Raw genomic sequence first — 115,343 nt, forward strand, 5'->3', positions numbered from 1 at the left:
GTTGGCCGGCCGAGCGCACCATTTCTGGCAGTTGAGTGCGTTCAACCGCGATGGCATCGATGCGCTCGGACAGAGCGTCTCGCCGAACTCCGAGTTTCTCGATCTCGGCTTCTGCCGCATCGGCTCTGCGAGCATCCTCCGCCATTGCGTCCAGGCGAACGATCTCGTCACGCCAGGTCCGGATCCGAGCTACGACGCGTTGACGCTCGTCGTCGGTGGGTGGCCACACCTCCGGCACGAAAATCTCCGGACCGCCCGTTGCGGAGTAGGTCGACATCGCTGCGGTCATCGATTCGAGTGCGGCAGCGAGGTGCAAGCCGGCAGCGTCCACATCGCCGGCGACAGCGGCCACCGGCAGTGCGCGCTTGGCGGTCTCGAGTTCAGCGCCGATCACAGCTCTTTGGGCGGCGCCCGTATTGAATGCTGCGAGTTCAGCGGTCGCACGATTACGGCGAGCGACCAGATCTGCGGTTCGCTGCGCCGCCGACAGAACCCGATTAGCCTCGGCTGCTGCATCTTTCGCGGTCACCAGCTCCGCAAGACTTGTATCGCGGGTGTCCTGAGCCTCGGCGAGGAGTTTGCGCGACCATTCCAGTGGGTGTGCCTCGGCGCCTACCTCGAGTCCCGCAGCTGTCTCGACCTTCGCGAGCAGCAGCCGCACGGATTGCTCCCTGGCCGCGAGCGCGGTCGCACTTGCCTTTCGCTTGGCGTCGAACCATGCCTCGACGGAGACAAAACGCTTGGTGTCGAACAGACGCTCGAGCAGTTTGCCTCGCTCGTCACTCTCGGCACGCAGGAATTTGGCGAACTCACCCTGCGGCAAGAGCACCACCTGGAAGAACTGATCAGCGCTCATGCCCATGAGGCGGTTGATCTCGTCACCGATGTCAGGGATGCGCGAAAGATTCTCGCCGCGGCCGTCCAACCACGTCAGTGTGGCTTTTGCATTCTCGGTGATCGAACCGGTGCCACGCTTCTTCGGGCGCGAATACTCTGGACTACGAACAAGTTTGATTCTGCGACCACTGATGGTCGCTTCGAGTTCCACGCGCGGCACCGAACCGGCGGGCGCGTGATCGGACAGTAGCCGTTTGCCCTCGTTGCGCGTACCCGGCACCCGCCCGTACAGGGCAAACGCAACCGCGTCGAGGATCGTGGTCTTGCCTGCACCGGTGTCGCCGTGCAGAAGGAACAGCCCGTCTGCACCCAATCGGTCGAAGTCGACCTCGACAGTGTCGGCAAAGGGCCCGAAAGAGCTGACTTCGAGTTTGTGCAGCCTCACGCGGTTTCACTCAGTTCTACCGTGGACTCCTCGGCGCGCGCGGCAGCGCTGAGCGCTTCGGCCATCAACGTGACCTCCCGCTCGGACGGGTCACTACGCACGGCCGAGACAAAGCCGCGGGCGATCTCCATGTCGGTTCGACCCCGTACCGCGTCGCGATACTTGAGATCCGATTGTCCTTCCGGCCTTTGCCATTCGAGGTGAACGGCAAACGGGAAACGTGCCTGGAGCTGCCTCATGGCATCGACGGGACGAACCGGGTCGGTGAGCAAAGCGGAGACGTAGCACTGCTCGGAATCGGCGTACTTCGACTCGGTGAGAAGTTCCTCGAGAGTTCCCGTCACCTGGCTCAGCCCCCGAATCACCGGAAGATCGAGGCGCTGCACCGACGACAGACCGGCTGCGTCGAGTTCGATCAAAAGCGCAGCCTTGCGGTGGCTGCGCTCACCGAACGAATACGGCAACGGTGAACCTGAGTACCGCACACTCTCCGAGAGCATCTGCGGAGAATGCAGGTGTCCGAGGGCGACATAGTCGACGCCGTCGAATTCGCCCACTGCGACGGTCTCCACTCCGCCGACCGAAATGGAGCGTTCCGATTCAGACGCCTCACCGCCCACGACGAAGGCATGCGCGAGCAGTACCGACCGAGTCAACGGATCGGTAGCTGTTCGTTCGGCGAGGTCTCGCCGAACACGCGACATGGCCGCTCCGAGGATGTCGGAATGAGTACGAGCCCGGGGCACGTCCAACTCGACGCGCGTGATCTCCGGCTCGAGATACGGAATCCCGTAAAAGGCGACGGGCCCGAACTGATCGCTCAGCATCACCGGAGTACCGATCTGGCCGACTCGGGTGATCAAGTGCAAGCCGCCGGCAGCGGCAAAGGATGCCCCGGCTCCGAGCCGCACCGCGGAATCGTGATTGCCGGACGTCGCGACGATGACCGCCCCCGCCGCCCGGATTGCCTCGAAGCCTCGATTGCACACGGTGACCGCGTCGGAACTGGGAATCGAGCGGTCGTAGATGTCCCCCGGCACGACCACGACGTCGATTCCGTGTTCGCGGACGGAATCTGCGATGGAACTGAGCACACTCGCCTGATCGGCCAGCAGATCGACGCCGTGAAAGGTGCGACCTATATGCCAATCGGAGGTGTGCAGAATCTTCATGAATCCGACGGTAGAGCAGCCCACCGACACCGCCGATCTCCCACGCTGACGGCTTCGTCGGTGTGCCCCAACCCACGAGCGTCCGGTGACCCTGCACACAATCCGTCCGGTTCGTTTGGCGAAGAACCCGAAACCATCGCGCCATCGCGTCGATAAATGCGCCAGCCACGACCCGCACAAACACGGCCGACAACGCAAGAACCGCTAATGTCGTTATGTGTCTGCAACCCAACGTGCTCGCTCCGGGGTACCGCTGGACAAGCGATCGCTCATCGTGACCGTCCCCGGCCTGCCCTGGTGGGGAGTGATCCTGCTTGCTGCCGGTGTGACCGCCGTCGGCGTACTGATCGATGCCACCGGAGGCGGCGGAGAGCTCACCGCGGTGTTCTCGACGTTCTACTTCCTGGGCTGTCTCTTCGCTGTGGTTGCCGCTTCGAACAAGGCCCTCTTCACCGCGATGGCCCAACCGCCGTTGCTGCTCTTCGCTGCGGTGCCGATCGGGCACACGCTCATCGGCAAGGACAACAGCACCGCGCTGCGCGATATCGCGATCAACATCGCGTACCCGTTGGTCAACCGCTTTCCGATCATGTTGGCCGCAACCGTGGTCGTGCTGATCATCGGTGGCTTCCGGTACTTCCTGCTCAATCAGCGCCCCACCGGGCCCGCGCGCTCGACCCGCTCCCGCCGCTCGGCGGCCACCACTCGTGACTCCTCTGCGGCTGCCACGCGAGAACAACCCGCACCCGAGACCGGGCGTCGACGCAGAGTCTCGGACGCGCCCGTCCCCGGGCCCCCGCGTCGCCGCGCCCCCGAGGTGGACGAGCAGCCCGCCTACCGAAGCACCCCCAGGCGCGAGCCGATCCAGGACGAGCGTCCGCTGCCGCCTCGGAGAAGCCCTCAGCCACCCAGGGTCGATCGCACGCACCAACCGCCTACGCGTCGCCCCCAGCCCGACAGTCGGCCCGTGGCAGACGACGACTACCCGTCGTACGGTCGCCGCCGGGCGCCCGAGCCCACTCCGTCGCCCAGACGTGAGGAGCGGATGGAGCCCTTCTTCGCTTCGGGTGACGACGTATCGCCGCCGCCGCCCCCTCGCCGCCGCCCACCCGGAGTCGATCTTCCGGCGTATCCGCCGCCGCGAGTTCGGTACCGCGATCGCGAAGAGCCCTGAACAGACGCGCCCGGTAGCACAAAAATGCGGGGCACCTTCCAGATGGAAGGTGCCCCGCATTTTCTTGTTTCAGGACGTGCGCGCTGCTCGCAATTCACGGGGAAGGGCGAACACCAGACTCTCGTTGGCAGTGGTGACGGGTTGAACGTCGTTGTATCCGTGCTCGGCAAGAAGTTCGATCACGCCGCGCACGAGCACCTCGGGTACCGATGCGCCCGACGTGATGCCGACGGTCTGGACACCCTCGAGCCACGCGAGATCGACCTCACGGGCGTAGTCGACCAGGTACGACGCGGCAGCGCCCGCCCCGAGCGCGACCTCGACCAGGCGAACCGAGTTGGACGAGTTCCGCGAACCCACCACGATCACGAGATCGCACTCGGGAGCCATCGCCTTGACCGCAACCTGACGGTTCTGCGTGGCGTAGCAGATGTCGTCGGACGGCGGGTCCTGCAGATTGGGGAAGCGCTCACGCAGGCGCGCGACGGTCTGCATCGTCTCGTCGACGCTCAGTGTGGTCTGGGAAAGCCAGATGACCTTCGACTCGTCACGAACCGTGACCGCGTCGACCGAATCCGGGCCGTCGACGATGGTGACGTGATCGGGAGCCTCACCTGCGGTGCCCTCGACCTCTTCGTGGCCTTCGTGGCCGATGAGCAGAATGTCGTAATCGTCGCGGGCGAATCGCTTTGCTTCCTGGTGCACCTTCGTGACCAGGGGGCACGTTGCGTCGATCGTGCGCAGGTTCCGCTCGGCAGCCGAGTCGTGGACGGCCGGCGACACACCGTGCGCCGAGAACACGAGCAACGATCCCTCGGGAACCTCGTCGGTTTCGTCGACGAAGATCACGCCCTGATCTTCGAGCGTCTCGACGACGTGGCGATTGTGGACGATCTCCTTACGCACGTAGATGGGTGCGCCGTGCTTCTCGAGGGCCTTCTCGACGGTCTCGACCGCGCGGTCGACGCCGGCGCAGTAGCCGCGAGGCTCGGCGAGGAGCACGCGCTTGGCGCTGCCCTTGCGGGTGGACGGCGAATCAGCCGAGTGCGCGATACCGAGATTGAGAGGAACAGCCGAAGACATGTGACCAGCCTACTGGCACCTCGAACGTGAGACACTCCGGCAAACGTGAACACCTCGGTTTCGGGCTCCGATCGAAGGTTCCGAAGTAAACGAGTACGGCCGTCACAGGCAAGTCGGCTACCGATTGTCGGAGCTTTGCGGCAAGCTGTGGGAATGATCCGACCACCGTTCGTGGCGCGCGTTGCCGCGGGACTCGCCGTCACCGCGATGGAAGAGGCAAAGAAGCTGCCCACCACCGCCGTCGCCCTGCCGATGACCGCCGTGAGCCAGATGCTGCAGACAAGCATGCGCGTGCAGCAGTCGATCACCTCGTTGGCTATCAAGGGCGATCAGGCATTTGCACTGATCAACTGGTCTTCCGAGGACGAACAGCCCGAGTGGGCGGTCTTCGACGAAGACGTCGACGCGCCTGCTGACCCGACGTCTTCCACCGGATCGACCACCGCTGACACCCCGACCAACGCCGGTCGCTTCGCGCTCTACTCGCTCGAGCCGACGGCCCCCATCGAGGAACCCGCACCCGTCGCCGAGTCCGAATCCATGGCAGCTACGACGGACGGACCTGCCGAAGAGCCCGAGATCGTCACCGAACTCGACTACCCCAACCTCACACTCGCACAGCTCCGTGCGCGCATCCGGACGCTCAGCATCGACGAGCTGACCGCAGTCCTGGACTACGAGAATGCGACGCTCGCTCGCGCACCGTTCCAGACCATGCTCACCAACCGCATCACTACAGCCAAGGCAAAGTGACTTCCGCAACGCCCCCCGCTTCATCGCAGCGATCGTCCGGCGCCAGCAGCGCTGAGCAGCCGTGGCCGGTCCGCACGGTTTCCGCCAAGGTCGCCGGCTGGATCGATCGGCTCGGCAGTATCTGGGTCGAAGGTCAGATCACCCAGATCAATGCACGCCCCGGCACCCGAACGGCCTTTCTCGTCCTGCGTGATCCGTCGGCAGACATGTCGCTGTCGATCACGTGCTCACCGCAGTTGTTGCACAACTCCCCGGTGCCGTTAACGGAGGGCTCGCGAGTCGTGATGTTCGGCAAGCTCTCGTTCTACACCGGACGCGGAACGGTGTCGTTGCGTGTCACCGAGATTCGCGCCGTGGGTATCGGTGAGCTGCTTGCCCGCATCGAGAGACTGCGCGCCTTGCTCGCCGCCGAGGGCTTGTTCGATCCGCGGCTCAAACGGCCGCTTCCGTTTCTGCCCGGCACGATCGGCCTGATCACGGGCCGAGCCAGTGCGGCCGAGAAGGATGTCGTCTCAGTCGCCCATCGTCGTTGGCCAGCAGTTGCCATCGCAGTGCGTAACACCGCGGTTCAGGGTCCGACTGCTGTTCCCCAGATCATCGAAGCGCTGAAGGAACTCGACGCCAACCCGGTAGTCGACGTCATCATCCTCGCTCGCGGCGGCGGAAGCGTCGAGGATCTCCTGCCGTTTTCCGACGAAGCGCTGTGCCGCGCCATCGTGGCCTGCACGACGCCCATCGTCAGTGCCATCGGACACGAGCCGGACAGCCCGCTCAGTGACCACGTCGCCGACCTGCGCGCAGCCACACCCACGGACGCGGCCAAGCGCGTCGTACCCGACGCGGTTGCGGAAGCTGCCCTGGTTGCGGATCTGCGTGACCGCAGCGCTGCGGCACTGCGCAGCTGGGTCAAGCGTGAGTCTCATCTGATCGAACAGTTGCGCACTCGACCGGTCATGGCATCGCCGCTGCTCGCGGTGGACCGTCGCGCCGAGGAGGTCGAAAGGCTCCAAGCCGACGGGCGACGCGATGTGACTCGGTTGATCGATTCCGAGTCCCGAACGATCGAGCATCTGCGCGCCCGGCTCACCACGCTGGGCCCCGCCGCGACGCTGGCCCGCGGGTACGCAGTCGTGCAACGTGTTGTCGCCGATGGCGATCCGGAGGTTCTGCGCTCGGTCGAGGACGCGCCACCCGGTACCCAGATTCGAGTTCGACTTGCAGACGGCGCCGTTCGCGCCGCAGTGATGGGAAGAGAAAAATGAGCAACGCCACCGACACCGACATCAACGAACTCGGCTACGAAGCAGCCCGGGACGAACTGGTGAGCGTCGTGAAGATTCTCGAACAGGGCGGTCTGGACCTCGACGCGTCACTCTCACTGTGGGAGCGAGGCGAAGCGTTGGCCAAGCGCTGTGAAGAGCACTTGGCCGGCGCGAGGGCCCGCGTCGAAAAGGCTCTGGCCGAAGCGGACGAGTAGCGTCCGCTCCGACCGCAAATCCTATGGCGTGATCGGCTGCGCTGCGCCGACCTTCTCGGCAAGAATCCGGAACTCTTCCGGCGTCGCCGCGCCCGTGAGCAACAGGCGAACATCCCCGACGTCCGTGACCCAGATCGACTCGACACCTTCGCCACCGAAGACGTTCCACGTATCGGCACCGACGGTCTCGACTCCGGTCGCGAATCGCTGTCCACCGGCAACATGTGACACCAACGGGAATTCCTCGGCGTTGCTCTGTGTCAGCTGGATGTAGCGACCACTGGTCGTGATGAATCCCACAGTGCTTGAATCTCCGCCACCGTCGCCGGAGATGATCTTGCGACTGCCGGAGTTCGGAGTCCACCCGTCCGGAACACCGGGATTACGAATGGGAAATCCGAGTTCCTTCGCGTCGTAGTTCAGAGCTGCGTCCACGTCGACGCTCGGGATAGGCCCCTGTGTCGGGCCGCCAGGACTGAACGTGCACTGGCTGGCGATGCCCGCAATGATGATGCAGAACAGCACCAACGGTACGAGAGACCAGACCATGTCTTTGTTGTCTTCGAGAATGCGGGGTTTCTTCGATGCCACACCCCCAGTATCCAGGTACTCCGCAGTAGATACGATTCCCGGTCCCCTTCGAGCGAGACAAAACGTCGCAGCGGCGACCCGACAGCGCACGCAGCCGCTCCCATCTGGGACAATGACGCCTGAAGAAACCACTGCGTCGACACACCCCGTCGACCGCGACCGCGCCAGGAGGCACCGCACATGACGGCCAGCAGCACTCATCGTGAGACCCCGGACCGTAACCTCGCACTCGAATTGGTCCGAGTCACCGAAGCCGGTGCTATGGCTGCCGGCCGCTGGGTAGGCCGCGGCGACAAGGAAGGCGGCGACGGAGCAGCCGTCGACGCCATGCGTCAACTCGTCTCCTCCGTCTCGATGCGCGGCATCGTCGTCATCGGTGAAGGCGAGAAGGACGAAGCGCCGATGCTGTTCAACGGCGAAGAGGTCGGAAACGGCGACGGCCCCGACTGTGACTTCGCCGTCGACCCGGTCGACGGCACCACCTTGATGTCCAAGGGCATGCCCAACGCAATCTCTGTTCTGGCTGTTGCCGAGCGCGGCGCGATGTTCGATCCGTCGGCCGTGTTCTACATGGAGAAGATCGCTGTCGGGCCGGATGCCGCAGATGTCATCGACATCAGCGCACCGATCGCCGAGAACATCAAGCGCGTCGCCAAGGTCAAGAAGGCGTCGGTCTCCGACATCACGATCTGCATCCTGGACCGCCCGCGTCACAACCAGCTGATCCAGGACGTGCGCGACACCGGCGCTCGTATCCGTCTGATCTCCGACGGTGACGTTGCCGGCGCCATCGCCGCAGCGCGTCCCGAGTCCGGCACCGACATGCTCGTCGGCATCGGCGGCACTCCTGAGGGCATCATCGCCGCAGCAGCCATGCGCTGCATGGGTGGATCGCTGCAGGGAAAGCTCGCACCCACCGACGACGAAGAGCGTCAGAAGGCCATCGACGCCGGTCACGATCTCGATCGGATCCTGTCCACCGAAGATCTCGTCTCGGGCGAGAACGTCTTCTTCTGCGCCACCGGCGTCACCGACGGTGACCTCCTGCGCGGCGTCCGTTACTACGGCGGCGGCGCCAGCACGCAGTCCATCGTGATGCGTAGCAAGTCCGGCACCGTTCGCATGATCGACGCGTACCACCGTCTCGAGAAGCTGCGCGAGTACAGCTCCGTCGACTTCGACGGCGAAGAGGGCGCGGTTCCCCCGACGTTCTGATCGGCTCCGCCCCGTGAGTGGTTAGGGAGTCCCTGCACTCCTTAACCGCTCACGGGGGACGTAGTCCCCTACCCGCCCTCCAAAAGTGGCAATGTGGAGCCATGACGGAGAGCAACGATCAACAGTTCCGAATCGAACACGACACCATGGGCGAAGTTCGGGTGCCCATCGACGCACTGTGGCGAGCACAGACCCAGCGTGCAGTCGAGAACTTCCCGATCAGCGGGCGCCCGCTCGAGCGCACCCAGATCCGCGCAATGGGCTTGCTGAAAGCAGCGTGTGCGCAGGTCAACAAGGACCTCGGACTCCTCGACGCGGACAAGGCCGACGCAATCATCGCCGCCGCGAACGAGATCGCCGAAGGCAAGCACGACGATCAGTTCCCCATCGACGTCTTCCAGACCGGCTCGGGAACCAGTTCGAACATGAACGCCAACGAGGTCATCGCGTCCATCGCGAAGGCCGCCGGTGTGGACGTACATCCCAATGATCACGTCAACATGTCGCAGTCCTCCAACGACACCTTCCCCACCGCCACGCACGTCGCAGCTACCGAAGCAGCGGTCACCGATCTTGTTCCGGCACTGGAACATCTGCATGCTGCGCTTGCCACGAAGGCGACCGAGTGGAAGACAGTCGTCAAATCCGGACGCACCCATCTGATGGACGCTGTGCCGGTCACGCTCGGTCAGGAGTTCGGCGGCTACGCACGTCAGATCGAGGCCGGCATCGAGCGCGTCAACGCAACACTCCCCCGCCTCGGCGAGCTGCCGATCGGCGGAACAGCAGTCGGCACCGGTCTCAATGCTCCGGATGGATTCGGCCCCAAAGTTGTTGCCGAACTGGTCAAGTCGACCGGTGTCGACGCGCTGACTCCGGCGAAGAACAGCTTCGAAGCGCAGGCCGCGCGTGACGGACTGGTCGAGGCATCGGGCGCGCTGCGGACCATCGCCGTCTCACTGACGAAGATTGCCAACGACATTCGGTGGATGGGATCGGGTCCGCTGACCGGGCTCGGCGAGATCGCACTCCCCGATCTGCAGCCGGGTAGCTCGATCATGCCCGGAAAGGTGAACCCGGTCCTGCCCGAGGCAACTACTCAGGTTGCGGCTCAGGTGATCGGAAACGACGCCGCCATCGCGTGGGGTGGCGCAGCCGGAGCTTTCGAACTCAACGTCTACATTCCGGTCATGGCCCGCAACCTGTTGGAGTCGTTCACCTTGCTGGCCAATGTCTCTCGTCTGTTCGCAGACAAGTGCGTCAGCGGACTGGTCGCGCACGAGGAGCACCTCAAGACGCTCGCCGAATCGTCGCCGTCGATCGTGACGCCGCTCAACTCGGCAATCGGTTACGAGGAAGCCGCAGCCGTCGCGAAGCAAGCACTCAAGGAGAAGAAGACGATCCGTCAGGTCGTCATCGAGCGCGGACTCGTCCCGGACAAGCTGAGCGAGGAAGAACTCGACAAGCGTCTCGACGTTCTGGCGATGGCGAAGGTCAAGGACTGAACAAACAAAAGAGTGGCGGTTTCCACTTCGGAAACCGCCACCCTTGCACTCACACCGCAGCGGTTGCCCGCCACTCGTCGGTGCGATCGGGGCTCGCCTCGGCCAATGCCTTCAACGTCGCTTCTCGATCGAAGTCCTTGCCGTACACCGGAGTTCCCGGCTGCTGACGCCAGGAATCGTCGATCGTTCCCGCATCGACGGGATCGAAGCCCAACTGATTGATCAGATCGAAGACGACCTGCTTGTTCGCGTCGTCGTCGCCGGCGACGGGTAGCGCAATGCGCCCCTCTGCACCTTCGGGAAGGCCCTTCTCGAGAAGATGCTTCCACCAGATTCCGTTGAACGCCTTGAATACCGGAACACCCAGGTGCTCCTGCACCCATCCGCTTTCGGTCTGCCCGTCCTCGATGGCCGAGATCAGACCGTCACGCTGTTGCGGGTAGTAGTTGTTGGTCTCGATGACCGGGGCACCGGCGACCGCACCGCTGAGAATCCCCGCCGGTAGATCGACCACGTTCTTCTGCGGAATGCTCACGATGACCAGCTCGGCACCCTCGGCGGCCTCGGTACTGCGGACTGCCTTCGCGCCCGTCTCCGCTTCCAGTTCTGCGAGGGTATCCGGTGTCCGCGAGTTCGAGACGCGCACGTCGTGACCGAGCGCAGCAAGCCTACGTGTGAGCGTGCCACCGATCTGACCGGCTCCGATGATTCCGATGCGCATGACCCTGCTCCTTCGTCGTGTGCAGTGGCGATCGCGCCACCGCTGCATTCGTCAACGACGAGAACGCACCGGGTCATTCCGCACCGACCATTTCAACTCCCGTTGATTCAATCGGTTGACGGATCGAGTTCAAGCCTGATGCGAACACTGACCGGATCGGTCTGCAATCCGCGAAAGGCAGAGGCCGTCAGCGCCGATCTGATCTTCCCCGACGCAAATGTCTTCACCCGCGCCGGCACGTCGTCGTCCGGCATGATCTGGGCCTGTCCGTCCACCCACTCGCCGCGGCGACGGATCCGAACCTTCGGCGTCGCAGAGATATTGGCACCCCACCCCGTGCCGGTGCCATGCTGCGCAATGACCCACGCCTCGTCACCGTCGTAGGTGATCGCAACGGGCACTCGACGGGTCAGACCGGTTCGGCGTCCAACCGTCTCGATCTCGGTCATCAACGACGGCATCAAACCGATCCGATTCAATCCGGTGACCAGCGGATTGGCGAAATACTTCCCGACTGCGACTTCGATTCTTCGTTTTCGTGCAACTGACGTCGGTACCGGCATGTCGTTTCCTCTCCTCCGAAGCTGATGCTCGAAGCAACAGCTCTATACCGCACGATATAACCACTGTTCGGGGAGTTTTGCCACCAAGAATCTCCGTCGATACCCACCACCTGCACACAACACTTGACTGTGTCTGTCGGTTACATCTAGTCTCAGATTCGTTCCTATACCGATCGACATATTGGGAGGCAGTGATGAACACACCTCGAGCCGCCTCGTTGCCATGACCGGCCCGCAGACGCGTTGTCCGATCGCCGCAGCGCGTCGCAAGTGGGGAGTACCAAAAGAATCAGCGGCACCAGATGATTCGAACAGCACTGCGATTGCATACGATGGCGGGATGGCCGACTCCGATTCCCGCACTCTGATGCTGGTCGGCGCCATCAATGCCTTCCGTGAACACGGGATCGCGACGACCTCGCTCACCGAGATCGTCGAACGCTCGGGAGCTCCCCGCGGGTCGGTGTACCACTACTTTCCCGAGGGCAAAGGACAGCTGGCCGGCGAAGCAGTTGCCTACTTCGGCCGGGGCGTCAGTGCCGCCATCAGTTCGATGATCGCTCAGTCTTCCCCACCGGAGATCATCGACGCGGTTGTCACGATATTTCGAAACAGCTTGGTAGAGAGCGATTTCACCTCCTCCTGTCCGGTCGCAGCCGCGGCAGTGGAGGGCGCGTCGACGCCGGCGGCATTAACTGCTGCGGGCGAATCCTTCACCTCGTGGGAATCGCTTCTCACATCGTTCTTCTGGCAGCAGGGACAGCCGTCCGAGACTGCAGCACAGTGGGCAACCGTCGTGATCGCGTCAATCGAAGGCGCGACGCTGATGGCAAAAGCTCAGCACACCACGGCGCCTCTCGATCGCATCGGCGCTCACCTCAAGGCTCTGGTCTCGGCCCCGAGCTGACCAACCCTCTTTCTTCCAACCGCTGCTGCCGTCCGCGCAGGAGCAGAGATGGCGTACAAACATGTCTCACACACTTGCACCGGCGCCCTCGGCGCCCATGATGACCAAGTCACGTCGATTCACCGCGCTGATCTTCATCTGCCTCGCCGAACTCCTTGTCGTGCTGGACAACACAGTGGTCAACGTCGCACTGCCGACGATGAGCGTCGACTTGTTCGCCAGCGTCAGCGACCTGCAATGGATCGTCGACGCGTACACGTTGACCTTCGCCGGGTTCCTACTCACTTTCGGCCACCTGGGTGACCGCTTCGGACGCCGCCGAGTGATGATCATCGGCTTGATCGGCGTCGGTGCGATGTCGCTCGTCGGCGCTTTGGCTTCCAACCTCGAACAGGTGATCATGGCGCGAGCCGCCATGGGTGTCTTTGCCGCAGCTGTCTTTCCGGCTACGTTGGCCATGATCACCAACATCTTCACCGACGCCAGAGAACGAGCCATCGCCATCGCGGCCTGGACCGCAATGGCCGGCTTCGCGATTGCCATCGGCCCGACTGCGGGCGGCTGGCTTCTCGAGCACTTCTCCTGGCACTCGGTGTTCTGGATGAACGTTCCGGCAGCATTGTTGGTCATCGTGGGTGTGCTGCTGGTTGTTCCGGAATCGAAGGCGCTCCACGTCGGCCGATTCGATTTCGTCGGAACAATCTTGTCGCTACTGGGCATCGTCATTCTGGTGTGGACCATCATCGACGCACCACATCGCGGATGGGTGTCGACATTCAGCATCACGGGATACCTCTCTGCGACAGTGTTGTTGGCCGCATTCGTAGCATGGGAACTGCGCACCGACGCGCCGATCCTGAACATGAATCTCTTCCGAATCCGGCGGTTTTCTTTCCCCGCCTTGGCTATTGCGGTCAGCTACTTCAGTATGTTCGGGTTCTTGTTCCTGATCACGCAGTACTTCCAGGGCGTTCGCGAATACTCGCCGCTCGAATTCGGCATCCACTCTTTGCCTTTCGCCGCCGCTGTCGCCGTGGGCGCCCCCGTCGCCACCTTGGCGGCACAGAAACTCGGCACGACCGCAGTGATGGTGTTCGGCCTCCTCGTCCTCAGCGGCGGCATGTTCCTGGCCGGCCAGACGACCGTCGAGACGCCCTACCTCGGACCCGTCGTGATCTCGATGGTTCTCATGGGTCTGGGCCTCGCAATTGTCCAGGGACCGGCTACCGACTCCATCATGTCCTCGGTGCCCCTCGACGAAGCCGGCGCAGGTTCGGCAGTCAACGACACGACGCGTGAGCTCGGCGGGACCCTGGGCGTCGCCGTCATCGGTTCGATCGTCGCCTCGTACTACACGTCCAAGGTGGCTCCGATCGTCGACGCCATTCCCGACGCCGTGATGTCGGCGCAGGAGAAAGGCTTCGCTCGTGAGTCCGTGCTCAGCGTCATCGAGATCCGCTCCCGCGACATCAGTCCGCTCTTCGAGCAGCAGAAGGACAGTCTGATCTACACGATGAAGACCGCATGCCTGGAAGGTTTCGCCATCGCGTCGTACTTCACAGTCGGAGCAGCATTGATCACCGCTCTGCTGGTCGCGTTGTTGCTCCCTTGGAGGCCGGTCACGGAAGGCTCCATTCTCGGCAGTCTGACAACCAAGACCCCGAAGTAGCTACAAGGTTTCCCGATTTGTCCCAATATCAGCCCGCCGTTCCCCGATACTGGGTTGACCGAGTGGTACCGACGACAACCCTGCTAGGGAGAATCTCGTGTCCATCACCAGTAGAAACAGCTCGCGACTGTCGGCAGCGGCGGTTCCGGTAGTACTGACGGTCGCCCTGCTCGCCGGATGCTCGTCCGATTCAGACACCACCTCGGCGCCCGGGCCGGTCGTCAGCGACGCCAGCCCGGGTCTCGACGCCGGGGTGCCGATCCCGGACGGGCAAATCGACGACGCGGTCGGGAAGCTCGACGGCCTCGCGAACGACCTCATGGCAAGTTCCGGTGTTCCCGGCATGGCGGTGGCCGTGGTGCACGGAGGTAAGACTGTGTACGCAAAGGGATTCGGGGTTCGCGAGTTGGGTAATAGCGCCACCGTCGATGCCGACACCGTGTTCCAACTGGCATCGGTGTCGAAATCGGTCGGGGCCACGGTGGTCGCCCACGAAGTCGGAATCGGGACCGTCGACTGGGACACTCCGGTGATCTCGAAACTGCCGGGGTTTGCGCTTGCCGATCCGTGGGTGACCGACCACCTCACGATCTCCGATCTCTACACGCATCGGTCGGGGTTACCGGACCACGCCGGCGACGGGCTGGAGGACCTGGGCTACAACCGGGCCCAGGTGCTCGAAAAACTTCGCCAACTACCGCTCAATCCCTTCCGAATCACATACGAGTACACGAACTTCGGCGTCACTGCCGGTGCGGAGGCCGTTGCAGCCGCGGCGGGCACCGATTGGGAAACGCTGTCGCAGAACACGATCTACGGTCCGCTTGGTATGACATCGACGTCTTCGCGGTTCGCCGATTACCAAGCCCGAGAAAATCGAACAGTCGGCCACATCCTCGAAGACGGAAAGTACAAGGTAGGGCCGGTTCGGGACGCCGACGCCCAATCCCCCGCCGGTGGAGTCAGCTCCTCGGTGAACGACATGGCCAAGTGGTTGGACATGGTGCTGTCGGGCGGTCGGTATCAGGGGCAGCAGGTCGTTCAGACGGATGCGCTCGTGCCCGCAGTCAACCCGGAAATCGTCTCGCGCCATGCGCAGGAAAGCGGGGAACGCTCCGGCTTCTACGGCTACGGGTTCAATGTTTCCGACAGCGCGGCAGGCCGTGTGACCGCCAGCCACTCCGGTGCCTTCCTGCTCGGTGCCGGGACCAATTTCGTGACGATTCCCTCCGCTGACGTCGGCATAGTCGTTCTGACCAACGGCACGCCCACCGGCGTCGCAGAGACCTTGACCGCCGAATTCGCCGATCTGGTGCAGTTCGGGAAGATCACCCGCGAGTGGCGCCCGCTGTACGAAGCGTCCTTTGCCTCACAAGCCGACCCTGAGGGCGAACTTGCCGGGAAGACGCCGCCGGCCTCCCCCGCTCCCGCGCCACCGACAGACCAATTGACCGGCGACTACGGCAATCCGTACTGGGGTCCCGCGCTCGTGACGCAGCAGAACGGTGCGCTGACCTTGACCATGGGTCCCGCGGCCGCGACGTACCCTCTGACCCACTGGGACGGAAACACCTTCACGTTCCCGCTCAGCGGCGAGAACGCACCGGCCGGGACGGTCTCGATGGCCACCTTCGACGGAAACTCGCTAACCTTGGAGTACTTCGATCACGATCATCTCGGTACCTTCATCCGGGCAACACCGGCCGAATAATCAGCCAAGGACACCCCATGAGTAGTTCGACAGCCACGGTGAACGCAATGTTCGCGGCCCTCACCGATTTCGACGTGGACGCCGCAGCCGAATTGATGACAGACGACATCGTCTGGCAGAACGTCTCGCTCCCCACCCTGCGAGGCAAGAAGACCGTCGTGCGAGCGCTACGTCTGGTCACCAAGCCTTCACTGAAATTCGAGGCGGAGATGCACCACATCGTCGGCGACGAGTCCACGGTGCTCACCGAACGCACCGACATCCTCACCGTCGGACCGTTGCGCATCGAGTTCTGGGTATGCGGAACTTTCGAACTGCGCGACGGCAAAGTCTGCGTCTGGCGGGACTACTTCAGTCTGCGAGACGTCGCGTGGGGCGTGGTGACCGCGGTCGGCCGCGCAGTCGTCGGGACCGGGACACGAAGTAGGCTTGCTCCGGCCTGAAATCACCTGCCGAAAGCGAGCGAACCTGCCATGTCCGAAAACACCACGCCTGACTCCTTCGACGCCGGATTGGCTGTGCGCACCGAAGTCATGGGGGCCGATTTCGTCGACGCCGCCTTCGAGCGCACCCGGGGAACGGACAGCGAAGAACTGCAGAACTTCGTGACGGCCAACGTCTGGGGTTCGGTATGGGCGCGTCCCGGACTCGATCGCCGCAGTCGCAGTCTGATCAATCTGGGGATGCTGATCGCGCTGCGCGCCGAGAACGAACTCAAAGGCCACGTACGTGGGGCATTGCGAAACGGCTTGACGCGCACCGAGATCGTCGAAACCGTGATCCACGCGAGCGCGTATTGCGGCGCTCCGGCCGGACTGGCGGCGATGCGTGTCGTGCAGGAAGTTCTCGACAACGAACTGGGACCGCTGCAAAACTGAACAACTTCAAACCCAGGCATCTCCCCGTGCAGACCGAAGTCCGCACGGGGAGATCACTTCTCAGGAAGTGGGGCCGAACTCCTCGAGCATGTCGGTCACCAACTCGGCGATCGGCGAACGCTCACTCCGCGTGAGTGTGATGTGCGCAAAAAGCGGGTGCCCCTTGAGCTTTTCGATGACGGCCGCAACTCCGTCGTGCCTGCCCACTCGCAGGTTGTCACGCTGGGCGACGTCGTGCGTGAGGACCACTCGCGAGCCGGTTCCCAGACGAGAAAGCACTGTCAGCAGAACATTTCGTTCGAGCGACTGCGCTTCGTCGACGATCACGAACGAATCGTGCAGCGACCGACCGCGAATGTGCGTCAGCGGCAACACTTCCAGCATTCCGCGGGCGAGAACCTCCTCGAGAACCTCTGGCGAGGCCAACCCGTCGAGAGTGTCGAAAACGGCCTGAGCCCACGGGCCCATCTTCTCGCTCTCACTACCGGGAAGGTAGCCGAGTTCTTGTCCGCCAACGGCATACAACGGACGGAAGACGACAACCTTGCGCTGAGTGCGCCGCTCGAGAACGGCTTCCAAACCTGCCGTCAGAGCCAAGGCCGATTTACCGGTGCCCGCCTTACCACCGAGAGAGATGATGCCGATGCTCTCGTCCATGAGGAGATCGAGTGCAATGCGCTGCTCGGCGGAGCGGCCGTGCAACCCGAACGCCTCGCGCTCACCGCGCACCAACTGGATGCGCTTGTCGGGAGTCACCCGACCGAGGGCGCTCGACGAACCACCGAGCAGGCGAAGACCCGTGTGACACGGCAGATCTCGCGCTTCGTCGAGGTCCAGGAAACCCTCGTTGAACAGCTCGTCGATGTCCGTCGAGGCGACGTCCAGCTCGGTCATACCCGTCCATCCGGAGGGCACGACGTCGTGAGCGTGGTACTCGTCGGCAGGTAGTCCCACCGCGCCCGCCTTCACGCGAAGCGGAATGTCCTTGCTGACGAGGACTACGTCCTTGCCCTCCGCAGCAAGATTCAGCGCACACGCCAGAATCCTCGAATCGTTACTGTCCGTGCGGAATCCGACGGGCAGGACCGCAGGGTCGGTGTGATTGAGTTCGACCTGCAGTGTCCCGTTCTCGGTGCCGATCGGCACCGGACGGTCGAGGCGGCTGTATTCGATCCGTAGATCGTCGAGCATGCGGAGCGATTCTCGGGCGAACCATCCCAGTTCGTGGTGGTGCCGTTTGCCTTCGAGTTCACTGATCACGACCAGTGGGAGTACCACGTGGTGTTCGGCGAATCGAGTGACAGCCCATGGATCGGACAGTAGTACCGAGGTATCCAAGACGTACGTGCGAAGTGCATCTCCCGAATGATTCCCGGCTGATAGATCAGCCCGGGCCGAGTGGGCAGAGACGGAGCGTGATGCAGTCACGTTGGGCTCCTAGGTCTGCGCGGCACCCGCGCAAACTCAGCTCGCTGGGCCGGACGGCTCTGGTGTCAGGTGACGCTGTGTCAGCTGAAACAAGGGCCGGGCGCCGGCCCTCTCGTACTGAGTGTTTCAGTCACGATCAGAACCTCCCGCACAAGTAACTTCTGGTTACTCGTTACTGCCGACGGTACTGCGGATCGGACACTCGCGCCACGGAACGAGCCGCACATCTGGTGAACGCCAGGTAACAAAATGCCACTCGTGTGATTCAGCGTCACTCAGGACTCGATCAGACCCCACTTGGCGGCGCGCACCGCTGCCTGAACCCGCGAATTGGTTCCGGTCTTGACGAAGATGTTCTCGAGATGGGTGGCGACGGTGCGACGGCTGACGAACAACTCCTCGGCGATCTCGACATTGCCCGCGCCCCTGGCCACCAATTGCAGTACTTGAATCTCCCGTGGGCTCAGATGGACACGATCGAGCGCCACCTGGTCCCCCACGACGCGCGAGCAGGCTGCGCTGGACGCCGCCACCACCTCCCGTACGCGATCGACGACACCGGAATCCGCGAAGCTCATGTGCAGCAATCCGGTCACCTCACGGCCGGAGAACCCCAATGCGACCGAGGCACCCTCGGCGTACCCGGACGGCCGCAGAACATCGGTGACCATCTCGACCTGCTCGAATCGTGGCACGTCCTGCCAGAACACGGGCACGCCCGAAGCCTCGCGAATGATGCCGAAGAGATTGCGATCGGCGACGAAGTCCTCGAGCAGGAACTCGAGCACCCTGGCGTCGTATCCGGAACACGCCAGAGCCCGATGCCTTCCGCTCGACGGGTCTCGGTACGTGACCGCCGCAGCCGAGTACGCGAGTCCACGAGCGCGGAGTTCTTCGGCGCACAGGCCGAGAATGCCGTACGCCCCGGCTGCCGGCGATCGCGGCGCGAACATGTCAGGTCCAGCGCCGCGATCAGGCAGTACAGACGTCATCACACCAATCTAGCCAATCGTGTGAGCTAGGCCACGACCAGTGAATCGGCCGGCTTCTTGTCCGCCCACGGACGTGCCGCTTCGAAGTTCGCGGCAGTCCGCAGAACCAGTGCGTCCTGGCGGTGGCGTGCGGCGATCTGCAGCCCCACCGGTCGACCGTCGGCGGTGAATCCGGCGGGCACGGTGATCGCGGGGTTGTTGAGCATGTTGTACGGGTAGGTGAAGAGCCAATCGAGCAACTGCTCACGCAACGACGCACCTTCGAGCCATGACGGCGCGAACTGACTGAGCGGGAACGTGGCCGAAGCCAAGGTCGGCGAGACCAACACGTCGTAGTCGTTCATGAACGTGGTCCACGTGTCCCACATGACGCCGCGGAATGCGTCGGCCCGCCCGACGTCGACACCGGTGAGCCGCTCGGCCTCGTGCATGATCTCGATCAGGTTGTCGTCGACCTCGCCGCGCTGGTTCTCCCAGTCGAGCAAGTCGTATTCGGAAGCGAAACCGGGAACCCAGATGCCGTTCCACATCGACTCCGACGGATTTCCCCACTGCGGGGTGGCCTCGGTGATCTGGGCACCCAATTCCTCGAATGCCGCCAGCGCGTCGAGGCACACCGCCAGCACCTCCGGATCAACATGGCCGAGGCCGAGATTCGTCGACCACGCGACGCGAAGCCCCTTCACGTCACCCTTCGCCGCTTCGACGTACGAGGTCTCCGCACGCTCGATCGAGAGCGGATCCGCATTGTCCGGCCCGGCCATGATGTCGAGCATCAGCGCGTTGTCGGCGACGGTCCTGGTGATCGGACCGTGGTACGCCCAGTTGTAGAAGCGCCCGGCCAGGATGGTCTGAGGAATCACGCCGGTGGTCGGTTTGAGCCCGACGACCCCGCAGAGCGCCGACGGGATACGCACCGATCCGGCGCCGTCACTGCCCTCGGCAAGTGGCCCGAGGCCTGCAGCCACAGCAGCCGAAGCACCGCCACTGGACCCGCCCGCGCTGTTGCCGAGCTTCCACGGGTTGTGCGTCGGCCCGTACAGGTGGTTGTCCGTGCCACCGTAGTAACCGCTTTCGGGAGTGTTCGTCTTTCCCAGGAACAGTCCGCCGGCGCCGCGCAGCCTGTCCACGACGACGGCATTTCCCGTCGCGATGTTGTCGGCCATCGGCTTCATCCCGAACGTGGTCGGCAGCCCGTCGACTGCCGTCAGATCTTTGATCGTGAATGGAACGCCGTGCAGCGGGCCGAGTTTCTCGCCCGATTCCTGTTGCCGTGAGAGTTCGGCCGCGTCGCGCGTGACCTGCTCGCGATCGAACTGCACTATCGCGTTGATCGACGGATTGACGGCGTCGACGCGCTGGATCATCGCTTCGGCAATCTCGTTGGGCGAGAGACTGTTCGACGCGACCGACGCCGCCATCTCGGTAGCGGAGAGCCAATGCAGATTCTGTTCGGTCATGGGGTTTCCTTCGCCGGAGGGGTGATGCTCTCAGGCTAGGAAGCACCGAACTCGGCCACCATCGGTCATGTGACCGATGCCACAATCCGCGACTGGAAAAAAACCAGCGGCCCGGCCCCTCGAAAGGGACCGGGCCGTCGGTGAAGGAATTCCTAGACGTTCTTGCTGAGCAGGCCCCAGTTCTCGAGACCGTCGTACAGCGGAAGGTCGAGGGCGAGCTTGGCGACGCGCGCACGCAGCACCGGCAGATCCGCGTTGCCGGCCAGAGCGGTACCGATGATGTCGGCGACCTCGGTGAACTCGGCATCACCGAATCCGCGAGTGGCCAACGCTGCGGTACCGATACGCAGACCGGAGGTGGTCATCGGCGGGCGGGGATCGAACGGAACAGCGTTGCGGTTGACCGTGATGCCGATTTCGTGCAGAAGGTCCTCACCCTGCTGGCCGTCGAGCTGCGAGTTACGCAGGTCCACGAGCACGAGGTGGACGTCAGTGCCGCCGGTCAGGACGCTGATGCCCTGGTCTGCGACGTCCTTGTTGCCCAGACGCTCGGCAAGGATGCGCGCACCGGAAAGGGTGCGTGCCTGACGATCCTTGAACTCTTCACCGGCAGCGATCTTGAAGGTGACTGCCTTGGCCGCGATGGCGTGCATGAGCGGTCCACCCTGCTGACCGGGGAAGACAGCGGAGTTGAGCTTCTTGGCCCACTCTTTCTTCGCCAGGATCAGGCCCGAACGCGGACCACCGAGGGTCTTGTGGACGGTCGAGGAGACGACGTCTGCGTACGGGACGGGCGACGGGTGCAGGCCTGCGGCAACCAGTCCGGCGAAGTGAGCCATGTCCACCCACAGGTACGCGCCGACCTCGTCGGCGATCGCACGGAACGCCGCGAAGTCCTGCTGACGCGGGTATGCGGACCAACCGGCAACGATGACCTTCGGCTTCTCGGCGAGGGCGATCGAGCGCACCTCGTCCATGTCGATGCGGTGATCTTCCTTGCTGACGCCGTAGGACGCGACGTCGTACAACTTGCCGGAGAAGTTGAGCTTCATGCCGTGCGTGAGGTGACCGCCGTGTGCAAGGTCGAGGCCGAGCAGCTTCTCACCCGGGTTCATCAGTGCCATCAGAACAGCAGCGTTGGCCTGTGCGCCCGAGTGCGGCTGAACGTTCGCGAACTCTGCACCGAAGAGTTCCTTCGCACGGTTGCGCGCCAGATCCTCGATGACGTCGACGTGCTCGCAACCGCCGTAGTAACGACGTCCCGGGTAGCCCTCGGCGTACTTGTTGGTCAGGACGCTGCCCTGAGCCTGCAGAACCGAGCGGGGAACGAAGTTCTCCGACGCGATCATCTCGAGCGTGTCGCGCTGACGAGCCAATTCACCAGCCATCGCCTCGGCGACTTCGGGGTCGAGTTCGGCGAGTGATGCAGAGTTGACGTCGGAGCCGGGCACAGCGGTCATCGAGGAATCTCCAAGCTGGATGCGGAAACGAATGCGTCCAGTCTACGAAGTTCGCTCCCGCCGTCTCCACCCGGCACTAGGCAGCACGCAGAGAGCTGGGGACCAGCGGCTCGTCGAGCAGCCTGCGGAAGCGTTCGGTGCGCTCCGCGCCCACCGGCACCTCGTCCAGCCAGCCCCCGAGCAGGCGGTATCCCTCGACATACGTGCTGGTGTATGCCCGCCACAGCGGCGAAGACAGGAACTTGAGCGACTGGCGAGCGCGTTCCGGCGTCGACAGCGACCACCGTTCGAGGAACAGCGCCACGTCGTCGAGGCTGCGCCCCTCGTCGTGCAACATCAGCGCCGCATCCTGCCGGACACTCAGCAGTTGCCCCGACGCGGCGGAGAGCCGTTGCGCCTTTTCCCCGTCGAAAGACAAGCCGAGATCGGCGTAGATGTCCTGCGCCCACAAACCCCAGTCCGGGCCGACAATCGCTTCCAGCGCCAAATCCGCGAGGCCTTCGGCCATGATGCACTGCGGCGTGTTGACCAGGAACAGTGTCTGCTCGAGCTGGCCCGAACCGACCAGACCGGCTTCCTTACGGCAATGCTCGGTGTGATGGCCGGGGTAGGACTCGTGCGCGATCAGCCGCGGCAGGTTGGCCATGAACTGCGGCAGATCCGAATTGATCGCAACCTTGGAGCGGTAGTCACCGAGGTAGTAGTTGAAGCCGGACCACGGCTTGTCCCCCACCACTTCGTATTCGACGGTTTCCGACGCGGGAAGCCCGAACGTGCCGCGGACCAGATCGCGCAGCGCACTCGACATTGCCTCGACGCATTCGTTCAGTTTCGCCGCGGGGATCTCGTCGGCCTTGCGATGGGCCTGCACCCGCTCGGCCAACGGTCCCGGACCGGGCAGAACTTCACCCATCAACCGGTGAGCGTCGCGGTAGGCGTCCTCGTTTCCCTTCTCGATTCGGACGTCGAAGTACGCCTCGACCTCGTCCACGAAGCCGATGTCCTCACCCGCGAACTTGCGCCCGGAGCATTCCAGAGCGCGAAGGTGTACGTCGACGAAGTGGGAGCGTTCGGCATTCAGACCACTTCCGGCCAACTCGCCCCGCAATTCACGTGCCGTGCGGGCAAGTTCACGCGGATCGGGCTTCGGGGCGCTCTCGATCTGCTTACGCAGCACCGGGTCACCGGTGAACGCGTCGACGAACCCGTCTTCGAGACGGTCGAAACCCAGTCCGAGCAGCAGGTATTGGCGAACAAGTGTGTCTGGATCCATAACCACCGAGCCTAGTCGCTCGCTCCGGAATGCCACCCGGCGAAAGTCCCGGACGTGGCACCGAGCACAATCCGACTATGCACTCGGATCGTGCGCACACGCGCCTGGCTTGCTCGCATAGCTGTTTCGTCCGCCGGGCCCCGGGTTCACTACGTGCCGGTGAGCTGGGCTGATGGCGCGCACCAACGAATCGAGTCCCTACGTCGAGTTCGACCGCAAGCAGTGGCGGACACTGCGTAAGTCGACGCCACTGGTGTTGACCGAGGACGAGTTGTACGGCCTGCGTGGTCTCGGCGAGCAGATCGATCTCGAAGAAGTTGCCGAGGTTTATCTCCCCCTCGCACGTCTGATCCACCTGCAGGTGGCGGCACGCCAACGACTGTTCGCGGCCACCGCGACCTTCCTCGGCGAGAAGCATCCCGATCGTCAGGTGCCCTTCGTCATCGGTGTCGCCGGTTCGGTCGCGGTCGGAAAATCCACGACTGCTCGTGTGCTGCAAGCTCTCCTGGCCCGCTGGGATCACCATCCGCGCGTCGACCTCGTCACCACGGACGGATTCCTCTATCCGACCAGGGAACTCCAGCGTCGGGGCATCATGCACCGCAAGGGTTTTCCCGAAAGCTACGATCGCCGCAAGCTGTTGCGCTTCGTCACCGAAGTCAAGTCCGGGGCGGAAGAGGTAGCGGCGCCGGTCTATTCGCACACGTCGTACGACATCATCCCGGGCCAGTACCACCTGATCCGCCAGCCCGACATCCTCATCATCGAGGGCCTCAACGTCCTGCAGACCGGCCCGCGTCTGATGGTCTCCGATCTGTTCGACTTCTCGATCTACGTCGACGCCCGCATCGAGGACATCGAAGCCTGGTACATCCAGCGGTTCCTCGCGCTACGCAACACGTCGTTCGCCGATCCGAACGCTCACTTTCACCACTACTCCGGCCTCTCCGACCGTGACGCGACCATCGCGGCGAAGGAGATCTGGAACTCGATCAACCACCCGAACCTGGTGGAGAACATTCTCCCCACCCGCCCCCGCGCAACCCTGGTGCTGCGCAAGGACGCCGATCACACGATCAACCGGCTGCGACTGCGCAAGCTCTGAGACGGCTCAGGCGCCGAACCGGCGGTGGCGCGCCGCGTAATCGCGCAAGGCTCGAAGAAAGTCGACTCGACGGAATTCGGGCCAGTACGCCTCGGTGAACCAGATCTCCGAATAGGCGCTCTGCCACAACAGGAATCCGGAGAGCCGCTGCTCGCCGGAGGTGCGGATCACCAGATCCGGATCGGGCTGTCCCGACGTGTACAGATGCCCGTCGATGCCGTCGACCGTGACGGCCTGGATCAGTTCGTCGCCGCTCAGACCCGCACCGATCTTGTCGCGCAGGAGCGATTGGACGGCGTCGGCGATCTCCTGACGCCCGCCGTATCCGATCGCGACGTTGACATGTGTCCCGGTTCGGCCGCTCGTCCCCGCCGCCGCTTCCCGCAAGCGCCTGGACTGCTCGGGAGGCAGAAGATCGAGAGCCCCGACGATCTGCACACTCCAGTTCTTGCCGGGCCCGGAGATCTCTTCGACGACGTCGGTGATGATTTCGAGGAGGGTGTCGAGCTCTTCCGGCTCGCGGCGCAGGTTCTCGGTCGAGAGCAGGTAGATGGTTGCCATCTCGATTCCGGCGGCGTCGCACCACTCGAGCAATTCGGCAATTTTGAGCGCGCCCATGCGGTGCCCGTGACTGACATCGGTGAAGCCGTTCTCGCGAGCCCATCGCCGATTTCCGTCACACATCACCGCTACGTGCCGTGGGTGCGCGAGACCGTCGAGATGACTGAGGAGTCGTCGCTCGTAGATGCTGTACAGCAGTCCGCGCAGATTCACCGTGACATCACCATGGTGTCAAAGACTACGCCCGGCAGTGACAGCCACATGCGAGCGCCGTCACGCTTTTTGTACGCGTCGAAAACCCGCAGGTAGGTTATGCTACTGATGCGTAACCTACGGTACCGTAGGTTACGCGGTTGGCAACAGTACGGAACGAGAGGGGTTGCACATGACGGCATTCGGGCTCGAAGAGCTTCCGGTCAAACCACGCATGCGCGGTTGGATCCATCTGTGGGCGCTCGGTGTCTCCGTCGTCGCAGGCATCGTTCTCGTCTCCGTAGCCGGCGCTCAGGTCGGCGCCAAAGCGGCTTGGGCAACCGCGATCTACAGCGTCACGATCTGCGGCCTCTTCGGCATCAGTGCGACGTATCACCGCATCCAGTGGCAGACGGTCAAGGGCCGTACGTGGATGAAGCGTGCGGACCATTCAATGATCTTTCTCTTCATCGCCGGCAGCTACACACCGTTCGCCATGCTCGGCCTCCCGACTCACACCGGCAAGATCATCCTCGCGATCGTGTGGGCAGGCGCGCTCGCCGGCGTCGCACTCAAGATGCTCTGGCCCACCGCCCCGAAATGGGTGGGAGTCCCGCTCTACCTGCTCCTCGGTTGGGCGATCGTTCCCGTGGTCGGTGAACTGACGCACCAGGTCGGTGTGGCGCCTATGGTGCTGCTGCTCGTCGGCGGAATCTTCTACAGCGTCGGCGCAATTCTGTACGCGACGAAATGGCCAAACCCGTGGCCCACGACGTTCGGGCATCACGAGTTCTTCCACGCCGCGACGGTCGTCGCAGCGATCTGCCACTACATCGCGGTATGGCTCGTCGTGTTCAACTGACTCGCCAGTTCCACCACCGTCGTCACCGGCCGATCACACACGAATCCCCGACAGATGTACGCGGCTTCACCACCGTCGACGAGGGGTCGATCTGCAAGCAGCGGTGAAGAATCCGGGGCACCCCCGACAACCACTGCACCACCCGGCGCAAGCCGGCGGGCATCGGCCAACAGCGAACCTTCCCCGACGACGGCCACCTGTATCGGACCACGCAACGACGCTTCCGCCACCGCGAGCCAGTGCCCCGCCGACCGAGGCGCACGCTCGAGCGGCAGCGTGGCCCTCGCCAGCGCGTCCGCCGCGGCCTGGGCGTAACGAGAAGAGCGCTCGGCATCGGTCAACGCCGCTGCGGTCAACAGAGACTCCGCGACGCTCGACGCACCGGACGGCGTCGCGCCGTCCAACGGGTCTCGGGGCCGAGTCACGAGCGACTCCGCGAAATCGGCCGTGTCGAACCAGCTTCCCGGCTCGGCCGGATCAGCGAAGTGGTCGACAGTGACGTCGAGCAACTGCTGCGCCGCATCGAGCCACCGCGCCAATCCCGTTGCCTGGTATAGAGCCAGGAGGCCGGTGGCCAACATTGCGTAATCCTCGAGCACGCCCGTCGGGGCGCCGACAGCCCCGCCGAGGGAAGCGCGACGCAAGTGACCGTCCACCAGGTGAAGGTCGAGAAGAGCGCCAGCGCACTCGGCCGCCGCCGCGATCCAGTCGGGTCGGTCCAGGGCAAGTCCCGCTTCCGTCAAGGCCGTGACGGTCAACCCGTTCCAGGCCGTCACCACCTTGTCGTCGCGGCCGGGCTGTGGACGCTGAGCCCGGACGGCGCGTAGAGCGTCGGAGACCGTCTGCCAGCGCGACCAGTCGTCGGGGTCACGGAGCAACTGCAGTACCGACGCACCCTCTTCGAAGGTTCCGGTATCGGTGACCCGGAACAACTCCGAGGCCCACTGCCCGTCCTCCGCGCCGAGTACCTCGACCAGCTGCGTCGGCGTCCATACGTACGTGAGGCCTTCGACGCCGTCGGTGTCGGCATCGAGAGCCGAAGCGAAGCAACCGTTCTCGGTCAGCAGATCGGAGAGCAGGAACCTTGCGGTCTCCTCGGTGACGCGAGTGGCGAGGTCCGATCCGGTGCGCCGCGCCCAGTGCGCGTAGAACCGCAGGAGCAGCGCATTGTCGTAGAGCATCTTCTCGAAGTGCGGAACCACCCACTCGGCATCGACCGAGTACCGCGAGAAACCGCCACCCAACTGGTCGTAGATCCCGCCACGTGCCATTGCTTCGGCGGTGCGCTCGATGCCGCCGAGGATCTCGCCCGAACCCGTTCGCTCGTACTGTCGGAGCAGCCCCTCCAGTAGTGCCGACGGTGGAAACTTCGGTGCCCCACCGAATCCCCCGCGCGGGACGTCCTCGTCGCCGAGGATCGACCGACCCGCCGCGTTCAGCAGCTCGGCGTCGATGGGTGCTCCGCCGTACGGAATCCCGCCCGACGCGCGCTGAAGTTCCGTGACGATCGACTGTGCCGCGTTGTCGACCTCGTCGCGCCGATTCGTGAAGGTGTCGGCTATCGCTTCGAGAAGCTGTGTGAACGAAGGCATTCCGCCGCGAGGCGTCGGCGGGTAGTACGTGCCGCAGTAGAACGGTGAACCGTCGGGAGTCAGGAAACAGGTCATGGGCCAGCCGCCCTGGCCGGTCATCGCAACCGTCGCATTCATGTAGACGGCGTCGATGTCGGGACGTTCTTCTCGGTCCACCTTCACACAGACGAAGTTCGCGTTCATGACGGCCGCGATCTCGTCGTTCTCGAACGACTCGTGCGCCATGACGTGGCACCAGTGGCACGCCGAGTATCCGATCGAGAGGAGGATCGGCACGTTGCGCTCGCGCGCCCACTCCATCGCTTCTTCGCCCCACTGTTGCCAGTGGACCGGATTGTCGGCGTGCTGACGCAGGTAAGGGCTCGAGGACCCACCCAGGTTGTTCCGCATCCGTGGGTCCATCGCCGCTACCTCGTTCGTCTCAGGATTCTTGCTTGGGCTTCTTCTCGGTAGAGACGTTGGGTTCCGCCGGGCTCGGAGCAGTGATAGCTCCCCGGTCGGTGCCTTCGTCTGCCTGCTGATCGAGTTCGGGATGATCCGGTTCGAACGTCTCCGGCAGCTTCTTGAGCTGGCGGTTCATCGACCGAACCAGGAGGATCACACCGATGAGCAGCGCAAGAATCACCAGCAGGCCGACCGGAGACGACTTTCCGAACTCCGGGCCGGATGGGTTACTCGGGGTCTGAGCAAGAAATTGTGTGGTGCCGAGAACTACCTCGGCGGACAGAGCATTCACTTCTGAGCGTCCTCTTCGAGACCTGCGAACAGGTCGGTTTCCGGAATGGACGTGGTGACCCGCGTCTTGGCGAGCTCGAATTCCTCGGTGGGCCAGATCTTCTGCTGAATGTCGAGCGGCACAGCGAAGAACGAACCGTTGGGATCGATCTGCGTCGCGTGTGCGCGCAGAGCATCGTCACGCTGGGGAAAGTAGTCGCCGCACGTGACCTGAGTGGTCACCCGGACCATCATGTCGCCGCGTTCGGTCTTCCACTTCTTGAGCCAGTCCGCCATCGGGAACGGCTCTCCGCGACGCTCGTACTCCTCCTGGAAGAGTTCGAGGCGCTTACGGATGAATCCGTGCGAGTAGTAGACCTTCTTGATTTCCCACGGCTGACCGTCCTCGGGGAAGTACTCGGGATCGGCGGCGGCTTCGTAGGCTGCCATCGTCACCTCGTGGCACCGGATGTGATCCGGGTGCGGGTATCCGCCGTTCTCGTCGTACGTCGTGACGACGTGGGGACGGAACTCGCGAATCACCTTGACCAGAGCGCGCGTCGACTCTTCGAGCGGAACGAGGGCGAAGCACCCTTCGGGCAGCGGCGGAAGAGGGTCGCCCTCGGGAAGCCCGGAATCGACGAAACCGAGCCAGCGCTGCTTCACGCCCAGGATGCGAGCGGCCTCGGCCATCTCCTCCTGGCGAACTTCGCTGATTCGATCGCGGACACCGGGAACGTCCATGGCCGGGTTGAGAATGTCGCCACGCTCACCCCCGGTGAGCGTCAGGACCATCACTTCGTGGCCTTCGGCTGCATAACGGGCGGTGGTGGCCGCACCCTTGCTCGACTCGTCGTCGGGATGGGCATGGACGGCCATGAGCCGGAATCCGCTCACGTGTTCGTTCACCTCAACTTCACCTGTAGCCGTTGCCGGCAGTTCACCTGTAGCCGTCACCGGCAGTCTTCGAATCACACGCTGTGCACCGCTCGGATTACTCCGGGCCGTTGCCGTCAAACGTACCGACTGCCGACAAACCTACCGACGGCGCGACGGGATACGTCCTCTATAGTTCCACCCGAGAGTTCCTGGCGCAGCCGTGACCCCTTCGGTAATCCGGCGGGACACAGTCAGTTGCTGCACGACACGCGAACTCGAGTCTTCGAGAGCAGAGTGATGAGCAAACCGCTTCCCCAAGATCGGTACCCGAGCACAACTCGCACGGGCAGTCCCCGCAAGTGGATGGTGTGGGCTCTGACCGCTCTCGTCATCGTCGTAGGCGGCGGAATCGCGTACTACGCGTACGGAAAATTTGCGGTCAAGGAAATCGAGACCGAGACCATCTCGTTCGACATCGCCAACGACTCCACGGTGAAGATCCGTTTCACCGTCACACGCGACGACTCGTCGCGTGAAGCGATGTGCATCGTGCGCGCACGCTCGAAGGACGGCTCCGAAACCGGTCGACGTGAGGTCTACGTCCCGTCGTCGGAACATCAGACCCTCGAGTTCAACACCGAGGTCAAGACGTCCCAGCCGCCAGGCATGGCCGACGTCTACGGCTGCAGCTTCGACGTTCCGGAGTACCTGACCAAGAGCTGACCTCGGGACGCACCCACCCTGCCGGACGTTTGACGCCGGACAGGGCGGGTAGTCATGCGTGATAGAATTGCCCGATACACGGTTCCGGGTGGAACCGTGTATTGCTGCATTGACGCAAGGTTTGACGGCAAGGTTGCATCCCTGGTGGTGCTTCTGTGTCGTTGTTCGCTGCTGTTGCAGCGATCGTCGAGGGAGCCCCCGGCTCCGACTACTAGGGAGTGATCGAGATGACCGAGACCCAGGTGACCTGGCTTACCCAGGAATCACATGACAGGCTCAAGAACGAACTCGACCAGCTCATCGCCAATCGCCCGGTCATCGCCGCCGAGATCAACGAGCGCCGCGAAGAGGGCGACCTGAAGGAGAATGGCGGCTACCACGCTGCCCGCGAAGAGCAGGGTCAGCAGGAAGCCCGCATTCGCCAGCTCCAGGAGCTGCTGAACAGCGCAAAGGTCGGCGAGGCCCCCACTCAGTCCGGTGTCGCACTGCCCGGATCCGTAGTCAAGGTCTACTACGACGGCGACGAGAGTGACACCGAGACGTTCCTGATCGCTACCCGCGAAGAAGGCGCACGTGACGCCAAGCTCGAGGTCTACTCGCCGAACTCACCGCTGGGCGGCGCGCTGCTCGAAGCCAAGGTCGGCGACACGCGTGAGTACAACCTGCCCAACGGCAGCACCATGAAGGTCACGCTGCTGAGCGCGGAGCCTTACCACAGCTGATCGGCTGTACCAGCTCTGAAAAGAAGCGCCACCCGACTCGGTCGGGTGGCGTTTCTTGCTCTGTCGGCGCTCGCTGTTTCCTGCCCACTCACACCACGCGGCGAGCCTTCATGCCGGCGAAGATCGGGCCGACCTTCACCACGTCGCCGAACGTGGGTGCGTGAAGCATCTGACCGTTGCCGACGTAGATCGCCACGTGGCCGGGGCCGCCTGCCTGCCAGTTGCCGAACAACAGGTCACCGGGCTGCGCCTGATCCAGCGGGATCTCGACGCCGACACCCCACTGCGTCTCCGAGGTCCGGGGCAGAGTCACCCCGGTGGCCGCGTGAATCGCGTACGACGTCAGCCCCGAGCAGTCGAACCCGCCCATCGACGGCCCGTTGATGTTTCCGCCACCCCACACGTACGGCAATCCGAGAAACTTCAGACCGGCCTCGACGACGCCGCCCACCGCTGCGGCGAGGTTGTTGTAGTCGAAGGGCGCAAGCATCAGGGCGAACGAGTCCTGCAACGATTTGATCTGGGCGACGAACGGAGCGGCGACCGCCTGCTCCGCAGGAACCTCGCCCGACTTGTCTGCCGGAACGCCGCCCGCTTCGCGAACTGCGTCCGGCCCGACGTCGTAGGCAGCGAGCGCGAGGTCGACGGTATCGCCCTCGACCTCACCGGACTTCTGCCAGGACTGCGCTTGCTTCACGAGATCGCACAACCGGTATCCGGTTGTCATCACCGGATCGGCAACGCCCAGGATGTCCATCTTTCCGTCGCCGTCACCGTCCTTGCCGTATGCCGTCCACGCTGCGGTGGTGAAGCGGCCAGGCCCGCGCCCACCTTCCGGTGAGATGTCGGTATCGGGTCCGTACTTGAATCCGTTCTCGACCGAGTACAGCGAGGCGATCACCGCGGGCGTGATCTCCGAGCACAGAGCACCGGCCTTTTTGATCCACGGCGCGAACACTGCCACCGCTCCCACGGGCGCCAATGTCGCTCCCGGAAAGTTGGAGGGTACGGAAGGCACGATTCCCTCAGGTGTGTCCTGAGTTCGTGCCGGTCCGTTCCAGGCTGCAAGTGAGACTGCAGCATTCGAAGACCCGTTCTTCTCGACTTGTGCGGGCGCTCCGAGAGTTCCACTCATCACGCCCAGTGCGGTGCCGATCGACACAGCGATCGCCAGGACACCGACTGCCATCCGAACCTCCGATAAACCTCTGAAAATCCACGTACGTGGTCGTACCCGAAACTTGTCGGTGCGAACATCTACTCTTTCGAACATGCATTCGACACGGCTCAGTCTCGCGACTCCTGTAACCAATGTCTCATTTATCTCGGCGGGCGTTACGCAAATGACTACAGACGCCAAGGCTTTTCTCAGGTTCGGCGTGCAAGCTGAGTCCATGAGCGACGATCGGCCACGACCCGCCCGGGGACGCACTACGGTGTATCGACCCGTTCGCCTCGCCCTCGCAGCCACGGCTGTGGCGGGAGCACTCGCAAGCGGCGGACTTTCACTCGTTTCTTCTCCCACTGCCACGGCACTCGCGCCGGACACGTCGGCTTCTCACACCAAGAATCCCGTAGCGAAGCGGCCCGTCGTGGTCGCCGGATTCGGAACCCCGGACGCCGTCTCCAACGGTTCGTGAGTACTCCGCGCTCGGCCTCCGAGTGGCTCACGTGGGGGGTTCAGGCCCGGGTCGTCGTCACCGACCCTGAAGTCCTTCCCTCCGCGGCCAGCCTGGTTCGCGGGTACCTCACCGCTGCCGACGCCGCCACCAATCGAGATCGTGCCGACTCCGAGATTCGTACCTATGTCAGCGCCGCGAGCAACGTCGACGGCGTCGCCGTGACCCCGATGTTCGCGCACTTCCTCGAAGACGCGTTGGCTGTCGCACGACTGACCGACGGCAAACTCACGCCGACGGCCGGGTCGGCAGACCCTCACTCCTGGTGGAAGATTCGCGTCGAGAACAACCGCGTGTACAGCCCGGACGACGTCGTTCTCGATCTGTCCGCGACGGCCCGCGCCAGTTCAGCGGACCACTGTGCCGCGTCCACTGCGACTCTTCTCGGGTGTGGCGTGCTGGTCGGCCTCGGCGGGGACATCGCGGTTGCCGGCCCGGCGCCGGAAGACGGCTGGCAGATTCAGGTGCAAGACCTGCCCGGCGACCCGACCTGCCAGGTAGCACTTCCGTCCGACTGCGGGATCGCCACGGCCAGCACCGTCAAGCCACTGCACCGCGAATCGACGGCGACGCCGATGTGGCGCACGGTGTCGGTGATTGCATCCTCCTGCGCCCAGGCCGCCGCATTCAGTCGGGTTGCGGTCGGCATGGGCGGTTCGGCCATCGACTGGCTACATCAACTCGACGTACCCGCCAGGCTGGTCGACCAGGAGTACCGCGTGACGGTTCTGGGCGGCTGGCCTGACGAGTAACTCGCCTCAGTTCTGCAGTCGTACTGCGTAACCGGCGCGGTCGAAGGCCGTCAGAAGTTCCGCCTTGTTGTCCGGACCACGCGTCTCGACGGTGAGGAAGACTTCCACTTCGTCGAGTGCAAGTTCGCCACCGGTACGGGAATGGATGACATCGACCACGCTGGCGCCGTTCGCTCGAACCACTTCGAGCAACGAGACCAGTGCGCCCGGCCGATCGTCGATGGTGATGTGAACTCCGAGGAACCGTCCGGCCGCTCGCAGACCGTGCGAGATGACGTGCGTGAGAAGTAGCGGATCGATGTTGCCGCCGGAAAGCACGGCGCACACCGGCCCTGTCAGTCCCAGCTCCTCCGGAGTACAGGTCATCAAGGCCGCGACGGCCGCGACGCCGGCCGGTTCGACGATGAGCTTGGCGCGTTCGAGGCACAGCAGGAGCGCTTTGGACAGCGCTTCCTCGCTGACCGTCACCACGGCGTCGACATGGGCGGCAACTTCGGCGAACGGAACCTCGCCCGGGCAGCCAACGGCGATACCGTCTGCCATCGTGGACATCGACGCCAAGGCGGTCGGCTTCCCGGCTGCCAACGACGCCGGCCAGGCAGCCGCGGTCTCGGCCTGCACTCCGACGATGCGGACCTGCGGGCGTACAGCTTTGACGGCTGCAGCCACTCCCGCGATCAAACCGCCGCCGCCGGTGGGAACGAGGATCGTGCCGACCTCAGGCAGTTGCTCGAGGATTTCGAGCCCCACAGTCCCCTGCCCCGCCACGACGTCCTCGTGGTCGAACGGGTGGACCAGAACTGCTCCGGTTCGGTCCGCGAATTCGCGAGCGGCCACGAGCGCTTCGTCGACAGTCGAACCGTGCAGGTGGACCTGAGCTCCATATGCCTTGGTGGCCACCAACTTCGGCAGCGGCGCACCCGTCGGCATGAAGACGGTCGACTTGATTCCCAATTCTGTTGCAGACCAGGCAACTCCCTGCGCATGGTTACCGGCACTGGCCGCCACCACGCCCGCTGCCCGTTCCTCTGCGGAAAGATTGGCAATGCGGTTGTACGCACCGCGCGGTTTGAAAGAGCCGGTGCGCTGCAGGTTTTCACATTTCAAGCTCACGGCGAAGCCGGTGGTTTCGGACAACACTCGCGAGGCCACGACCGGGGTGCGTCGCATGACCGGGGCGAGCAGTTGCTGTGCAGCCTTTATCTGTTCGAGATTCACGCATGCCTCCAGAAAGTGCGCCTCCACACCCTCGTGAGGTGTGAAGGCGCACTGCAGATTCGAAGTCGAATTACTGTAGAGCGAAGATCAGGACAGCGCTTGCTCGATGTCGCCGACCAGATCGGAGGCGTCTTCGATGCCGACCGACAGGCGAACCAGATCGTCGGGAACCTCGAGAGCGGAACCGGCCGTCGAGGCGTGGGTCATCGCACCGGGGAATTCGATGAGGGATTCGACTCCGCCGAGAGATTCTGCCAGCGTGAAGATCTCGGTGCGCGAGCACAGGTCGAGAGCTGCCGCCTTGCCGCCCTTGAGGCGGACGGAGATCATGCCGCCGAAGCGTCGCATCTGCTTGGCCGCGACCTTGTGCGACGGATGCGAAGCCAGTCCGGGGTAGATGACGCCGGCAACCGCGGGGTGGCCGTCGAGCAATTCGACGACCTTCTCCGCGTTGTCACTGTGACGCTCCATGCGCAGCGCCAGTGTCTTGATTCCGCGCAACGTCAGGAACGCGTCGAACGGGCCGGGAACGCCGCCGGATCCGTTCTGCAGGAAGGCAAACGCGGTGTCCAGTTCTTCGTCGTTGCAGACGAGAGCGCCACCGACCACGTCGGAGTGTCCGCCGATGTACTTGGTCGTGGAGTGCAGCGCGATGTCGGCACCGAGCTGCAGCGGCTGCTGCAGGTACGGCGAGGCGAAGGTGTTGTCCACCACGATCTTTGCGTTGCCCTCGTGGGCGACCTCGGCAAGGAGCTCGATGTCACCGATATTGAGCAGCGGGTTCGTGGGCGTCTCGACCCAGACCAGCTTGGTGTTGGACTTCATCGCCGCGCGCACCGCATCGACGTCGGACACCGGAGCCGGGGTGTACTCGATCCCCCACTGCGTGAAGACCTTGTCGATGAGGCGGAAGGTTCCGCCGTACGCGTCGTCGGGGATGACCAGGTGATCGCCCGGTCGAAGTACCGAACGGAGCAGGCAGTCGGTGGCCGCCATTCCCGAACTGAACGCTCGGCCGTAGGTTCCGGATTCGAGCGCTGCGAGGTTCGCCTCGAGTGGGCGACGGGTGGGGTTACCCGTTCGCGCGTACTCGAAGCCACTGCGCATTCCACCGACGCCGTCCTGGGCGAAGGTGGAACTCGCGTAGATCGGCACGTTGACCGCACCGGTCAGCGGATCGGGTTCGTAACCCGCATGCACCGCTTTCGTGGAGAAACCCTGCCAGCTGATGTTGTCGGCCTTGCTGCGTTGCTCACTCATGGTCCCCAGCCTAATGGCGCCGGTGCCGGCGCAGGAATCCGAACTCAGGAATCCGAACTCAGGAAACCCAGGAGATCGTGGCGCGTGATGACACCGACCGGCTTGCCGTCGTCGACGACCATGAGTGCGTCGGTGTCCCCGAGCGCCTTCGTGGCAGCCGAGACCGGCTCGCCGGAACCGATGAGCGGGAACGGCTTGCTCATGTGCTTCTCGACGGAATCCGCAAGGTGCGCACGGCCTTCGAAGACCGCGCTCAGCAGATCCCGCTCGGACACACTTCCGGCGACCTCGCCTGCCATGACCGGCGGTTCCGCACCCACGACGGGCATCTGGGACACGCCGTACTCGCGCAGGATCTCGATCGCGTCGCGCAGGGTCTCCGACGGGTGGGTGTGAACGAGGTCCGGCAGCTCGCCCGACTTGCCACGCAGAACGTCGCCGACGGTGGGGACGTTGGTCTTGCCGTCGAGTGGGGTGCGCAGGAATCCGTACGACGCCATCCACTGATCGTTGAAGATCTTGGACAGGTAGCCGCGGCCACCGTCCGGGAGGAGGACGACGATCAGGGCGTCGGGGCCCTCACGCTTGGCTACTTCGAGGGCAGCGACGACGGCCATACCGCAGGAACCGCCGACCAGCAGTCCCTCCTCGCGGGCGAGGCGACGCGTCATCTCGAAGGAATCGGCATCCGAGACGGCGATGATCTCGTCCGGGATGGACGGGTCGTATGCCGACGGCCAGAAGTCTTCGCCGACGCCTTCGACCAGATACGGACGACCGGTGCCGCCGGAGTAGACGGAGCCCTCGGGGTCTGCGCCGATGACCTTGACCTTGCCGCCCGAAACTTCCTTGAGGTAGCGGCCGGTGCCGGTGATGGTGCCGCCGGTGCCGACGCCCGCGACGAAGTGCGTGATCTTGCCGTCGGTGTCGGCCCAGATCTCGGGGCCGGTGGTCTCGTAGTGGCTCTCCGGTCCGCCCGGGTTGGAGTACTGGTTGGGCTTCCAGGCGCCGGGGATCTCACGGGTGAGGCGGTCGGAGACGCTGTAGTAGCTGTTCGGGTTGTCCGGCGCGACGGCCGTGGGGCACACGACCACCTCGGCGCCGTAGGCGCGCAGGACGTTGCGCTTGTCTTCGCTGACCTTGTCTGGGCAGACGAAAACGCACTTGTATCCACGCTTTTGCGCCACGAGCGCCAAGCCGATTCCGGTGTTGCCCGAGGTCGGCTCGACGATGGTGCCGCCCGGCTTCAGTTCACCCGAAGCCTCGGCTGCGTCGATCATCTTGACGGCGATGCGGTCCTTGGAGCTACCGCCAGGGTTGAGGTATTCGACCTTGGCTGCCACCGTGCCGAAGTTTTCGCCCGTGACGGACGTGAGCTTGACGAGTGGGGTGTTGCCGATGAGGTCGACGACGTGTTCCGCGATGCGCATTCGTCCATGTTCCCAGATGAAAGAAAACGGTGCGCGCGGACGTCGGGCGAAGGTGGTGCAATCCGGCTAGATTGGCAAGTGTGAGTCGAACCGGACTGAAAGCGTCGGTGGCCACGGTGGTGGCCGGATCGAGTGCAGGCACGCTCTCCTGGTTGGGCTACAACTATCTGATGTCGCAGGCGGGGGCGGCCCGCGGGGTGATCGGTCGCAATATCGCCAAGCCACCCGAGGCGGACGGGGTGTACGCGCCCGGCGCCGACAACCCGGAACTCTGGTGGCGGGCCGTGCCCTTCGATCTCCACTTGATGATCTTCGGCGATTCGTCTGCGGCCGGCGTCGGCGCGCTGACGGCCTCGGAAGTACCGGGTGTTCAGGTCGCGAAGCTGCTTGCGAGTGAAACCGGGAAGCGAATCCGTTTGAGCACCAAGGCCATCGGGGGCGCCACCTCCCGCGGGTTGAGTGGGCAGGTCGACGCCATGTTCGTCGCCGGTCCTCCCCCGGACGCTGCGGTGATCCTGATCGGCGCCAACGACGTCACCGCCAAGAACGCGATTCACGCGTCGGCTAAACGCCTCGGCGACGCGGTTCGACGCTTACGCGAGAGCGGCGCCGTCGTTGTTGTCGGCACCTGCCCGGATCTAGGGGTGGTCACGGCGATCCCGCAACCTCTGCGCTCCGTGGTGCGCGAATGGGGCCATCGCCTCGCACTCGCCCAGGCGGCCGCGACCAGAAACGCCGGGGGTCATCCCGTTCCACTGGCCGACCTGCTGGCCAAGGAATTCCTGGCCTCGCCCGACACGATGTTCTCGGCCGACCGTTTCCATCCGTCCGCGGCCGGATACGAACTCGCGGCGAAGCAGATCGTCCCGGTTCTCGCGTCGGCTCTGGGTGAATGGCAGGGTGGCCCGCTACCCGAGCTCCCCCACGTTTCAGAGGCGGCGCAAGCCCGCACCGTCGCGGCCCGACTGACGGCGGCGGCAACCCAGTGGAAAGCCTTCGCGAGACGCACCAAACCTGCAGGTCAGCGCCCCGACGTCAACTGAGTGAGACTGCGTGACCACCATCTGGGAGCGGCAACGTAAATTGTAAGTCGAAGCTGCATTCAACTTGCCCTGCTCGACGGCGTTTCAAGCCGCCCTCGAGCAGTACACAAAAGGAGTTTTCATGCCCGAGGCAGTAATCGTCTCAGCAGTACGGTCGCCCATCGGCCGCGCAATGAAGGGTTCGCTCAAGGACATCCGCCCGGATGACCTCGCAACTCAGATGGTTGCCGCCGCGTTGGCAAAGATCCCCGAGCTCGACCCCACCGAGATCGACGACCTCATGCTCGGTTGCGGCCAGCCCGCCGGTCAGTCGGGCTTCAACATCGCCCGCGTCGTCGCCGTCCAGCTCGGCTACGACTTCCTCCCCGGTGTCACGGTCAACCGTTACTGTTCCTCCTCGCTGCAGACCACCCGCATGGCGCTGCACGCCATCCGCGCAGGCGAGGGCGACGTCTTCATCTCCGCCGGCGTCGAGTCCGTCTCCAGCTTCATCACCGGCAACGCCGACGGCCTCCCCAACACCAAGAACCCGCTCTTCGACGCAGCGCAGGCCCGTAGCGCCAAGCTCGCCGAAGGTGGAGTCGCCTGGACCGATCCTCGCGAAGAGGGCCTGATCCCCGACGTGTACCTGGGTATGGGCCAGACCGCGGAGAACGTCGCTTCGGCCACCGGCATCACCCGCGAAGACCAGGACCGCTGGGCAGTTCGCAGCCAGAACCGCGCCGAGGAAGCCATCGCTCGCGGCTTCTTCGAGCGTGAGATCACGCCCGTCACGCTCGCCGACGGCACCGTCGTCTCCAAGGACGACGGCCCCCGCGCCGGCACCACCTACGAAGGCATCAGCGGCCTCAAGCCCGTCTTCCGCCCCGACGGCACCGTCACCGCCGGCAACGCCTGCCCGCTCAACGACGGCGCAGCCGCACTGGTGATCATGTCCGACACCAAGGCAAAGGCACTCGGCCTGACCCCGCTCGCTCGCATCGTCTCCACCGGCGTCTCGGGCCTGTCCCCCGAGATCATGGGCCTCGGCCCGATCCAGGCCGTCAAGAACGCCCTGAAGATCGCCGGCAAGTCGATCTCCGACATCGACCTGTTCGAGATCAACGAGGCATTCGCAGTGCAGGTCCTCGGATCCGCTCGCGAACTGGGCATCGAAGAGGACAAGCTCAACATCTCCGGTGGCGCGATCGCGCTGGGTCACCCCTTCGGTATGACCGGTGCCCGTATCACCAACACCCTGATCAACAACCTGCAGGAGCAGGACAAGACCTTCGGCGTCGAGACCATGTGTGTCGGCGGCGGACAGGGCATGGCAATGGTGATCGAGCGCCTCAGCTGATCCCCTGAGCACGTCGAAAGCGGCCGCCCGGCTTCTGCCGGGCGGCCGCTTTCGTGTGGTCGGGTTTCAGGTATTCGTGAACTTCCGAGCAAAACTCCCCAACTCGCGAATCAACTCTCGCGCAGCGTCGTCCTCACGCTGCACGGCAGCGCGAGCTTCGTCCGCCCATCCGTGACGGAGCAGTCGTTTGGCGGCAAGGACTGCCGGTCCGACGTTGGCGGCAATCTGCTCGGCACTCTCGTGGGCGCGTGCCTGTACCTGGTCGGCCGGCACGGCGGCTGTCGCCAGTCCGTAGGCGGCAGCTTCGACGCCGCTGAGCCACCGGGCCGACAGGATCAGCTCGGCGGCTCGCTGCGTTCCGATCACCTTGGGCAGCAACCAACTACTGGCAGCTTCGGGAGCTGTACCCAGCGAAGTGAACGGTGCCCGCAGACGTGCGTCCTCGGCAACGTAGACGACGTCGCAGTAAAGCAGCATGGTCAGGCCGATGCCGACGGCAGCGCCGTGTACCGCGGCGATCAATGGCTTCGGGAACTCCACCAGCGCGACGATCAGCGGCGCGAATGCGTGGCCGAAGTCGGCGTTGTCTGCGCCTGGTTCGGCGAGTGCGCGTAGGTCGACGCCACTGGAAAATGCCTTGCCTGCACCCTCGACGATCACCACGGCCACGGCTTCGTCCGACGCCGCGTCGTCGAGCGCCTTGGTGAACGCTCGAAAACCGGCTGCATCAAATGCGTTCAGGCGACTCGGATTATTGAAGGTCAGCGTTCGCACTGCTCCGGCATCCGCGACCAGGATGGGTTCAGAGGTGTTTGTCGACATTCGCTCCCCTTCGTTCCAAACCAAGCAGTTGCTAGGTATCCAAGCACCGTAACCGTCCACAGACGACAAAAGAAGGGCCCCTCGCGGGGCCCTTCTTCGTGTTACGGATCGACTCGAGAACTAGTCGTTGTTGAAGTAGCTCAGCAGACGCAGGATCTCGACGTACAGCCAGACCAAGGTGACGGTGAGCCCGAATGCGACGCCCCAGGCTGCCTTCTCGGGCGCCTGTGCGCGGATCAGCTGATCAGCGGCGTCGAAGTCGAGCAGGAAGCTGAAGGCTGCGATGCCGATGCAGACGAGGCTGAAGATGATGGCGACGGTTCCACCGTCACGCAGTCCCAGTCCGCCCTCGGTGAAGAAGCTCGCGACGAGGTTACCGAGCGCCAGAACGACAACACCGATCAACGCACCGATGATCATTCGCGTCAGACGAGGTGTCACCCGAATCGCACCGGTCTTGTAGACGACCAACATGCCGAAGAACACGCCGAAGGTTCCGAGGACCGCCTGCGCAATCAGCATCGACGCGTCAGCGCCTTGGAGTTGGAAGGTGAACATGAACGACAGCGCACCGAGGAACAGGCCCTCGGCCGCGGCGTACGCCAACACGATTGCCGGGTTGTCCATTTTGCGACCGAACGTCGCGACCAGAACCAGAACGAGGCCGACGAGACCGCCGCCGATGACCAGCGGGGCTGCGAGGTCGGCGTTGTTGTTGACCAGGAAGTACGACACCAGTGCCGAGATCGTCAGCACACCGAGCGTGATGCCCGTCTTGGTGACGACGTCGTCGATCGTCATGGCCCGCGAGGTGGGACCGGTCTGGTACGGCTCGGCCGGAGCGTACTGCGGCTGACCGAACTGCTGGGTTGCCTGCGAGGCGCCCGCCGTCGCAGATCCGAACGAGGCGTATCCGTTGCCCTCTTGCTTGGGCAGATTGCGGAACACCGGGTTGCTGGTGGTGCGCACCGTGATCATCCCTTCATCGTGGTGGCCTACGACGGGTGCGTCGCGGGTTCGCCGGACGGATCCGAGTTTCCGACACGGTCCGTGTACCTGACTAAAAGTAAAGCACTCGTAATTTACAACGTCGAAGCTTCGGTTGTAGTTCCCGGCGCATTTCCGGAAGATCAACACTCTTCGACACTCGTCCCTTTTCGATACTAGGACGGTTTGACCGACTTCATCACGATGAACTTCGCGTTCTTCGCCATCGCCTCGCTCGGACCCACCGCGGCTTTCAACGGTTCGCGATACCCCAGATGCGCGTTGTGAACAGTCCACAACTCGCCACCGGGACGCAGGACACGGCCGGCAGCTTCGAACATCTTGAGTGCTCCGCCGGTGTGGACCGCCGCGCCGACGTGGAACGGCGGGTTCAACAGAACCAGATCCGCGCTCGCACTGGGCAACGAACTCACGGCGTCGTCGCGCAGGCCGCTCACTCGATCGCCGACGCCATTTGCGGACGTGGTCGCCAGAGCCGAAGCGACGGCTGCCGAGGACTGATCCGTTGCGATCACGTGCACGTCCGGGAACTTCCGCGCGATCGCCGCCGCGAGAATGCCGCTGCCACAACCCAGATCGATCACGTCGCTCAGCGGATCGACCGCAATCTTTCCGAGGTTCTCCAGGAGCAACCGGGTGCCGATGTCCAGGCTCGCACCGGCAAACACTGCGCCGTGAGCAACGACGTCGAGGTCGAATTCGTCGAGGCGTTCGGTCACCGGGAACGTGATAGCAACATCGGGCTTCGGTTCCGAAGCCTTGAGTACGCGGGACTTCTGACGCCCACGCGAGGCGCTGACGTCGGAAAACGATTCGCCGAGAACCTTGTTCATCGCTGGGGTGATGTGCTTGTCACGCCCACCGGCGAAGACACGAACCGCCGGGTCGGCGTGAAGCGCGATCAGCTGGGCGATCTCGGCAAGTTCGGCGAGGCTACGCGGCAATTGCATGAGCACGACGCGGGCGCCGCTGAGCAACTCCTCGTCCAGTCCGTGCGAGGTGAAGGCGTCACTGAATCCGAGTTCGCGCGCATTGTTCGCGAGGGCCAGCTCTCCGGTGAGCGGATCCTGGTGAACGCGCACGGCGGCGATTCCGTGCACGAGCGCAACACCGGCAGTCAGCGCACCGTAGTGATCGCCGATCACGACGACGGTGCCCGCCGGTGCCGCGGCGAGAGCGTCGGCGGCCTCGTCGAGGATCAGACGATCAGCCGCATCGACGGCAAAGAGATTGGGTGCCTCGACATCGGGGAATCGGCGCAGACGATCGAACAGTTCGGGTGTGTCGGACATGCCACCAGTCTTTCAGGTGGAACTACGCAACACTCAATCCCCCGACCAGCAGGTGATCAGTTCGACATCCCTGTCAGTTCGACATCCCTGTCAGTTCGACATCCCTGTCAGTTCGACATCCCTGTCAGTTCGACATCCACTGCACGACGTTGTCGACGGTTTCGCGTTCGGTGCGGAATCCGTTCACCGGGTGGTCGGCGTCGGGGTATCCGAACGAGATCGCGCAGACAACCTTGCGAGTGTCGTCGATACCGAAATGCTCGTGAATGAACTTGGAGCTGCCCGCGAGCGCCGCCTGCGGGATGGTGGCGACCCCCAGACTCTGGGCCGCGAGCAGGAAGCTGTTCACGTACAACCCGCAGTCGACTGCGCCGTAGGTGCCCAATGCCTCGTCGGTGGTGATGATCGCGACGTGAGGAGCGCCGAAGAGCTCGAAATTCTTCATCGTCTGTGCCGCGGATCCGGCGCGGTCACCGTGCTCGATTCCGACGCTCGAATACAGCGCCATCGCGCAGTCGAACCGACGCGACTTGTAGATGCCCTGGTACGCGCGCGGGAACTCGAAGTCCGACTCCTGGGCGTTGGCCATCACGTACTCACCGAGGCCGGCGCGGAATCGCTCGGTGCCCTCCCCTTCGGTGATCGCGACCTGCCACGGTTGCGTGTTGCACCACGACGGCGTCTTCTGCGCCAGCCGAAGGATCTCCTCGATCACCTCACGTGGCACCTGACGGTCCTCGTAGGCGCGGCAGCTGATCCGGGCGTCGAGCAACGCTTCCAGGCTCGTATCCACGACGATGCTCTCGGTCATGTGTTCTCTCCTCGATCAGGCTGCACTACAACACTTCGCACGATAGAACTACCGCCTCGACGCAATAGTCAGCGGGTCACCTTTGCGAAGGCCGCCACCAGCTCGCCGAACTCTGCCATCGCCGCATCCGGATCCGGATCTACTGCTGCCAGCGCAACCAGCACATCGGTGGCACCGGATTCGAGCAGCTGCTCGGCGCCGATCATCGTCGCCGGGAGGTCGATCGAACCGTCGGACCCGCGTACGACGGTCAGTCGCCCACGGACCTGCAATTCCGCTGGATCGCGTCCGAGATCCGCCATCGCTTTGCCGATGACGTCGATCCCTTCACGTAGGTCGTCGTCCGCGGCACCCATTATCGGAATCCACCCGTCACCCCAGGTTGCGACGCGTCGTACAACGGCCTTGGAGAGCGAACCGGACACCCAGATCGGGATTCCAGCGGCCGGACGGGGCGCACAGTACACGTCGTCGAACTTCAGACGAGGGGTGTCGATGCTCGCCGGCGCCGAACTCCACAGGGCCCGGCACACTGCGAGAGCGTCGTCGAGCAGTGGTCCCCTTTTACCGAAGTCCATACCTGCCGCCTCGTATTCACGTTCCTGCCAACCGGTTCCGACGCCCAGGTCGAGTCGGCCCCCGGAGAGCAGATCGAGTGTCGCGGCCGTCTTGGCCAGTACCGCTCCCCCGCGCAGCGCCGCGATGACGATTCCGGTCCCCAAGCGAATTGTCTTCGTCTGTCCGGCAACAAAAGCCAGGACGGTCAGCGGCTCGAGCCAGTTGGCGTCGGGCTCGGTGGGGAACGCCGACCACGTGTACGCCGAGTTGTCCGAGCCCATCACCACGTGATCGGTGACGAGGACCCGGTCGAAGCCGGCAGCTTCCGCGCTCTGACAGACCTGCACGAGTTTCGCGTAGGAGTCCTCCGCGAGAGTGGTGCCGAAGTTGGGAACGTTCAGACTGAAAGTTGTCATGTGTCAAGCCTTTCGGGGCCGGTTGGTCCAGCCACCCTCTTCTGTGGGGAACCAGCCTCCGGCAGCGTGCGAGCCGCCGTCGACGTGGATCACGGTTCCGGTGATGTATCTCGCCAGGTCGGAAGCCAGGAACAGTGCGGGGCCGGCAATGTCGACCGGCTGGCCCGGTCCGCCCAACGGTGCCCACCCCGGCCACTTGTCCCAGTCGTCGGCAGGAACGATCGTGCGATACGGCACCTGTACCGACTCGATCAGATCCGGGGCAATGGCGTTGACGCGCACTCCGGTTCGACCGATCTCCACACCAAGGCTCCTGGTGAACTGTGTCAGCGCGGCCTTGTATGCCGAGTACATCGTGTGGCCCGGGATCGCTCGATGCGCCTCCACCGTCGTCAGGTTCACGATCGATCCACCCAAACCGCGGTCGATCATGCCGGGAAGCAGGGCATGGGTCAGACGCACGACGTGATCGAAATTGATGCTGCCGGCCTCGGACCAGAAACCGGGATCCGTACCGGTGAACTCTGTCGGCGGGTTCAGGAAATGACCCACGTTGTTCACAAGGACGTCCGGGGCGAACTCGGTCAACGCGACGGGGACTTCCCGCGTCCGCACGTCGTACTCGAGATAGTTGATCGAACCACCTGCAGCCGAGTCGAATTCGACGTCGCCAAGAGGAGCCACGTCGACAACCAGAACTGACGCGCCATGCGATGCAAATGCTCGAACAATCGCTGCGCCGATTCCCTGGGAACCGCCTGTGACCACTGCCTTCTTACCCACCAACATCGGCCCTGGGGAGTACGCCGATCCGACCACCACGAAGACACCCTTCTGCAGTTCGATGTGAAGCACTTCGGCGTACCGTCACACATCGAACGGCAAAACGGGCGCAAAGTTCTCACTCAGTGGTAGCCGCGACACCCCACCTGCTCGAACCGCCGAGTCGCCCATTCAAATAGTGCGGAATCTCGGCTGCCCGTATCGGCATTCCCTCGAGGTACCCCTGGATCACGTCACATCCGCACTCGGTCACTATCGCGCGCTGCCTCTCCGTCTCCACGCCCTCGGCGACGGTGTCCAGCCCCAGAGACTTGGCAATCGCGATGACGGCTCGCAAGACAGCGAACCTCGAATTCGAGGGATCCGCGTCCAGCGGTGCGACGAACGCCCGATCGATCTTCAACCGATCGAGCGGCAGCCGGGCCAAGCTGGCAACCGAGGAGAACCCTGTGCCGAAGTCGTCCATCGCAATGGCGATGCCGAGCGCCGAGAGCTGTACCAACACATCTCGGTCGGCGTCGTCGATGACCAACGATTCGGTCACCTCGATCTCGAGTCGGCTGGGGTGGAGGTTCACCTCGATCAGTGTCCGGCGTACCGAGTCGACGTATCGACTCGAACGCAGTTGCACCTGAGAAACATTGACGGCAACCCGAATGTCCTCCGGCCACGTTGTCGCCGCCGTGCAGGCAGCCCTCAGAACACCTGCACCGATCGGCACGATCAAGCCGGTTTCCTCGGCGACCGAAATGAAGTCTCCCGGCGAGACGAGACCTGAAGTCGGATGGTTCCACCGCAGCAGAGCCTCGAACCCGACGACAACTCCCGTCGCGGCCGAGACCTGTGGCTGATAGACCAACTCGAACTCTTCGTCGATCAACGCACGACGAAGATCCAACAATGCCCTGGCCCTACCCGTCGCACGATCCCGCAAAGTCGCATCGAAGGCGCGAATCTGGTTCCGACCGCTCTCCTTTGCGTGGTAAAGCGCGAGGTCCGCGACAATCACCAGGTCTTCGAGGCTGTCGGCGTCGTCGGGCATCGAGCCGTACCCCAGACTGGCACGAATGCGAATCTGGTTGCCGACCAGTGAAAATGGTCGTTCGAATGAGTCGAGAATCGTTTGGAATCTCTTCTCCACCTCATCTGCACTCCCGATGTCGTCGAAGGCTAGGTCGTCGAAGGCGATGGCGAACTCGTCACCCCCCAGTCGGCCACAGATCTCGTTCGATCGCAGAACGCTGTGCAGTCTGCCGGCAACATCGCGAAGCACGTCGTCTCCGATGTGGTGTCCCAACCGGTCGTTGATCGACTTGAAGTTGTCCAGATCCAGAATTGCCAGCCACACCCTGTGTCCGTCCCGAATCCGCGAAGACAGTTGAGCGTTGAAGCTGTACCGATTTCTGAGCCCGGTCAACGAATCGATCTCTGCCAATCGCAAGATGTTCTGGCGCTGGTGATACGAGTGCGTGATATCGGATCCGACACCGCGCCACCCGTAGGTCGCCCCATCGCCACTGCCCGGGTGACCTGACATCGACCACCAGCGAGTATCGCCCCGAACGACGACCTGCATGGTGAGGTCCCGAAACGCCGTCCCGGCTTGAAAATTCGCGGCGAGGAGATCAAGGGACTTCCTGCCCACATCTGTTCGGGACGCGCCGATCCCGATCAGGATCTCGTGCATTGTGCGGCCCCGAATCTGTGCTGCCGGCAAACCGACCTGCTCGGCGAAGCGATACGACACGGTACTGGCGATACCGCGCGAATCGGTCTCCCAGAGCCAATCCTGTGCTCCGTCTTCGAGATCGTTGAGCAACAACTCGACGAGATCTCGTTCGTCCTCGGCTATCAGTTCGGCGCGTAGCCGTCTCTCGAAAAGTTTGGCCAACAGCAAAGTTCCGCTGTAGAGCGAACCTACAAAGACGACCAGCACCCCGATCAGCACGAAACGCGATGTGCCCGGTTCCGTCCAGAACGCCCCGGCCAACCCGACTCCCACCAGGCTGATCCAGACCACAGTGATTCCGCGAAACATCATGGTGGGAAACACGCCGACCGCGATCCCACCGATCAAGGTCGAGCTCAGTACCAACTCGTCACGAGGATCGAGCATCGGGAAGAGAACGAGAGCCAAGCACGCCAGGAGCACTCCCCAGACAATGATTTCGACTGTGAGTACCACCAGTTCGGTGGTCTGGGACTCGGAGACGCCGAGACGCGAGCGCCGGAGCCAATACACACTGAATCCAGCGCTCGACAACAGCATGACGCTCGACCAGGCGAAGGTGAACCATCCGGCATCCACCGGCAGAAGCACCACGATCGCTGACAAGGCAACCGCCGCGGTCAGAAACGACCACGGCAGTACGCGCGCGGTGAACCGCAGTCGTCGATCGAGTAGGCGACGGCGATCGTAATCCGAGAGGTGTTGTTCCGTGCCGCTGCGACCGAGTTTGCGCACCGACGTCCCGACGCGACGCCTACGGAGTACTGCCGGGTCACCCACGTCGGCCTGCTACCGCCGCTGCGACCGCGTCGACCGACATGGCTCCGCCGGCGATGTATCCCTGAACAGTCCTCACCCTTGCAGCGGCCACGGACTTCAAGTCCTCCTCACCGTCGACTCCCGAGACGACGACCTCCATTCCCAACGCGTCGACCAGATCCACGACAGCTTCGAGGATCGACCGTCCACCAGGCACTGCACCCGAAATGGAGCGCTCTATCCGGACTCGGGTGAACGGAAGGCCGGACAGTGATGCGAGCGAGGAGAATCCGGCGCCGAACTCGTCCACGGTCAGCGCGATTCCCATGTCCGCGATGGCGTGCAACGCAAACTTGGACTCGTCGGTGATCGCCGATGATTCGTTGAGTTGGAGCTCGAGCTGATGTGCACTGACACCTGATCGTCGAAGCGAATCCCCTATCGCGACGACAAAGGAATCCGATTCGAGCTGACGCGTCGATACCGCGACGGCTACCCGCAGGTGATCAGGAAGGCGGGACGCCGCCTCGCAGGCCAACTCGAAGACGGTAGTCCCCAGTGAGTACGCCAAACCGGTGTCGTCTGCGACGCTCATGAATTCGGCGGACGTAACGGCACCGAGGCGGGCGTTGTGCCAGATCACGCGGACTTCCACGGCCACGATCTCGCGGGAAACCACGTCGATCCTGGGCAACAGCTCGAGTTCGAGGTCCTTCTCCGCGACAGTGTTTCCCAGATCTTCGAGCAGGCGGGCCCGCCGATCGGCCACGGACTTCATCGAGTCTCGATATTCACGTACGGCCCCGCGCCCGGATTCCTTTGCCGCGAACAAGGCCAGGTCCGCAGCGCCCATCATCTCGTCGGCGGAGGACGGCAGCTCGTCGGGGAGGTAGTACCCGATGCTGCATCCGATCTCCAACCGCGTACCGGCCACTGTGATCGGCTCGTGCAGAGTTTCGATGTAGCGGCCGAGCAGAGTACGAACTTGTGAGCTGTCACCCACATCGGTGAAAAGAACCGCGAACTCGTCTCCCCCCAGACGTGCGAACAACTGTGACACCCCGCCGGCTTCGGACAGGCGATCCGCGACCTCTCGCAGAACCGCGTCGCCAACGGTGTGTCCCAGTGTGTCGTTGACCGACTTGAAGTTGTCGAGGTCGAGCATGGCCAACGCGAGACCACTTTCGCTTGTGTACGGCTCGCGCAGCAGTCGCTCGAGCTCGGTCCAGAAGCTGTGCCGGTTCGGCATACCGGTGAGTGCGTCCACACGACCCATCCGCACGATCTCGTCACTCTGCAGTTTTACTTCCGTGACGTCGGAACCGACTCCTCGCCAGACGAACTCGTCGGGTGTACGGCCGGGGCGCGGGCGTCCGGAGATCTGCCACCACCGAATTTCACCGTGAACTCGGACCGGAACGAGCACGTCGACGAATGCGGTCTTCGTGTGGCGGGCCTGCTGCAACTCCATGAGCGCATCGATCCCGCCGGGGATCCGTAGGGTGCCCAACTCCATGAACAGGTCCTGCCACGCCGTTCCCTGCAACTCGGTGGAGTCCAGCCCCGCTTCGACCGCGAGCCGCGTCGGGATTCGGTTGAACTTGCCTTTCTGGTCCGTCTCCCACACGAAGTCCCCGGCGTTGCCTTCGAAGTCTTCGAGAAGCATCTGCACGACCGATCGTTCCGACGCGGCGCTCAATTCAGCTCGATAGCGAGATTCCAGGTTGCCCGAGACCACTATCGTGCCGCCGATCAGAGCCGCGCCATAGGCGATCATTCCAATGAGAATTCGTTCGAACTCGGGTCCCGGCTGAAGCCAGAATGCCACCCCGAGGATTATCAGATTGGACAGGACCCAGGTGACCCCCACCACTCGCAACATCGCGGTGGCCACGGCTCCGGCACCGGTGATCGATGTGGTGACCGCTATCAGGATCAGATCGCCGGAATCGTCCAGGATCGGGTACAGGACCAGGGCGAGCGAGGAATACAGGATCCCGACTACAGCAAATTCGACGATGAGAAACGCGTAGGACATCCGGTACGTGGGTGTGATCAGGTTGAAATGAATGGCGAGACCCACGCACATCCCCACCAACCCGATCACGCCGGACAGAAATGGCCACAGGCTTGGTAACAGTCCGCTGTCCGGCGGAATCACATACAACGTCAGCCCGAGTGTGACGACGAGGTGGACGGCAGCGGCCCATGGCAGCACGCCGAAGGTGACGGCTATCTGCTCGCGAGTGACGTCATCGCGCTGGGCGGGCGTCAGTCTTTCTCTCTGGTGGGGTTGAAGAAGAGACAGGACTGACATCTCTTACCTCCCGCTCCCACGACGCAATCGAATCGGACGTCCGACTCAGCAATTCTCCCGTAATTGGGCACTGCGGTGTCAACCAGTACGTCCGACCTATTTCGGAGTCAGGTCTGCCCACAGACACAGTAATCAGCAAACTGCTGGTCTGCCGGAAGTTGGTGCGGCGAGTTTGATACCCACGGTTGAAATCAGACATGAGGGACAATGGCCGGAGATCGCCGATCACGTCGGTGGAGATTCCTCGACGGGTAACACGATCGGACTCATTCGAGTTCAGACAAGGACTATCACGATGGCAATCGACTACACCCGACGTTCCGGCGAGTCCACTCCGTCGCAAGCACCGGTCAGCCTGAGCAAGATCACGCTCACCAAATCGGCGCCGACGGTCAACCTCGCGAAGGCGGGTGAACGACAAGGCAATATGCGCGTGAACCTCAACTGGTCACAGGGGGCTCCACCGAAGAAGACCGGTTTTCTCGCCAAGCTCGCCGGCGCAGGCTCTGGTGCGGTCGACCTGGACCTCGGATGCCTCTACGAACTTGCCGACGGGTCCAAGGGAGTAGTTCAGGCCTTGGGTAACAGTTTCGGTTCACTGACTTCTCCGCCCTACATCTCCCTCGACGGCGACGACCGCAGTGGCGCGAACACCGGCGGCGAGAACATGCACGTCAATCTTGGTGACCCAAGCGCTTTCCGGCGAATCCTGATCTTCGCGATGATCTACGACGGCGCTCCCAACTGGGCGGCCGTGGACGGCGTCGTCACCTTGTATCCCACCAACGGGCCGGAGGTGGAAGTGCGACTCGACTCCGCGAGCAACCAGGAGCGACTGTGCGCGATCGCGCTCATCCAAAGTTCAGGTCAAGGCGTGACGGTGACGCGCGAAGTTCAGTACATCAACGGCAGTCAGTCAGATCTCGATCGGGCCTACAACTGGGGAATGAAATGGGCTGCCGGACGAAAGTAGGGGCTGCGGACGCGATCTCCCCCATCCGAACGACAATGTCCGAATCATCCACAATGTCGCAAGTTACTGGATAGTGTCGAGAAGTGGGGTCGGACATGAGGGGTCACGCTCGACACCGATAGTGGGTCGGTGACGCTATGTGCTTGGCGGCGCCGACGTTCGACCGGAAAGGCCCTCGATTTCCCCCGAGATCGAGGGCCTTTTCGTATCTTGCGTCACTGTTCGCACCCTTTCATTAGTTGATCGTTAAACTAGGCGTTCGTCCAACATGCACCGATGGAGAACGTGAATGTCCACGAATTCAGATCGACGCCCGCGCCTGCCCGTGAGAATCGCCTACCTCGCCGCAGGAGTTCTCTTTGTCGCCGCCATGCTCCTGTTGGCAAGCGTCGTCAACCCTGATCGGGACCGCGATTTCTCGATGAACCACGTCCCCGCGGGGACGTCGACGACCGCCTTCGCCGCAACGTCCGACCTCGGCTAACGAAGGTACCGGTACGTAAGTGGCGCACGTCACGAACTGTGGGTAGTTTCAACGCCGATGGTTCGCCGTAGGTCGGTATTGAGAGGGACGGCCAACCACTGCCCTGCCTGGTTGCCCCACCCAAGCAGGCAGGGCACCCCAGATCAGGCAGGCACCCCCGATAATTTAAGCCTCAAGTAACTGTTACTCGGGAAAGACTTGTATCAAACCGGGGCGAATCGTACATTTCATCCGGCAGTCGGCCTTCGTCCGACGCCTTTGCCGTCAATGTCGACGGAACTTCTCTGAACACCACCACAAGTCGGCCACTTGTCGTGACCGCATTCGTCCTCGCGAAAGGCTCGCCCATGTTCGATTTCTTCGGCGCAATCTCCGGCTTCTTCGGCCTACTGTTCGGCACCGGCTCGTCGAGCGGGAGCTCGGGAGGAAGCAGCGACGCACCCGTCGCGCCGCCTACCTGATCCACAAGCCTCACCCGGCACCGATCCGCCGGGTGAGGCTCTCGCCAATCTCTTTGAAACACAACGTAACAGCACTTCAACTCCACCGACTTTTCTGCGGATTCACGCCGACACACTCCGGCGTCCGGACAGTTTCACCACATCGCCTGCAGTAATGGGTCCTGTGTCCGCCATTCTCCGCCGAGGCACACCCGCAGACCTCCCAACCGACAAGGCATGTGTTCGCCGTGAGCCGGTGTCCATTGGGGCAGCAGTCCGGGGATTGCTCGGTCAACCGCATCTCCACATTTTCGCACACATGTTCGACAACTTGCTACTGCACGCTGCACATTCGATTACACCGGCCGCTTCCGGTCGGCCCGAGCGCAACTATCCCTTCCGTCACTTCGGTCTGCTTTAATACGAAGGCTTTGTCGGGGGTTTACCAATGTCCGAAGTTGTCGAATTTCTGCGAGCACACGCAGGCGAACACGGGGTTGAACTATGGGTTTCTTCAAGAAGGCGGCTGTGACTGCTCTAGCGGTCGCTGCAGTCGGAGCATCAACAGGGATCGCATCAGCTGATCCGTCGACCGACGTGAATTACGAAGCGAAGGTCGTCGACAAGTCGATCGTCACCACCATCGACGCCGGGCTGTTCAAGGTGTCCGGCGACGGCAAGTCCGTCGTCTTGCAGGACAGCAAGGGAGCCGACCTTGTTTCCCTGCCTCTCGCATACAACCTCGGGGATCTACAGTTCCCCTTCGATCGCACGATCAGTGAAGACGGTAAGACCCTCACGCTGACACCGATCACCGATTCTGCGAAGGCAACACCTCGACCCGAGAGTGCGCCTGCGGCAAAGGAATGGACGCCCGTCGCCTCGCCCGAGGAGAATGATCGGGCGATTGCGCACTTCCAGAGCCAACTCGGACTCGGCACTCAGGTCGGCAGCCTGCTCGGCACCATCGTCGGCGCCGGAATCGGTTGCGCTGTCGGCGCTCCGCTGGGCTTGACCATCGTCGGACTCCCCGTCGCCGCGGCACTGTGCCTGGGTGGCCTCGCAACAGGCGCCGGAATCGGCGGTGTCGCCGGAACGATCCTCGGCGGCGGCGGCGCGGCTGTCGTAGCCGGCATCGATCTCGTCAACACGCTGAATGCTCCTGCAGGGACGACCGTCTGGGCTCAGTAGCCACGTGGTGGTCAGTCACTGCTCCACGGAAAACCCCGCCCGTCCGAAGAGGACGAGCGGGGTTTTTCGATTCAATGTGCAGGAGGATCTACGTGGTGCCCCCAGTCGGACTCGAACCGACACTTGACGGATTTTAAGTCCGTTGCCTCTGCCAATTGGGCTATGGGGGCCTTGCCGCACCCGACGGGTCGGGTGCGGCAGGGATCAGACTATCGGGTCGGTCTGAGCTACCGACATCGCGATGCCGTCGAGTATGTCGTGTTCGCTGACAACCAGTTCGGTGATCCCGGCTTTGGCTTCGAACGCTTGAGCCAGCACCGTGGTGATGATCGCTCCGCCGCCGATGACGTCCACCCGCCCCGGATGCATCGGGCCGAAGGCAGCACGATCAACCCGAGGCATAGCAATGAGACGCTCGCACACGTCGAACAGTTGATTGAACGAAATCCTCGACAGGTGCACCTTCTCGGCGTCGTACTCCGGAAGATCCTGCGCGATCGCGGCCAGCGTCGTCATGGTTCCAGCGACACCCACCCACGTGTGCGCCTTCTCGACGGGTACGGCCTCGAACGCCTCGGCAAGTTTCGTGGTCGCGAAAGCCGTCGCCTCGGAAACCTGCTCTGCTGTAGGCGGATCCGACGGTAAGCACCGCTCCGTGACGCGCACACAGCCGATGTCGGTGGAGTACGCAGCCTGGACGCCCGACGTGTCGCCGAGGACAACTTCGGTGGATCCGCCGCCGAGATCGACCACCACGAAGGGGCCCTCCGACGGATCGAGTTCTCCCACAGCACCGCTGAACGAGAGGCGCGCCTCTTCGTCGCCGGTGATGACCTCTGCTCCGGATCCGGGAACCACCGCGCCGAGCACGTCCCGCGTCATCGTGAAGAATTCTTCCCGATTCGCAGCGTCGCGAGTAGCCGAGGTGGCGACCATGCGAACGGCGGTTGCTCCGGCATCGGCGATCATCGACGCGTACTCGACCAGCGCGACCCGGGTGCGTTCGATGGCCTCGGGCGCGAATGTCCCTGTCGCATCAACACCTTGACCGAGTCGCACGACGCGCATCTCGCGCCGGACATCCACCAGACGACCGTCGGCGCCGACGTCCGCGATCAGCAGTCGAATGGAGTTGGTACCGCAATCGACTGCGGCGACACGGCGAGTCACCGGTCGGTGTTGTCGGCATCGTCGATGCCAGGCCAGTCCGCGGGAATTGCAGTGCCGCGCAGCTTTCCGTGACCGGCCAACGCGACGGACTCGTCACCGAGCGGGTTGACGCCGGGCCCCTTGGCAAGCGAATGTGCCATCAGCACGTGCAGGCACTTGACACGATCCGGCATTCCACCGCCGGCAAAGTCGGTTCCCAGAGATTCGATCGCGTCCCGCTCGGCAAGGTACGACTCGTATGCCCGTCGGTAGGCCGCGGCAAGTTCCGGATCCTGGGTCAGGCGTTCGGTCATTTCACGCATGACGCCGGCGGATTCCTGACGGCTCGCTTCGGCAGTCAGTCGCGGGTCCGTGAGGTAGTACAACGTCGGGAACGGTGTTCCGTCCGGAAGTTTGGGGGCGGTCTTGACCACGCCCGGCTGACCGTCCGGGCTGCGGTACGCGATCTCGATCACTCCGCGTGGCTCACGGCCCAATTGAGCGGCAACGGCGTCGAGATCCGCTTGTGAAACCTGTGGGGAATTTTCGGACGTGTTGCTCACCCGGTGGGTACTCCTTGTTCTTCTGGCTCTATCGGCGCCAACGGCATCGGGGCCGGTGTCGTCGTCTCGGGAACCACTGGCGGTTCCGAAATCGTTTGCCACAGATCGCGATACCACGGGCCTGTGAGCGGTGTTTCCTTTTCCTGCTTCTTCTCGGGTTCCTTGTAGTCACCGGGAAGCTGAACCTGGAACGGGGTCTCGCCCGGTTTGACGTACCGAAGGCGTTCTCGTGCAAGAGCTTCGATGTACGCAGGGTCGTCGAAGCGCGCGTTCTGCCCTTGCAGCTTTCGCAGCTCTTCCTCGAGTACCTGACGTTCGGCCGCCACCTGCGCGGCATCCGAACGCTGGCTGATGTAAGTACGGAGCGGCACTGCCAGTGTCAGCGCCAGCATGAGCACAACCATCGCGAGCACAACTGCCCGACTGGTGGACAAGCCGAAAATGGTGTTGTCCGACTTCGGAAGCCGAGACCAGAACTTGTTGGTTCCGCTCTTCCCCCGGGCCGACTTCGACCCTCGCGCCGACGCTTTCTCGGCGGAGACCCCCGGTTGCGCGGGGCCTGTCACAGCGGAATCGACTGCTTCCGGATCTACCGAAGGTTCCGACACGCGTGGGCGTCGGGCACTGTCCCGACGCGCACGCGACGGTGTGTCCCCACGACGGGAACCACGACCCCCCGGACTTCCGCCGGGGGATCGTGGCTTACCGCGCTGTGCAGACACTACTGAATCTTAGATTTCCGTCAGGCCTCGAAAGCGAAGCGCGGGAACGCAACCTCGCCGGCGTAACGTGCTGCGTCGCCGAGGTTTTCCTCGATGCGCAGCAGCTGGTTGTACTTGGCAACGCGCTCGCTGCGTGCCGGAGCACCGGTCTTGATCTGGCCGCTGCCGACGGCAACCGCGAGGTCGGCGATGGTGGTGTCCTCGGTCTCGCCGGAACGGTGGCTCATCATCGTCTTGTAGCCGTTGCGGTGAGCGAGATCGACGGCGTCGAGGGTCTCGGTCAGGGTGCCGATCTGGTTGACCTTCACCAGGAGTGCGTTGGCCGCACCCTTGACGATGCCTTCTTCGAGGCGCTCGGGGTTGGTGACGAAGAGGTCGTCGCCGACGAGCTGGATCTTGTTGCCGATCTGATCGGTGAGTGCGACCCAGCCGTCCCAGTCGTCTTCGTCGAGCGGATCCTCGATGGAAACGAGCGGGTAGGCGTCGATGAGCTCGGCGTAGAACGCCGCCATCTCGGCCGCGGTGCGGTTCTTGCCCTCGAACTTGTAGCCGGTGCCGTCGGTGTAGAACTCGGTGGCAGCGACGTCGAGAGCGAGCGCGACGTCGGTACCCAGCTTGAGGCCGGTCTTGCTCACGGCGATCGTGATGAGGTCGAGTGCTTCCTTGGTGCCTGCGACGTCGGGCGCGAATCCGCCTTCGTCGCCGAGACCGGTGGAGAGGCCCTTCTCCTTGAGAACCGACTTCAGGGAGTGGTAGACCTCGGCGCCCCAGCGCAGCGATTCCTTGAAGCTCGGTGCGCCGATGGGAGCAACCATGAACTCCTGGACGTCGACGCCGGTGTCTGCGTGCGCGCCACCGTTGAGGATGTTCATCATCGGGACAGGGAGAACGTGAGCGTTGGGGCCACCGACGTAGCGGAACAGCTCGAGGCCCGAGGACTCGGCGGCGGCGCGAGCCACGGCAAGCGAGGCACCGAGCAGAGCGTTTGCGCCGAGACGCGACTTGTCCGGGGTGCCGTCCGCGTCGAGCAGCGCCTGGTCGACCGTGCGCTGCTCGGTTGCGTCGATGCCGATGATGGCAGGAGCGATCTCGCCGAGCACAGCCTCCACGGCCTTCTCGACGCCCTTTCCGCCGTAGCGTGCGCCACCGTCGCGCAGTTCGACGGCTTCGTGCTCACCCGTCGAAGCGCCGGACGGCACCGCAGCCCTGGCGAAACTTCCGTCTTCGAGCAGAACCTCGACCTCAACCGTGGGGTTACCACGGGAATCAAGGATCTCGCGAGCTCCGACCTGCTCAATACTGGCCACTGTGTGGTTCTCCTTCGAATGGGCTTCGCATTGGGGCACGCTCTGCGTGCTTGACACTTGGGCTCCGACCCCTCCGGTCGAAAGAGGACCACGATCGCGGCTGGGCCTCTGCAGTGCCAGCACCTCTGTAGTGCCAGCACACAGCCTAACCGCACGGGCCGAAGGCTTCTTTATCGACGCGCGGTCACGGGTCCGACCTGCGGATCGATCACCGTCAGTCCGGCCGTACCCCGACTGAATACGCCGACGCACGATCACGAACGAGCGCGAGATAGTCGCCCGAGAGGTTGTACGCCATCAGTGCCTGCTGCCATCCGGCAGCGGAAGTGAGGTCTCCCCCGCGTGCACACAGGTAGCGGGCGGCCGTGAGGGCAGCGTCGTCGATGTTGTCGGGGTCCACCCGGCCGTCGCCGTTGGCGTCGACTCCCCATTTGAGCCACGTCTCGGGGATGAACTGCATGGGCCCCATCGCACGGTCGTGCACTGGATCGCCGTCCATCGCCCCGCCGTCGGTATCGGGGATCTCGGCAACTCCCGGGCCACCGTCGAGAGGGATTCCCCGAATGATCGGAGCAACCTGGCCGAACGCGTCGACCGACGAGCCGTCGTAGGTCCCGTGGCGGCTCTCGACGCTGCCGATACCGGCCAAAGTTGTCCACCCGATTCCGCAGCCGGGAAGCGTCTCGGCCATGACCGCAGCGGCGTACCCGTAGGCCTCGAGTGCCGTCGTCCCGATCCCGATGTCGTCCGACAATCCCGCTGCCCAGTCGGCGAGTTGATCAGCACTGCGGCCGGGAGCATTGATGTCGATCGGCGGCGTCGGAGAGCCGGTACCTGGGGGTATGCCCTCGGGAATAGCAACCTTCGGTTCGTTCGATCCGCAAGCCACGACGCCTGCGCCCAGCAAAGCTGTTCCGGCAGCTACTGCTGCTACGGCTCGCGAGAGACGCCGGGGACTTCTGCGGGCTGCGGGAGTTCGGTACACCCCTCCATCATCCACATGCGAGTGAACTACTCCCGAATCCATTGGTAAAGAACAGCAAAAGTACAGGTGAGGGCATGGTTCGCCGTCGATGATGGAGTATCTTCTTCTGAGTTAAGGCTGGCCTAGCCTCACGAACTTGTCCGAAGCTGTTACACCCTTCCTGTCAGGAGTCGCCCGTGCCCGTGTCGGTACTCGCTGCCGCGAGCACACCATCAGTTGCCACCCAGTTATTCGGCAGTGGCCTGATCGGTCTGCGCGAAGGCCTCGAAGCGGGCATCGTGGTGATGATTCTCGCCGCCTACCTTGTGAAGGCGCAGCGCAAGGACGCACTGAAATGGGTGTGGCTCGGCGTCGCGATCGCCGTCGCGATGGTGGCGATCATCTTCTTCGCGATCCACTACGGAACGTCGACGGTCGACGGCCTGACCGCAGAGATCATCGCGGGCGTTGCCTCCCTGATCGCCGTCGTCATCGTCACGATCATGGTCCTGTGGATGCGTACGGCAGCGAAGAACATTTCCGGAGATCTCAAGGCGGGGATGGAAAAGGCGCTCATTGCCGGACCCGTCGCCATTTTGTCGCTGGCATTCTTCGCGGTCGGTCGTGAAGGCGTCGAGACAGCGTTGCTCATGGTGGGGTACGCAGAGAACACCGCCGGCAGCTCCTGGCCGCTGGTCGGACTGCTCCTCGGAATTCTCTTGGCCGCCGTCTTGACCGTCGCCATGTACTTCGGCGCCCTCCGTCTCAACCTCACGACGTTCTTCCGGTACACGGCGATCTTCCTCATCGTCGTAGCCGCCGGAATCCTCTCGTACGGTGTTCGCGCTCTGCAGACCGGAAACGTCCTGCCGGGCGGTTCGAATCTCGCGTTCAACCTGACACCCGGCTACGACCCGTCGACCTGGTACGGCACCGTCCTCGCCGGAATCTTCAACTTCCGCCCGGACCCGACCGTCCTGCAAGCCGTCGCATGGGTCGTCTACCTCGTAGTCGTCCTCGCGCTCTTCCTACGTCCCCTTCCGTCGAGCCCATCGGAACCGACAACCCCGCCTGCGCACGACACACACGTTCCCGAAAAATCCTGAGAGGCATTGCCGACATGCGTAAATCCACCCTCGTACTGGCCACGGCCGCGGTACTTCCCTTCTCCCTCGCCGCGTGCACCGAGAAGACGACGGCGAACGACGGCGACATCACGGTCACCGCCACCGACGACTCATGTGAGGTCAGCGCCACGACGGGGACGACCGGCACGTCGACCTTCCAGGTGACGAACAACGGCTCCAAGGTCACCGAGTTCTACGTCTTCGCCGAGGGTGATCGAGCGATGGGCGAGGTCGAGAACATCGGCCCAGGACTGACCCGTCAGCTGATCGTCTCTCTCCCTGAAGCAGCGACCTACCAGCTCGCCTGCAAGCCGGGCATGGTCGGAACCGGCATCCGTCAGGACTTCGTCGTCACAGGCGATTCGCAGGCGGCCACCGACGAGAGCGGCCAGCTCGCCGAAGCCGCCGACGGTTACCGTCGCTACATCCGCAGCCAGATCGTCGCGCTGCAGGACACCGCAGCTCAGTTCGTCGCCGCAGTCCAGTCCGGCAACGTCGACCAGGCGAAGGCACTGTTCCCGATCGCACGTACCTACTACGAGCGCATCGAACCCGAAGCCGAGAGCTTCGGCGAGCTCGATCCCAAGCTGGACCTTCGCGAAGCGGATCTCGAGCCCGGTCAGGTCTGGACCGGGTTCCACCGCCTCGAGAAGGATCTGTGGGTGACCGGGCTTCAGCCGGACACCAACGCGGTCGCCGATCAGCTGCTCGAAGACATCCAGTACCTTGCCGACCAGGTGAACGCGGACGATTACACGATCGATCCCACCAAGATCGCCGGCGACGCTCAAGGGTTGCTCGACGAGATCTCGACTTCCAAGATCACCGGCGAGGAAGACATCTTCTCGCACACCGACCTGTGGGATTTCCAGGCCAACGTCGACGGCTCGCAAGCGGCGATCGCGGCACTGAACCCGATTCTGCAGGAACGTAATCCCGAGCTCGCCCAGCGCATCGCTGACCGATTCGCCGACCTCGACGCTGCGCTGGCGCAGTTCCGGGTCGGCGACGGATTCGTGTACTACGACACCGTCACCGAGGCGCAGCGTCAGGAACTCTCGCGTAAAATCGATGCACTGTCCGCCGAGGTCAGCCAGGTCCAGGAAGTAGTCGCGGGACAGTAGATGACTGATTCACCAGAAGGCACACCCGCTGCGGAAAACGCAGCACCGCACGCAGTCTCACGACGCCGACTGTTCGGCGCCGTGGGGGCCGGCGCCGTTCTGGCCGGTGCCGGTGCCGTCATCGGGCGGGTGACCGCCGACGAGAGTTCCGGCGCCGATCACGCAGACGTGGTCGCCTTTCGCGGCGAGCATCAGGCAGGCATCACGACGCCGGCCCAGGATCGTATGCACTTCGTCGCTTTCGATGTGACGACGAAGTCGCGCGACGAACTGATCACGCTGCTGCAGACGTGGACGGCGATGGCCGAACGAATGACGGCGGGTCAGGAAGCAACCGAAGACGGAGCGACCGGCGACGGTCCGTATGCACCACCGAGCGATACGGGTGAGGCACTCGATCTCGCGCCGTCGCAACTCACCCTGACCATCGGATTCGGACCGTCACTTTTCGACGACCGTTTCGGGCTCGCAGACAAGAAACCTGCTGCCCTGCTCGATCTCCCCCACTTCCGTGCGGACAACCTCGACCCGAATCGGAGCGGGGGCGACATCGCCATCCAAGCGTGCGCCAACGATCCCCAGGTTGCCGTCCATGCGATCCGCAACCTCGCGCGAGTCGCGTTCGGGACCGCGTCGGTCAAATGGTCGCAACTCGGGTTCGGACGAACATCCTCGACCTCGACGACGCAGGCGACACCACGAAATCTGTTCGGGTTCAAGGACGGAACAGCCAACATCAAGGCGGAAGATCCAAACGCACTCGCCCAGCACGTCTGGGTTGATCCCACTGACGATCAGGCCTGGATGGCGGGCGGATCATTCCTCGTCGCCAGACGAATCCGCATGCTGATCGAGCAGTGGGATCGCGCAGTACTCAAGGAACAGGAAGCTGTCATCGGCCGCTCCAAACGCAGCGGAGCGCCGCTCGGCGGCAAGGACGAGTTCGACGAGCTCGATCTCGATTCCAAAATGGGACACGACTTCGTCATCCCGGAGGATTCACACGTGCGCCTGGCCTCTGCCGAGGAACTCGGTGGGATTCAGATCTTGCGCCGCGGATACAACTTCACGGACGGCTCCGATGGCTTCGGCCACCTGGACGCGGGACTGTTCTTCGTTGCGTACTGCCGGAATCCGGTCGAGCAGTTTGTTCCGATGCAGCAAAACCTTTCACGACACGATGCGCTGAACGAATACATCCAGCACGTCGGTTCTGCGGTCTTCGCTTGCCCCGGCGGTCTCGCCGACGGGAGCTACTGGGGCTCCGCGCTGTTCGCGTAGCCGAACACCGGGACACCGGTCCAGGTTGCGATCTCGGAACGAAATCTGCGCACGGAGTACTTCTCGTACGAGCGGGCACCATTCACGTCCACTGCGGCGACATCTCGGATGCACTCGGCCACCGATTCCCAACTGTCGTCGTGGAAATGGAGTCCGTCGACACCAGGTGTCACGGTTTCCGAAGCTCCCCCGATGCTGTTCGTAATCACGCGCGCACCCGCAGCCATTGCCTCCACCGGCATGATTCCGAAGTCTTCGATCGCCGGAAAGACGTATGCGAGTGCCTGCTGATACAGCGCAAAAAGCAACGCATCCGAGGGGCGCCGAACAATTCGAACGGGAACCGACGCAGAGTCAGCCATCGCGCGGAGCCGATCCTCTTCCGGGCCCGACCCTGCGATGACAGCAGCCGTTCCGGCCCGCTCGGCTGCCCGGATCACCCAGTCCAAACGCTTGTACGGAATGAACCTCGAGGCACCGAGAACGAATGGCGAGGGCAAACTGGATAGTAGCTGAATTTCGTTTTCGCTCAATCGGGACCGCCAATCCTCGACGGCGGAGATCCGGTCGACGTCCACCGGAGGGTGGATGACCCGTGATTGCACGCCCCAGGCTCGCTCAACCCGTCGACTGACGAACACACTGTTCGCTGCGAACGAGGCTCCCTCCGACGCTCTTTTGCGGTCGATCTTGCGCAGAATGGGTGATCCCAGCCTCGCGAGTGGCGAGTTTCCACGCTCGTCCAGTTCGGGATTCCACACGTACCTGGCGGGGGTGTGCACGTAGACGAATTTCCGGAATCGCGCAGACTGCTCCCTGAATGTTGCGTGATGGGCAAACACGTGGGAGCTGATCAGCGCGAAGTCATAGCCGCGGTTCTCCAACCCTCGCCAGGTGAACGGCATGACAGGCAATGAGAGCGCTTTGCTACGACGCAATGGCGTTGCAGCGAGCACACTTTCGTTGACATCGGTTGTCGAGTAACGCCCGGGAGCATCGTTCCACAGACAATAGAGGTCAGCGTCCGGATAACAGTTGACGAACTCGTCCAGCACCTTCTCTGCGCCGCCCGAACGCTCTATCCATTCATGGACGAGTACACCTGACATTTTCGGACTCCTATGCGCTTTTTTGGCGCTTCACAAACCTAGAGATTGCCGGATCGGCATCAAACAGACTACTGGTATGTTTACTAGCAACATACAGGCAACCGATCTTGACCGGAGTGATCACCATCGAGACTCAACTGGCCACGTGGTTCGGGTCGGCAGACAGGCCGTTGCTCGGATTCGTTCACGTGCCCTCTTCAGGAACTGTCCGAGAAGCCGTGGTCATGTGTCCCCCGCTGGGCAAGGAGCACATCGACACCTATCGCGGCATGCGACTTCTCGGCGAAAAACTCGCGGCACAGGGTATGGCCGCTTTTCGTTTCGAGTACGCGGGAGTCGGCGACTCGGCCGGTGCCGAAGACGATCCTGACGCTCTCACCCTCTGGCTGAAGAGCATCGTCAGCGCTGTGGACTATGTCCGACGAGCGGGCGCGGAATCCGTCAGCATCGTCGGACTGAGAGTTGGGGCCCTCCTGGCAGCGTCGGCATTGCAGGAGTGCGGACACGTCAACTCGATAGTCCTGTGGGACCCAATTCTGACCGGCCGCAACTACCTCAGGGAACAACGTGCGTTCTACGCGATCAGCGTCGGAGAGGACGATCCCGCCGACTCACGTGTGTCGATCATGGGTGGCGTGCTGGCTCCCGAATGCGCCGACCAACTGTCACGTCTCCGCATCACCGGACCATTTCTCGGACGTCCACGCACCCTTCTGGCCGTGAAGTCTTCGGTACTGGACAGCAGAGCTGTCGCCGGGCTCGCAGCAACTCTTGATCCCGAGATGATGATCTTGGAGAACCACGACGCGTTCACGTCGCCTCCCAGTTTCTACGTCGACATCCCCTACACACACATCAGCGAAATCGCACAGTGGTTGGATCGCCACGCGCCCACGAGTTCCTCCGCGTTCACTCCCGCGATCACCACCACAGCTCGCGTCGCGGTCACCGAAGTCGGCGAGGAGGTGTTCGAGACGTTGGAACGATTCGGCGCTCAGGAGCTCTTCGCGATCCGCACGCATCCCGCAACTTCTCCCGAATCCGAGGCAGGCAACATATCGACCACCGATGCGCCTCCCGAGCGCGGACTACTGTTCTTCACTACTGCAATCGAGCATCGAGTCGGGCCTGGCCGCTCGTGGGTGACCATCGCTCGTGAGGCCGCGGCTCTCTCGGTCACGAGTCTCCGATTCGACCGACGAGGGGTCGGCGACTCGGGTCCGATCGACGCCGACAATCCGACGTCGGTCTATTCACACGCGGCAGACGAGGACGCACGCACTGCCGTTGCCGCACTCGGCGCAGATCCGAGAAACCTCGTGATGACCGGATTGTGTTCGGGGGCATGGACCTCAGCGTCCATGGCGCTCCAGATGGGTGCGAGATCGACAATACTCGTAAACATGATCTTGTGGTCGGTGAGGCGCAAGAAGTCCCTGATGGATGCTGTCTTGCCGGAGGCTCCTCGAATCGATCCAGGTGCCGAAACCACGAAACTTCCCCTCCGCGGACGGGTGAAAGGCGTACTGCAGTCCCGTCTCCCCTATCCAGCGTGGAAGCTTCTGGGAATCAGGGGAATCACGCAGGTTCCTGAGGTAATGCTGGAGGCACTCTGCAAGCGTGGGGTGGATACCACCGTCATCCTCTCCCCCGCGGACGCCGCATGGTTCAATCAGCAACGCGGACCCGAAGGCGTTGCCCGGATGACTCACCGAGGACAAACGTTCGACGCGATCATGCCACCGGTCGGCGATCACCCGTCCTACCATCGTGACCTCCGAAATATCGTGCAAACAAAGGCGATTTCTTCGATAGCGAAAGCATTCGGAATTACGACGGTCCCTCGGGCCGACACGGCGAATGCGAACCGGTTCATCGCGTGAACACATCATTCATGTTTGTTGCTGCAATCTTCGCAGTACCCATCGTCGTTGCGATCTACCAGCGACCACAACGCGGCTTGCTGCTTGTTGCACTGTTCGCTCCGCTCCACGGTCTGTTGGCGATCATTCCCGGCGGGACATCGATGGCCGGTTGGAAGGAGGGGTTGCTCCTGCTCACGTTGGGATGCACCTTCGTCAGCCCCAATCGCCTTCGGGTAGTGCGCCCCTCGATGCCTTGGTGGCCGGCTGCCGCGGCCTGGGTAGCTTTCGGTTCCGCGTCAGCACTGCTTCTGTCCGGTATCGCCGGGGTGACATCGATAAAGATCACCTACTTCTACATCTTGATACCCGTCATTCTCTGGCGCGCACCGTTCTCGCGGGACGACCGAGATCATCTCGTGTCCGTCCTGATGGGTATGGGGATACTGACAGCAGTCATCGGACTCCTTCAGCAAGCAGTAGGGCCTGCATACCTGGTGGATCTCGGCTACAGCTACACCGAACAGATTCGAATCACCGGCTCGATCTTGCGAAGCTTCAGCACTTTCACCGGTCCGTTTGCGTTCGGTCTCTTCGTGATGCTGAGTTTGATCGTCGGTATTTCGGTCGCTCTCGCGGATCCGAAACGGCTGCGCAACATTATCTTTCTGGCCGCAACTCCGATCATGGTCGTAGGCATGGGAGTCTCGATTGTGCGGGCCAGCTACATCGGGTTGGCTGTCGGGCTTCTCTGGATTGCCGTATACAAGTATCGGTCTATCTTGATGTTGTTCGGCGCGGCTGCCGCTGCCGTTCCCTTTGTACTTCTGTTGGCACCACCATCAATCGTCAAACCACTGTTCTCGTCGTACAGTCTCGAAGAACGCGGTAGCGGATGGTCGTCGACAATCAGCTCGCTGTTCGTGCATCCACTCGGGCAAGGTCTGGGCGCAACAGGATCCGCGGCAGCAAAGGCGGCGGAAGCAGCGCAACCGATGCTCAACACGATGACGATCAAGGCCGCGACAACACTTGGGCTGATCCCCTATCAGCCCGACAACTACTACATGAAAGTCGCAGTCGAGCTCGGACCGATCGGCTTGTGGATTTTTGTCCTGGTCCTCATATCTTCCGGAGCGTCCGCGCTGAGGGCATCGCGTGTGCTTCCCGGCTCGGACGGCGCTTTGGCTCTCGGTGTCAGCGCCTCGATCGTCGCGGCCGCGGTCGCTTCTGTCGTCTCGACATATTTCGAGATATTTCCCCTCGACCTCTACTTTTGGCTACTGATTGGAACCGTGGGATGCGCACTGACTCAACACCACTCGGAGAAAGAAGCGATATCCGATCACGAATCACCCTCGGAGCCATGGCACTCCGACCTGGTGGGGGCGGCGTCCAAACCTATGCACGCGAACTACTCCGAGAACTCTCCCCACTGATCAGCGAATCGACGAACCTCAGCGCAACAGTGCAAATCGACGCTGTCGATGAGATTCCAACCGGAGTGCGCGCCGTGACGCGCCCTGTTGCCTCCGGAGCACGCAGAGCCGCGTGGGCGATGGTGCCGGTCGCGGGCAGCGACTTGTTCCACAGCCTCGACGTCGACCTCCCGATCGGGCAAGGCGGCCTGAAGATCTCGACGTTTCACGACATGTCGGTATTCGACGTTCCGTGGGCCTTCAGTCGATATCGAGCAGCTGGCGAACGCCGACTCCTGTCCGCGGCGCTACGCAAGGCCGACGTCGTCATTGCAGTATCGGACTTCACCGCCGAACGAATACTCGCACTGAGCGGTCGGCATGCCGTTGTCACGCCGCTGGCACCCGCATCCTGGGCCACGATCCCCACCGAAGCTGCAGTGACCGAAGTTCGGCGGCGATTGAAACTACCGGAGCGATTCGTGCTGCAGGTCGGAACGATCGAACCTCGAAAAGATGTCGCTCTGGTCGCCGAAGCGTGCACGGAGCTGTCGATTCCTTTTCTGCTGGCGGGCTCCGGCTCGACTGGCCCCGACGCGCCCCGTTCCGCCCGAGGATTGGGTTACGTCGCGACAGAAGACCTTCCGGCACTCTATTCCGCCGCAACTGCTGTCGCTTACTCCTCCCACTACGAGGGGTTCGGTCTGCCGCCACTCGAAGCCATGGCGTGCGGCGCGGCAGTGGTTGCGAGTGCGGTCGGAGCACTGACCGAATTCGCCGACAACGCCGCCGTGCTTGTCCGCAAGCACGACAAGGCTTCCTGGTTGGCCGCTCTTCGCTCAGTCGTCCTGGACGACGATGTCAACACCGCACTCCGTATATCTGCGCCACGTGTCGCGGCCCGATCGACGTGGACCCGAACAGCCGAATACACGGTTGACGCGTACCGCACTGCAGGGCTGAGCGTGTGAGTTGCTCATGACGAATCGCAATTCGACGGGCACCGAGCCCGTATCGCCGCGAGAGTTCGCCGAATTGCGCCAGGCCGCTATCGACAAGTTCGAGAAGGAACGTCGCGAGCGAGAGACGAAAATCCACGGGCCGGCCGCTCCGGATTTGACTGCGAACGATGCACGCCGAAGCACTGCGATCATGCTCGGAAGCCGGATCGCAGTGGCAGCGATGGGGTGGACCGGCTCGGTTCTGATCGCGCGTTCGATCAGCCCTGACGAATTCGGTCAGTTCTCCCTCATCTTCGGATTGCTCGGATTGTTGTCCGTCGTCACCGATCTCGGCGTCGGCCGAGTGGTGCTCGCGAAGTTGGTCGAGTGCAATCCGTGGGAAGTTTCGCTGGTCACCACCGCGTTCATATCCCTACGGGTCGCCCTTGGTCTTTTCGGATACATCGTCGCGGTGGGTTATGTCTGGATTCTCCGCTACCCCGCAGAAGTGGTCGAAGCAACGGCGGTCGCTGGTTTGGTCGTTGTCGTTGCCACTCCCAGCCATGCACTTTCCGTCATGTACCAGAGCCGCCTGCGCATGACGTATGTCGCGATCGCCGAGGGCGTCGGGCAACTCGCCCAGCTTGTCGCGACCATCGTCGCGGTTTTGTGGCAGCCGATCCTCCTCGTTCTCGTCATCCCTGCGGTTATCAACGAAGTGGTCGCGGCCGTCGTGAAAGTGCGCGGTGTCCGAAAGGGCGTCGCCGGGCCTAGGCCGTCGTCACGAGCGCAGTTTCGTAGGTGGCGGGAAATGCTGATCGAAGCAATCCCTTTGAGCATCGGCTTCGCTTTGGTCACGCTTCTGTCCAAAGTGGATGTGCTGCTCTTGGGCAAGCTCGATACTTTCGATTCGGTCGGCTTGTACACCATCGGGTACAAATTCGCGGACCTTCTGCAAATCGTCGCAATCACCGTAGTCACCCCGGTAACAACACTTCTCGTGTCCTATTGGCCCGACAGCGTGGCAGTGTTCCGCGAACGAAGCCGCGAAACATTCATCGTCCTGACAGTTCTCGGGAGCGCATCGATCGCCGCGTTCTGGCCTGCTGCCACCGGAGTGCTCACCTTTCTGTACGGAGAGCGGTTCGCAATTGCAGGGACCTCGACGCGACTGTTGGTGCTTGGCGCATGCTTCTCGATGCTCACCCAGTTGGGGTTGATGATCCTGGTTGCGAGCGGCCGGCATCGAATATATCCGTGGATTGCATTGGGCGGCTTACTCTTCAATATCGTGGTCAACATCGTGTTAATTCCTCGAATGTCATTCAACGGAGCGGCAGTTGCGACCGTATCGACCGAACTGCTTCTTTTCGTTGCAATTTGGGTTGTAGTGCGGCAAAGTCTGCCGGTTCACAGAATGTTTCCGATGCTCCCGCTCGGAGCGGCCGTCGCCCTCTGCGCAGTGGTCACAGTGGCAGGAACGATCTGCGTCGAAAGGTTGGGCGTGCCATGGCCAGTCGTTTCGGTTCTCGCTCCACTTGGGACAGTCGGAATCTATGCACTTGTATCGCTCGCGGGCGGGAAGTCGCCACTCGCAATGGTAAAACCCGACAGGGAAGTAAAATGACACGAACGATCATTTTCGTCAGCCACACTGGAGAGATCTCCGGCGCCGAACTGGTCATGCTCCAACTGATGCGTTTGGCACACGAGCAGGGTTTCACGGTAATGTTGGCTTGTCCGGAAGGGCCGCTGAGGGATCGCGCACGCGCGTCAGTCGACTTCGAAACGGTCACGCTACCAACCCTGTCGCTCAGAGGCGAAGGGGGTCTGGCACGCGTCCTGGCGATTCTCGAAGTTGCAAAGAATTGGCGAATTGCCGGGCGCATCATTGCGTCTCGGGCTCAGTCGGCCAGCTCGACCGTGATAGTCAACTCACTGTTCGCATTGCCGGTGATCAGGCTCGGCCGCGTACCGCAACGTGCAACGTGGCTTGTCCACGACACTCTCTCGAGCACAAAACAACGATTCGTCGTACGGATTGCAAAACCCGGGATCCGACGAGCAGTCGCCGTCTCCGGACCGACATCGCTTCCTGTTCTTTCGCTGGGAATTCCCACCTCGGTGTCACGACTTGGTGTTGTAGTTCCCCCTGAGGTAACGGAAGTTCGATCACCGGCACGCCGAGTTGTCGGAATCATCGGGTCACTGACGCCGTGGAAAGGCCACTTGGTGTTGATGGATGCCATCGCCCGCACAGTAGACGTCCAACTCGAAATCGCCGGACTTCCGTTCCCGGGCGATGAAATGTACGCACAAGTACTTCGTGAACGCGCACAGCAGCCGGATCTGGCGGGTCGCGTCACATTTCTCGGATATGTCGATTCACTGGCAACTATCAAAGGATGGGACATCGCGATTTCTGCGAGCACCTCTCCCGAAGCCGGCCCACTCGTGGCACTCGAAGCAATGAGCATCGGAGTGCCAGTCGTCGGAACCGATCTCGGCGGCACCAGCGAGCTGCTGGGGGACGGCGCCGGATCGCTCGTCGAGCCATCTGATTCAGTAGAACTCGCAGCCGAGATAACGAGACTGTTGGAGGACGGGAGTGCACGATCCGAATTGTCACGCATCGGCCGGCGGAAGGTAGAGGACCGATATGACATCCAGAAGAATCTTCCGGCTCTGCTGAAGGAGCTCATCGATGGCTAAGGCACGTCGAGTCGCCGCAGTCGCAGTGGTCTTGTTGATTGTCGGATTGGTAGTCCATTCTTCGATTACCGCAACCGGCGAACCTTGCGCAGTTCAACCTTCGTCAGACAATACTGGCATCGCACTTGGTTCCGGCTATACCGCAATGAGTGACGCCGAAATGGATCGAACGGTGGAAGCTATTCGATCATCGGGTTCGCACTGGGTCAGATTCGACATCGACTGGTCCGCCATCGAAAGTACCGAGGGCACCTTCGACTGGTCCGGAACCGATCGCCTCGTGGACATCGCGAAATCTTCCGGGCTCGAGATTCTCGGTCTCATCACCTACACGCCTGCCTGGGCAAGAGATCCGGCAGCGACGAGTCCTGACACGCATACCCGTCCGGCCGACCCGGACGCGTTCGGTAGGTTCGCGGCGCTTGCCGCTGCCCGCTACTCGAATTCCATTTCGTCATGGGAGATCTGGAACGAGCCCAATCTCCAAACATTCTTCAATCCGACGCCGGATCCTGAGTATTACTCGAAGCTGCTCGCCGCATCGAGCGTAGCAATCGAGGCAGTGCAACCGGGCGCAACAATTGTCTCCGGTGGCTTGTCCCCCGCAACTGACAACGGCGCTGACATAAGCCCCACGACGTTCCTCGCGAACATCTACGAATATGGAGCTGGACAACACTTCGACGTTGTCGGAATGCATCCGTACACCTACCCGGCACTGCCCTCGGACCCGTTGACTCGAAACTGGAACTCTTTCTATCGAATGCGGCTGATGCACGACACAATGGTTGCAAACGGCGACTCGACCAAATCTATTTGGGCGACCGAATTCGGGGCACCAACAGGAACTGGTCTCGACGCTGTGACCGAGTCGATGCAAGCCGAGATACTGCGTGACGGATTCAACGAAGCGCGTAGCCTCGGGTTCGTTCAGAAGGTCTTCGTTTACAGTCTCCAGGACCGCGGCTCCGATCCCGGTGATCGCGAACAAAACTTTGGCCTTCTGGATCTCGACTTCGAACCGAAGCCCGCAATGGCCGTGTTGCAAGATGCAAACGAAACTGGAGGATGCCTCTGAACTATTGATCATTTTCGACCACAGTCACCGAGAAAATCGGACAATACCAACCGGCGCATTTCGCAGTAGCACCCAACCGGACGGAAGTACTGCAGAACCGACTTCGAGACTGGTGCCAAGTGACCCAATTCATGCAATTCTTTGATTTGTCGGATTGGTCATCTAGTTCGGCTTCCAACTTGTCTGTCCCGCACCGGTTTCGAGTCACTGTGGAAAGAAGGTGGTCGGCGTGAGTCGACTTCGATTGTCCCTCGCCTGCGCCCTGTTGACTGTCGGGTCATTGAGCGCGTGTGCACCGAGTCCCGTTCCAACAACAACCCCAACCCCGAACTCGACGTGCAGTTCCGTTGGTTTAGGGATCGCCGCGGGCGCCCCACTCAACGGTCTCTCTCAGAATGATCTCGATGCAGAACTGACCGCAATGAAGAATGCCGGCGCGACCTGGCTCAGGTTCGACGTCGATTGGTCCGCCGTCGAATCAACCAAGGGCCAACAGAATTGGAGCACAACGGACCGCGTCGTCGATCGAGCACGTCTCCAAGGATTGAGCGTCTTGGGAATCGTTACGTACACGCCGGCTTGGGCTCGCGTCGCCGGGGTCAACGATACCCACGGGTATCCATCCGATCCGGCCGCGTTTGCCAAGTTTGCACAACAAGCAGCACAACGGTACTCGAACAGAATCAGCACTTGGGAGATTTGGAACGAACCGAACCTGACACAATTCTTCCGCCCCAAGCCGAATGTGAACACATACACTGCACTCCTGAAAGCCGCATCTGAAAGTATCCGTGCGGTACAACCGGGTGCAAAGATTCTCAACGGCGGTTTGGCACCGGCCGTCGACAACGGATCCGACATCTCACCGGTCACATATCTCAAGGGTATGTACGCGGCAGGAGCAAAGTCTTCATTCGATGTCTTTTCGATCCATCCGTACAGTTGGCCTGCGCTACCTTCGGATTCGTCCACCCAGAATTGGAACACTTTCTACAGGATCCGACTGATGCGAGAATCGATGGTGCAGAACGGGGACAGCGGAAAGAAAGTCTGGGCAACCGAATTCGGAGCTCCGACAGGTACAGGCCCGACCGCCGTCAGCCCGCAATTACAGGCCAACATCATCTCGGATGGATTCGCGCAAGCAAAGGTGCTCGGTTACATCGAGCGCATTTTCATCTACAGCATGCGTGATCGCGGAACCAACACTTCGGATATCGAACAGAACTTCGGTCTGGTCACGATCAATTACACTCCGAAACCCGCACTCGCAGCGGTGAAACAGGCAGTTGGAGGGTGCAGCACACCCAAGATCTAGTGAAAGCCCGGTCCTTCAGGATTCCGACTGTCCGTCTGCTGAATCCGAACGTATAAGGCTCACGCGAGTTCTTTGCCTCCTCTTTCGAATTTCCGCTATATCTTTGGAGGTCAGCATAATTCGTTCGGTCGAGGCTTCGGAGTCGATGCCGTCGGCTTCCCCGGACGCCTTGACACCAGTTGCATCATTGCTGGTCGACTCCGCTCCGGAAATCTCCACTGCGGACGCCTCGACTCCGGCGCCCTCGACATCAACAGCCTGCACGATCTGCGGCTCTTCGAGCTCGACCCCTGCGCTCGGCTTGGGCATAGCCTTCGGCAGGTTCTTCTTCGCAATACTGACCGTTTTCGCATCCACCAGGCTGGCGCGATCCCTCCTCGAATCCAGGGCGGAAGTATCCATTCCGTACGGCACGGCAACGGAAGGCTCGTTCAGCCGCGGCGCACCGGACTTCACCCAGGCGCTGTCGGACGGGGCCTGTGAGTTCGTGGCCGAGTTGGTCGGCTCGGCCGCCAGTTTCACTGAACTTGCGGGCCTGCGTCTGCGACGCAGCACCGCGAGGGTAAGTACGTCGAGGAGAGGCTCGGGAGCAGACGGACCCACGAGTACCAGTGTTCGCGCAACATCGACTTCGGCCAAAGCCCTGAGGCATTCGACGATCTCCCGTTGGTTGGCGTGCTGTGCGGAGACAACAACCAGGGCAAACCCGGTTCCATTGGAGTCAAATCGGCGCCACCAGTCCGACTTCAGCGAATATCGGGAGACCCCGGATCGCACGTGCGCAGGAACATCCCATGATGTGGAGAGGACGCCGTCACCCGAAAGCACCAGGACATGATCACCGAGACTTGCACGCTGGCATATCGTCAGCGCGAGGTTCGGCGGAAACTCAGCGGCTTCGGAGTGCTGCAGGAGTAGTGAGGCTCCGTATTTCCGGGCCGTTCGACGTGCCCACGCGTCGGTCACTCGCGAACTGAATCGACCCCGGTAGGCAGAGAGGATTTCGGCAGCGAGAATGAGGACCACCAAGAACGCAACCGCCGACTCGACGAGTGGCTTCGGCGCAACCGGCAGACCCGTTCCCGCGGGGGCGGAAAGCAACTGCAGTCGGTCGGAACCGGATACGGTCGATCTCAACTGGCGCAACTGCTCCAGCCTCGCGTCGAGATCCGCCTTGATAGTCGGATCGTCGGCGGGTGTCTCGTATTCGTCCAAGCTTTCTCGCCGCGCTGCGTCCAAGTCCCCGTTCAATCGAGCGATGTCGTCGGTGAGAACTCGGGTACGACGATCCAGCGTGTCTGCATTGCGTCGCGCCTGCGCGTCGCTCAAGGTGGCGACGACTATTCGTGCCAGCGCGTCCGCGTCAGCCTGACTGAAGGCAGTCGCCTTGACGAATACCAATGCCGGAGAAGTACCGGGCGTCACCGAGATGTGGCTTGAGACATCCGCTGTCGTCCACCCGTTATTCAACTGGTCGTGGATGGCGGCAACCACATCGCTATCGGTGGCCAGTGCGACATAGGGGGCAACCAACTGGCCGAGGTTCGCGTCCGTCACGACGATCTGAGAGGCAGACTGAACCTCCGCGACGATGTCGGATTGATACACCGGTGTCGCGCTTCCCCGCACAGCGTAGACAATCCCACCGACGAGCAATGCGATGACAAGAGCGGGGAAGAACACTCTTGCAAGGTTTCGTGCATGCCTCACCAGGTCGAAAGTGGGCGGAACGCCGAGTTCGCGACGTATCGCCGCATCCCTGGTACTCGAATCTGCCATCTTGAGTACCCCCGATTGGATCGCGCGTTGAAGCGTAGCTGAAAGAAACCAAAAGTTTGCCGAACGCACACAAACATACCTGACGGCTGATGTCAGCTACCAAGTAGCCATCGCGGTCGCGACCACATTTGCCAGTACTCGACGATTTCGGCTCCGCTCGCGTCGTACAGAGCATTGCCGGCAGCGCTGGCGAGACCACACACGGCGCCGTCGCCGACAGCCTCGAATGCGGCTGCCGACACTTGCCGAAGGACCCGTAACCCATGTCCGCGCCGCTGTCCTTGCGCCCTGGTTCCGGCCGCCCACACAGTGCTGATGGGCTTACCGAACGACAGCATCGCTGCGGTCTGCAGCGTGTCGAGTTCGAACAGGCCGACGACTGAACGCTCACTTGGTCGGTCGGGGGCCGCCTCCTGATACACCAGAGTCGCAGATTCGCGATCGATACCGAAAACATCCTCCGCAAGTTGTCGTGCTGAACGCAGGTCGCCATCTTCCAGGATCCGCACCGCGGCATCCGGCGCTGACGGAGAATTCGGTAGCGCGCGCAGCGAACTCGAACCGACGCACACCCACCCTGCATCCGCGAGGACGGTCGCGGCATCCAGACCCGCCCCGGCGAGCATGACAACGGTGCGCAGTCGCTCTGCGAGCACTCGTTCCACAACGGCGACCGTGTTTTTCCGCACATCACCCCCATGGACCAATGCAAGGTTGTAGCTGGGATCGGGTGCACCCGTGAGAGCGATCCACCAACCGTCGTCGGCGAGATACACACCGGTCTCAGGTACGAGTCCAGACATGTTCTGCCCATAGGCATCCCGTAAGGCGGTCAACCCCGCCACCGTCCGAAGTGGTTGCGATCCGGTCATCGTCGTCTCCTGGGTCCAGGTATTGTGGGGCCATCAAACAGATCAAATCGGCCTTGAAGATTGCGGGCATACCTCTATCACTCCTCGCCCTTGGTGCGGCAGCGGGTTGGCCCGTCTTCGTCTCACCCAAGATCGATGCACCACGAAGTGCTGACGCTATCGTTGTCCTCGGCGGAGCACACGACGGACGCGAGGAGGTCGGAATCCAACTGATGAAAGACGGTTACGCACCACGCCTGATCTTCTCGAATCCTTACGGCGACAACGACAAGAAGATGCGGTCGATCTGCGAGGGTACGTTCGACTTCCCTGTCGACTGTTTCGTCCCGTCACCGTCCACCACCGAGGGCGAGGGGTTCGAAATCGAGAGAATGGCTAATGCCAACGGATGGAAGACTGTCATCGTCGTGACGTTCGTTCCTCATATCTCGCGGGCGCGGCACATCATTTCGCAGTGTTATCAAGGAGAACTGGTCATGGTCGCAAGCCGTCCGGAACTCTCGATCGGGACGTGGGCATTCAACTACGTTTACCAAACTGCCGGCTACGTCAAGAATCTGTTCTCGCATTGTTGAGCTCGACAGCTGACAGGTTGGTGCCCGGCGCGGATATCCGCGCCGGCACCAACCGCGTAGTCAGTACGCTCCGTCGCTTTTCGCGACCGCTGAGACGGTACGAGTAATGATCGAAAGATTTTGCAGGATAGACCAATTCTCCACGTAGGAAGAGTCCAGTCGAACAGATTCTTCCCACGAGAGATCACTGCGACCACTTACCTGCCAGAGACCGGTGATGCCAGGCTTGACCAGCAGGCGCCGGGCAACCTCGTCGTCGTACATCTCGACCTCGCGACGCAATGGCGGCCGTGGGCCGACAACGCTCATCTCTCCGCGAATGACGTTGAAGAACTGCGGTAGCTCGTCGATACTCAATCGACGAAGGATCTTGCCGACGGACGTGATTCGTGGATCCTCACGCATCTTGAACAACACACCTCCGGCGCCTTCGTTGTCCCCCATCAGATCGACAACCTGCTGATCGGCGCCTTCCACCATGGTACGAAACTTGAACATGGGGAACGGTTTCCCGTTGAGGCCGATGCGTTCCGCCTTGTAGAACACCGGGCCTTTGGACGTGAACTTGACTGCAGCGGCAGCGGCGAGCATGACCGGCGCCACGAGGAGGATCATCAGCATCGAGAACACCGCGTCGAACACAGCGGGCGCAAGCCGGTTCGCGCCCTGGTAGCGCGGCCGCGCAACGTGAATCAACGGGAGTCCCGCCGCAGGGCGAAACATCAAGCGAGCCTTCGACACATCGGCCACGACCGGTGAAACCACCATGTCGACGCCCTCGGCTTCGAGGTCCCACATCAGTTTGCGAATGCCCACCTGTCCGAGGTCTTCGGTCCCGGTTACGATGACGGTGTCTGCGCCACTTGCGCGCATCGCCTCGACTACCTCGAACTCGTTGCCCATTACCGGGACTGCTGCTCCGTCGACAACGATGTGATCGTCCAACGCGGTCGCCCGACGCGGAATGCACGCTCCCACAACGTCGTAGCCTGCCGAGGATTCCCGCACGAAGGCACGCGTAGTAGCAACGACGGACGCATGTCCACCGACCAACAGCACCGAGTTACGGCAATCCCCGATCGCACGCTTCTTTCGAATGTCGCGTCGCCAGAGGTAGCGTCCGAGAAGCAGCGCAGCGAGTCCGACGGGCAGTGCGATCATGAGGTAGCTTCGCGCAATTCCCACGCCCAGAATGATCCCGGCCAATGCGCCTACTCCGAAGACCTGGCCGGTAGCGAGCAGTACCTTCTCGTACTCGTCACTGCCCTCGCCCAGCATCGCCTGATGACGGCTACGCCCCCGTGCGAGGGCGATCATCCACAGTCCGCCCAACGCTGCAGACGCGATCACTTTAAGTGGTGTCAGCCACTCGATGGGATGCGGCCACATACTGCCGATCTGAGCGAGTGCGATCACGAACAGGACCGTGATCGAATCGCTCACTGCGATCCGCTTCCGGTATGCCCGGCGCCAGTCTGTTCCGACATGAGCGGAATCCTGCGATACCGCCGACCGGCTCTCCACCTCAGCATGAACGCTCATTTGCCATCAGTCTTTCTTGTCATACGAACGGCGTCAGCGGATCGAACGGCTTGGGGGATCGCTGATCGGTAGCCACCGCGAGCGTCCAGGTACGGCAACACCCCGCCGGTTGCCGTACCTCGCTGCTCGCAGTGCAGAAATGAACCGTCATCGGACCCCCCTACATAACCGCCGATCAAAGGCCAATTCATGCAAGAAAACGACCCAGTGTTGCTCATTTCGTACGTAAACATACCTTAGGTTTGTTTCAACTGCACTCACCAAGCCCAAGCTATTTTCCGATTGCCAGGTGATTACCGGGCAATTACGTCAAAGTGGGCTAATCCTCCACGTCTTCGAGACGTCTTCCCTCACGAATCCGAATGTCGGCGATCAGCATGTCCAGGGCGCCCAGGAGTGCAGTGTCGGCGCGTCGGCACTGCTCGATCAGAGCTTCCAGATCAGCTTCATCGGCGCTTTCGATCACACCAGCTTTGGCGGCCCTGCTCAGTACTTTTTCGGCGAGGAGCAACGGCGGCTGCGACCGAGCGATGCCGTCCATGGATGACGCGCGAGCCTTCTCGGCAGCCTTCAAAGCGTCCCACGCCCGCTCTTGCTCAGCGATGTCGACCGCCCCGGAACTGACCAGGTGCGGGCTGCGGTGCACGAGTTTCGCGATCAATGCACCGGCCACGTCGTCCAATTCGAAAACACCGTGTGCTTGAGCGATCCGCGAGTGGAACAACACCTGAAGCAACAGGTCTCCGAGTTCCTCCCGAAGATCGCTCTCGTCGTCGCTTCGAATCGCGTCGAGTACCTCGTAGGTCTCCTCGACGAGGTAAACGGAGAGGCTCTCGTGCGTCTGGGTCGACTCCCAACCGCCGCGATTCCACAACCGGTTCATGATCGACGCCGCTTCCACAAGCCGATCGCCGTGAATGGGTTCGGCGCGAATCATCTTTACACCAGCGGCAGACAACGCCTCGGTCTTCGGCTCGGCGGTGTCCATCATCACAGTCACCGCGGCGCCGGGTGTCGTGGCCGGCAGTGCGCCGCGTACCGAGTCGGGAACGTCCGGGTCGATATCGATCGCGCCGGACAAGAACGGGAGCGCCTCCAGCGGAAAGACATGCGGCCGCAAAGGATCGAGCAGTACGACGACGGGCGATTCGTTCACCGTGTGCTCACGCCTCGACCAGGACGGCACCGGCGGCGCGCCCGTCAATCGCCAGGATGAAGTCCGCGATGTATTGAAGTAGTTCGACGTCCCGCAGGCGATCCGAGCCGACTCCGCCGGTGCGAGGCAGCGGGAGTTGCACGAGCCCGGTCGTTGCCCGGTACTGCGCGCTCGGATAGATCCTCTTGAGCCTGATCTGTTTGGAATCGGGCAGTGACATAGGCGAGATCTTGAGCTGAGTTCCGGTGACGGCGACTTCCTCCAGTTGATACTCGCGGCAGAGCAGTCGAAGCTTGGCCACCGAGATCAGCCGTCGAACCTCTTCGGGCAGTGGGCCGTAGCGATCGACCAGTTCTTCGACCACGGCAGCGATGCCGTCGGAATCAGTTGCCGCAGCAAGCTTGCGGTACCCCTCCAACCTGAGCCTGTCACTGGTGACGTAGTCGGGCGGGATGTGCGCGTCCACCGGTAGGTCGATCCGGACTTCCTTCGTGCCCTCGTCCATGGTGATCGGTTTGCCGTCGGCTGCAGCCCGGAAGGCTTCGACCGCCTCACCGACCAGCCTGACGTACAGATCGAACCCGACCCCCGCGACGTGGCCGGACTGCTCTGCGCCCAGAACGTTTCCGGCTCCACGGATTTCGAGGTCCTTCATCGCGACGGCCATACCCGCGCCGAGGTCCGAATTCTGCGAAATCGTTGCCAGTCGGTCGTATGCCGTTTCCGTCAAAGGCTTTTCGGCCGGGTACAGGAAATAGGCGTATCCACGTTCACGACTACGCCCGACGCGTCCGCGAAGCTGATGCAACTGCGAGAGGCCCAGCGAATCCGCGCGTTCGACGATCAGTGTGTTCGCGTTCGAGATGTCCAGACCGGTTTCGATGATCGTGGTACAGACCAACACGTCGAAGTCGCGTTCCCAGAATCCTTGCACAGTCTTTTCGAGAGTGTCCTCGTTCATCTGACCGTGCGCGACGACGACGCGAGCCTCCGGGACGAGTTCGCGGATCTTCTTGGCTGCCTTGTCGATCGAGCTGACACGGTTGTGAACGTAGAAGACCTGACCGTCGCGCAGAAGTTCACGCCGGATGGCCGCGGCAACCTGCTTGTCCGCATACGCGCCGACGTACGTGAGGATAGGATGACGTTCTTCCGGCGGTGTGAGGATCGTGGACATTTCACGGATCCCGGCCATGCTCATCTCGAGAGTACGAGGAATCGGGGTAGCCGACATCGTCAGGACGTCGACGTGGGTGCGTAGCGCCTTGATGTGTTCCTTGTGCTCGACTCCGAATCGCTGTTCCTCGTCGACGATCACAAGCCCGAGGTCCTTCCAGCGAATACCGGTCTGCAGCAACCTGTGAGTACCGACGACGATGTCGATCTCACCTTCCGCCATGCCGGCGATGATTTCCTTCGAGTCCTTGGCGTCGGTGAACCGGGACAGCCCTCGCACCTTCACCGGGAACGACGCCATTCGTTCGGTGAAGGTCTGAAGATGTTGCTGTGCAAGCAGAGTCGTCGGCACCAGCACCGCCACTTGCTTGCCGTCCTGCACTGCCTTGAACGCGGCGCGGACGGCGATCTCCGTCTTGCCGTACCCGACGTCACCGATGACCACCCGGTCCATCGGAACCGGCTTCTCCATGTCGGCCTTGACCTCACTGATAACGGTCAACTGGTCGATCGTCTCGGTGAACGCGAATGCGTCTTCGAGTTCCTTCTGCCACGGTGTGTCCGGGCCGAACGCATGCCCGGGAGCAGCCTGACGCGCTGCGTAGAGCTGAACCAGCTCGCCCGCGATCTCACGAACTGCCTTGCGGGCCTTACGCTTTGTGTTTGCCCAGTCGGATCCACCGAGCTTGCTCAGCGCCGGCAACTCCCCACCGACGTATCGGGAGAGTTGATCGAGCGATTCCATCGGGACGAACAGACGATCGCCCGGATGACCGCGCTTGCTCGGCGCGTATTCGATGACCAGGTATTCACGACGCGCCCCACCGATGGTGCGTTCGACCATTTCGACGAACCGGCCGATACCGTGCTGATCATGCACGACCATGTCCCCTGCCGACAGCGCGAGGGGATCAACCTGATTGCGGCGCTTGGCCGGCAAGCGCTTTCCGTCGCCGACCGCGGCAACGCGGTTGCCGGTCAGATCGGACTCGGTGACGATCACCATCCCAGGCGTCGAGTCGTCGCCGGCGAGTACCAGTCCGTCGTGCAGTGATCCGCGGAGTACCGCGACCTGTCCACGGGCGGGGGTAGCGCCGGCATCGAGCATCTTGGCGGGCACTTCGGCTTCACCGAGTCGCTCCACGACGCGGCTTGCGGTTCCGGCACCTGCCACCACGATCGCCGCGCGACCGCCCGTGCTCACGTGCGCCCGAAGGCTGACGAACAGCTCGGCCAACAGGTCGTCGGAACCGCGCACCTGCGGTGCCGCATGCACCGGGAGTTCGAGTTCTTCACCGTTTCCCGACGCCAGCGGGCTGACTGTCCACCAGGGTCTGCCGGCAGCTTCGGCAGATTCGCGAACATGACGAAGCGACCGGTACGCGGAGGCACCGAGATCGACTCCTCCGCCGTTGAGGATCGACGTGTCGAGGGGTGCAGCGCCGCCGATCGACGCCGCCGTCCACGATGCTTCCAAGAATTCCTGGCCGGTGCGCACCAGGTCGGTGGCGCGGGTGCGCACCTTTTCCGGATCACACAGAAGAATGTGCGCCCCTTCGGGAAGTACATCGGAAAGTAGTTGCAGTTCACCGGGTTTGAGAACCGGAAGCAGAGCTTCCATCCCCTCGACGGGGATACCTGCCGAGATCTTGTCCAGCATCTCGACCAACGACGCGTCAGCCTGGTTCTCAGCAGCGAGTGCCGCAGCTCGATCACGAACATCAGCTGTCAGAATCAGTTCACGACACGGCGGCGCGATCACGGAATCGACGTCGACGTCCGCTAGCGAACGCTGATCGGCAACTGAGAAGTACCGAAGCTCGGATACCTCGTCACCCCAGAATTCGATACGGACCGGATGATCCGCCGTGGGCGAGAACAAGTCGAGAATGCCACCACGGACCGCGAACTCACCACGCTTTCCCACCATGTCGACCCGGCTGTACGCCATCTCAACCAGACGAACCAGAACGGAATCGAAATCGATCTCGGTGCCGACGCGCAACGTGATCGGTTCTATCTCGCCCAGGCCTGGCGCCATCGGCTGAACGAGGGAGCGCACCGTGGTGACGATCACCCGAAGAGGCGATCCGTACGAGGCGTCGTCTGGCCTGGCGAGTCTGCGCAGTACCTCCACCCGTCGCCCAACGGTATCCGCGCTCGGCGACAGTCGCTCGTGCGGCAATGTTTCCCACGACGGAAACTGCGCCACTCCTCCACCGAGCATCTCGGTGAGTTCCGAAGTCAGATCGTCGGCTTCACGACCGGTGGCTGTCACCAGCAGCACCGGCGTGCGAGCGGCGAGTGCAGCGGCGATGAACGGCCGAGCCGGCTTCGGAGCCACGATGTCCAAGGCGGCCGATCCGATGGATTCGATCACCGGAGTGAACGCGGCATCTGCGAGGGCGACCTCGGCGAGTCCAGCGAGCGCAGTCTGGGCAGAGGACAAGGAAGTCAACGAACGCGCTCCTGAACAGTGATGACGGGTTGCGGACGCACAGCCCGAGCGCAATATCCCCACCGAGGCAGAGTTGTGCGCCGGTTCGATTCTATCGGTGTGCGATCTCGCAGCGCAGTCCGATCCGTTCAGTTTCCCGTAGCACTCGTCTTCTTCGACGTCCGCTTGGACGGCGAGGATTGTGTGACCGGAGTGATCGGCGGCGCCACGGCCGCACTCACATGCGAGTTGAGCGCCCGAACGCGACCGATCACTTTCGTCGCCTGACCGGTTCTCCGTAGGCGTACAGTCCTGCGACCGTTCGGCGCGAGGTGGAACCAGGAGTCTTCGGGCTCGAAGCCCTGCAGTTCGAGGGCAACGTATTGGGCTGAAGCATCCGTCGAGACGTCGACTACCCACTCCGAGTCACCGACGTTGCGCGCTGTGGCAACAAGTCCGACCGATCGCTCGCGAGGCCGCGCCGGACCACCCAGGAGGTGGACCACTTCGTCCACCATCTCGCCGTCTTCGTCTTCGAGTGTGACGGTGACGGCGTCGTATGTCCGCGCCCCGAACCGAAAGACGTGAGTGAGGTCGGTGAAACGGCCGACAAGGCTGTTCACGGACCAGGTCAGACTTGAATGCGCTTCCACCTTGACCGGTAGCGCGACGTCGACCGGGACGACACCTGACCGACTGTGCGCTCGAAACCTGATCTCGCCGACGACAGGTTCGGCGGTCTCGTTGATCGCGTCGAGCCTCAATCCGTCCATACCGTCGTCCGTGGCGAGGAGCGCAATCGGTTTGGCGCTCCTACGGAGCACGAACCACGGAGCTTTGGGGCTGCCGCTCCAATCGAGGACCCCCCATCCCGGTCCGGGCTCCAGGTCTCGCAGTGCGAGTGTCAAGGCGCCGTCGCACCGAGAGTCCGGGCGACGCCAGTATCCGAGCGTCGATGCGAACGCCTCACATACAGCTGCTCGCCCCAGGTCGAGATAGCGTTCCGGGTCGGACCACCGGACTTCACGAGCGTCTTCGCCGAAAAGCGCGTAGACGTAGTGGTCCCGAACATCCTCGAAATCCCACGACGATCCGTTGTCCCGAGGCACCGCGGCTTTCCATGCCGGGTGGTGCCCCGCGACGGCGAGTGAACCGAATTCGTTCTCGATCACGGCATTCGACGGTGGAATCGAAAATGCCAATGATTCGGTCGCAAAACGTACTCGCGCGCTGAGCACGTCGGCCAGGGGACGACGATAGGCACCCACCCCGAAGTAGTGAGCGACCCCGCTTCCGACATGCGTTGCCAATTGCTCGCCCCCGCGAGGCGCCGAGGGGGACGACGTCACGTACTCGAGTTCGGGTGCCACCGTCGAGATCAACTCCGGCAGTCTCGAATGAATGAGCGGGATGTGCTGATCGACCAAGCCCAGCATGGTCGGCTGCTGTTCGGTCTCGCTGCCGCCGCAGAAGACTGCCAGAGCGGGATTTCCGCGCACTCTGTGCAAGAACTCGGTGACCTCGGAGGCAACGAGTTCGAAGAATTCGTCGGTGTCGGGCGGATCGAGCGTCGCCAACATCATGTCCTGCCACACGAGAATGCCCAGACGCGCGCATTCCTCCCAGAAGTGGTCGCTCTCGTAGACCATCGTCCCCGGGATTCGAATCATGTTCAGGCCCGCCTCTGCCAGGCGTTCCAAGACACGAGTGGTGCCGGCGTCGCCTTGAAGCGAGATCGGGTCGGTCGGCACCCACACCGAACCACGGCAGTACACCCGGATGCCGTTGACATACAAACGGAATCCACCATCGGATCTGTCGACCTCCACCGTCCGGAAGCCAACTGAACCGAGATGCTCGGAGACTCCGAGCGCTTCCATCGTCACCCGATAAGTGCGCGGGGTGCCATGAGTGTGCGGCCACCACAACTGCGCGTCCGGCACTTCGACGACGCCGGACACCTCGAGAAATCCATCCGGTCCGGCGGATACAGCCAATTGCCGCGAGTGATCGCCGACACGCACGGTCACGTACTCCAGCGAGGCCGGCAATCCGGTGAGCCGAGCACTGACGGCAACGCGACCGGTTGTGCCGTCAACACTCGCATGCTTGACAGCAGAGACTACGGTGGCAATCCCCTTGTCCAACAAGCGGATACCCCGCCACGGACCCACCGGTACCGGTACACCACTGAACACGGGAGCCATACCGAGCATCGTGGTTCGGATCCACCGAAGGCCCTGTTCACGGACCATCGACGAGCGCCAACGTCCTCGAGGACGCCTCGATCTCAAAATCGCGGAGAGAGAATGAAAATGAACAGCCACCTGGACACGTTTACCAGCGCCGACTCCGGCCGGAATGCTCACTTCCCCAGGTGCGAACATGGATTCAGTGGACGCGACACGGACACCGCCGATCCAGACATCCGCAAACGCCGTCATACCGTCGAACTGGAGCAGCCACGACCCCTCACCGGTCGTGGCCACGGTAGTCACGAACCACCAGTCCGATGATGAAACAGACGATTCTGAAACAGACGACGACGAAACGGACTTCGTGCGTCCGGCGTCCGTCTGCTCCGCACGTAACGCACCGACGACTGTTCCAGGCACGGACGCTGCGACCCACTCGGTCACGGCTTCGAGGGCATCCGGGTCGGATATGGATCCGGGTTCGGTTGCAGCGCATCGCCATATCGCGCCGGCCAGCAGGTCTGCTGACGAACGAGGCACTGTTAGACCAACCTCAAGTGTCGATGCGAGTCGACGCCGACTGTGTCGGCAACGATTTCCATCGCCCTCTTCCACGACACGGCCATCTCGTCGAGTTGCTCACGCGGGTCCACCGCGCGGCCCCTGGAGGCACGCGCCATCTGAAACTGCACGCTCTTGGCACCGGATGCCACTTTGCGGAAATCTGGCGCGGCTTCGCCTGTCCCGGAGAAACCTGCAGTGTCCAAGAACTCGCTGGCGTCGGCAGCCAGCTCCGCGCTGGCCCCGCACTGACGAAGTAGCCCGAAGGACCAGAGGTGAAAGGCATCCATACCCGCCCCCTGCACCCATTCGAGGTCGTCGATCACCTTGCGTCCCAGCTCTCGCACGGGATTACCCACCGCTCGAACCGCTACATTCCGCCGAGCCACTTCGGCGATGTTTCCGGCGTTGGTCGCGTGAACCGGATTCAACCTGATCTGTTCGACGTAGGGCACGAACGAAGGAAGTGAGGAACGATCGAGATCGAAGACGCCGGAGAAATCGTCGCCTCGCAGCAAGTAGTACCCGCTGTTGTGAAAGTACTCGAGCTCGCCGGCAACGCGATCGATCCGATTGGGCACGATCGTGGTCTTGGTGTGCCCCTCGTGATAGCTCGTTCCAAGAGTATCGGGAAGCCAGTATCCGTCCACTTCAACCGTCGACAGCATCCCAACCGCGAGGTTGTCCTCGACATGGATCAGCGGTGCCCGCCAGACGTTCATCTCGGCGACTTCGATTCCGTACAGCGCGTAGATGTCCTCGGCCTTGAGCTTGAGGAACGTCCACTGAGTCCCGTCGAACCGCGATGAGAAGGCACATGCCAATGCCGGGACGGGGTCCAATCCAAGCGAATGCAACACTTCGATCCACAGATCCGTGTAGCAGTTGGTCTGCGCCCACACGCGGTCGTCCTGATGCAACGAATGGGGCCGGTAGCGATCAGGTGAAATGTCGATGAGCCGTGACATCAGATGCCCATTCGTTCACGAACGGAGGTTGGCCATGCAGCCACGTCAAGACCATGAGTCCGCAACAAGGACAACGCGATTCGCTCCATCCCGAAGCCGACGCACGAGCTGTGTGCCACCTCCCCCTCCGCCGTTCGGATGTCGAAGTTGACACCGAAATGGTCGAGATGGTTGTTCGAGGACACGATCGCCGTGCCCTCGTCGAGATCTCCGTAGAGCCGAACCGTCAGTTCCGTCTTGAGATTCTCTTCACGCTGGTTGGCTGCAAGCATCTTTCCGGCGCGCCCGAAGAAAGGATCATTGGCGATCACCGGGGTAGCGTCGAGTTCGAGCCGGCCGAGCACCTCGAGCCCCCGCTCGATCCAGTGCTCGCGATGCGCTCGCGCTGCCGCGGCGTCACCGATCGTCACGAACTCGTGCATCCGAAACGCCTGCATGCGAGCCGGATCGATCGCCGGTTCGTGCCGGAAGCAAAAACCGTAGATGTCCAGCAGCACTCCGCCTTCGGGGAGAACTCCGGTGTACCGCGCATAGGCAGGATGGCACGCTGCGGACACGAGCATGGTCTCGGTCGGCTCGAGGTGGCGGTCCCACGATTGTCCCTCGGCGCGATCGGCCAGCAGTCGCGCGTGATCGCGATTGGAACCGGCGAAGGTGTTGATGGCGCCGGTGAGGTTGGGAAACGAAGCGATGTAGTCGGTGCGCTCGAAACTGCTCCGCGGGAACACCGGCGGGAACCGCAGCCGAGTCGCGGCGTCGCCTGGCCCCGCTGCAATCACCACTCGGTCGATACCGTCGACGATGTCCTCGAACACGCCGGAACGCCCGTAGAGTCCCGGCACCTCCGTCTCGACGAGAAGTCCTTCGACGAGCAGTTCACGTTGAAATGCAGCCCGGGCCCGATCCAGATCGGTCTCGCCTGTCACAGTCTCGATCGTCACATTCTCGGTCGTCACAGCGTTCCCCGGTATCCGATAGCCATGTGCGCTGAACCTGCCATGATTCGATCGTTGTTCACCATCACCGCTGCGCCGTGCGCGTCACGAAGGTGCCGACCGAGCGAAAATTCGGTGTCCTCGCGATATCCCGAGATTCCACAGATCAACATTGTCTGCCCCACGATTTCCACCACCGCTGTCGACGCTGTGACTTTCAGGTTGTTCATCGCGAGCGAAAATCCCACCGCTCCCGTCGCCTCGAAATCGGCAACGCCTTCCTCCGCGTGGACTGCGCGGTCGTACCTGCGCGCAGAGGCACCGACGAGATCGGCGAATTGTTGTGCCGAAGCGGCAACTTCGGCGAGCCGCAGCGCTCCGGGGGAAGTGACCCCGGGCTGCTTGCGGGCGGCGGCACGCACGTACTTGCGCGCCTTCTCGACTGCAGCGTCGGCAATTCCCAACCACACCGAACTCCAGACTACGTGCGAGACCGGAAGCATCGTGTGGGTGGAGATATCGGAATACGGTACGCCGGCGACCATCTCCGGCGTCGAGGTGGCCCGAAGGATGTAACCGAGACTGCAAGTTCCCCTCAGCCCCAGCGTGTTCCACTCGGTGGTGCGTTCGAGCGTCAGGTCTGGGGTACGACACACCACGAGAACCTGATCGTTCGGCTGACTCTCCGGTGTTCGCCGAGCCGTCACGACTATCGCGTCGGAGTGTTCACCGTACGAAATGACAGGCGCGTTCTTGATCAACAGCAGGTGACCGCCCAAGTCTTCCACCGCGCAGTAACTCCGGCTGACGTCACCACCGATTCCCAGCTCAGTGGTTGCCGATGCCAACAGCAATTGCTTGTCGACCGTTTCTTCGACAAACTCGCGTAGTGCTTCGGTGTTGCCGTGCTTGACCAACGAGTATATCTGCGTCTGATGCATCGCGAAAATCATTCCGCTTGCTGCACAGCGCGTTCCGATCACACGGGCGATCTGCGACACTTCCTGCAGCGAGAGCCCTTCGCCGCCTAGTTCCCTCGGCACAGCTACGGACAGCAGCCGTTCGCTTCGCATGGCGTCGACAGCTTCACGCGGAAACCTTGCTTCTGCATCGACTTCGTCGGCCCACACCGCTGCAACTTCGTCGGCCAACCGTGCGGCCCGCTCGAGGGCCGTTCCGGTGGAGCACTGCGATTGCGGAGCGTTCATGCAGCACCCAACTCCGTCAACGCACCCTCGATCGCCTTGACGCTTGCGAAAGTACTCTTCCGCAACAACTCGTCAGGGAACTCGATGTCGAACGAATCCTCCAGCGCCAACATGACATTCACGCTCGCGTGCGACGTCAAACCCAACTCGTAAAGATCGGCCTCTCCGTCGATCGTGCTCACGTCGACTGCCAGCCGACCGTGCTCGACGAGCACTTTCCGAATTGCCTGATCAATCATCAGCGATGTCGTCCTTCTTTTCGATGCGAGCGCCCGAGCGTGTTGCGATCACCATTGCGATGGCCACGTCCGCTTCGTGCGAGATAGATACTTGAAAATCGTGCAGATCCTGGGCCCGCGCGAGTTCCGCGGCATTACCGGACAGTGTCACCCCACAGCCACCCCACTCGGCCCGAGTGATTTCGATGGAACTCCACGGAACGGGAACGTCACCAGGCCGCAGTACCTTCACCACAGCCTCTTTGGCGGCGAAACGTGCAGCCAATCGTTGATCCCGCGCCGGCCCGGCGCACGTCTGCAATTCGTGCGGGGTGAAGGTCCGATCGAGATACCTCCGCCCGAAGAGTTCGATACTTCGAGTGACATCCACGACGTTCACTACGTCACAGCCGATCCGCGGGCCGATGTCGAGCATCGGCGTCGGCGCAGTGTCACCCATCTGTTGACTCCCCATCTGGGGTCGTACACGCCGGGCAGCCCCCTATGCTGCCCGGTGCGCCGACGCCGTCACCCTGCCCTGACAAACCTTCATTCTCAGCAATTCTTCAGCTACCGATAGAACATACCGCAATCCGAAGATTGACGGCAAGATCGGACTTCCAGATTCCCATCAACACTATAAACATACTCTTAGTTTGTTTCGAATGCAGAACAAAGAGAGCAATGTCCCTACCAGGACATTTGCAGCAAATTGACCAAGGAGCAGTGCGGAGAGCCAGTGATTTCAGTGATCACTGGCAAGGCGACGGGCCGCGAATTGCCTGAAGTACTCCACTTTCGATTCCGGGACCACGATCGGAAGTATCAGGTTCCACGATGCCTTCATGGAGTCCGAAAGCTCACGAACGGTCCCGGTCGCGGCTGCCATCAGCCGAACTCCCGACGCAACTTCCAACAGGAAACGAGCAATGTCAGCAGAATCCGCGTCCGAACGCAGATCACCTTCGTCGGCGGCACGGCTGGCAAGTTCACGGTAAATGTCGAGCCACACGTCCAGAGTCGCCGGCCCGGAGCCCCGATAGTCCCCGATCTCGACCAACAAGCGGAACGTCGCTCTAACCATGGCGTCATGCGCACCGATGTCGACGATGACCGACGAAATACCGATCAGTGACTCGAGTGCGGGAGTTCGACGGTCCAACCAGAGCTCACATTTTGCGTCGAAACGTGCCGAACCCTCGTCTATCACCGCCCGCGCGAGTTCTTCCTTGGACCCGAAATGGAAGTACAGGGCGCCTTTGGTCACCTGCGACTCGGCGATGATCTCGCTCAAGCTGGCATTGGCATAGCCCAGGCGCAAGAACACACCCGCTGCTCCGCGCAGCACCGAATCACGGGTGGCTTCTGCCCGCTCTTGCCTCACCATCGATCCGGCCTCCAATCACCACACATCGAACGAATTCTTGGTCTTACCCGTTCACAGCGTCAAAATGGATGGCACGGTTCGGCATTCAACCCACCCTGCAAACAAATGAGACATTTGCCCATCAAACGATCGTGATACAGCGAACACAGCTTAGACCGCGATCCATCTCTGCGCGGCAGGCGCGCCTGGTTAACCCTCCAATTGTGGATCGGCTTCCAGATTCGTCAGCCCATTCCAACACAAATTCACGAGGTGAGCGGCGACAACTTCCTTCGACGGAGTCCGTTCGTCGAGCCACCAAGTAGCCGTAGTGGACACCATGCCGACAAGCGCCTGTGCGTACATCGTTGCTAGTCCGGGGTCGAAACCGCGTCTGGAGAAGTCCCCCGCCAACAGGTAGCCCACCTGACTGATCGCATCGTTGAGCAAGCTCGAATATGTCCCACTGGGCGCGACAACGGACGAATCGCGCACGAGTATCCGAAATCCGTCGGTGTGCTCTTCCACGTAGGTGAGCAAAGCCAACGCAACCCGCTCGACTCGAACTCTCGAGCGATTTTGTGAGAGCGAAGACGTGATCATCTCGAGGAGTCGCGACATCTCCCGGTCCACTACGACGGCGTACAGCCCCTCCTTGCCGCCGAAGTGCTCGTACACGACAGGCTTGGACACGTTCGCGCGCTGGGCGATCTCCTCGATCGAGGTCGCTTCGTATCCCCGTTCGGCGAACAATGCCCGCCCGATCTCGATCAGCTGTTGCCGACGTTGGGTACCGGTCATCCGGATCCGTGTCACTCGTTCGGGAACTGGATCCCCGCCACCCGAACCGGACACCGTCGCCATTGTCTTCCTCTCGCCGACACACAAATTACTGCTGTGGACGCTCAGCCTATCGGGACTTCAGGGGCCCGATCGGAGGAGCGGTTCGACCTACGGCGGGTCGGCATGCGATTATTCTTTCGCGCGTTCGGCCGCAAGGCTCGGCAATGCGTGGCAATCCGCCGTGGTGTAATGGCAGCACCTCTGATTTTGGTTCAGATAGTTCAGGTTCGAGTCCTGGCGGCGGAGCTGGTGAACAACATGCTTTCCCGAGCGGAAATGTATGTCTTGATCGACAGTTTGATCGACAGTTTGATCGACAGAGGGAGCTCAAACCAGTGCAGACCGCCGTGATCGTTCTCGCAGCGGGTGCCGGTACACGAATGAAGTCGAAGACTCCCAAGGTCCTCCACACTCTCGCCGGACGCAGCATGCTGGCGCATTCGCTTCACGCGGCAACCTCACTGAATCCCACGCACCTGGTGACCGTCGTCGGTCACGATCGTGAGCGTGTCACCGAAGCCGTGAACGCAGTCGCCGGGGAACTGGACCGTTCCGTCACCGTCGCTGTTCAGGACGAGCAGAAGGGCACCGGGCACGCTGTCAGTTGTGGGCTCGAGGGGTTGCCGGCCGACTTCTCCGGGACCGTACTCGTCACAGCCGCCGACGTGCCTCTGCTCGACGGCAAGACCATCGCAGACCTCCTCGCCCAGCACACGGCTGCTCCCGCGGCCGCGGTGACGGTGTTGACGTCGACGGCCGTCGACCCCACCGGCTACGGGCGAATCCTTCGTACGACGGACGGCGAGGTGAACGCCATAGTCGAGGAGAAGGAAGCCACCGATTCGCAGCGCTCGATCACCGAAGTCAATTCAGGGGTCTACGCCTTCGACTTCGAAACTCTGCGCGACGCGCTGGCGTCCCTCGACTCCAACAACGCACAACACGAGTTCTATCTCACCGATGTGATCATGATCGCCCGTCGCGCGGGCAAGCGTGTTCGTGCTCAGCACATCGCGGATTCGGTTCTCGTCGCGGGCGCCAACGATCGCGTGCAGCTCTCGACGCTCGCCCGCGAGATGAACCGTCGGATCCTCGAGAAGTGGATGCGTGCCGGCGTCACCGTCGTCGATCCTGCGAGCACATGGATAGATTGCGACGTGCACATCGCACAGGACGTGACGCTCCTGCCCGGAGTTCAGTTGACCGGCACGACCTCGGTGGGCGAAGACGCCGTGATCGGCCCGGATACCACCTTGGACAACGTGAGAGTCGGTGAGCGCGCAGTCGTCGTCCGCTCGCACGGAACCGACTCCGTTGTCGGCGCGGACGCGACTGTCGGCCCCTTCGCCTATCTCCGGCCGGGTACCCGCCTCGGGGCACACGGCAAGATCGGCGCTTACGTGGAAACCAAGAACGCGGATATCGGCGAGCATTCGAAGATTCCGCATCTTACCTACGTCGGCGACGCCACCATCGGCCATCACAGCAATATCGGAGCTTCGAGCGTCTTCGTCAATTACGACGGGGTGAACAAGAGCCGTACTGTGGTGGGGTCGCATGTCCGAACAGGCTCCGACACCATGTTCGTCGCCCCTCTCGTCGTGGGAGACGGCGCATACACGGGTGCGGGCACGGTCTTGAAGAACGACGTACCGCCTGGGGCGCTCGCCGTCTCGGGTGGGGTGCAGCGCAACATCGAGGGCTGGGTCCAGAAGAATCGTCCCGGCACACCCGCGGCCGATGCCGCTGCAGCAGCTGCACAACCTGACGGCCCTGCAACAACCTGACAGCCCTGCACAACAGACAGCACAGATCACCACCAGATCGACCGGCAAGTACAAAGGACGGCATGAACCAGTGACTGCGAATTGGATCGACAACCAGAAGAACCTGATGTTGTTCTCGGGTCGCGCACATCCCGAGTTGGCGGAGCAGGTGGCGAAGGAACTCGACATCCGCGTCACCCCGCAGACCGCGCGCGACTTCGCGAACGGTGAGATCTTCGTTCGATTCGAAGAGTCGGTTCGCGGCTCCGATGCGTTCGTCCTGCAGAGTCATCCGGCACCGCTGAACACGTGGGTGATGGAGCAGCTCATCATGATCGACGCTCTCAAGCGTGGATCGGCAAAGCGCATCACCGCCGTTCTTCCGTTCTACCCGTACGCCCGCCAGGACAAGAAGCATCGCGGACGCGAGCCGATCTCCGCTCGCCTGATTGCCGACCTGCTCAAGACCGCCGGCGCCGATCGCATCATCACGGTCGACCTGCATACCGATCAGATCCAGGGCTTTTTCGACGGCCCCGTCGATCACATGCACGCACACAGCCAGTTGGCCAACCACATTCGCGCGGGCTACAACCTCGAGAACATCACGGTGGTGTCCCCCGACTCGGGCCGCGTTCGTGTCGCCGAGAAGTGGGCCGACTCGCTCGGCGGAGCACCGCTGGCATTCATTCACAAGACGCGCGACCCGTTGGTACCCAACCAGGTCAAGTCCAACCGCGTCGTCGGTGAGGTCGAAGGTCGCACCTGCATCCTGATCGACGACATGATCGACACCGGCGGAACCATCGCCGGCGCGGTCAAGGTGCTCAAGGAGGCCGGTGCAGGTGACGTCGTCATCGCTGCAACCCACGGCGTCCTCTCCGACCCTGCGGCCGAGCGTCTGTCGACGTGTGGCGCGAAGGAAGTTGTTGTCACCAACACACTTCCGATCGACGAGTCGAAGAAGTTCCCGACGCTGACGGTGCTGTCCATCGCACCGCTGCTCGCTCGCACCATCAAGGAAGTTTTCGAGAACGGTTCTGTGACTTCGCTGTTCAACGGCAGCGCCTAGTCTCGCGCCGCACTACGGGCGCGTACCTGTGACTTCACGGTCACCGGTACGCGCCCGTCGTCGTCTTCGTGAAGGTCTCAGAAACAGACCACCCGGTCATCATGAAACCACCTGTGGGACACACGAATACCGCCGAATGCGACGATTGACATGATCTTGATCACGCTACCGTCGAGAAACCCAGGTCGATGTTGGGGCGGTGTTCACCGCGCCGCAATCTTCGCCTAGTGTGGCTCGTCGTGATCGACGCGCAAACCCTGGAATCCCGGCCCGAATCTCATTCCCTGAATTCATCAGTTCCGACGATCCGGCGGTGGCGCCCAGGATCTTGTGTCTGGTGCGGAGACGACAACTCCGTGGACATGTTCCGCAACGAACCCCGCTGCGGAAAATGCCGTGAAAACGAAGGCATCATCGACGACGCCAAGCGCTTCCTCGGCATGTACGGTCTGCGCCCGCTCGGCGGCACGCTGCAGTCCGACGACGACGAAGAGCGCGAGTACCGCGTCAACGCACGCGAGGCACGCCGAGTCCTGAACGAGATCCGCATGGACGTCCTTCCCGATGCGGCCGCTGTTCGCAAGGCAATTCGGCCCCGCGCCGCAACGGTTGTCGCCGACACGTCACCCGCACGCGCTTCCCGCCCCGCCAGCACGGGCACAGCGACGCGTGTTGCCGCTCCGGTCAAGACCGACACCGTGGACATCGACACGCTCCAGACGCGCGTCCTAGGGCTTCTCGATCAGCTCGGTTCGATCGACGAGCAGATCAAGGTCGCCGAACTCGCACAAGGGTTGCCGGCTCGCGCACGACTGAGCGATCTGAACAAGCAGAAGGCCACGGTTCTTCGCACGCTGGCCGCTCTCGAGAAGGCCCGCATCGCCGCCTCCAACTAATTCTCCTCGCGTCCGTCCCACGGCCCCGTCTCACTTGCGAGACGGGGCCGTTCTGTATGAGCAGGTACCTTTACGAATCGTGAATGACATCACCATCACTTTCGTCGTGCTTGCACTGGTCGTGGCGCTGTTCGTGATCGGCCGAATCCCGGTCGGCATCATCGCGATCGGCACTGCCCTGGCGCTGTACGCCACCGGTGTGATCACGATGGAGCAGGCGCTCGCCGGATTCGGCGATCCCACGGTGGTGTTCATCGCCGCGCTTTTTGTCGTCAGCGAAGCCCTCGACGCCACCGGTGTCACCACGTGGGCGGGCGAGAAACTGCTGGCGAAAGTCGGCGAATCCCGAGTCCGTCTCGTGAGTGCGATCATGTTGCTGGTTGCCGCGTTGACCGCATTGATCAGCGTCAACGGGGCCGTAGCCGCGTTGGTACCGATGGTGGTCGTCTTGGCGGTACGTCTCGGTAAATCGACGTCACAACTGCTTCTGCCGTTGGCATTTGCCGCCCATGCCGGATCGATGCTCACCTTGACCGGAACACCGGTCAACATCATCGTTTCCGAAGCCGCCGAGGAATCCGGGGCCGGTGCTTTCGGGTTCTTCAGTTTCACCTTGGTCGGTGCGCCGCTCGTATTGGGAACGATTGCGATCGCCGTACTTCTCGGTCCTCACGTCCTCCCCCATCGTGCTGGGACGTCGATGTCGCCTGACCTGAGCCGGCATGCCAAGACCCTCGCGAAGCAGTATCAGCTCATGGGAAAGGATGCGCCGTCCGCAGAGCCCTTGATCACCAAGCACGACGGCGTGGTCGAAGTGATCATCCCGCCGCGCTCGGAAATGATCGGCGACAGGGCTTTTCCGGGCATGGTGACCGACAGTGGAGATCTGGTGATACTCGCAGTCCAGCGCGCCGGTGAGGACTGCGGCCCCAAGGGCGTCAAGTTGGCGGCCGGTGACACGCTTCTCCTGCAAGGAAGCTGGGACGATCTCGACACCCACACCGCCGTCGATCCGAACGTCCTCGTGGTCGACGCACCTGCCCAGATCCGTAAGCAGGCAGCCCCGTTGGGAACCCGCGCGGTCATCGCTCTCGTCGTCGTCGCGGCGATGGTAGTGATGCTGACGTTCGGATTGGTGCCGTCCGCGATAGCCGGACTCCTCGCGGCATGTGCGATGGTGCTGCTACGAGTCATCAGCGTCGAGCAGGCGCATCGGTCCATCTCGTGGACCACGTTGATTCTCGTCGGCGGAATGATCCCGCTGTCGACCGCAATCCAGCAGACCGGCGCGGCCGAAAAGCTCGCTCATGCGTTTGTCGACGTCGTCGGTGGGGCAAGCCCGTATGTCGTCGTCGCCGGACTCTTCGTCGTGACGGCGACTCTGGGCCAGCTGATCAGCAACACTGCAACCGCGTTGATCATCACGCCGATCGCGATCTCGGTCGCCATCGAACTCGACATCTCGGTGCTGCCCCTTCTGATGACGGTCACCGTCGCTGCCGCGGCCTCCTTCCTGACGCCTGTAGCCACTCCCGCGAACATGATGGTGATGGGACCTGGCGGATACAAGTTCGGCGACTACTGGAAGCTCGGACTCCCGATGTTGTTGTGGTTCCTGATAGTTGCAACGGTGTTGATCCCAGTGATCTGGAGTTTCTGATGTGCTCACCCAAGGTGTTGTCGGAGGTCTACGAATCGATCGGACGCGAAGGCAGGGAGATCAGCCGTCGATCGATGTTCGCGGCGCTCGGCACCGGTGCCCTCGGCGCGACCGTCATGGCCGGCGCTGTACAGCCCACTGCGTCGGCAACGCCATCGGGTCGGACCATCGTCGATCTGACCCACGTACTGACGCCGGAGTTCCCGGTGTGGCCGGGCGCGCGCTCGTTCGAGATGAGGAACCTGGCGAAGATCGCCGACGCCGCCGGATCTCTGGGCTCGCTCGGGTCCTCTGGTTTCGGGGGAAACTTCTACCTCAACGAACTCCGCCTCGAGGAACACACCGGTACGCACATCGACGCTCCCGCACACGCCAGTGCGGACGGAATCACCGTCGAGAAGATTCCCGTCGCCGACCTCGTCGTGCCGATTGCGGTCGTCGACATCAGTGCCCGAGCCTCCGTCGACCCCGACACACTGCTCACCCGCCAGGACATCCTCGATTGGGAGTCCCTCCACGGGACCATCGCTCCCCGCAGCCTGGTTGCGATGAACTCGGGTTGGGATACCCGGGCCGGTGCCGGTGGCGCCTTCACGAATCGAGATGCACTCGGCGTGCAACACACACCGGGATTCAACCCCGAGGCGATCGACTTTCTCGTCCGCGAGCGCGACATCGTCGCCGTGGGCTCGGACACCCTCAGCATCGACGCGGGCCGAAGCACCACCCACGGGGCTCACCGAAGCGCTTTGGGCTCAGGAAAGTACGCAGTCGAAGCCCTCGCAAATCTGTCCGCACTTCCGGCCGTCGGCGCCACGGTGATGGTGGGAGCGCCGACGCATGCGGGTGGTTCGGGTGGTCCGTGCCGGGTCATCGCCTGGTACTGAAGATCAGGGCGTGGGCGTCACCCGCAGCACCTTGTCGCCGGCGCCGTTGTCGGTGGTCACCAGGAGCGAGCCGTCGGGCGTCGGGGTCACCGACCGCAAGCGACCGAACTGGTTCTCCAACCCGAAGGTCTGCGCGTCGACCGAGCGTCCGTCGGCATTCAGGCGGAGGAAGATCAGTTCCTTGCTCTTGAGGCCACCCATTACGAGCGCACCGTCCCAGGCACCCCATGCAGCTCCACCGGTGAAGGCAGCGCTGGCGGTAGCCAACGTCGAGCTACCCGAACGCCACACCGCCGCAATTGCTCCCGGCACTCGCACCGGGTCGGTCATCGGCACGGATTCGTCGTACGTTCCGGGAAGCCGATCCGGGCGGTAGCCGTAATTTCCGCCGGGGGTAAGCAGGTTGACTTCGTCGTCGACGCTTGTGCCCTGTTCGACCGAGTACACCCGGCCGGTTCCGGGTTGCACGGCCAAGCCTTGGACGTTGCGGTGCCCGAGCGTGTAGACCGGGCTGGAAGCATTCGGATTCCCCGCCGCCGGAGTTCCGTCGGCGTTGATGTGCAAGACCTTGCCGCCCAGCGAATTCGGATCCTGGGGGACGCTCGGCGTCGCGGTGTCACCCGTCCCGACGAACAGCGTTCCGTCCTGCGCCGCAAGAATTCGGCAACCCCCGTGACGCCCGGACGAGACCGGGATTCCTGGCAATACAGTTCCGGTTCGCGTGAGTGCGGTCCATCCGGCGTCGACGGTCCACGCGATCACTCGAACGTCCGTGACTCCCCCAGCGCTGAATCCTTGGCAGGTGTACAGGGTGCGCGACTGAGCGAAGTCGCGAGCAAGCGCGATGCCCATGAGCCCGGTTTCGGACTGCGCGTAGAGATCCGAAAGGTCAGCAGCGACTGGACCTGTCGTGTTGTCGCCTCGGCGAACGAAGAATCCGCCGGATCGTTGTCCGGTCAGGATTGCACCGTCCGGGGCCGCCACCACGTCCCAGGGGTGGTCGAGTCCGTCGACCAGTGTGGTGACCGACAACTGCGGGAGGGTGTCCTCGATGGGTATGTCCGGGTCGTCGCTCCCCAACGATCCGGTGCTTCCGTTGCCGAAACTGCCGGGGTCGAAGGGGAATGGTTGAGCCACGCTCTGCGTTACCGGCATCACCAGTACTGCAGTCAGGGCCACGGTCAATGCGGCGAGCTTCGGATGACGCACGCGTTCTCCTCGGGTCGGAAACCGTTCTGCGCCTCACTATAAACAGACAAACACCATTTTTCGGGCCCTCTCGCTATACCCGCAGGCCACAGGAGAAACGAAACCCCTTCAGAAGTCGGCAAACTCCGGCAAAGCGTTCGCCAGTGGGGATGCGTTACGTCTTGATGCAGATCGTGCCTTCCGCCAGCCGGGCACACTCCAGTCCAGGAGGTATTCGAGATCCGCTTCCACTCCCCTGTCCCGAAGTCCGAAACGTCGTTCCAGCGCATCGTCGTCCGTCAAATGCAGTCTCGCCGCGTCGGGCAACCTCAGTTCGGGGTCACAGAATGGGCCTACGGGCGAGGTAACCGTTCGTCGTCCTGACGGATCTTTCCACTCCAGAAGACCACCTCCGATTTGCTTCACTGTCCACCTGCCAAACGTCTTCAGTCGGTGATGTTTTCGACACAGACAGGCCAAGTTCCGTTCTGCAGTAGGCCCTCCCTGAGCGGGGTTGCCGTGATCGAACGGCACCGTGTGATCGATATCGCAACTATCAGAACGCACAACACAATTCGGAAAGCGGCACGTACCGTCTCGCGTCCTAACAATCGTCGCCAACGCCGCGGACGGCTGGTACGTGGATTCACCGCGCCGCGAACCACTGTTCCTTCTCGAGCGATTATCCCTTACCGCAGCGGGCAATATCTCCGGTGAGCGCATCGACCGACCCACGCCGAGCACCGGTCCGACTGCCCCCGCAGTCGAACAATGTTGCACCTCGGACGGTGCAAGGGTGAGGACTCTCTGCCACGTGGCGTCCGCGGCGATCGCGCGCGCAAGGTCGGCATCGATGTGGCCGTACCCCTGCAAATAGCCTGGCAGGTCGTCGAATCCGAGCAGGGTGGAAGCGTTGACACCCACAAGAATTGTCGCAATCGGGAGCGCGGAGGTCTTCGTATCATCCCTACGGGTGCAATCGCCGTCGCACTGACAATCCAACGACGTCTTTCCTTCCGCCAATGCGATCAGTGCATCGGCACGCCGTTGCCCGAAAGTTCTCGGATCGGAACCACAGACCTGCATCGACATCGCACGGAGCCTGGTGGCCAAAGTCTGAGCGCCGACCGCTGGAAGCATTCCGTCCAGAGTCGACATACCGTCGTGCGACGCGCACGTCCGAACGTCCCGATCCGCCTCCGCACGAACTCGCCTGGCACGCACCCCATCAGGGTCGTGCCGAGCAATGAGACCTCGTGCGCGCGCCTTCAACTTGTTACCGGTTACACGGCAGGCACCGTCCACGAGGAGTCGCTCGATGTCATCGAGCGCGTGCTCGGAGACGTTGGCGAGAGCTTCGGACAGTGCCATCGCTTTGGCCAGATCGATGTCACCGCAAGCAAAAGCGGCCGCCACCCGCGGAAGTCGCCAGCGCAGGTCACATCCCAGTGCAATCATTTTCTGCGCGGCGTACTCCGTAATGCTCAGTATCGACGCGATCTCCACGTGCGCGAATTGACCCCGAAAAGCCTCATTGACTCCAACCGCGGCATCCTCCTCACAACGGTCCAAGTACAGCGCAGTGACCGCGTCGATCTCGAGGAAGTGGGCGCGCGCGATTTCCGCATGCTGCCGAAACAGCGCGTCCGCGGAAGTCTTCGATTCGAACATATGAGCGATTCTACGGGCGCCCACCGACAAGTTTTTGCGAAATCCCGGGGTATTCACCGATACCTTTTGCGCTCCGATGTCACTACGTTCAATCGCATGACTCAGCATCCGACACGAGATCAACCGTACTTCGGCATAGCGATATTCGAGTTGGGGAAGAATGACGGGGTCGGGTGCTTCCACCGAGAGGACTGTTATCTCATCTGGGCTGGCGACCCCGCTGAGGCGCAGTCAAAATTCGAGCGCAAGGCCGGCGAACAGGAGTATCCGCTCGGCGCGAGCGATGACCAGTCCTATGTAAAACTCGCGCATCTCGTGGATCTTGCGCCGGTGTCGGACGCTGTCCATACCGGCACCGCAGATCTCTACTCTCGACACTTCTCAAATATTGCCGCCTACAGAACTTTTGAGACACTTCTAGGGGGAGACAGCATCCTCTGACAAGCGCCCACTTCACGCCCGCTGCGCACACAACAGCGCAAAGCGCTGATCCCGATCCGTCCACACCTTCCGCACCCCGAAGCCCGCGGACGCGAGTTCCGCGGCAATCCCCTCCTCGGTGAACTTCGCCGAGATCTCGGTGCGCAGCTGCTCGCCCGCTGCGAAGGTGATCTCCAGATCCAGGTCGTCGATGTGCACCGAGACTTCACGAAGTGCTTCCAGGCGCATCTCGATCCACTCGTTCTCGGCATCCCAGAGCGCGACGTGACGGAAGTCCTCCAAGGGAAAGTTCGCTCCCAGTTGCTTGTTCAGGACCGAGAGAACATTGAGATTGAACTGAGCAGTCACACCGGCAGCGTCGTCGTAGGCGGGCACGAGGACTGCGGGATCGATCACCAATCCCACGCCCAGGATCAGGTTCTCACCGGGATCGAGCACCGCTGCAATGCCCGAGAGGAACTCGGCGCGTTCTGCCGGAATGAGATTGCCGAGAGTTCCACCGAGAAAAGCGACCGCGCGCCGTCCACCCCCGGGTAGATGATGCAGCGAACCGGTGAAGTCGCTGACCACTCCGAGCACGTCGATTCCGGGAAACTCGGCACCGACTTGCTGCGCCGCACCTTCGAGGGCAGTCACCGAAACATCCTGTGGTACATACGTTCGCAGAGTTCCGCGAGCCGTCATCGCGTCGAGGAGTAACCGCGTCTTCTCAGAGGAACCTGAACCCAGTTCGATCAGGATCTCGGGTTCGGTCAACGCCGCGATCTCGTCGGCGTACCGAGCGAGCAGGCCGCGTTCGGTACGGGTGGGGTAATACTCGGGTAAGGCCGTGATCTCCTCGAACAGTTCACTTCCACGCGCGTCGTAGAACCATTTGGGCGAGAGCCACTTCGGCGTAGCGGTCAAGCCCTCCCTGGCCTCGGCTCGCAATGCGTCGACCGATTCGGCCGGTGTCAGATAAACCTCGAGCGTAGGGGTTTTCATTGTTCTCCCATCGGTATCGGGGTGATGATCAAATGGCCGGGACGCGCGCAGACGATGTGCCGGTCCGGCACCTGCTCCCAGTCCGGTGAACGATCGGACGGTTCGGAAACGATCAGTGCCCGCGACTCGTCGACCCGCGTGTACAACGTGTGGCCCCACGCCGTGGCCCACAGTTCCTGCCCGTCGCCGAACAGGAGGTTCAATCGTGAATCCGGTGCCGCCGCAGCCACATCGTGAACGAGGCTCGTCACGGCGGCTTCCGCGGGCTTCGACTTCAACCGATGCCGAAGCACTGTCCACAACAAGGCAGCATCCGTCGGCGCGGGCATCTTCAGCAATTCGACGGCCGGAACTTCTGCTGCCAAGTCGGCGAGTGAGCCAGGCCAACCGGATACCGCTCCGTTGTGGCTGAAAGCGTAGGTTCCGTCGACGAACGGTGCGCAGGCACCGATCTCGACGGCCATCCCCTCCGTCGCGGAACGTACGGCGGCGAGAACGGATCCGGAAATGATGTGGGACAACGTCTCGTCGACTGTCGGGTCCGACCAGATCGGCGAGGTACTGCGGTACCGTCCCTGCCTTCCACCGTTCCACCACACCGCGCCGAATCCGTCGGCATTGATGGTCCCGCCGCCACGCATCTCGCGAGGTGCCCACGACTGTCGCATCAGTGAGTTTTCGCCGTCGTGGAGGAGTTCACGAACCGAACGCGGCGGCCCGAGATAGCCGAGGTGCCGACACATGTCAGGATCTACCCGAAATCGTTCTGGCGCAGCGAAAACCCGAGAAGATTTGGCGCCTGATCGGGTGGTCCCAGTTGCGGAACGTCCCCCGGCAGGCAACGCTGTCGGTCCCGAACGATCCCCCTCGCAACACTTTGTAGTCGCCGCCGAAAAACACCTCCGAATACTCCCGATACGGGAAGGCCCGGAAACCCGGATACGGATGGAAACCCGAAGACGTCCACTCCCACACGTCACCGATCAACTGCTCGACACCCGCTGCCGACGCACCCGCCGGGTACGAGCCGACGCCGGCGGGACCGAGATGGCGCTGACCGAGATTGGCATGATTCTCGTCTGCGGACACGTCCCCCCACGGGAATCGTCGCGATCTTCCGGATTCCGGATCCCACCGCGCGGCCTTTTCCCATTCCGCCTCGGTGGGAAGCCGTTTGCCTGCCCAACTCGCGTAGGCCTCGGCTTCGTAGAAGCTCACATGCACGACGGGCTTGTCCGGTGGGACCGGCGCCTCGACGCCGAAAGTCTCGTGCCACCAACCCGAACTGTCGCGTTCCCAGAACAGCGGTGCACGGAGTTTCGCGTCGACGCGATGCCGCCAACCGTCACGGGACCACAGTTCCGGTCGGGAATAGCCGCCGTCCTCGATGAATTCGACGAACTGCCCATTGGTGACCGGGAATCTGTCGATCGCGAAGTCGGTGAGATAGACCTGATGCGCCGTGCGCTCGTTGTCGAGTGCCCACGGTTCGTCGTCGGTCCCCATGACGAAGGGGCCGGCCGCGATGGTGACCTCGTCGAGTTCCGGCATGCGGGCCGCTTGCGGAGCGGGAGTCGCAACGAGTGCCGTGGGCCCCGAACGCAATTGGTGGGTCGCGAGCATGGTCTCGGCGTGTTGCTGCTCGTGCTGCGCGATCATCCCGAAGGCAAAACCGTCCATGTCGAGTTCTGTGCGTCCGAAGGTGCTGGCTTCGAGCACATCCCAGACCTTCCCGCGAACCGTACGTACGTATTCGCGCGCCTCGGCCGGGTTGAGCAGGGGAAGTGTGGGTCTCGACGATCTCGAATGCTTGAACGCGTCGTACAGCTCGTCTATGTCGCTACGCACCGGATCGCGGCCACCGACATCTCGCACCAGCCAGAGTTCCTCTTGATTGCCGATATGCGCCAGGTCCCACACGAGCGGACTCATCAACGGGGAATGCTGAGCGACCAATTCGGTATCGTCGACGCAGTCGGTGAGCAGAGTCGACCGTTCACGCGCTCGCAGAAGTACGGCCTCGACCGCTTCCTTGGTGATCTCCCCCGTCATGTGTCGCTCTCACCGGGCACAATTGCGCGACAACACCGTTCGGCTGCGGCATCGAGAAGACGGACGAACTGCGGCTCCGGCGCGTACGACGCGGCAAGCGACATCAGAGAGGTTGCCGCCGAACGCAGTTCGACGTCGTCCAAACCGTACTCTGCCGCATCCCGCCATCTCCCGGCCGTCGACGCTGCGGCATCACTCGCCTCACGCATCACGGCAGGCCCGGACAGCAACGCGTCGATCGCTGCTACCGGTACTCGCCACAGATCTTCCGGCTGCGCATCGATGTAGCGAACCTCCAGATGGCCGACAGCGCGAACCGGCGGGAACAGCGTGGACAGGTGATAGTCCAAGTCCGCCCAGACGGGTCGGCGTCCGATCTCGGCATCGAAAGTGCCGTCTATCCAGTCCCCGAAAGTGGCACCCCGCGGAGCCGTCCAATCGTCGCCCTCGTTTCGCACACACATCAGCGGAACATCGAGCGCCCAGCCGGCGTAGTCCTGCACTTCCGGGACTGCGACCGTTCGCCAGGAATCGAGTTCGAGCCACGTCCGCATGCGTTGGGACGCCCAATCCCCTCTCGGAACCCCTTGCAAGCGTGGAGAACACGCAAACGCAGCGATGAGCGCCGGCCCCATGTCCCCGAGGAGCCGCCAACGCTGGGCAATGGACTCCGGGCTGCCGCCGGCATCGACACTGACCTGCACTGCTGCTGTATTGCACATCATCAAGGTGCCGTACGGTCCTATCCCGGCGAAGCGGGATTCCATTGCGCAATAACGTGGCAACCGGAGAATCCGGGAAGGTGGGCGGGCGACGTCGGCCGCGGCAGAACTGATTTCGATGGAGTACGACGCGAGGAGTGTTTCGAGAGTACGACGGTCTTCGTCGAGACAGTCACACAGTTCTCGGGCGGACGTCCGCGGCGCTGACGAGAGTTCGATCTGTCCGCCAGGTTCTACGGTGACGAGGCTGCCACGAGGAAGCGGAACCGCTGGTGAATCCGGGTCGATACTGGTGGGTGCGTGTCGCCCGAGTGCCTTTGCCAGAGTCGCTGCTGACGGCCGCTCCCCACCGGGAACCTGGCTGGTCAGCCATTCGAGCTCAGCTCCGACCAAACGGGGTGGCCCCTGTTTGAAGCACACACCACCGACGTAGGCCTCGGCCGCAGGACGTGAATCCACCTGCGTGGTCTGTGCTGCTGTCAACGCTGCTGTCACCATTCGACTTCCCCTTCGGGCGGTCTTCGCGGTCGCTACCGACGATAGAACGCCAACGTCCGAGATGCACCCTTTGTGGTGTTACGTGTCGTTGAATTTCTTCAGTCGTATCCACCGGTACCCACAACCGGCCAGAACCACACCTGCCCCGGAAACAACCGCGATCCACGGAAGTGTGACCACCAGAACGACACAACCAGCCGCGCCGACCGCTTGCAGCCACTTCGGATACATCCGGTCCACACCGCGTTGGCTGTACGCACTCACGTTCGCGACGAAGTAGTAGAGCAGCACTCCGAACGACGAAAAGCCGATCACCCCACGAAGATCGGTTGTCGAGACCAAGGCGATCACAACGGCACCGACCACAAGTTCCGCATGGTGAGGGACCCCGAACCGTGGATGGACTGCAGCGAGGGCCACTGGCAGATCGCGCTCGCGGGCCATCGCCATCGCCGTACGACTCACGCCGGCGATCAGAGCCAGCAGCGCCCCCGCCGACGCCGCCGTGGCACCGATCACCACTACGGGAACGGCCCAACTCCAACCGACTGCGCCCACCGCATCTGCCAGTGGTCGCGCCGAATTCGCCAGCCGATCAGGTCCCAGCGTCACCAACAGCACCACCGCTACCAGCGCATAGAGGATGACGGCGACGGTGAGTGCGATCAGGATCGCCCGCGGAATCGTTCGACGCGGATCACGCACTTCCTCCCCCAGCGTCGCGATCCTGGCGTACCCGGCGAAGGCAAAGAACAGCAGGCCCGCCGATTGCAGAATTCCGTACCACGACCCGAATGCGAGATCCGGGAACTCGCGCACCGCACCAGGACCGACGACGGCAACCACCAGCGCTACACACAGCGCCGTCGTCGACACGGCGACGATCACCCTGGCCATGTGCGCCGTCCGCGTGACTCCGCGGTAGTTGACTGCAACCAGCGCTGCCACCACCAATACCGCGACGGGGACACGCCAGGCCGTAGGCGCAACATACGTCGCGAAAGTCAGAGCCATTGCCGCGCAGCTCGCGGTCTTCCCGATCACGAACGACCAGCCGGCGGCAAACCCCCACCAGGGTCCGAGCTGCTCACGTCCGTAGACGTAGGTCCCGCCTGAAGTGGGGTATCTGGCCGCAAGCTGCGCCGACGACGTCGCGTTGCAGAATGCGATGAACGCTGCAATCGCCAGGCCCACAAGCAACCCGGTACCGGCTACTGCGGCAGCGGGCGCGAACACCACGAAGACTCCGGCGCCGATCATCGCGCCGAGGCCGATCACCACGGCATCGGCCGTGCCCAGTCTTCGCTCCATCGGGACAGCTTCGTTCACAGGTAGTTTGAACCACACCGACATGAACGGAAGGTGCCATGTTCGATCTCGACACGATCCGCCGCGACACTCCCGGATGCCTTGACAAGGTGTTCCTCGACAGCGCGGGATCCTCGCTCCCGCCCGAGCCGGTGCCGGCCACGATGATCGAGCACCTGCGACGTGAAGCCGACGTCGGCGGATACGTCGCAGCTGCTCATCAGAGCGGCGCCCTCGCTGCTGTTCCCCATTCGCTGGCCCGGGTCATCGGTGCTCAGGCAACCGATATCGCTTTGACGGACAGCGCGACCCGCGCGTGGAACGACTTCCTCGCTGCCGTTCCGCTCGGACCCGGTGATCGAATTCTCATCAGCGGAGTCGAATACGCGAGCAACGCCATCGCTGCACTGGGGCGGGCGCGTTCGACCGGTGCCAACGTCGAGATCATCCCGAGCGATCAGTACGGACGCATCGACCTCGACGCACTCGAGAACATGCTCGACGATCGTGTTCGCGTCGTCTCCGTCGTCCACGTCCCCACCAACGGCGGCCTGATCAACCCCGTCCGCGAGGTCGTCGAACTCGCGAGGGCCCACGGCTCGCTCGTTCTGCTCGACGCATGCCAGTCCGTCGGCCAATTGCCCATCGACGTCACCGAACTCGGCGTCGACGCCCTCAGCGCAACCGGCCGCAAGTGGCTCCGCGGGCCACGCGGAACCGGATTCCTGTACGTCCGCCCCGGACTCGTCGACGCACTCGAACCCGCTGCGATGGACCTGCACGGAGCGGAATGGACCGGCGAGAACAGCTTCGTACCCGCACCGGACGCAACACGATTCGAGCTCTGGGAAACGAGTGTCGCTGCGCGCCTGGGTCTCGGCGTCGCCGCCGACTATCTGCTCTCGATCGGCACCGACACGGCGTGGGAGCAGATCGAATCCCGAGCAGTCACGCTGAGGGAAGGTCTGGCAGCGATTTCCGGAGTCGAAGTCCGCGATCGAGGAACCCATCTGAGCGGCATCGTTTCCTTCACCGTCGACGGTATTTCCGAGCACCTGGTTCGGGATCAGCTTGCAGCACAGAACATCACCGTCACCGTCAGTGGTCGCGGGTCCACCCTCCTCGACATGGATGCCCGCGGGCTCGATGCCGTGGTTCGCGCATCGCCGCACTACTTCGTCGACGAAGCCGACCTGGACACATTTCTGTGCGCGGTCAGGGGATTACAAACCTCCCGTTGACCGGGACCATGCCTGATCTGTGGAAGTCGAAACTGCAACTGTGGGGTGATCAGCAGTTTCGCCTTCCGAGAGGACTATTCGCATGGCCGACCCCACCGTCAGACCGATCTCCGCTGCCGACATCACCACCTGGGACTACGAGGCCGACGTCGTCGTCGCGGGATACGGCATCGCCGGCGTCACCGCTGCGATCGAAGCAGCTCGTGCCGGCGCCGAGGTGCTCGTCCTGGAGCGGACGGGCGGTTGGGGCGGAGCCGCGTCACTGGCTGGTGGATTCATCTACCTGGGCGGTGGAACGCCGTTGCAGAAGGCGTGCGGGTTCGAGGACTCGGTCGAGAACATGAAGACGTTCATGAAGGCAGCGCTCGGCCCCGGAACCGACGATACGAAGATCGACGCGTACTGCGAGGGCAGCGTCGATCACTACAACTGGCTCGTCGACGCCGGGGTCCCGTTCAAGGAATCGTTCTGGGGTCAGCCCGGCTGGGAACCGCCGTACGACGACGGCCTCATGTACTCGGGAGGCGAGAACGCCGCGCCGTTCAACACCCTCGTCGATCCCGCGCCCCGCGGACACGTTCCGCAGATGTCCGAGAAGAACACCGGCGAGAAGGGCGGCGGCTACATGCTGATGAAGCCACTCGTCGAGACGGCCGAGAAGCTCGGTGTCCGAGCAGAATACGATCTGCGCGTCCAAACTCTGGTGGTAGACGGCGATCGGGTTGTCGGCGTCGTCGCCAAGCGTTACGGCAAGGACGTCGCGATTCGCGCACGCAAGGGCGTCGTGCTGGCGATGGGCAGCTTCGCGTACAACAACGAGATGGTGCGCTCGAACGCACCGCGTATCTTCGGCCACCCGGCGGCCTCCATCGAGGCGCACGACGGCCGCGCAATCCAGATCGGTCAGGCACTCGGCGCCGACACCGCACACATGGACGCCACCGAGGTCGCGTTCTTCTGCGACCCACAGTTGATGGTGCGCGGCATTCTTGTCAACGGCCGCGGTCAGCGATACATCCCCGAGGACACCTACCCCGGCCGCATCGGCCAGGCAACGCTGTTCCAGCAGGATAACCAGGCATTCCTCGTGATCGACGAAGCTGCGTACGAGGAAGGCATGAATGCCGAATCGTCCAGTGCACAGTTGCGGGCGCAGCCGAGCTGGGTGGCGGAGACCGTCGAGGAACTCGAAGGCGAGATGGGATTGCCCGCCGGATCGCTGCAATCCACCGTCGACCTCTACAACCGGCACGCGGCTGAAGGTTCGGATCCGGTGCTCGGCAAGAAGTCCGAGTGGGTGAAGCCGATCGTCGGCCCGTTCGCGGCAATCGATCTCCGTGGCCGCACAGGCGGATTCACGCTGGGAGGATTGAAGACCACCGTCGATTCCGAGGTTCTGCACGTCTCGGGTGCGCCGATCCCCGGACTTTTCGCAGCGGGTCGCTGCACGTCCGGTGTCTGTGCGGGCGGTTACGCCAGCGGGACAAGTCTCGGCGACGGCAGCTTCTTCGGACGTCGTGCCGGAATCAGCGCGGCGCGCTAGATCACCACAACTCGCACACCGTCGGCAAAGCGGTACGGCTGAGTCTGCAGGACCGCGCCGAGGTGTTTCCTCAGTCTGGACACCTCGGCGCGCACTGCCACGACATGCTCGCGATCACCGAAGAGCACTTCGCTCAGGCCTGCGGCATCCACACCTGCCGAACCGACGGCTGCCAGTGCCCGCAAGATCTGAGCGTGACGCGGGGAAAGCGCGCGCGTCCAGTTGGCGTCACCACGCACCGTCACCTGCGGCGATGCGCCGAGGGCCAGCTCCAGCTCGATCAACGGCCCGCCGACGCCGGTGCGCAACAGCCAGCCGTCTCCGAGCGGCTCAGGCAGACACATCCCCAGACCTGGCACGATGACGGGCTTTCCCGCACTGGGTGCTGCCACGCGGTCAGGCGCGGCAATCCCGCTGGCGCCGGCCACCCAGCCGTACTCGTCGACCACCAATGCCGGACCTGTTCCTGCCGCGAACAACGGCGCCGCGCGCGAGCGCAGGCGCTCGAGCGAAGCCGCGTGCTCGCGCCACAGCGTCGCCTCCGCGAGGCGAACCGCGGTGCGCACCAGCGCGACGGTAGTGGGATGCACCGAAGCTGCGGATCCACTGATGTCCACCACGCCCAGTATCTCGCCCGTCCGTGGGTCGTGCACGGGCGAGCCGGTACACGACCAATTGTGATGCGTGGGCGCATAGTGCTCGGCCGAGAAGAGTTGCACCGCAGAGTCTTCGATCAGCGCGGTACCTATCGCGTTGGTCCCCACCGACTGCTCCGACCAGCGTGCGCCTTCCGCGAACCCGAGAGCGTCCGCCGCACGTTTGACGGTCTTCGCCCCTTCGCGCCAGAGCAGGACACCGTCGGCGTCGGCAACGACCACGATGAAGCCCGCGTCCTCGGCGACCTCGGTGAGCGTGGTTCGCAGTTCGGGCAGAACGCTTCGCAGCGCGGTACGCGAACGCCTCGCCTCCAACTCGGAGAAATCGGCGACAGTAGACGCACCGCAGTGATCCGGCGTGAGCCCGCCGGCGGCCACCCTCGACCACGACCGCGCCACGACGGTCCGCGGCTGCGCCGGTGGTTCCTGGCCGGAGAGAACTGCGTCGTGCACCCGACTGAGTAGGCGAGCATGCTGCGACAGGTCGGTACCCGGCACGACGGCACCGAGCCGACTGCCTTCGGGAGCGTTCCCCACGATGGTCACTCCGTCAGGCTACCGCTTTCGATGTGACGCGAACCACGTCCACACGGCCAGGTCCCCACCACCTGCGATTAGCGGCCGGGAGCAAACTCCGGTAACGTATCCAAAGTTGTCTCGGCGAGGGTGAATCGCAGCAGTTCCACACGTTGCAGGTTTACCGTGATCGACGCGGCTACGGCTCAGCTCGAGCGTTTCGCTCCTGGCCGTGTGCGCGCCTGTCCGCCTTGCCGCAGGCAAAACCACACGTCAGTAAACCGAGCACGAACCCCGTGAGTTGTAGGAGCCGTTTCATCATGTCTGAAGAAAACAACCTCGTCGCCGTCGTCCGCACCGAATTCGGCAAGGGCGCAGCTCGCCGCGCACGTCGGGACGGCCAGGTCCCCACGGTTCTGTACGGCCACGGTGAAGATCCCCGCCACCTCAATGTGCCGGCTCGCGACTTCGCCGCCATCCTCCGTGCACACGGCACCAACGCCATCCTCACCCTCGACATCGAGGGCACGGAGCAGGTTGCACTGACCAAGTCGGTCGTCGTGCACCCCATCCGCAACTACATCGAGCACGCCGACCTCCTCGTCATCAAGAAGGGCGAGAAGGTCACGATCGACGTGAACGTCATCGTCGTCGGCGATGCTGCTGCAGGCACGATGGTCGCGCAGGACGCATCCACGATCTCCATCGAGGCCGACGCGCTTCACATCCCCGAGCAGATCGAGGTTTCGGTCGAGGGTCTCGAGATCGGAACCCAGATCCTGGCCAGCCAGCTCGAACTGCCCAAGGGCTCGACCCTGCAGGCTGACGCCGACACCCTGATCGTCAACGTCGTTGCTGCACCCACCGAGGCAGACCTCGAAGAGGGCGCAGAAGCTCCCGCCGCCGACGAGGCTGCAGAAGAGGCCTGATCCTCTCGGTTCCAACAGAACTCACTGCGCGCGGCGCGTCATTCCGATTCGGAGTGACGCGCCGTTCGTGCGTAGCAGGAAAAATCAAGCCAGAAAGTAGCGTCCGTTGAGCACAGATACCGCCCTCGTCATCGGCCTGGGTAATCCCGGCCCCCAGTACGAGAAGACCCGGCACAACGTCGGCTTCATGGTCGCCGGCACCCTTGCCGGGCGCATGGGCGGAAAGTTCAACGTACACAAGAAGAGTGGTGCCGAAATCGTCGAAGGTCGCCTCGCCGGCCGGCGCGTGATTCTCGGAAAACCACGCTCGTACATGAATCTCTCGGGTGGCGCTGTCGCCGGTCTCGCACGGTTCTTCTCGGTCGACGCCGCGAACATCATCGTCGTCCACGACGAACTGGATCTCGATTTCGGGACGATCAGACTCAAACTCGGCGGCGGCGAAGGCGGCCACAACGGCCTGCGGTCCATTTCGAGTTCATTGACCACCAAGGACTACCTGCGCACGCGCGTCGGGATCGGTCGTCCGCCGGGCCGCATGGACCCGGCGGACTACGTTCTCAAGCCGTTCTCGTCCACGGAGCGAAAAGAACTCGATCTCGTATGCGAAGAGGCTGCGGATGCAGTGGAGCTACTGCTCGAACTCGGGTTGGAAGCCGCACAGAACCGCCTGCACTGACGGTCAGTTACCCAGCAGTGCAGCCGAATTCGCGCGGCGGAGCTTCCCCGACGACGTCTTCGGGATACTGCCGGGACCCAGGACCGCAACGGCGCGAGGTCGGACACCGACGTCGGCAACCACGGCGTGGACCACTTCGCGTTCGATACGCTTGACCTCTTCCGGATCTTCGAAAGCGTTGGTCTCGACGGCGACTGCAAAGCTCTCACGCTTCTGGCCGGCGTCGAGACGAATCGCGACGGCGTTTCCGGGACGCACACCGGCAACGGTTCCGGCCGCCCGTTCGATGTCTGTGGGGTACACGTTCCGGCCGCCCATGATGATGACGTCCTTGACACGCCCGCACACCACGACCAGTCCTTCCTCGGTGAAGTACCCGACGTCACCGGTGTCGAGCCAACCGTCGTCGTCCTGGGCCGGCTTGTGCCCGTCGACCGTGACGTACCCGGGAGTGACTGCCTTGCCGCGAACCTCGATGATTCCGACACCGCGGGCCGGAAGCACCTGACCGTCACGGTCGACGATGCGTCCCTCGAGGTCAGGCACCATCTTGCCGAGTGTGGCGAGGGCACGAGCGTTGGGGCGATTGGACGGCACCGCTCGAGACATCGATTCGAGAAAGTCTGGATCGACGTAGTCGAGGACCTGACCTTGATCGGGATCCGGAATCGACACGGCGAGCGTGGTTTCCGCCATTCCGTACACGGGCGCCAGCGCAGTCGGGTTCAAACCGAAACGCGCACCTGCCTCGGCGAGTGCATCCATCGTGTCGGGATCCACCGGCTCGGCGCCGTTCCACATGTATCGGACGCTGGACAGGTCGACTGCCCCGTCTTCCGCCTGTGCGAGTCGACGAGCCAAGAGCGAGTACGCGAAGTTCGGTGCGGCGGTGACAGTTCCGCCGTACTTGCCCATCAGCTCGGCCCACAGCACCGGGGTGCGCAGGAAATCCATCGGCGTGATGCTGATGACCTCTGCGCCCACCTGCATCGGAACCGTGAGAAAACCGACCATGCCCATGTCGTGGAAGAGCGGAAGCCAGCTCACCATCACGTCGTCTTCGATGGAGAACTTGATGCGGTTGATCATGGCGTAGGCATTTGTGTAGAAGTTCTCGTGCGTGATCTGCACAGCCTTGGGCGAACCGGTGGAACCGGACGTCAACTGCTGGAGTGCGATATCCGATTCGGCCGTCTCCACGGGATCGATCGACGTTCCGCTGCGAAGCTCGTCCACCGTCACGACGGTGATGCCACGCTCTTCGAGGAGCGGCTTGGCAGCGTCGAAGGGCGCACCCAGAATGACGGCTTTCGCGGAGATCATGTCGATCACAGTCTCGGTGTCCTGAGCCCAGACGCCCAGATCCGTTCGGGGGGTCGGCTGATGCAGCATCGTCACCGACGCACCGCGCATCCACGTCGCCTGGCAGGCAGGTGCGATGTCGACGGGCTGTCCGGCGAGAATGCCGATCGCGACGCCGCGATCGATACCGACCTCGGCCAGGCCGCCGGCCATGCGCCTAGCCTCCTGGTGGATGTCGCCCCAGGTCTGACGGAAAGCGTTGTCCGGCTCTCCCGTCACCAGGCCGCGGTCGGTGACTGCGGCGGTCGCATACATCTCTTCGGTGAACTTGCTCAACGCAACTCCTCGGTCAGTGTCACTCTTCGATCAGTGCAACTCTTCGCAGGACACAAATGGCTGTGTGTTCGAACACACACATACATGGATAATCAGCGATCGTTCGCCGAGTGTTACGCCGCAGTGGCTATCGCATCGTGGTCTGCGAGTATCCTTTCTCTGTTGTGCTGCCGCACTCTCCACCTGTCCGCGCACCGGCACGTCGCCGGCACCGACGCCCACTTCGAGAGGTTCTTCGTTGACTACCCCGTCCGACTCGACCGTCCCTTCCGACTCGACTGTCCAGTCCGACACCGAAGGCCCCGATTCAACCGAGAGCGGGTCGGTCGCGGTCACGACGACGACCAAGGGCCTGTCCGCAGAGGCAGAGCGTCGCCGAACCTTCGCCGTCATCTCGCATCCCGACGCCGGAAAGTCGACGCTGACCGAAGCGCTGGCACTGCACGCGAAGAAGATCTCGGAGGCAGGAGCCGTCCACGGCAAGGCAGGCCGCAAGTCGACGGTCTCGGACTGGATGGAGATGGAGAAGGCCCGCGGCATTTCCGTCAGTTCCACCGCACTGCAGTTCAACTACCACTCGTCCGAGACCCCGGACGAGCAGATCAACGTCATCAACCTCGTCGACACCCCCGGTCACTCCGACTTCTCCGAGGACACGTACCGCGTCCTGACCGCCGTCGACGCGGCGGTCATGCTCATCGACGCTGCCAAGGGCCTCGAACCGCAGACGCTCAAGCTGTTTCAGGTGTGTCGTCACCGCGGCATTCCGGTCATCACCGTCATCAACAAGTGGGACCGTCCCGGTCAGACTCCTCTCGAACTGCTCGACGAGATCAGCGAACGGATCGGCCTCACACCCACCCCCCTGTACTGGCCGGTCGGCATCGCCGGCGACTTCCGCGGACTGCTGCGGCGCGGTGAAGACGGTGAGGCTCGCGAGTACGTCCGCTTCACCCGTACCGCAGGCGGCGCGAAGATCGCCCCCGAAGAGGTCATGGACGCCGACGCGGCGCTCGCCAAGGAAGGCTCCGAGTGGGAGACCGCGGCCGAGGAGAGTGAACTGCTCTCCGCTACCGGCCAGGACCACGATCAGGAGATGTTCCTCGCCGGTCAGACTTCCCCGGTGATCTTCGCGTCCGCGATGCTTAACTTCGGCGTCCGCCAGATTCTCGACACCCTCGTCGAATTGGCGCCGCCGCCGCGTGGGCGCGAAGACCTCAGCGGCAAGCCGCGCGAGGTCACCGATCCGTTCAGTGCGGTCGTCTTCAAGGTGCAGGCCGGTATGGACACCGCGCACCGCGACCGTCTGGCGTTCATGCGCATCGTCTCCGGCGTGTTCGAGCGCGGCATGGTTGTCACACACGCCCAAACCGGCAAGCCCTTCACGACCAAGTACGCCCAGACGGTATTCGGACGTGAACGTTCCACCGTCGAATCCGCGTTCCCCGGCGACGTCGTCGGCCTCGTCAACGCCACCGCACTCGCACCCGGCCACACGCTGTACACCGAGAAGAAGGTGGAGTTCCCGCCGATCCCGTCGTTCGCGCCGGAACACTTCTCGATCCTGCGCGCCGAAAGCGCCGGCAAGTACAAGCAGTTCCGCCGTGCTGTCGACCAACTCGATTCCGAGGGCGTCGTCCAGATTCTCCGCAACGACATCCGCGGCGACGCCTCCCCCGTCATGGCGGCCGTCGGCCCGATGCAGTTCGAGGTCGTCGCAGCACGCATGAAGGCCGAGTTCAACGTCGAGGCCAAGATGGAACCGCTCGGCTACGCATTGGCTCGCCGTACCGACGCCGCGTCCGAGGTCGAACTGAACCGTCAACGAGGTGTGGAGGTCTTCACCCGTTCCGACGGTGTTCTGCTCGCCCTGGTCAGTGACAAGTGGCGCCTGCAGTACATCCAGAAGGAACTCCCGGATCTGACGCTCGAACCCCTCGTCGCTGCTGCGGACTGATGAGCCTGATCGAGGCGCTGTTCGACGCCGAACTGCACATCGGCAGCGCCACGATTCTCTGGCGAGAGATCATCGGAAACGCGTTCGGAATCGGCTCCGCGATCGCGGGCGCGCGACGCTCGGTATGGGCGTGGCCCGTCGGTATAGCCGGAAATGCCTTGTTGTTCACGGTGTTCATGGGCGCACTTTTCCACACGCCGCAAGAGCTCAATCTCTACGGCCAGGCCGGCCGTCAGTTGTTGTTCATCACCGTCAGCGTCTACGGGTGGACTCAGTGGCGACGCGGGGCACGCGACTCCGGTCGCGCAGTCCTGCCCCATTGGGCGACAACTCGCGAGCGCGTCGCCATGATCGCCGTCATGACCAGCGGCACAATCGCTTTCGCCTGGATCTTCGACCTCCTCGGCTCGTACGGAGCGTGGGCAGAGGCCTGGATCTTCACCGGCTCCATCCTCGCGACATACGGCATGGCGCGCGGCTGGACCGAATTCTGGCTCATCTGGATCGGCGTCGACGCCGTTGGTGTTCCCCTTCTTTTCCGAGCCGGCTATTACCCTTCGGCGATCCTCTATCTGGTCTATGCATTCTTCGTCCTGTGGGGCTTCGCAATGTGGCTGCGCATTCAACGCCGAACTCCACAAGGGGTGTGACCGTAAACCAACTCCTGGTATGTTTGCGTCGATTAAGCAAACCGGCGGTCTGTTTACGGGCATCAGGAGCGAAACAATGGAAGACAAGAATTCTCACGGAATAGCGGGCCCCAACGGTTCCGGCAACGGATCGAGAGTCAATAGTTCCGCAAGTAATGGTTCTGCAAGCAATGGTTCTGCAAGCAATGGTTCTGCAAGCAATGGTTCTGGGAGCAACCTTTCCACGGGTAACGGTTCCAGCAGTGCCACCGCCACAGCGGATTTTCTGTCGACCGCACCCAAGCAATCCGATGCATTCACGTTTCCGCTTCCTGCCCGAACCACGGCCGCACACAGCAGCGGAGAGGACCTTTCAGTGCCAGCTTCAACACGCGAATCATCGAGGACGCTCGAAACTCGAAGTCGTACCGTCGTACGTCGCGACGCGATGGGCGTAGCCGCCGTTCGAGTGGCCGGTCGACTCACCCACACCGAACTCATCGCAAATCAGGCCTCACCCTCGAGCGCACATTCCTCCGATCCCACGACGGATCTGGACGAGTTGCTCACGATGCTCGGCAGCTACCTGTTGTCCTCGGGGTTCGAACATCCCGAAATCCACGCCAAGCTGGGCGGACAGTCGATCGTCGTCAACCTCGTATCGCCGGAGATCAGCGCGAGCTGATCTGGGCCCAGCTGCCCCTTAGGGCCACAGCACTGCTCGTGTCCATGCTCGGTCCGAGCCGCGCCGGTACAACCACCGCTGATGTCGACGCCCGGAGTCTGCCTGCCAGAACTCGACAGACTCCGGCTCGAGGCACCACGCACGCCAGTCCTTCGACACGAACCCTGGGTCGTCGCTGATTCTTGCTTCCGCAGCGGCCACCGACGCGTCGTACGCCCCTAAGTCTTCGAGCACCTCGCTCTGCTTACTTG

103 protein-coding genes and 2 tRNA genes (2 of these 105 cut by a window edge) are annotated in these 115,343 nt (G+C 62.7%); 47 read left to right on the forward strand and 58 right to left on the reverse strand.

The annotated features are described in order from the left end of the window. Nucleotides 1–1,282: the beginning of an AAA family ATPase gene (locus GN300_RS01555; protein WP_063316821.1), read on the reverse strand. The gene continues 1,697 nt to the left of window position 1, outside the view; only the first 1,282 of its 2,979 coding nucleotides appear in the window; it begins with the start codon at nucleotides 1,280–1,282; its stop codon lies beyond the left edge, outside the window. After that, nucleotides 1,279–2,454, reverse strand: coding sequence for an exonuclease SbcCD subunit D (locus GN300_RS01560; RefSeq protein ID WP_063316866.1), 1,176 nt, complete (start codon nucleotides 2,452–2,454; stop codon nucleotides 1,279–1,281). The genes GN300_RS01555 and GN300_RS01560 overlap by 4 nt, the downstream gene beginning before the upstream one ends. Before the next feature lie 217 nt (nucleotides 2,455–2,671). Between GN300_RS01560 and GN300_RS01565 the strand changes: the two genes are divergently transcribed. Continuing rightward, nucleotides 2,672–3,628, forward strand: coding sequence for a DUF6542 domain-containing protein (locus GN300_RS01565; protein ID WP_063316820.1), 957 nt, complete (start codon nucleotides 2,672–2,674; stop codon nucleotides 3,626–3,628). 69 nt (nucleotides 3,629–3,697) lie between these two features. Here the strand turns inward: GN300_RS01565 and GN300_RS01570 are convergent, their stop codons facing one another. Continuing rightward, entirely contained in the window at nucleotides 3,698–4,711 is a 1,014-nt protein-coding gene (locus GN300_RS01570) for a 4-hydroxy-3-methylbut-2-enyl diphosphate reductase (RefSeq protein ID WP_063316819.1), read from the reverse strand. Between the two features lie 153 nt (nucleotides 4,712–4,864). Between GN300_RS01570 and GN300_RS01575 the strand changes: the two genes are divergently transcribed. The 3 genes from GN300_RS01575 to GN300_RS01585 are packed head-to-tail and all read left to right on the forward strand — an operon-like array spanning nucleotide 4,865 to nucleotide 6,941. Then, nucleotides 4,865–5,464 carry a lipid droplet-associated protein gene (locus tag GN300_RS01575; protein WP_141751485.1) on the forward strand — a complete coding sequence of 200 codons (600 nt, stop codon included), beginning with the start codon at nucleotides 4,865–4,867 and terminating at the stop codon, nucleotides 5,462–5,464. Next, the gene (gene xseA, locus GN300_RS01580; protein ID WP_063316817.1) at nucleotides 5,461–6,726 is read left to right on the forward strand and encodes an exodeoxyribonuclease VII large subunit; all 1,266 of its coding nucleotides are present in this window, start codon (nucleotides 5,461–5,463) and stop codon (nucleotides 6,724–6,726) included. Before GN300_RS01575 ends, xseA begins: the two co-directional genes overlap by 4 nt. Beyond that, on the forward strand, nucleotides 6,723–6,941 hold the full coding sequence (locus tag GN300_RS01585; RefSeq protein WP_003945276.1) for an exodeoxyribonuclease VII small subunit: 219 nt from the start codon (nucleotides 6,723–6,725) through the stop codon (nucleotides 6,939–6,941). The genes xseA and GN300_RS01585 overlap by 4 nt, the downstream gene beginning before the upstream one ends. A gap of 21 nt (nucleotides 6,942–6,962) precedes the next feature. Here GN300_RS01585 and GN300_RS01590 read toward each other — a convergent pair whose 3' ends face one another. Next, complete coding sequence (locus tag GN300_RS01590) at nucleotides 6,963–7,532, reverse strand: DUF4245 domain-containing protein (protein WP_003945206.1); 570 nt, start codon at nucleotides 7,530–7,532, stop codon at nucleotides 6,963–6,965. Between the two features lie 180 nt (nucleotides 7,533–7,712). Between GN300_RS01590 and glpX the strand changes: the two genes are divergently transcribed. Further along, the gene (gene glpX, locus GN300_RS01595; RefSeq protein ID WP_003945202.1) at nucleotides 7,713–8,747 is read left to right on the forward strand and encodes a class II fructose-bisphosphatase; all 1,035 of its coding nucleotides are present in this window, start codon (nucleotides 7,713–7,715) and stop codon (nucleotides 8,745–8,747) included. A gap of 101 nt (nucleotides 8,748–8,848) precedes the next feature. After that, nucleotides 8,849–10,252, forward strand: a complete 1,404-nt coding sequence (locus GN300_RS01600) for a class II fumarate hydratase (protein ID WP_003945220.1) — start codon at nucleotides 8,849–8,851, stop codon at nucleotides 10,250–10,252. Between the two features lie 49 nt (nucleotides 10,253–10,301). Here the strand turns inward: GN300_RS01600 and GN300_RS01605 are convergent, their stop codons facing one another. Both GN300_RS01605 and GN300_RS01610 read right to left on the reverse strand, forming a co-directional pair. Further along, entirely contained in the window at nucleotides 10,302–11,021 is a 720-nt protein-coding gene (locus GN300_RS01605; protein WP_082845819.1) for an NADPH-dependent F420 reductase, read from the reverse strand. Between the two features lie 59 nt (nucleotides 11,022–11,080). Further along, nucleotides 11,081–11,536: a nitroreductase family deazaflavin-dependent oxidoreductase gene (locus GN300_RS01610; RefSeq protein WP_007726357.1), complete on the reverse strand. Its 456-nt coding sequence runs from the start codon at nucleotides 11,534–11,536 to the stop codon at nucleotides 11,081–11,083. Between the two features lie 340 nt (nucleotides 11,537–11,876). On the opposite strand from GN300_RS01610, the gene GN300_RS01615 reads away from it, so the two are divergent. From GN300_RS01615 to GN300_RS01635, 5 genes are all read left to right on the forward strand, one after another. After that, nucleotides 11,877–12,443: a TetR/AcrR family transcriptional regulator gene (locus tag GN300_RS01615; RefSeq protein ID WP_003945239.1), complete on the forward strand. Its 567-nt coding sequence runs from the start codon at nucleotides 11,877–11,879 to the stop codon at nucleotides 12,441–12,443. Between the two features lie 97 nt (nucleotides 12,444–12,540). After that, complete coding sequence (locus GN300_RS01620) at nucleotides 12,541–14,112, forward strand: MFS transporter (protein WP_063316815.1); 1,572 nt, start codon at nucleotides 12,541–12,543, stop codon at nucleotides 14,110–14,112. Between the two features lie 97 nt (nucleotides 14,113–14,209). Next, complete coding sequence (locus tag GN300_RS01625) at nucleotides 14,210–15,823, forward strand: serine hydrolase (protein WP_063316814.1); 1,614 nt, start codon at nucleotides 14,210–14,212, stop codon at nucleotides 15,821–15,823. 17 nt (nucleotides 15,824–15,840) lie between these two features. Beyond that, a complete protein-coding gene (locus GN300_RS01630; protein WP_007726363.1) occupies nucleotides 15,841–16,266 on the forward strand; it encodes a limonene-1,2-epoxide hydrolase family protein in 426 nt (141 codons plus the stop codon). A 30-nt stretch (nucleotides 16,267–16,296) separates the two neighbouring features. Continuing rightward, nucleotides 16,297–16,701 (forward strand): carboxymuconolactone decarboxylase family protein, encoded by a 405-nt coding sequence (locus GN300_RS01635; RefSeq protein WP_063316813.1) that lies wholly within the window; start codon nucleotides 16,297–16,299, stop codon nucleotides 16,699–16,701. Nucleotides 16,702–16,761: 60 nt separating this feature from the next. Here the strand turns inward: GN300_RS01635 and GN300_RS01640 are convergent, their stop codons facing one another. From GN300_RS01640 to GN300_RS01660, 5 genes are all read right to left on the reverse strand, one after another. Further along, nucleotides 16,762–18,129, reverse strand: a complete 1,368-nt coding sequence (locus GN300_RS01640) for a PhoH family protein (protein ID WP_003945274.1) — start codon at nucleotides 18,127–18,129, stop codon at nucleotides 16,762–16,764. Between the two features lie 275 nt (nucleotides 18,130–18,404). Beyond that, complete coding sequence (locus GN300_RS01645; RefSeq protein WP_063316812.1) at nucleotides 18,405–19,121, reverse strand: LuxR family transcriptional regulator; 717 nt, start codon at nucleotides 19,119–19,121, stop codon at nucleotides 18,405–18,407. Between the two features lie 26 nt (nucleotides 19,122–19,147). After that, nucleotides 19,148–20,581, reverse strand: coding sequence for an amidase (locus tag GN300_RS01650; protein ID WP_063316811.1), 1,434 nt, complete (start codon nucleotides 20,579–20,581; stop codon nucleotides 19,148–19,150). Nucleotides 20,582–20,733: 152 nt separating this feature from the next. Continuing rightward, a complete protein-coding gene (gene glyA, locus GN300_RS01655) occupies nucleotides 20,734–22,041 on the reverse strand; it encodes a serine hydroxymethyltransferase (RefSeq protein WP_058037246.1) in 1,308 nt (435 codons plus the stop codon). A 76-nt stretch (nucleotides 22,042–22,117) separates the two neighbouring features. Beyond that, nucleotides 22,118–23,314, reverse strand: a complete 1,197-nt coding sequence (locus tag GN300_RS01660) for a hypothetical protein (RefSeq protein ID WP_058037247.1) — start codon at nucleotides 23,312–23,314, stop codon at nucleotides 22,118–22,120. A 172-nt stretch (nucleotides 23,315–23,486) separates the two neighbouring features. Between GN300_RS01660 and coaA the strand changes: the two genes are divergently transcribed. Then, nucleotides 23,487–24,419, forward strand: coding sequence for a type I pantothenate kinase (gene coaA, locus GN300_RS01665; RefSeq protein WP_003945270.1), 933 nt, complete (start codon nucleotides 23,487–23,489; stop codon nucleotides 24,417–24,419). A gap of 6 nt (nucleotides 24,420–24,425) precedes the next feature. Here coaA and GN300_RS01670 read toward each other — a convergent pair whose 3' ends face one another. Continuing rightward, nucleotides 24,426–25,193 (reverse strand): isoprenyl transferase, encoded by a 768-nt coding sequence (locus tag GN300_RS01670; RefSeq protein ID WP_003945211.1) that lies wholly within the window; start codon nucleotides 25,191–25,193, stop codon nucleotides 24,426–24,428. A 172-nt stretch (nucleotides 25,194–25,365) separates the two neighbouring features. Between GN300_RS01670 and GN300_RS01675 the strand changes: the two genes are divergently transcribed. Then, a complete protein-coding gene (locus GN300_RS01675) occupies nucleotides 25,366–26,034 on the forward strand; it encodes a hemolysin III family protein (protein ID WP_058037248.1) in 669 nt (222 codons plus the stop codon). On the opposite strand, the gene GN300_RS01680 is transcribed toward GN300_RS01675, so the two are convergent. The 3 genes from GN300_RS01680 to mca are packed head-to-tail and all read right to left on the reverse strand — an operon-like array spanning nucleotide 26,001 to nucleotide 29,237. Next, complete coding sequence (locus tag GN300_RS01680) at nucleotides 26,001–28,028, reverse strand: thioredoxin domain-containing protein (protein WP_063316810.1); 2,028 nt, start codon at nucleotides 28,026–28,028, stop codon at nucleotides 26,001–26,003. The genes GN300_RS01675 and GN300_RS01680 overlap by 34 nt on opposite strands. Before the next feature lie 19 nt (nucleotides 28,029–28,047). Beyond that, nucleotides 28,048–28,362 (reverse strand): hypothetical protein, encoded by a 315-nt coding sequence (locus GN300_RS01685; protein WP_007726381.1) that lies wholly within the window; start codon nucleotides 28,360–28,362, stop codon nucleotides 28,048–28,050. Continuing rightward, entirely contained in the window at nucleotides 28,359–29,237 is an 879-nt protein-coding gene (gene mca, locus GN300_RS01690; RefSeq protein ID WP_007726383.1) for a mycothiol conjugate amidase Mca, read from the reverse strand. Before mca ends, GN300_RS01685 begins: the two co-directional genes overlap by 4 nt. A 279-nt stretch (nucleotides 29,238–29,516) precedes the next feature. On the opposite strand from mca, the gene GN300_RS01695 reads away from it, so the two are divergent. Next, a complete protein-coding gene (locus tag GN300_RS01695; protein ID WP_007726384.1) occupies nucleotides 29,517–29,942 on the forward strand; it encodes a DUF4307 domain-containing protein in 426 nt (141 codons plus the stop codon). Nucleotides 29,943–30,169: 227 nt separating this feature from the next. Then, nucleotides 30,170–30,664: a transcription elongation factor GreA gene (gene greA / locus GN300_RS01700; RefSeq protein WP_007726385.1), complete on the forward strand. Its 495-nt coding sequence runs from the start codon at nucleotides 30,170–30,172 to the stop codon at nucleotides 30,662–30,664. A gap of 88 nt (nucleotides 30,665–30,752) precedes the next feature. Here greA and GN300_RS01705 read toward each other — a convergent pair whose 3' ends face one another. Further along, nucleotides 30,753–31,853, reverse strand: a complete 1,101-nt coding sequence (locus tag GN300_RS01705; protein ID WP_054782079.1) for a bifunctional lysozyme/C40 family peptidase — start codon at nucleotides 31,851–31,853, stop codon at nucleotides 30,753–30,755. Between the two features lie 205 nt (nucleotides 31,854–32,058). Between GN300_RS01705 and GN300_RS01710 the strand changes: the two genes are divergently transcribed. Together GN300_RS01710 and GN300_RS01715 are read left to right on the forward strand one after the other, a co-directional pair. Next, nucleotides 32,059–32,304, forward strand: a complete 246-nt coding sequence (locus GN300_RS01710) for a hypothetical protein (RefSeq protein WP_153211881.1) — start codon at nucleotides 32,059–32,061, stop codon at nucleotides 32,302–32,304. Further along, nucleotides 32,301–33,095, forward strand: a complete 795-nt coding sequence (locus GN300_RS01715) for an FAD:protein FMN transferase (protein ID WP_003943281.1) — start codon at nucleotides 32,301–32,303, stop codon at nucleotides 33,093–33,095. The genes GN300_RS01710 and GN300_RS01715 overlap by 4 nt, the downstream gene beginning before the upstream one ends. A gap of 6 nt (nucleotides 33,096–33,101) precedes the next feature. Here the strand turns inward: GN300_RS01715 and ilvA are convergent, their stop codons facing one another. The 3 genes from ilvA to GN300_RS01730 form a co-directional block, all read right to left on the reverse strand. Next, on the reverse strand, nucleotides 33,102–34,265 hold the full coding sequence (gene ilvA / locus GN300_RS01720; RefSeq protein WP_223304414.1) for a threonine ammonia-lyase: 1,164 nt from the start codon (nucleotides 34,263–34,265) through the stop codon (nucleotides 33,102–33,104). 135 nt (nucleotides 34,266–34,400) lie between these two features. Beyond that, the gene (locus tag GN300_RS01725; RefSeq protein ID WP_003943272.1) at nucleotides 34,401–35,573 is read right to left on the reverse strand and encodes a cystathionine gamma-synthase; all 1,173 of its coding nucleotides are present in this window, start codon (nucleotides 35,571–35,573) and stop codon (nucleotides 34,401–34,403) included. 44 nt (nucleotides 35,574–35,617) lie between these two features. Continuing rightward, nucleotides 35,618–37,003 (reverse strand): cystathionine beta-synthase, encoded by a 1,386-nt coding sequence (locus GN300_RS01730; protein WP_003943292.1) that lies wholly within the window; start codon nucleotides 37,001–37,003, stop codon nucleotides 35,618–35,620. Between the two features lie 71 nt (nucleotides 37,004–37,074). Here GN300_RS01730 and GN300_RS01735 point away from each other — a divergent pair, with 71 nt between their 5' ends. Continuing rightward, a complete protein-coding gene (locus tag GN300_RS01735; RefSeq protein ID WP_042448870.1) occupies nucleotides 37,075–38,046 on the forward strand; it encodes an SGNH/GDSL hydrolase family protein in 972 nt (323 codons plus the stop codon). A 121-nt stretch (nucleotides 38,047–38,167) separates the two neighbouring features. After that, nucleotides 38,168–39,385, forward strand: a complete 1,218-nt coding sequence (locus GN300_RS01740) for an acetyl-CoA C-acetyltransferase (protein WP_019744600.1) — start codon at nucleotides 38,168–38,170, stop codon at nucleotides 39,383–39,385. Nucleotides 39,386–39,451: 66 nt separating this feature from the next. Here GN300_RS01740 and GN300_RS01745 read toward each other — a convergent pair whose 3' ends face one another. The 8 genes from GN300_RS01745 to GN300_RS01780 all read right to left on the reverse strand — a co-directional run bounded on the left by GN300_RS01745 (nucleotide 39,452) and on the right by GN300_RS01780 (nucleotide 49,880). Further along, nucleotides 39,452–40,207 (reverse strand): enoyl-CoA hydratase/isomerase family protein, encoded by a 756-nt coding sequence (locus tag GN300_RS01745; RefSeq protein WP_063316809.1) that lies wholly within the window; start codon nucleotides 40,205–40,207, stop codon nucleotides 39,452–39,454. A gap of 120 nt (nucleotides 40,208–40,327) precedes the next feature. Continuing rightward, a complete protein-coding gene (locus GN300_RS01750; protein ID WP_020970268.1) occupies nucleotides 40,328–41,176 on the reverse strand; it encodes a Bax inhibitor-1/YccA family protein in 849 nt (282 codons plus the stop codon). 194 nt (nucleotides 41,177–41,370) lie between these two features. Continuing rightward, a complete protein-coding gene (locus GN300_RS01755; RefSeq protein WP_063316808.1) occupies nucleotides 41,371–42,507 on the reverse strand; it encodes a class I SAM-dependent methyltransferase in 1,137 nt (378 codons plus the stop codon). A gap of 124 nt (nucleotides 42,508–42,631) precedes the next feature. Continuing rightward, on the reverse strand, nucleotides 42,632–43,318 hold the full coding sequence (locus GN300_RS01760; RefSeq protein ID WP_003943290.1) for a nitroreductase: 687 nt from the start codon (nucleotides 43,316–43,318) through the stop codon (nucleotides 42,632–42,634). Nucleotides 43,319–43,386: 68 nt separating this feature from the next. Continuing rightward, nucleotides 43,387–44,292 (reverse strand): TIGR03619 family F420-dependent LLM class oxidoreductase, encoded by a 906-nt coding sequence (locus GN300_RS01765; RefSeq protein ID WP_042448880.1) that lies wholly within the window; start codon nucleotides 44,290–44,292, stop codon nucleotides 43,387–43,389. Between the two features lie 3 nt (nucleotides 44,293–44,295). After that, a complete protein-coding gene (locus tag GN300_RS01770) occupies nucleotides 44,296–45,147 on the reverse strand; it encodes an SDR family NAD(P)-dependent oxidoreductase (protein WP_030536264.1) in 852 nt (283 codons plus the stop codon). Nucleotides 45,148–45,193: 46 nt separating this feature from the next. Next, nucleotides 45,194–47,584, reverse strand: a complete 2,391-nt coding sequence (locus tag GN300_RS29865) for a bifunctional diguanylate cyclase/phosphodiesterase (protein ID WP_007728817.1) — start codon at nucleotides 47,582–47,584, stop codon at nucleotides 45,194–45,196. Further along, nucleotides 47,577–49,880 carry a bifunctional diguanylate cyclase/phosphodiesterase gene (locus GN300_RS01780; RefSeq protein WP_233405558.1) on the reverse strand — a complete coding sequence of 768 codons (2,304 nt, stop codon included), beginning with the start codon at nucleotides 49,878–49,880 and terminating at the stop codon, nucleotides 47,577–47,579. Before GN300_RS01780 ends, GN300_RS29865 begins: the two co-directional genes overlap by 8 nt. Nucleotides 49,881–50,175: 295 nt before the next feature. Here GN300_RS01780 and GN300_RS01785 point away from each other — a divergent pair, with 295 nt between their 5' ends. The 4 genes from GN300_RS01785 to GN300_RS01800 all read left to right on the forward strand — a co-directional run bounded on the left by GN300_RS01785 (nucleotide 50,176) and on the right by GN300_RS01800 (nucleotide 52,968). Next, a complete protein-coding gene (locus GN300_RS01785) occupies nucleotides 50,176–50,853 on the forward strand; it encodes a tellurium resistance protein TerA (protein ID WP_007728823.1) in 678 nt (225 codons plus the stop codon). 289 nt (nucleotides 50,854–51,142) lie between these two features. Then, the gene (locus GN300_RS01790; RefSeq protein WP_007728824.1) at nucleotides 51,143–51,337 is read left to right on the forward strand and encodes a hypothetical protein; all 195 of its coding nucleotides are present in this window, start codon (nucleotides 51,143–51,145) and stop codon (nucleotides 51,335–51,337) included. Between the two features lie 314 nt (nucleotides 51,338–51,651). Next, entirely contained in the window at nucleotides 51,652–51,798 is a 147-nt protein-coding gene (locus GN300_RS01795; protein WP_166502511.1) for a hypothetical protein, read from the forward strand. A 483-nt stretch (nucleotides 51,799–52,281) separates the two neighbouring features. After that, nucleotides 52,282–52,968 carry a hypothetical protein gene (locus GN300_RS01800; protein WP_007728826.1) on the forward strand — a complete coding sequence of 229 codons (687 nt, stop codon included), beginning with the start codon at nucleotides 52,282–52,284 and terminating at the stop codon, nucleotides 52,966–52,968. Between the two features lie 93 nt (nucleotides 52,969–53,061). On the opposite strand, the gene GN300_RS01805 is transcribed toward GN300_RS01800, so the two are convergent. The 6 genes from GN300_RS01805 to GN300_RS01830 form a co-directional block, all read right to left on the reverse strand. Then, nucleotides 53,062–53,138: transfer RNA gene (locus tag GN300_RS01805), tRNA-Leu, on the reverse strand. A gap of 34 nt (nucleotides 53,139–53,172) precedes the next feature. Further along, the gene (locus tag GN300_RS01810) at nucleotides 53,173–54,138 is read right to left on the reverse strand and encodes a Ppx/GppA phosphatase family protein (RefSeq protein ID WP_063316806.1); all 966 of its coding nucleotides are present in this window, start codon (nucleotides 54,136–54,138) and stop codon (nucleotides 53,173–53,175) included. After that, nucleotides 54,135–54,680 carry a DUF501 domain-containing protein gene (locus GN300_RS01815; protein WP_003946286.1) on the reverse strand — a complete coding sequence of 182 codons (546 nt, stop codon included), beginning with the start codon at nucleotides 54,678–54,680 and terminating at the stop codon, nucleotides 54,135–54,137. Before GN300_RS01815 ends, GN300_RS01810 begins: the two co-directional genes overlap by 4 nt. Then, the gene (locus GN300_RS29870; protein WP_075833969.1) at nucleotides 54,677–55,402 is read right to left on the reverse strand and encodes a septum formation initiator family protein; all 726 of its coding nucleotides are present in this window, start codon (nucleotides 55,400–55,402) and stop codon (nucleotides 54,677–54,679) included. Before GN300_RS29870 ends, GN300_RS01815 begins: the two co-directional genes overlap by 4 nt. 20 nt (nucleotides 55,403–55,422) lie before the next feature. Continuing rightward, on the reverse strand, nucleotides 55,423–56,709 hold the full coding sequence (gene eno / locus GN300_RS01825; protein ID WP_063316804.1) for a phosphopyruvate hydratase: 1,287 nt from the start codon (nucleotides 56,707–56,709) through the stop codon (nucleotides 55,423–55,425). 214 nt (nucleotides 56,710–56,923) lie between these two features. Continuing rightward, entirely contained in the window at nucleotides 56,924–57,736 is an 813-nt protein-coding gene (locus tag GN300_RS01830; protein ID WP_116058051.1) for a lytic transglycosylase domain-containing protein, read from the reverse strand. 140 nt (nucleotides 57,737–57,876) lie between these two features. Between GN300_RS01830 and efeU the strand changes: the two genes are divergently transcribed. The 3 genes from efeU to efeB are packed head-to-tail and all read left to right on the forward strand — an operon-like array spanning nucleotide 57,877 to nucleotide 61,205. Next, nucleotides 57,877–58,779 (forward strand): iron uptake transporter permease EfeU, encoded by a 903-nt coding sequence (gene efeU, locus GN300_RS01835; protein ID WP_063316864.1) that lies wholly within the window; start codon nucleotides 57,877–57,879, stop codon nucleotides 58,777–58,779. A gap of 14 nt (nucleotides 58,780–58,793) precedes the next feature. Beyond that, nucleotides 58,794–59,924: an iron uptake system protein EfeO gene (gene efeO, locus GN300_RS01840; protein WP_063316803.1), complete on the forward strand. Its 1,131-nt coding sequence runs from the start codon at nucleotides 58,794–58,796 to the stop codon at nucleotides 59,922–59,924. Continuing rightward, on the forward strand, nucleotides 59,925–61,205 hold the full coding sequence (gene efeB, locus GN300_RS01845; protein WP_063316802.1) for an iron uptake transporter deferrochelatase/peroxidase subunit: 1,281 nt from the start codon (nucleotides 59,925–59,927) through the stop codon (nucleotides 61,203–61,205). It abuts the gene before it with no gap. Here efeB and GN300_RS01850 read toward each other — a convergent pair. Continuing rightward, a complete protein-coding gene (locus tag GN300_RS01850; RefSeq protein ID WP_020908547.1) occupies nucleotides 61,178–62,314 on the reverse strand; it encodes a glycosyltransferase in 1,137 nt (378 codons plus the stop codon). The genes efeB and GN300_RS01850 overlap by 28 nt on opposite strands. 116 nt (nucleotides 62,315–62,430) lie before the next feature. Between GN300_RS01850 and GN300_RS01855 the strand changes: the two genes are divergently transcribed. The 7 genes from GN300_RS01855 (at nucleotide 62,431) to GN300_RS01885 (ending at nucleotide 71,643) form a co-directional block, all read left to right on the forward strand. Next, nucleotides 62,431–64,197, forward strand: coding sequence for an alpha/beta fold hydrolase (locus GN300_RS01855; RefSeq protein WP_063316801.1), 1,767 nt, complete (start codon nucleotides 62,431–62,433; stop codon nucleotides 64,195–64,197). 11 nt (nucleotides 64,198–64,208) lie between these two features. Further along, nucleotides 64,209–65,615 (forward strand): O-antigen ligase, encoded by a 1,407-nt coding sequence (locus GN300_RS01860; protein WP_223304407.1) that lies wholly within the window; start codon nucleotides 64,209–64,211, stop codon nucleotides 65,613–65,615. Next, nucleotides 65,543–66,565, forward strand: coding sequence for a glycosyltransferase family 1 protein (locus GN300_RS01865; RefSeq protein ID WP_223304406.1), 1,023 nt, complete (start codon nucleotides 65,543–65,545; stop codon nucleotides 66,563–66,565). The genes GN300_RS01860 and GN300_RS01865 overlap by 73 nt, the downstream gene beginning before the upstream one ends. Nucleotides 66,566–66,572: 7 nt before the next feature. Then, nucleotides 66,573–68,162, forward strand: a complete 1,590-nt coding sequence (locus GN300_RS01870; RefSeq protein ID WP_063316863.1) for a flippase — start codon at nucleotides 66,573–66,575, stop codon at nucleotides 68,160–68,162. Beyond that, nucleotides 68,159–69,247, forward strand: coding sequence for a glycosyltransferase family 4 protein (locus GN300_RS01875; RefSeq protein WP_063316799.1), 1,089 nt, complete (start codon nucleotides 68,159–68,161; stop codon nucleotides 69,245–69,247). The genes GN300_RS01870 and GN300_RS01875 overlap by 4 nt, the downstream gene beginning before the upstream one ends. Then, the gene (locus GN300_RS01880) at nucleotides 69,240–70,325 is read left to right on the forward strand and encodes a beta-xylosidase (RefSeq protein ID WP_054827664.1); all 1,086 of its coding nucleotides are present in this window, start codon (nucleotides 69,240–69,242) and stop codon (nucleotides 70,323–70,325) included. Before GN300_RS01875 ends, GN300_RS01880 begins: the two co-directional genes overlap by 8 nt. A 229-nt stretch (nucleotides 70,326–70,554) precedes the next feature. Further along, entirely contained in the window at nucleotides 70,555–71,643 is a 1,089-nt protein-coding gene (locus GN300_RS01885; protein ID WP_063316862.1) for a cellulase family glycosylhydrolase, read from the forward strand. A 15-nt stretch (nucleotides 71,644–71,658) separates the two neighbouring features. On the opposite strand, the gene GN300_RS01890 is transcribed toward GN300_RS01885, so the two are convergent. Both GN300_RS01890 and GN300_RS01895 read right to left on the reverse strand, forming a co-directional pair. Then, on the reverse strand, nucleotides 71,659–73,422 hold the full coding sequence (locus GN300_RS01890; RefSeq protein ID WP_156511783.1) for a hypothetical protein: 1,764 nt from the start codon (nucleotides 73,420–73,422) through the stop codon (nucleotides 71,659–71,661). 92 nt (nucleotides 73,423–73,514) lie between these two features. Further along, entirely contained in the window at nucleotides 73,515–74,294 is a 780-nt protein-coding gene (locus GN300_RS01895; RefSeq protein WP_075833977.1) for a hypothetical protein, read from the reverse strand. 53 nt (nucleotides 74,295–74,347) lie between these two features. Here GN300_RS01895 and GN300_RS01900 point away from each other — a divergent pair, with 53 nt between their 5' ends. Further along, complete coding sequence (locus GN300_RS01900) at nucleotides 74,348–74,869, forward strand: YdcF family protein (protein WP_020970286.1); 522 nt, start codon at nucleotides 74,348–74,350, stop codon at nucleotides 74,867–74,869. A 60-nt stretch (nucleotides 74,870–74,929) separates the two neighbouring features. On the opposite strand, the gene GN300_RS01905 is transcribed toward GN300_RS01900, so the two are convergent. The 11 genes from GN300_RS01905 to GN300_RS01955 form a co-directional block, all read right to left on the reverse strand. Further along, nucleotides 74,930–76,411, reverse strand: a complete 1,482-nt coding sequence (locus GN300_RS01905) for a sugar transferase (protein WP_054826093.1) — start codon at nucleotides 76,409–76,411, stop codon at nucleotides 74,930–74,932. A 319-nt stretch (nucleotides 76,412–76,730) separates the two neighbouring features. After that, entirely contained in the window at nucleotides 76,731–77,567 is an 837-nt protein-coding gene (locus GN300_RS01910) for a MazG family protein (RefSeq protein ID WP_047270346.1), read from the reverse strand. Nucleotides 77,568–77,574: 7 nt separating this feature from the next. After that, nucleotides 77,575–81,201 carry a transcription-repair coupling factor gene (gene mfd, locus GN300_RS01915; RefSeq protein ID WP_003946285.1) on the reverse strand — a complete coding sequence of 1,209 codons (3,627 nt, stop codon included), beginning with the start codon at nucleotides 81,199–81,201 and terminating at the stop codon, nucleotides 77,575–77,577. Nucleotides 81,202–81,329: 128 nt separating this feature from the next. Beyond that, nucleotides 81,330–83,915, reverse strand: coding sequence for a hypothetical protein (locus GN300_RS01920; protein ID WP_063316796.1), 2,586 nt, complete (start codon nucleotides 83,913–83,915; stop codon nucleotides 81,330–81,332). Nucleotides 83,916–83,917: 2 nt separating this feature from the next. Beyond that, on the reverse strand, nucleotides 83,918–84,904 hold the full coding sequence (locus GN300_RS01925) for a DUF1839 family protein (RefSeq protein WP_003946304.1): 987 nt from the start codon (nucleotides 84,902–84,904) through the stop codon (nucleotides 83,918–83,920). Next, nucleotides 84,904–85,860 (reverse strand): amino acid--[acyl-carrier-protein] ligase, encoded by a 957-nt coding sequence (locus GN300_RS01930; protein ID WP_063316795.1) that lies wholly within the window; start codon nucleotides 85,858–85,860, stop codon nucleotides 84,904–84,906. Before GN300_RS01930 ends, GN300_RS01925 begins: the two co-directional genes overlap by 1 nt. Next, nucleotides 85,857–87,047 carry an acyl-CoA dehydrogenase family protein gene (locus GN300_RS01935; RefSeq protein WP_003946288.1) on the reverse strand — a complete coding sequence of 397 codons (1,191 nt, stop codon included), beginning with the start codon at nucleotides 87,045–87,047 and terminating at the stop codon, nucleotides 85,857–85,859. The genes GN300_RS01930 and GN300_RS01935 overlap by 4 nt, the downstream gene beginning before the upstream one ends. Beyond that, nucleotides 87,044–87,286: an acyl carrier protein gene (locus GN300_RS01940; RefSeq protein ID WP_003946296.1), complete on the reverse strand. Its 243-nt coding sequence runs from the start codon at nucleotides 87,284–87,286 to the stop codon at nucleotides 87,044–87,046. Before GN300_RS01940 ends, GN300_RS01935 begins: the two co-directional genes overlap by 4 nt. Further along, nucleotides 87,279–87,725, reverse strand: coding sequence for a holo-ACP synthase (locus tag GN300_RS01945; protein ID WP_003946314.1), 447 nt, complete (start codon nucleotides 87,723–87,725; stop codon nucleotides 87,279–87,281). Before GN300_RS01945 ends, GN300_RS01940 begins: the two co-directional genes overlap by 8 nt. Nucleotides 87,726–88,010: 285 nt before the next feature. Next, nucleotides 88,011–88,652 (reverse strand): ScbR family autoregulator-binding transcription factor, encoded by a 642-nt coding sequence (locus GN300_RS01950; RefSeq protein WP_003946317.1) that lies wholly within the window; start codon nucleotides 88,650–88,652, stop codon nucleotides 88,011–88,013. A gap of 189 nt (nucleotides 88,653–88,841) precedes the next feature. Next, nucleotides 88,842–89,495, reverse strand: a complete 654-nt coding sequence (locus GN300_RS01955) for a TetR/AcrR family transcriptional regulator (RefSeq protein ID WP_003946303.1) — start codon at nucleotides 89,493–89,495, stop codon at nucleotides 88,842–88,844. Nucleotides 89,496–89,649: 154 nt separating this feature from the next. Here GN300_RS01955 and GN300_RS01960 point away from each other — a divergent pair. The 6 genes from GN300_RS01960 (at nucleotide 89,650) to GN300_RS01985 (ending at nucleotide 95,755) form a co-directional block, all read left to right on the forward strand. Then, nucleotides 89,650–89,720 (forward strand) — tRNA-Gln (locus GN300_RS01960). Nucleotides 89,721–89,809: 89 nt separating this feature from the next. Further along, complete coding sequence (gene glmU / locus GN300_RS01965) at nucleotides 89,810–91,261, forward strand: bifunctional UDP-N-acetylglucosamine diphosphorylase/glucosamine-1-phosphate N-acetyltransferase GlmU (RefSeq protein ID WP_003946310.1); 1,452 nt, start codon at nucleotides 89,810–89,812, stop codon at nucleotides 91,259–91,261. A 70-nt stretch (nucleotides 91,262–91,331) separates the two neighbouring features. Then, nucleotides 91,332–92,312 carry a ribose-phosphate diphosphokinase gene (locus tag GN300_RS01970; RefSeq protein WP_003946284.1) on the forward strand — a complete coding sequence of 327 codons (981 nt, stop codon included), beginning with the start codon at nucleotides 91,332–91,334 and terminating at the stop codon, nucleotides 92,310–92,312. 239 nt (nucleotides 92,313–92,551) lie between these two features. Beyond that, nucleotides 92,552–93,208, forward strand: coding sequence for a hypothetical protein (locus GN300_RS01975; RefSeq protein WP_030536285.1), 657 nt, complete (start codon nucleotides 92,552–92,554; stop codon nucleotides 93,206–93,208). A gap of 79 nt (nucleotides 93,209–93,287) precedes the next feature. After that, complete coding sequence (locus tag GN300_RS01980; RefSeq protein ID WP_007728891.1) at nucleotides 93,288–94,868, forward strand: SLC13 family permease; 1,581 nt, start codon at nucleotides 93,288–93,290, stop codon at nucleotides 94,866–94,868. Then, nucleotides 94,868–95,755: a cyclase family protein gene (locus GN300_RS01985; protein ID WP_063316794.1), complete on the forward strand. Its 888-nt coding sequence runs from the start codon at nucleotides 94,868–94,870 to the stop codon at nucleotides 95,753–95,755. Before GN300_RS01980 ends, GN300_RS01985 begins: the two co-directional genes overlap by 1 nt. Nucleotides 95,756–95,758: 3 nt before the next feature. Here GN300_RS01985 and GN300_RS01990 read toward each other — a convergent pair whose 3' ends face one another. The 8 genes from GN300_RS01990 to GN300_RS02020 all read right to left on the reverse strand — a co-directional run bounded on the left by GN300_RS01990 (nucleotide 95,759) and on the right by GN300_RS02020 (nucleotide 104,664). Continuing rightward, a complete protein-coding gene (locus GN300_RS01990; RefSeq protein ID WP_054188780.1) occupies nucleotides 95,759–96,964 on the reverse strand; it encodes a sorbosone dehydrogenase family protein in 1,206 nt (401 codons plus the stop codon). A 108-nt stretch (nucleotides 96,965–97,072) separates the two neighbouring features. Next, the gene (locus tag GN300_RS29955) at nucleotides 97,073–98,722 is read right to left on the reverse strand and encodes an HNH endonuclease signature motif containing protein (RefSeq protein ID WP_082845818.1); all 1,650 of its coding nucleotides are present in this window, start codon (nucleotides 98,720–98,722) and stop codon (nucleotides 97,073–97,075) included. A 123-nt stretch (nucleotides 98,723–98,845) separates the two neighbouring features. Further along, on the reverse strand, nucleotides 98,846–98,992 hold the full coding sequence (locus GN300_RS29960) for a hypothetical protein (protein WP_156511781.1): 147 nt from the start codon (nucleotides 98,990–98,992) through the stop codon (nucleotides 98,846–98,848). A gap of 75 nt (nucleotides 98,993–99,067) precedes the next feature. Next, nucleotides 99,068–100,039, reverse strand: a complete 972-nt coding sequence (gene egtD / locus GN300_RS02000; protein ID WP_063316792.1) for an L-histidine N(alpha)-methyltransferase — start codon at nucleotides 100,037–100,039, stop codon at nucleotides 99,068–99,070. Continuing rightward, on the reverse strand, nucleotides 100,036–100,782 hold the full coding sequence (egtC, locus tag GN300_RS02005) for an ergothioneine biosynthesis protein EgtC (protein WP_063316791.1): 747 nt from the start codon (nucleotides 100,780–100,782) through the stop codon (nucleotides 100,036–100,038). The genes egtD and egtC overlap by 4 nt, the downstream gene beginning before the upstream one ends. A gap of 1 nt (nucleotide 100,783) precedes the next feature. Next, entirely contained in the window at nucleotides 100,784–102,091 is a 1,308-nt protein-coding gene (egtB, locus tag GN300_RS02010) for an ergothioneine biosynthesis protein EgtB (protein ID WP_054782048.1), read from the reverse strand. After that, the gene (gene egtA, locus GN300_RS02015) at nucleotides 102,088–103,311 is read right to left on the reverse strand and encodes an ergothioneine biosynthesis glutamate--cysteine ligase EgtA (RefSeq protein ID WP_047270292.1); all 1,224 of its coding nucleotides are present in this window, start codon (nucleotides 103,309–103,311) and stop codon (nucleotides 102,088–102,090) included. The genes egtB and egtA overlap by 4 nt, the downstream gene beginning before the upstream one ends. Before the next feature lie 78 nt (nucleotides 103,312–103,389). Then, entirely contained in the window at nucleotides 103,390–104,664 is a 1,275-nt protein-coding gene (locus tag GN300_RS02020; protein WP_063316790.1) for an APC family permease, read from the reverse strand. Nucleotides 104,665–104,678: 14 nt separating this feature from the next. Between GN300_RS02020 and GN300_RS02025 the strand changes: the two genes are divergently transcribed. After that, entirely contained in the window at nucleotides 104,679–105,860 is a 1,182-nt protein-coding gene (locus tag GN300_RS02025) for an aminotransferase class V-fold PLP-dependent enzyme (protein WP_063316789.1), read from the forward strand. 82 nt (nucleotides 105,861–105,942) lie between these two features. After that, the gene (locus tag GN300_RS02030) at nucleotides 105,943–107,403 is read left to right on the forward strand and encodes an FAD-dependent oxidoreductase (protein ID WP_063316788.1); all 1,461 of its coding nucleotides are present in this window, start codon (nucleotides 105,943–105,945) and stop codon (nucleotides 107,401–107,403) included. On the opposite strand, the gene GN300_RS02035 is transcribed toward GN300_RS02030, so the two are convergent. After that, nucleotides 107,400–108,605 (reverse strand): GAF domain-containing protein, encoded by a 1,206-nt coding sequence (locus GN300_RS02035; protein ID WP_232319110.1) that lies wholly within the window; start codon nucleotides 108,603–108,605, stop codon nucleotides 107,400–107,402. The two genes, GN300_RS02030 and GN300_RS02035, sit on opposite strands and share 4 nt — an antisense overlap. A gap of 290 nt (nucleotides 108,606–108,895) precedes the next feature. Between GN300_RS02035 and GN300_RS02040 the strand changes: the two genes are divergently transcribed. Together GN300_RS02040 and pth are read left to right on the forward strand one after the other, a co-directional pair. Further along, a complete protein-coding gene (locus tag GN300_RS02040) occupies nucleotides 108,896–109,504 on the forward strand; it encodes a 50S ribosomal protein L25/general stress protein Ctc (protein ID WP_003946242.1) in 609 nt (202 codons plus the stop codon). Nucleotides 109,505–109,610: 106 nt separating this feature from the next. Continuing rightward, nucleotides 109,611–110,183 (forward strand): aminoacyl-tRNA hydrolase, encoded by a 573-nt coding sequence (pth, locus tag GN300_RS02045; protein WP_003946229.1) that lies wholly within the window; start codon nucleotides 109,611–109,613, stop codon nucleotides 110,181–110,183. 3 nt (nucleotides 110,184–110,186) lie between these two features. Here pth and GN300_RS02050 read toward each other — a convergent pair whose 3' ends face one another. Continuing rightward, a complete protein-coding gene (locus GN300_RS02050) occupies nucleotides 110,187–111,821 on the reverse strand; it encodes a fatty acyl-AMP ligase (protein WP_003946224.1) in 1,635 nt (544 codons plus the stop codon). A 352-nt stretch (nucleotides 111,822–112,173) separates the two neighbouring features. Between GN300_RS02050 and GN300_RS02055 the strand changes: the two genes are divergently transcribed. The 3 genes from GN300_RS02055 (at nucleotide 112,174) to GN300_RS29965 (ending at nucleotide 115,092) form a co-directional block, all read left to right on the forward strand. Further along, entirely contained in the window at nucleotides 112,174–113,778 is a 1,605-nt protein-coding gene (locus GN300_RS02055; protein ID WP_135000451.1) for a peptide chain release factor 3, read from the forward strand. Further along, the gene (pnuC, locus tag GN300_RS02060) at nucleotides 113,778–114,428 is read left to right on the forward strand and encodes a nicotinamide riboside transporter PnuC (protein WP_050654516.1); all 651 of its coding nucleotides are present in this window, start codon (nucleotides 113,778–113,780) and stop codon (nucleotides 114,426–114,428) included. Before GN300_RS02055 ends, pnuC begins: the two co-directional genes overlap by 1 nt. 355 nt (nucleotides 114,429–114,783) lie before the next feature. Continuing rightward, the gene (locus tag GN300_RS29965; RefSeq protein WP_306669658.1) at nucleotides 114,784–115,092 is read left to right on the forward strand and encodes a hypothetical protein; all 309 of its coding nucleotides are present in this window, start codon (nucleotides 114,784–114,786) and stop codon (nucleotides 115,090–115,092) included. Nucleotides 115,093–115,110: 18 nt separating this feature from the next. Here the strand turns inward: GN300_RS29965 and GN300_RS02070 are convergent, their stop codons facing one another. After that, a protein-coding gene (locus tag GN300_RS02070) for a pyridoxal 5'-phosphate synthase (protein ID WP_058226047.1) crosses the window boundary here: on the reverse strand, nucleotides 115,111–115,343 show its final stretch. The gene runs 442 nt beyond the window's last position; the window shows 233 of its 675 coding nt (coding positions 443–675); its start codon lies beyond the right edge, outside the window — the gene reads right to left on this strand; its stop codon occupies nucleotides 115,111–115,113.

The sequence above is a fragment of the Rhodococcus sp. Ni2 genome, assembly GCF_021352185.1.
In the GTDB taxonomy this organism is placed as follows: Bacteria; Actinomycetota; Actinomycetes; order Mycobacteriales; family Mycobacteriaceae; genus Rhodococcus_F; species Rhodococcus_F qingshengii.

Excerpts from the sequence above, each read along its gene's own strand:
- GN300_RS01575 (WP_141751485.1), top strand. The coding sequence starts at position 4,865 with ATGATCCGACCACCGTTCGTGGCGCGCGTTGCCGCGGGACTCGCCGTC.
- GN300_RS01765 (WP_042448880.1), bottom strand. The coding sequence starts at position 44,292 with ATGACAACTTTCAGTCTGAACGTTCCCAACTTCGGCACCACTCTCGCG.
- GN300_RS01880 (WP_054827664.1), top strand. The coding sequence starts at position 69,240 with ATGGCTAAGGCACGTCGAGTCGCCGCAGTCGCAGTGGTCTTGTTGATT.
- GN300_RS01560 (WP_063316866.1), bottom strand. The coding sequence starts at position 2,454 with ATGAAGATTCTGCACACCTCCGATTGGCATATAGGTCGCACCTTTCAC.
- GN300_RS01955 (WP_003946303.1), bottom strand. The coding sequence starts at position 89,495 with ATGGCGACGGTGTCCGGTTCGGGTGGCGGGGATCCAGTTCCCGAACGA.
- egtB (WP_054782048.1), bottom strand. The coding sequence starts at position 102,091 with ATGACGGGGGAGATCACCAAGGAAGCGGTCGAGGCCGTACTTCTGCGA.
- GN300_RS01725 (WP_003943272.1), bottom strand. The coding sequence starts at position 35,573 with ATGAGTGAGCAACGCAGCAAGGCCGACAACATCAGCTGGCAGGGTTTC.
- GN300_RS01790 (WP_007728824.1), top strand. The coding sequence starts at position 51,143 with ATGTCCACGAATTCAGATCGACGCCCGCGCCTGCCCGTGAGAATCGCC.
- GN300_RS01760 (WP_003943290.1), bottom strand. The coding sequence starts at position 43,318 with ATGACCGAGAGCATCGTCGTGGATACGAGCCTGGAAGCGTTGCTCGAC.
- egtD (WP_063316792.1), bottom strand. The coding sequence starts at position 100,039 with ATGAAAACCCCTACGCTCGAGGTTTATCTGACACCGGCCGAATCGGTC.
- GN300_RS01755 (WP_063316808.1), bottom strand. The coding sequence starts at position 42,507 with ATGTCCGACACACCCGAACTGTTCGATCGTCTGCGCCGATTCCCCGAT.
- GN300_RS01740 (WP_019744600.1), top strand. The coding sequence starts at position 38,168 with ATGCCCGAGGCAGTAATCGTCTCAGCAGTACGGTCGCCCATCGGCCGC.
- glpX (WP_003945202.1), top strand. The coding sequence starts at position 7,713 with ATGACGGCCAGCAGCACTCATCGTGAGACCCCGGACCGTAACCTCGCA.
- GN300_RS01660 (WP_058037247.1), bottom strand. The coding sequence starts at position 23,314 with ATGGATCCAGACACACTTGTTCGCCAATACCTGCTGCTCGGACTGGGT.
- GN300_RS01945 (WP_003946314.1), bottom strand. The coding sequence starts at position 87,725 with ATGGGTGACACTGCGCCGACGCCGATGCTCGACATCGGCCCGCGGATC.
- GN300_RS01630 (WP_007726363.1), top strand. The coding sequence starts at position 15,841 with ATGAGTAGTTCGACAGCCACGGTGAACGCAATGTTCGCGGCCCTCACC.
- GN300_RS29955 (WP_082845818.1), bottom strand. The coding sequence starts at position 98,722 with ATGCTGAGTCATGCGATTGAACGTAGTGACATCGGAGCGCAAAAGGTA.
- GN300_RS01935 (WP_003946288.1), bottom strand. The coding sequence starts at position 87,047 with ATGAACGCTCCGCAATCGCAGTGCTCCACCGGAACGGCCCTCGAGCGG.
- GN300_RS01605 (WP_082845819.1), bottom strand. The coding sequence starts at position 11,021 with ATGCAGCGGTGGCGCGATCGCCACTGCACACGACGAAGGAGCAGGGTC.
- GN300_RS02040 (WP_003946242.1), top strand. The coding sequence starts at position 108,896 with ATGTCTGAAGAAAACAACCTCGTCGCCGTCGTCCGCACCGAATTCGGC.
- GN300_RS02025 (WP_063316789.1), top strand. The coding sequence starts at position 104,679 with ATGTTCGATCTCGACACGATCCGCCGCGACACTCCCGGATGCCTTGAC.
- GN300_RS01780 (WP_233405558.1), bottom strand. The coding sequence starts at position 49,880 with ATGTCAGTCCTGTCTCTTCTTCAACCCCACCAGAGAGAAAGACTGACG.
- pnuC (WP_050654516.1), top strand. The coding sequence starts at position 113,778 with ATGAGCCTGATCGAGGCGCTGTTCGACGCCGAACTGCACATCGGCAGC.
- GN300_RS01785 (WP_007728823.1), top strand. The coding sequence starts at position 50,176 with ATGGCAATCGACTACACCCGACGTTCCGGCGAGTCCACTCCGTCGCAA.
- efeO (WP_063316803.1), top strand. The coding sequence starts at position 58,794 with ATGCGTAAATCCACCCTCGTACTGGCCACGGCCGCGGTACTTCCCTTC.
- GN300_RS01875 (WP_063316799.1), top strand. The coding sequence starts at position 68,159 with ATGACACGAACGATCATTTTCGTCAGCCACACTGGAGAGATCTCCGGC.
- GN300_RS01705 (WP_054782079.1), bottom strand. The coding sequence starts at position 31,853 with ATGGCAGTCGGTGTCCTGGCGATCGCTGTGTCGATCGGCACCGCACTG.
- ilvA (WP_223304414.1), bottom strand. The coding sequence starts at position 34,265 with ATGCGACGCACCCCGGTCGTGGCCTCGCGAGTGTTGTCCGAAACCACC.
- GN300_RS02030 (WP_063316788.1), top strand. The coding sequence starts at position 105,943 with ATGGCCGACCCCACCGTCAGACCGATCTCCGCTGCCGACATCACCACC.
- greA (WP_007726385.1), top strand. The coding sequence starts at position 30,170 with ATGACCGAGACCCAGGTGACCTGGCTTACCCAGGAATCACATGACAGG.
- GN300_RS01905 (WP_054826093.1), bottom strand. The coding sequence starts at position 76,411 with ATGAGCGTTCATGCTGAGGTGGAGAGCCGGTCGGCGGTATCGCAGGAT.
- GN300_RS01615 (WP_003945239.1), top strand. The coding sequence starts at position 11,877 with ATGGCCGACTCCGATTCCCGCACTCTGATGCTGGTCGGCGCCATCAAT.
- GN300_RS01695 (WP_007726384.1), top strand. The coding sequence starts at position 29,517 with ATGAGCAAACCGCTTCCCCAAGATCGGTACCCGAGCACAACTCGCACG.
- GN300_RS01745 (WP_063316809.1), bottom strand. The coding sequence starts at position 40,207 with ATGTCGACAAACACCTCTGAACCCATCCTGGTCGCGGATGCCGGAGCA.
- GN300_RS01620 (WP_063316815.1), top strand. The coding sequence starts at position 12,541 with ATGATGACCAAGTCACGTCGATTCACCGCGCTGATCTTCATCTGCCTC.
- GN300_RS01890 (WP_156511783.1), bottom strand. The coding sequence starts at position 73,422 with ATGGCAGATTCGAGTACCAGGGATGCGGCGATACGTCGCGAACTCGGC.
- GN300_RS01680 (WP_063316810.1), bottom strand. The coding sequence starts at position 28,028 with ATGGACCCACGGATGCGGAACAACCTGGGTGGGTCCTCGAGCCCTTAC.
- GN300_RS01830 (WP_116058051.1), bottom strand. The coding sequence starts at position 57,736 with ATGGATTCGGGAGTAGTTCACTCGCATGTGGATGATGGAGGGGTGTAC.
- GN300_RS02020 (WP_063316790.1), bottom strand. The coding sequence starts at position 104,664 with ATGTCGGTGTGGTTCAAACTACCTGTGAACGAAGCTGTCCCGATGGAG.
- egtA (WP_047270292.1), bottom strand. The coding sequence starts at position 103,311 with ATGGTGACAGCAGCGTTGACAGCAGCACAGACCACGCAGGTGGATTCA.
- GN300_RS01850 (WP_020908547.1), bottom strand. The coding sequence starts at position 62,314 with ATGTCAGGTGTACTCGTCCATGAATGGATAGAGCGTTCGGGCGGCGCA.
- GN300_RS01870 (WP_063316863.1), top strand. The coding sequence starts at position 66,573 with ATGACGAATCGCAATTCGACGGGCACCGAGCCCGTATCGCCGCGAGAG.
- efeB (WP_063316802.1), top strand. The coding sequence starts at position 59,925 with ATGACTGATTCACCAGAAGGCACACCCGCTGCGGAAAACGCAGCACCG.
- coaA (WP_003945270.1), top strand. The coding sequence starts at position 23,487 with ATGGCGCGCACCAACGAATCGAGTCCCTACGTCGAGTTCGACCGCAAG.
- GN300_RS01895 (WP_075833977.1), bottom strand. The coding sequence starts at position 74,294 with ATGACCGGATCGCAACCACTTCGGACGGTGGCGGGGTTGACCGCCTTA.
- GN300_RS01710 (WP_153211881.1), top strand. The coding sequence starts at position 32,059 with ATGAGCGACGATCGGCCACGACCCGCCCGGGGACGCACTACGGTGTAT.
- GN300_RS01570 (WP_063316819.1), bottom strand. The coding sequence starts at position 4,711 with ATGTCTTCGGCTGTTCCTCTCAATCTCGGTATCGCGCACTCGGCTGAT.
- egtC (WP_063316791.1), bottom strand. The coding sequence starts at position 100,782 with ATGTGTCGGCACCTCGGCTATCTCGGGCCGCCGCGTTCGGTTCGTGAA.
- GN300_RS01730 (WP_003943292.1), bottom strand. The coding sequence starts at position 37,003 with ATGCGCATCGCGGAACACGTCGTCGACCTCATCGGCAACACCCCACTC.
- GN300_RS01800 (WP_007728826.1), top strand. The coding sequence starts at position 52,282 with ATGGGTTTCTTCAAGAAGGCGGCTGTGACTGCTCTAGCGGTCGCTGCA.
- GN300_RS01865 (WP_223304406.1), top strand. The coding sequence starts at position 65,543 with ATGGCACTCCGACCTGGTGGGGGCGGCGTCCAAACCTATGCACGCGAA.
- GN300_RS01950 (WP_003946317.1), bottom strand. The coding sequence starts at position 88,652 with ATGGTGAGGCAAGAGCGGGCAGAAGCCACCCGTGATTCGGTGCTGCGC.
- GN300_RS01860 (WP_223304407.1), top strand. The coding sequence starts at position 64,209 with ATGTTTGTTGCTGCAATCTTCGCAGTACCCATCGTCGTTGCGATCTAC.
- GN300_RS01940 (WP_003946296.1), bottom strand. The coding sequence starts at position 87,286 with ATGATTGATCAGGCAATTCGGAAAGTGCTCGTCGAGCACGGTCGGCTG.
- GN300_RS01675 (WP_058037248.1), top strand. The coding sequence starts at position 25,366 with ATGACGGCATTCGGGCTCGAAGAGCTTCCGGTCAAACCACGCATGCGC.
- GN300_RS01585 (WP_003945276.1), top strand. The coding sequence starts at position 6,723 with ATGAGCAACGCCACCGACACCGACATCAACGAACTCGGCTACGAAGCA.
- glyA (WP_058037246.1), bottom strand. The coding sequence starts at position 22,041 with ATGACCGCTGTGCCCGGCTCCGACGTCAACTCTGCATCACTCGCCGAA.
- GN300_RS01645 (WP_063316812.1), bottom strand. The coding sequence starts at position 19,121 with ATGACGTCTGTACTGCCTGATCGCGGCGCTGGACCTGACATGTTCGCG.
- GN300_RS01600 (WP_003945220.1), top strand. The coding sequence starts at position 8,849 with ATGACGGAGAGCAACGATCAACAGTTCCGAATCGAACACGACACCATG.
- GN300_RS01610 (WP_007726357.1), bottom strand. The coding sequence starts at position 11,536 with ATGCCGGTACCGACGTCAGTTGCACGAAAACGAAGAATCGAAGTCGCA.
- GN300_RS01635 (WP_063316813.1), top strand. The coding sequence starts at position 16,297 with ATGTCCGAAAACACCACGCCTGACTCCTTCGACGCCGGATTGGCTGTG.
- GN300_RS01650 (WP_063316811.1), bottom strand. The coding sequence starts at position 20,581 with ATGACCGAACAGAATCTGCATTGGCTCTCCGCTACCGAGATGGCGGCG.
- GN300_RS01925 (WP_003946304.1), bottom strand. The coding sequence starts at position 84,904 with ATGTCACGGCTCATCGACATTTCACCTGATCGCTACCGGCCCCATTCG.
- GN300_RS01985 (WP_063316794.1), top strand. The coding sequence starts at position 94,868 with ATGTGCTCACCCAAGGTGTTGTCGGAGGTCTACGAATCGATCGGACGC.